Raw genomic sequence first — 98,051 nt, 5'->3', positions numbered from 1 at the left:
TTACCGCGGGGTGGAGCAGCCCGGTAGCTCGTCAGGCTCATAACCTGAAGGTCGTCAGTTCAAATCTGGCCCCCGCAACCAAACACAAAAACCCGTCGCAAGCAGCGACGGGTTTTTGCGTCTAAAATCCAAAAAAACAAGAGAAAAGCGCCAAAAACCGCCCCAAAAGGGCGGCTTCGTCGTGGCGAGCCGCGCCGAAACCGACCGCGCAAGCACGCAAACACAACGAAAACAACGCAGAGGACGCGACGCGATCGAATCATCGGGAACTCGAAACGAAGCTGCTGCCGGATGCGATGGGGTGGCATCGCCAAAGCCTCAACCCGAGGCCTCCCGCCGGCGGCGGCCAGTCCGGGTATGTGTTGCCCTTGGTATGCCAGCGCGGGCCGACGCTGCTATGCGGTCGCCGCCTCGGCTGGTCGATCCGAGGTCGAGGGCCGCTGCGTGCTGGCGCTCTCGATGGCGCAGGTCTTGAGATTTCCGGTGAAGAGAATGCCCGTGATCGGAAGGGCTGGCTCTGCCGGAAAGGTTTCGTGCCGAACGCTATCTTTAGGCACATGCAATTTGTGCCCAGCGGCTGCGGTTCCCCCGGAGAGCGTCAGCGTGCGCGTCTGCTGCATGTCGAGAAGCGCCGGGCCATAGAGGAACTCGAAGCTCAGCATCGAGACCAGGAACTTGTAGGTGCCGTCGCGCACGCCGCCCTTGAGCAGCGCTGCACGGTGCATCTCGTCGCCGGCCCGCAGATCCAGCGGGGGCGTGCGGGGCTCGCAGACATAGCTCAAGGCGAGCAGCATGCCCTTGTCGATGTCGAAACGCAGCCGGTCCCGCCCGAGATCTACGGCCGCCACCGAGAAGCGGCGGTTGGCATAATCGACCACTGGCCGCCCGAGCCGCTTGGCCAGCCACGCGCCGTCGAGCGCCCGGGCATTGGCGAAATGCTCGGGATCGATCGCGGGCGGCAACGCGGCGGAGCGAGGAGGGGCGGCGAGGGCCGGCTCCAATTCATCTGCGATCAGGTTGGCGACGATGGTTGTCGCCACCGGCCGGGCATAATGGCCCTGGTCGGAGTAGAAGCTGGGATGGCCGACGACCTCGCGCCCGAGGCGCTGCATGAGCAGCCGCGAGACATCGATGCAGGTCGTCCCATACCATTGCGAGATATAGGCGATCCCGGCGTCGATCGCGGGCACGGCTGTCAGGAACGAGCCGTTGCGGGCGCCGAAGACGAGGGTGGCGATCCTGAGCTTTGGGTTTCGCTCGCGGGCGAAGCGGATGATGCCCTCGTAGAAGCGCGCCCAGTGCCGGAACGGGCGCCGCTCGTCGCCATAGACGAAGGCGTCGTTGAGCGCATATTCGATCAGCAGCAGGTCGCAATCGGCGAGTTCCTGCTCATGCAGCTTGAGCTGGTAGAGGCCGAAGGCACTCGTCGTGCCGCCAACCGCGAGGTCCGCGACGATATCGAGCGCAACGCCGCGCCGCGCCATGACCGAGAGCAGCGCGGAGAGGTAGCCGGGCTGCATGACAGTGTTGGAACCGCCGATGATCAGGGTTTTCATCGTCAAGGCGTCACCGCGGCCCGGCCAGCGGGAGAGAGTTCGCCGCAGCGCCAGATGCCATAGGTCGTCGCGTCCCAGTCGAAATAGAAGGCGGCAGCGATCCGGCCGTCGCGCATGAGATCCGCGAAGCGTTCGCGGGTCGCCTTGACCAGCCGTTCACGGCGGCTGTCATCCGCGGGGCAGGTCTTTGCGGTGTTGGCGAAGCCCCATTCGGTGACCCAGCAGGGCTTGCCCTCCGCCGGGCCCGCGCGGCAGATCGTAAGGGCCTGCTCGATATGCTGTTCGCGGGCGGCCGGCGAGCGGTCGCCTCCGGGATAGATATGGATGCCATAGCCATCGGCGGCCTGATCGAGCCCATGCTCGCGCATGAGGGCGGTGAAGCTCGCCGGGTCAATGCTGTCGATGCCGCGTCGGTCGGCATGCTCCGGCGGGATGTCCGAGAGCCCGGCCGAGATGATTTTGGCGCCGGCGCTGAGCGTCGTCTTTGCCAGTTCGGCGCGGGTGACCTTCAGCAGTTCGACGTAGTTCGCCGCACCGCGCGCGACCGCATCCGGGTCCGATACGTCCCGAAGCGAGCGGGCCGTCCGGCTGTTGGCTTCGGGCCTGATATCGAGATCGCCGTTATAGGCGCCCCAGTTGATCTCGTTGCCGGGTTCGACGGCGATGAGGGGGACGCCGAGCCGGTCGATCCGTTGCAGGGCGTCGCGCAGGACCGCGCGATAGTGCTCCGGAGAGATGTCGGAGAGGCGATACATGTCCCAGATCCGGCCGCGGCCCGAGCGCGGCTTGGTGCCCTCGGGGTAGAGGGCGGCGTTGTTGAGCGAGATCTCAAGGAGGATGGCGAGGCCCTTTTGATGGGCCAGCCGGACGGCGTCGATGCTGCCATCCATCGGATTGGTCAGGGAGAGCCGCACCGAGCGGATGCCGCTCTGCGCGATCTGATCCAGCACCTTCTCGCGGCCGGCGGCGTCGACCCAGGCGAGATTGACGCGGTTGACGCCGAACTGCGTGGGCGCGGGCGGCGCCGCGAGGGCAGCAACCGCCAAGCCCGACGCAGCGACAAGGGGGATCAGCCGGCGCAGCAGCGCCGACTCTCCGGTACGCCAGCTCCATCCTATGGCTCTGCGCGCACCTCCTGCCATCAGCGGATACCGATATCCTTGAGCGCCGCGTTGAAGTTCTCCTCGCAAGCCGAATAGCGATGGATCGCCGCCGGTACGTCGATCTTCGAGAGGAAATCCTGCAGGAAGGCCTTCTTCTTCGCTTCGCGGTTCCAGACCGACGCCTCGATATAGGGGAAGCCCACGAAATCGAGCATCTCGCGCATGCGGTCGTCGACCGCGATCATCAATGCCGGCACGCCGGCCTGCATGCCGATGATCGAGCCGTGGAAGCGGCGGCCGAAGCAGAAATCCTGCCCCGATACCCAGCTGCGCCATTTATGCGTGTCGAAGAAGACGCGGAATTCGCAGTCCCGCTGCCATTTCTCGGCGTGCTTGTACTCGGTCTTGGCGACGATGCGGCCGGCGGCCTGATCGTAGGCGTCGCCTGTCTCCTCGGCGAGGATGTTGAGGTTGTAGACGGTGATCTCGTCCTGGATGACATAGCTCGCGACGCTGTCCTGCCGCAGCAGCGCATGCGCGTCGACGATCGTGTCCGGCACGCTGCCGAGATAGCCGCCGAAGGCGATCCTCTGCGAGTCCGCGAGATCGGGATCGGCGAGGTGGCTGAGCGAGCGCTTCATTGCCGCCGGCTCATAGTACAGTGACGGGCAGCCGGTCGGACGGACGTATTTCAAGCCTTCGGCCTTGAGGAAATCGGCCGTGAAATGGCCCCGCGTCAGAAAGAAGCTTTCCTTCTTCTTGAGTACGTTGAGGAAACGGCGCGTGCCTTCCGGCAGGGCATCCTGAAGGTTCTCCTTCTTCTGGATGCCGATGCCCATGACCACGATCGGCATGTTGAGCCGCTCGAACACGAAGGACTCGGTCGTCGCCGCATAGCCCGGCCGCAGCAGATTGGCCGAGGCGAACAGGCACAGATCGAAGCTCTGGTTCAGCGCCTCGTAGGTTTCCGGCGAATTGACGTTGTTTGCCAGATGCCAGAACGGCACATAGGTCACGTCATGGCCGCGCACGCTGTTGGCGGCCCCTTCGCCGATCAGGTAATTGCCGGTATTGGCGATCTTCTTGACCTGGGAGATCAGGTCATTCTTGGTTCGCACCGGCTCGAAATATGGGCGGTGCCTGACGGTCGCTCCTGATGCACTCTCGACGGTCCGCATCAGGTAGGATGGTATGCCTGTGACCATGATCCGCATGTCAGTCTGCCCTTAAGCCCCGTTTTGCCCAGAGCACTTCCGCGCCGTTCCGACACGGAAGTGCTCAATCTCTTCGTTTCGCCGCATTTTCTTCACGCGAACCGGTGTCCGCTTCGCTCGAAAATGCTCAAACCGGCATCAGGCGATGCCGATCTCGTTCAAGACCGAGCGGAAATTGCGCTCACGCTCGGAATAGGTCTCGACGACCTGCGGAATGTTCATCGCGGCGAGGTGATCGGCGACGAAGGCGGCGCGATCCTTGGCGCTGTTGAAATCGGCGGCTTCGACCTTGGGCAGCCCGGAAAAGTTCAGCATCTCGCGCATGCGGTCGTCGACGGCCACGATCAGGCTGGGAACACCGGCCTGCAGCGCGATGACGTTGCCGTGGAAGCGCCGGCCGAAGGCGAAGTCCATCGACGAGGTCCAGGCCCGCCACTGATTGGTGTCGAAGAAGGCATGGACGTTGATCTTCTTCTTCAGCTCGTTCGAGCCCTTGAATGTCAGGTCCCCTATGACCGCGCCCGAGGCGGAATTGTAGACGCGGCCATCGGCGTCCGGCTCGACCTGCATGTCGAAATGCAGCAGTTCGTCCTGCACCACATAGGATGAGCGCCCGTCATTCGAGGACAGCGCATTCATATCGCCGATCGTGTTGAGCTCAGCGCCCATATAGCCGGTGAAGACCGTGCGGCATTCGCCGACCTTCACGTCCGGTAGCCGGCGCAAGGCGCGCCGGACATTGGCCGGCTGGAAATAGAGAGAGGGGCAGCCGACCGGCCGGACGAAGGAGAAGCCCTGATCCCTGAGATAGGCGGCGGTCTCCTCGCCACGTGTCAGGAAATAATGCTCCCTTTCCTTCAGGACCTTCAGCAGGCGCTGCGTGCCCTCGGGCAAGGATTGTTCGAGATCGGGCCGGTTCTGGATCCCGATGCCGAGCATCACGACGGGCATGTCGAGCTTCGAGAGCACCAGCGCTTCGGCATCGGCCGACAGGCCCTTGCGCAACAGATTGGCGCAGGTGAAGACGCAAATGTCGAAGCGATCGTTGATCGTGTCGAGCCCGGTGCCGTTGTTGACGGCGTTCCACAGATGCCAGAACGGGATATGCGTCGCGTTCGGCGACAGCGCCCGCAGCGCGCCTTCGCCGATCAGATAGTTGCCGGTATTGCTGATGTTCTTGAGCTCGCGGAGGAAGGCCTCCTTGCTCTCGGGCTGCTGCGCCTTCTCCGAATAGAAGACTTGGGCGCCCTCTGCCTTCTGGATGAGGCGGGTGAGATGGCTCGGTATGCCGGTGACAAGAATTCTGGGGGCCATGGCTTCAGGATCTTCCGTTGATCGTCACGCGACGGCACGGACGGAGAGCGTGGTCTCGGCCGTAGCCTCGTCGTCTGCGAGCTTGCCTGCAGCGGCGTTGCGTTGGATGGGAGCAGCGGGTGCGATAGCCTCGCTCCATGCGATGAAATCGGCGAAGGAAGCGCTCCAGGAACGTTGCGCTGCCGTCGCGAGCGCGCCTTCGGCCAGGCGGCCAAGCGTGGCGCGGTCCCGCGCGAGGATGGCGATCGTCCGGGCCATTTCGACCACGATTTGCGCGTCGGCCGCATTCGCAATCAGGACGCCGTCCTGGCCGTCGACGACCAGTTCGTCGACGGCGCCGACTGCGGTCGCCATCGGGACGCAGCCGAGCTGCTGCGCCTCCGCGATCATCAGGGGCGCGCCCTCCCAACGCGACGGCATGACCAGGACATCTGCCCAGGCGAGATGCGCCGCGAGGTCCTTGGCGGCGAAGACCGGCGGGACGACCTCGACGTCGATATCCCGCAAGCGCGTCATCCAGGACGAGCTGGGGTCGTCGGAGAGGATTTCGCCGCCGACGGCCCGGGCCTCGAAGGCGACATCCCGCTGCTTGAGCTGGACAAGTGCGCCATGCAGCCGGTCGATGCCCTTCTGCCGGTCGAGCCGGCCCATATAGAGCAGGCGCAGCGGCTCACTCCCGCGCCCGGCCTTGCGCGCCTCCGTCACCTGGGTCCGCAGCTTCGCGTCGATGGAGAAGCTCGCCGCATTCGGCACGGCGAAGATCTTGCCGAAGGGGACGCCGAAACTGTGCAGGTAGCTCTTCAATTGCTCCGAGCAGGTCAGGAAGGCGTCATAGGCATGCTCGAAGGCGATGGCGGCATAGGGCTGCCCGGCCGGGCGCCGAAGCGCGGTCTCATCGACGACGTGGAGATAGCAGGCCGTGCGGGTTCCGGCGGAGCGGAACTGCGCCATCAGCGGATGGGCCGCCATGACATGGTTGTTGACGATCAGGTCGAAGCCGGAAAGCAGGCCCTTCAGCCCGGCCCAGTCGAGGCCGTGCTCGTCGGTGATGAAATCCTGGCCGAGGAACTGGCCGCTCGCGCCCCAGGCCGGCACGCCGTCCTTCCAGAAATGGAGATGGTCGAATGCCTGGTCGAATTCGTCGAGCACCTCCATCCGTCCAGAGCCGAGCACGAAAAGATGGGTTTCGAAGCCGTTCTGCCTCAATTCCCGCCCGGCCGCGTAGGCGACCTTTTCGGCTCCGCCGAACGAGGCGTTGGGCACCAGCACCGCTGCCGTCCGGCGCGGCACGGCCGGATGCGCCAGCGGCAGCACGGGTGAGCCGCCGAGCTCGGTTCTGAGCAGCTTGTAGAGCTCGGACAAAGCAGGCAGCCGGCGGGGGCGCCATGTCCAGCGCGTCGAGGCCGTCGCACGCAGCGGGCTCGTCGTGAGCGCGCTGACGAGATTGAGCAGCGCCTGCTCCGGCCGGATCAGCGACCGGCGTTGCCGCGCCTTCGGAAAGGGGAAGCTGACTTTCAGGCGTGCCGATGTCGGCCAGGCCTGGTCGCGGCCAATCGACGAGAACCAATCGAGCGCGTCGTCCTTGATGACGTTCCTGATCAGATCGGTCGAGACGAAGGTCAGATCAGCCGCACTGCGCTGAGCGCCGGAGGGCAGGATTTCCCACTCGATGCTCCGCTGCGAAACGACGTTGTTGAGCTCGACGAAGACGACGTTGCGCCGTTCCGCAAAGGTCTCGAGATGGCAGAGAATGTTCGGCAGGAGCCGCGAGCGGGCGAGGAGCTTGAGCGTCTCGCTGCTGCATGCGGCGACGAAGGGCGGGAAATGGACATTGTCGGGCTCGCCGACATTGCCCCAGAAGGCTCGCACCGCTTCGTCGAAGCCGATCTGCCCGGGCGGCAGCATCGGATCGGTGAAGACGTCGAGCATGCCCTCGCCGGTGCGGATCAGAGCATAGCGCGGCGCTTCCTCATGCTCGAAGCCGACGAGGGTCGGCCGGCGGAACAGCGCCTTGTGGCGCCGGCGAAGGAAGCTCATCGAGGCCGAGCGGTCGCGGTTCGCCTCTTTGAAGCGACTTTCGGCGCGCAGACGGTATTCGAAGGCGGTGTCATGACAGGGCTCGCCGACAAACCCTTTTTCGACGGCCGAGAGCCAGAATTCCCAGTCCTCGAAGCCGTTCTGCCGATCTTCCGCGAAGCGGACGCCGCTCCGGAAGACGTCGATCGAGATCATGGACCCGGTGTCGCAGATATTGTCGCTGATGCAGTGGATCAAGCGCGAATAGCTGTTGCCGTAATGGGCCCGCCAATTGACCGAGAAGGTGTCGATATTCGTGTAGACCCATCCCGCCTTGCCAGCCTTCAGCCGGCGATAGAGCGTTTCGACGGTGTTCGGCAGGACGCGATTGTCGGCGTCGAGAAAATAGACCGCCTTGGCTTCCGGCAGTTCGTCGAGGATGTAGTCGATCGCGCGGTTGCGGGCGCCGCCCGGGCCGGCATTCTCTCCGAAGATCACGTGGACCTCCGGATGCGCAGCGGCATGCAGCGCGAGCTGATCGAACACCTCGTGCTGCGGGTCGCCATCGACCGAGACGACGATAGCGAGCCGGCACTGCGTTGCCGAAGCCAAGGCCGATTCCAATGCCTCGATCACGAGCGCGGCATGGCCGTAGAGCGGCATGGCGATGGCCACCAGATCCTGAGGCTCGTCACGCATTGACGACCTCCCGGACCGGGCTGTTCTCCAGATACTTCACCAGCCGGAAATTGAAGACCTTCAGCCAGGCGAAATCGACCGAATGAGTTGCAGCCTTGCTCAGGATGACGAGATCCATGGTGCGCGTTGCCGGCGCTTCCAGCATGAAGTTGATATCCACCGGCTGCGCGGCCGTGATCTCCATCCATCCGCTGAAGAACGCCGTGGGCGGCAATGCGCGGCCATCGGCCAGAGCAGCGATTTCCTTTCGGATATTGGCGGACAAGGGGACGAGCATCAGCCCGACCGTCCCTGGCTTGCCGTCCGGGTGATCGATGACGGCGCGGGCCGAGATGCGCGCAGTGCCAGGCGCAACCACCCGGCGGACGGCGCCGGCGGTGATGCCCTCGCTCAGCGGATGACAGACGATCGCATCCTCGAGCTCAAGAAAGCGCACGGTCTGAAAGCTCGGCTCGATCGGGCTCAAGGAGACGTTGGCGACCGCACGCAGGAGCTCGACCGGCAGCCGATAGTCCTCGATCTTCCGCCCGGAGATCAGCGTGGACGGTGCAAAGACATTCGGCAGGGCGGTCGGACGGGCGCCCGGGAGCCCGGTGAAGATCCGGAGGGCGAGCGGGCGCATGTCGAGGTCGGCATGCGGCATCCGCGCCTGGGCGGCATAGCGCTCATTGGTGATGACGTGGCCGAGAGAGAGTTCGGGCGGCAGCCCGCCGCTGGCCGAAATCCTCAGCCGCAGCGTGCGGGGGCTGCCGTCGCATGCCTTGGGCAGGGAGAAGAAGTTCCAGCCCTGAGTAACGCTGCCATAGGGAATTTGCCATTCCGCGACGCCCTCGCTGCTCTCCACATAGTCGAGAGTGACGATGAGCCGGCCGGTCTTGTCGGTCGGGGCTTCGCGAAAATGCAGGGCGAAGCCGGAGACCGCATAGCTCGAGATCGGGAAGAGCTGCACGATCTCGGATTCGCACAGCAAGGCCGCGAGCCCCTGGTCCTTGGGGTCGACGAAAGGCCCGTGGCCGAACACTTCCGAGACCGAATCCCAGTTGTGGGCGTGGAATGCGTTCTCAAGCGCACGGTAGTTCTCGAAAAGCGTCTCGCGCTCTCGTCGCAGCGTCGCGAGTTCGGTGTTGGCGCTTGCCATGTGCCGCGACAGGCGCCCCAGACCGCCCTCAAGCACGCGGGCCACAAGCTCCGCGTCCGACGCGAGCGCCCCTTCCTGCAGCCGGACGACCGGGATATCCGGCAGCGTACCCATCTTGCGGAACCGCTTGAGCGCGGCTCTCAATGCGCTGCTCCCCTCATCGGATGTCGCGACGCCGATGAGCGGAAACGTGGCCCGCAGGCCTTCGGTATCGGACTCCGGATCAACAAACACGAGAAGGTCGCTGAGCGGAGAGGCTTCGAGCGCATCCTGGTCGCGGATCGAGGCAACCACATAGCGATTGCGACGCGGAAGTCGATGAATGGTCGCAGACAGTGACTCGTTCAAGATAGCGTCCACCATGGGTCAGAAATCATAAAATCCGTTCTGCGTGCGGTGCAGCATCCTGAGTATAACTCACTTCATGTCAACACTATAATTATGGCATTTTTGCGTGATATCTAAATCAATCTAGGTAATTGAAAGAAAAATTAGTTTGAAATTGAAAACATATCTGAATAGTTCTCCATCTTACTTTCATATAATTGTCGCGTTTGAGGCGCGAACGATATGCCCGGGGCGACATCCTCTTCGACCGCGCGGGGGAGAGGGGCCATGTGGCGAAATGGTCGCGGCGGATGGAGCGGGAAGACGGTCGATCACGGCTATGCTTTTGCCTTTGGCCGAGCGTTCGGCGCGCGACCGATCCAATCCGGCAACCGGCCTTCGCCTCCGCCGTGCCGTGATCGGGGCTTGCGCGCGGGCGGCCCGCTCTTCGAGTTCGGCTTCGAATCCGAGCCGAACTGAAGGAGGGCGCCGGACTACCGACGGCAGCCTGCCGGGGACGCCTTCATGCTGTCGGGCGAGGCATTCGCCATCGCCTGCTTCTGCACCACCGAGCGGCTTGATGCCGGCTGCCATGGCGGCCTAACCTGCCCGGTGAGAACTGCTTCGAATTGAGCGCATCTGGCGCGCGTGTTAGCGTGCTCGCTGCTCAGCTACAGGTTAGCCGGTGCGCCATGTATCAATTCTCGGCGGACGAATCCCAACTTGGCTGGTTTCTGGACTTCATCGCCTGGTGGTGTTCTCTCTTTGACTCGCAAGATATCGCAATCATAAAGACCGCTGCGGCGGTGGTGATTGCCGGAATCCTGCTGTTGATCGGCGCATTCATTATCAAGTTGCTGAGCATGATCGTCGCGCGATTATTTCGAACGGGATCCACCCCGCGCCGCTCACTGTGAAGGCGTTTCCGAGGGTGGCGATGACCTCGCGGCCGGCCTTGTCCGGCGTTCTTCGGGCCGAAAAGTGCTCCGCCAAAGTGCCGCGCTCAGTAGCAATTCACGTTCTGGCCTTTCATCGTACAGGTGCTCGTAATGTGCTCCTCCGCCGGCGGCGGCTCGAAGCCTCCCGCTGATCGGGGAACATAGGTCTCTCCCGTGCTTTGCATCGGATCGAGCCCCGGGGGCTCCATCGCGCCGCCGAAGGCGGCGCATCCCGTCAAGAACAGACCGCACGCCGCCGCGAGAAACTTCTTCATATAGAGGGCTCCTTGTCCAAGCCGATCCTGCCGCGATGCAGGAGCGAAGTCACGGCTTCTTCTCGCGGCTATCTCAGGGCGCCTGTCGCAGCCCGCCGAAGGAACGCCTGGGCGGCAAAGCGCAAGGAGCCTCTCGGTTAGTCCTTTCGACGCATGGTCGAGATGCCCAAACGAGGATGGCCGGCTAGGGCGGCGGGCCGCTATCTTGCTGCGTCGCACAATTTCGGATGCGGCGCACAATGAGCTTTCGAGTCCATCATGGCTAAACGAAACAGCGGATCTGTCCGGCGCCGAAAGGCATCTGTGCAGCGCAAGCAATGGAAGGCGGTCGTTTCAGCCTGGCAGCAAGGGGATCTCGACTGGCAGCCCGCCTGGGGCCCCCCACCGACCGATCCGGCTTGCCTTTGCCCGCAGGCCGTGCTGGCCGAGCTTGGTGTGACGGCGAAAGCAGCGGCCTGACGCCAAGGTCTACGGCAATATTCGCGGATTGCGACGAGCATAGGCCATCGGGAATCGCCGGGCGCGATCCATGTGTGACCGGGGTTGCCGCGGTCCCACGCCATGTGACGGGGGTGTTTGCGTGCCGGTGCTGACGTCGCATGGACGGCTATAGTTCAAAGGGCGTCTTCCTTTTTCACGCGACGCGCACCAGAAATGAGCCATCGCGCAGGGTACGCGAAGGTCTTTCGCCCGGCCCCAGGCGTCTTCCATCCACGTCTCCCACGCCTCGCGCTGCCTGCCGACGCGCGCTCATGGGGCGCTGCGATTCGCGTAGCCCTGCTTCGCGCGACCGACGCTTTCGCGATGCTTACTGACAAGATGTGAGTGAATGCCAGCGACTTGCCTTCGATGGGCTCGAGGTCACGCGTCGGCTTCTTAGCCGCGTATGTTATTTTCGTTATAGTGGAATAATTTGCGCGCCTTGACGCTTGTTTTTATTGTCGACAATAAGCAATATGCTTATCCAATGTGTCCTATTTTCCGATGTGGACGGCAATATAGCAAACGCCACCCCTCGTGTATTGAAATTTCCGGCAAGATAATTTCGAGATTGACATTGTCGTCTGGCAATGGGCCAATTCCAGTATATCGGAATGGAATGCGTCTCGGGATTGCCTTGGCGATAGGTGGGGTCGGATGAATTACCGCTGGGACTGGTCCGTCCTGATACGCGAGCCTTTCGTCGATTGGCTGTGGAGCGGTGTGCTCCTGACCCTCGCGATCAGCCTGATGAGTTGGGCTGTTGCGCTCGCGATCGGCACCGTCGCGGGCGTCGCCCGCAGCGCCCCGTCGCCGGTGGCTCGTTTGCTGGCCGGCATCTATATCGACGTGTTTCGGAGCGTGCCCCCGCTCGTTCAACTGTTTCTCTGGTATTTCGTCCTCCCGGAGATCGTCCCCGATGCGGTCGGCCTCTGGTTGAAGCGCGATTTGCCCTATCCGGAGATCGTCACGGCCGTGGTCGCGATCGGCCTGTTCGCCGGCTCTCGCGTGGCCGAGCAGGTTCGCGCAGGCATCGAGGCCGTTGGCGTGCCGCTGCTGCCGGCGGCTCTCGCGACCGGCCTGCGCCCGATGCAGGCCTTTCGGCTGATCGCGCTGCCGCTCGGCCTGCGCGCCATCGTCGGGCCTTTGACTTCGGAATTCCTGATCACGATCAAATTGTCGTCGCTCAGCCTGACGATCGGCGTGCTCGAGCTGACCGCGCAGAGCCGCCATGTGGAGAATTACACCTTCCAGGGCTTCGAGGCCTTCACCTTCGCGACCATCGGCTATCTGGTCATCGGCCTGTGCGCGACCGGGTTGATGCGCCTCATCGATAGCCGGATGGGCGGGGCTGCGCTGCGAAAGGCCACGACGTGAGCGATTTCGACTGGGGCGTCATCGCCCGCTCGTCCGGTTTCCTCGCGGAGGGGATGGCGCTCAGCGCGCTGCTGGTGCTGGTCGCGACGCTGGGCGGCCTCGTCGTCGGCTTTGGGCTGGCGCTGATGCGGCTGTCTGCGCACCGGCTGATTGCCGTTCCCGCGGCCGCCTACGTCACGGTGATGCGCTCGTTGCCGCTGGTGCTGGTGCTGTTCTGGTTCTATTTCCTGATCCCGCTCGCCATCGGGCGGCCGGTCGGCTCGCTCACCTCGGCCCTGATCGCCTTCGTGCTGTTCGAGGCGGCGTTCTATTGCGAAATCATCCGCGCCGGCATCGGCAGCGTTCGCAAGGGCCAGAGCGATGCGGGGCTGGCGACGGGCCTACGCCGCTGGCAGGTGCTGCGGCTGATCGTGATGCCGCAGGCGATGCGGGCCATGGGGCCGCTGATCCTCAACCAGATCGTGATCGTCTTCCAGGATACGTCGCTGGTCTATGTCGTGTCGCTGCACGACTTCCTCACCGCCGCGAGCGTCGTCGCAGCGCGCGACGGGCGCGCGACCGAAATGTATCTGTTGGTTGCCGTCGTCTATCTGGTGATCTGCCTCTCCGTCACGAAGACCGCCGAATTCTACAGGAAGGGGCGCCCGTCATGATCGTTCTGGATGACGTGCACAAATCTTACGGTTCCCAGAAAATCTTGCGGGGCTGTTCGGCCGAAATCCGTCTGGGGGAGGTCGTGGTGGTCTGCGGGCCGTCGGGATCCGGCAAGAGCACGCTGATCAAATGCATCAATGGCCTGGTGCCTTTCGAGCAGGGTACGATCACCGTCGACGGCATCTCGGTCTCGTCGCCGAAAACCGATCTTCCCGCCTTGCGCTCGCGGATCGGCATGGTCTTTCAGAGTTTCGAGCTCTACCCGCATATGACGGCGCTGCAAAACGTCAGCCTGGCGCAGGTCCATGTGCTCAAGCGTTCGCAGAAGGAGGCCGACGAGCGTTCCGCAAAGATCCTGACGCGGGTCGGCCTCGGCGACAAACTCAGCAACCGCCCGTCTCAACTCTCCGGCGGGCAGCAGCAGCGGGTGTCGATCGCTCGCGCCTTGGCGATGAACCCGCAGGCGATGCTGTTCGACGAGCCCACCTCTGCGCTCGACCCCGAAATGATCAACGAGGTTCTGGAGGTCATGCAGGAACTTGCCCTCGAAGGCATGACCATGGTCGTCGTCACACATGAGATGGGTTTTGCCCAGCGCGTCGCGGATCGCGTTCTGTTCATGGATCGCGGAGAGATCGTCGAGGATACGCCCAAGGACCAGTTCTTCACGGCCCCCGCCTCGGAGCGGGCGAAGCAATTCCTGAAGCAAGTCCTGACGCATTGACGAGGGGCCGATGAGCGAGCTGAACGCCCCTCAGATCGGCCCGCTTCTCCAACGCCGACGCAAGGAGCGGGGCCTGACGTTGCAGCAGCTCTCTGCGCTATCGGGCGTTTCAAAATCGATGCTGTCGCAGATCGAGCGCGGGGAGGCCAATCCGACCTTTGCCGTGCTCTGGAGCCTGACGCGTGGATTGGGCATCGACTTCGTTGCGTTGCTGGGGGAGGGGCAGGCGACGTCAGGTGCCGACAACGCCATCGAGATGCTGTCGCTGGAGCACACGCCGACGATCCGGAGTGCTGACAGCTCCTGTCAGCTGCGCATCCTGAGTCCGCCCAGCCTGTCCGGCGACATCGAATGGTATGATGTCGAGATCGCGCCGGACGGATGCCTCGACAGCTCCCCCCATGCAGCCGGAGCCGTCGAGCATTTCACGGCGCTGTCGGGCGAGTTCGTGATCGCCAGCGGGGCCTCGCGCCATTTTCTGAGGCAAGGTGAGACAGCGCGATACCCGGTCGACGTCGCGCATTCCATCAGCAACCCGTCGGAGAAGCCGTCGCGCGGTTTGATGGTGCTGCTCTACCGCAAGTCGTCGAAGGGTCGAAATGCCTCGTAAGACGCAAAATGTACCGAATTTCAGTTTCTCCGAAGCGGCTGGCTCCATTTCTGCTGAACGGCCGCTCCCAGCAGAAGAGGCGATTTCATATGCGCGTTAGTATCTTGGGCGCAGGGGCGGCTGCCTGCGGCGCCGCCGCCCAGCTATCGGCGATGGGACATGACCCCATGCTCTGGTCACCGTCGGGCCGGAGCACCGAGGCGCTCGCGGCCGGGGCACCGTTGCGCGCGACGGGCGCGATCGAAGCCAGCATCCACCCCCGCGTCGCGGGCAGTGCCGAGGAAGCCGTGGCCAGCGCGGACGTCGTGATGCTGGCGATGCCGGGCTATGCCCACAAGATGGCGTTCGACGCGATTGCCCCTCATCTCAGGGAAGCGCAGCCCGTCATCATCAGCTCGCATGCCTCCTTCGGCGCGCTCTATCTTTCGCGGTTGCTGGCAGCGCGGAAAGTGCGCGCTTCGATCATCGCATGGGGCACCACGCTGACGACCGGCCGCAAGGTCTCCCCGACCGAAGTCACCGTGAATTCGCTGCGTTCGAAGATCGATCTCGCGTCGGTGCCGCAGAACGCTTCGGCCGAGGCGAAGGCGCTGTGTACCTCCCTGTTCGGCGAGCGTTTCGTCCTCCGCGAAGGCCTCCTCGCGATCGCGTTGAGCAATCTCAACCCGCAAAACCATCTCGCCATCGCTCTGTTCAATCTGACCCGGATGGAGCGGGGCGAAAGCTGGGGGCAGGCCGAGAACGTCACGCCCGCGGTCGGGCGCGTGATGGAGGCGCTGGATGCGGAGCGGCTCGCCATCGCCGAAGCCTTCGGCGTTTCCGTCAGGACGATCCGCGAGCACTATGCCTTTTCCTACCAGCTTCCGGTCGCCAGCATCGCGGAGATGAATGCCGAGCTGCACGGCCGCGGAAAGGGTGGCTTGGGGCCTGCGACATTGGAGAGCCGCTATGTTCTCGAAGATGCGCCGTACGGATTATTGCCTACCGTGCTGCTCGGCCGGCTCGTCGGGCGGCCGGCGACGTTGCACGAGGCGGGGCTGACCCTGCTATCGGCCGCCTATGGCCGCGACTTCACCAGCGAGAACGAACTACTGCCCGCGCTCGGCTTCGACGCGATGACTCGCGAAGAGCTGGCCGCGCAGGCGAAGGACGGATTCTAGATACCGCTTTCCATCGAGGGCGGGCACCAAGCGAGCGATCGCAAAAACGGGAGAGAGCTTATGAGATTCCATCTTGCTGCAGCCGCGGGCGCATTTTTGGCCCTGAATTTGGCGAGCTCGGCCGCGGGGGCCCAAGAAGTCGACGCGATCGTCAAGAAATTGCGCGACACCCAGACCATCACCATGGGCGTTCGCGAGGCGCTGTTTCCATTCAGCTATCTCGACGACAACAAGAATCCGACGGGCTATGCGGTCGAGTTCTGCAAGCGCATTATCGACGACATCAAGACCGAGCTGAACCTGCCGGAGATCAAGATCAAATACGTGCCGATGACGATCCAGAACCGGCAGGCGCTCGTCGCCAACGGAACGGTCGATCTGGAGTGCGAGGGAACAGTCAACACCTTCGGGCGCAACAAGCAGGTCGACTTCTCGTCCGTCAGCCACGTCTCGGCGAGCCAGCTCTTGGCTCTCAAGAGCACGGGCATCAAGAACTACGACGATCTCAACGGCAAGATCGTCGCCGTCGCGACCGGCGGAACCAGCGAGCCCGACCTCAAGAAGCTCGTTGCCGAACGGAAGCTCAACCTGCGCGTCATCAATGTCGATGACCACGCGGCGGGCCTGATCGCGGTCGAAACCCGGCGCGCCGACGCGTATTTCAGCGACAATGGCGCGTTCTACGGGCTGATCAAGCAATCGAAGAAGCCCGACACCCTCGAGATCGTCGGTGACGAATACGGCTACGCGCCGCAGGGGTTCATGGTGCCCAAACTCAATCCGACGATCCTCTGGATCGTCAATCACACGATGGGCAAGATGTTCAAATCGGGTGAGGCCGAAGCCTTGTACCTGAAGTGGTTCGGGCCGCTGGGGGCCCATGTCGGCCCGAAGCTGAAGGCCGCCTGGGCGACGCAATCCTACGCCGAGTGAACGCGGCGAGAGCCACCCGATAGTGGCTGAACCCGCCATGGCCGCATGGCGGGTTCAGCTGGGAAGGCAGAGACGGGCTCGGGGTTCAGCGGATCCGTCGCTCGCCGGGCATCAAAACAGCAGGGCATCGACGTCATCGAGGGCAGGCTCTGCCGTCGTTGCTTGCGCCGCAAGGTCCCAGACGGGCTCGATCACGCCTAGGTGGATCGTCCGTTCGATCGCCATCGTGTAATGCGGCCATATGGCGCCGGTCAGCCAGCTCCGGACGCGTTCGTTCATGTCCGGGGGAACGGCATGGTCGTCGGAGGCCATTGCCGCAAGCGCATATGCGGCCCCTCCGATGGTCTCTCCCGTTGCTGCGGCGCCGGAGAAGCCGAGCCGGGCCTGATCGAAGGCCTTGCCGAAGGTCGCACCCTCGCGCATCAGGCGGCTGAGCTCCAAGGCCAGTTCAGAGGCCGTCTCCTGCACGACGATGAGCGCGGTGCTCATCTCGCGATCGAGTGTGCCGAAATGCGCTGCATCGAGCCGATCCTGGCGCTTCAGTTCGCCCGCAGCCCGCTGCATCTGTTCGAAGATCGGCGGCAGGCGCCGGGAGACGCTGGCCACGAGGTCGGCCGCCAGTTTCAGCTCTTGCGCGATGATGACCAGACTGCGGCCGTTGCTGCCGACACGCGCGGCCCGCAGGCTGGCGTTCGTGCCGATGAGAACGATATTCGAGACCGTGGCGGCAAGCGCGTCGACCGTCTGTTGGGAGGTGTCGAGCAGCGCGGTCAACGCATGCGCAACCTGGTCGGCACCGGCACGGGCGCTGTTGCACTTGCCCAGAAGCACTGAAGCATGGGCGAGATCGGCTCCGAACTGCGCCATGAAGGAGCCGGTATCCGCGCCGCCCGCCCCGTGGAGCGAACGGACGAGGTCGACCAGGTCGACGGTATCGTCTCGCAGCTGCAGCAGGCTCTGTTCGATCGCCGCGGCGTCCTCGCCGAGAGTCGCGGCGCTCGCCTCGAGCTGTGCCGCCTCGATCCTGAGCAGCAGGTCTCGGGCATGCGGAAGGGCCTCCGCCGGCAGTCCCTGAGCAGGACCGCCCTCCTCCAATGTCTCCACCATGCGTAGTCCCACGGTCGCATGCTCAAGCCGTTGGCGGATGCTATCGCCGGATTGCAAGGCGACGATGGCCATCCCCGCCGCCATCGCGATCTTGCCGGAGCGCGCCGCCGCTTCGCTGGCGAGCGTCATGCCGCTGTGCTGCCGAGCCTCGACCTCGGCCAGCGTGACCGAGAGCTTGTCGGCGAGCGACGAGAGCGCGGCGCCATATTGCGTCTCGAATTCGCGTTGCGAAGCCAGCGCTGCGGCCAGGAGCTTGCTCATGCGGGCGTGATCGCGCGCGCAGGCCTCGATCGTACGCTGGGCCTGGGTCGTCAGCTCGAAGATCTCGTTGGCGAAGTCGCCGAAATCGCTCCTCACGCCCTGAAACGAGATCGACTCGATGCGGGCGTAATGGGCGATGATCGTGATCAGCCGGATATGCTCGACGAGCTTCTCCCAGGTCTGGCCGGCGGCTGCGCTATGCGCTGCGATGTCCAGCAAGGAGCGGGTTTCCGCGGCCAGCGTCTGCCGCAGCGGGCGCAGATCGTCCGCGAGCCGTGCCAGAGCGCCGCGCGCCCCGATGATCCTGTCGCCGGAGAGCCGGCCGGAAAGGGCGGTCAGCCGTTCCTTCAAGGTGTCGAAGAGGTTCAGCCCCCTGCCGAGATCGCGGCCGGCGACCGCAAAGGTCGCATCGACCGAGCGGGCGTGATCCTCCAATGACGTGATTAGCTGCGTCAGAGGTTTTGCTGGAGCGTTCATCGCGCCCTCACGCATGCCTCGATGCGGGAGCGGCGGCGCGCGCCGCCAGCGGCCAGGCCATGATTTCCTGTGCGATGAGCTGCAGGCGCACGACGCGTTCGGCCGCGCCGAATTCGATCGCCTCCTTCGGCATGCCGAAAACGACCGAGCTTTCCTCGTCCTGGGCTAGCGTCCGCGCGCCGGCTTTGCGCATTTCCAGGAGGCCGCGAGCGCCGTCGTCGCCCATGCCGGTCATGACGATGCCCAGCGCGTTGCTGCCGGCGTATTGCGCTGCCGACCGGAACAGCACGTCGACGGAAGGGCGGTGCCGCGAAACCGGGGGGCCGTCCTTGATCGCGACACGGTAGTGCTGGCCGACGCGCTGCAGCAGCATATGGCGATTGCCGGGGGCGATCAGCACGCGGCCGGTCTTCATCTCGTCACCATCCTCGGCTTCCTTGATCTCCATGGCGCAGATGCCGTCGAGCCGGCGCGCGAAGGCGGCGGTGAACTTCTCCGGCATGTGCTGGACGATGGCGATGCCGGGGCAGTGGGCCGGGAGCGCCTCCAGCACTTCGCGCAACGTCTCGGTGCCGCCGGTGGAGATGCCGATGCAGGCGATGCGATCCGTGCGCGCGTGGAAGCGGCCGGAAAGCGGCGGCGGCATGATGACGTCGGCCGTAAGTTTCGCTTCGATCAACATGGCGGGACGCTCGGCCCGAGGCCGCGGCTTGGCCTGCGCGGCGGCATGGACCGCATGGCGCAGCCGGTCGGCGGTCTCCAGCAGCGCGTTGCGCGTATCGATCCGCGGCTTGGCCAGCACCTCGACGGCCCCGCTTTCCAGCGCCTCGAACAGGGTGGGCGAGCCGGTTCCGGTCAGGGTCGAGCAGATGATCACGGGGATCGGCCGCTGCGCCATGATCTTGCGCAGGAAGGTCAGGCCGTCCATCCCCGGCATCTCGATGTCGAGGATCAGCACGTCCGGTACTTCGTTCTGCATGCGCCGCGTCGCCGCGTAGACGTCGGCAGCCGTGCCCATCACCTCGATGCCGGGCGATTGCGACAGGATCGAGCTCAGCACCTGCCGCACCGAGGCGGAATCGTCGACGATGAGCACGCGTATGGGCTTGCGCGTCATGCTGCGCTCCTCCCGAGGGCGGCCGGCTTTGCCTGGTAGACCGTTGGCGCGACCGAATGCAGGCCCGGCACCCCGGCTCCCGCCATGGATTCGGAATGCCCCAGCAGGATGTAGCCTCCGGGGCGCAGATGGGACATCAGCCGGGACAGCACCGCGGCCTGGGTCTGCCGGTCGAAATAGATCAGTACGTTGCGGCAGAAGATGACGTCGATGTCGCGGTCGTAAGGGTAGGTTTCGTCCATCAGGTTCAGATGCTCGAAACGTGCCCTGCGGCGCAGCTCCGGAGTGATCCGCACCGTGTCCTGCGCGGGGTTGCGGGACCGCATGAGATAGCGCTGTTGCAGCGCGGCCGGGATCGGCGAGACGAAGGATGCCGGATAGACCGCGTCGCGCGCGGCGGCGAGAACCTGCGTCGAGATATCGGTGCCGAGGATGGAGAAGTTCAGTTCGCCTGAGCTTCCGCGCGTGGCGTTCGCGAGGTCCTGCAGAACCATCGCGATGGTATAGGCCTCGGCGCCGATCGAGCAGGCAGCGCTCCAGATCTTGAGCCTGGTCGGGCGCGCCCCGTGCAGGCGGCGGAGCGCAGGCACTGCCGTGTCGCACAGGAACGTGAAATGACTCGGCTCACGGAAGAAGTCGGTCTTGTTCGTGCTGACGCAGTCGATCAGGTGCACATATTCCTTGTCCAGGCCGCCGCGTTCGAAGAGCAGGCTGCCATAGTCCGCCAGGTTGCTCAGGCCGAGCGCACGGACCCGCTTGCGCAAGCGGCCTTCGACCATCGTGCGCTTGGTGCGCGGCAGCTTGATGCCGGCATTGCGCTCGACGAGGCTCGCGATGGCATTGAAATGCCGCTCTTTGAGTTGATCGCTCATGGGCTCTGTCGTCGCCGGGGCCATCACGCGGCTTCGCTCGCATCGATGTGAGAGGGAACCCCCGCGCCTGCCATGAGCCGCGCGAGGTCGAGGACGATGACGAAGGCTTCGCCCTTGCGCCCGAGGCCGGCGATATAGTTCGACTGCCAACGGCCTCCGACGTCGAGCGGCGCGTCGGTCTGCGCCGAATCGAGGCTCGTCACCTCGAAGACACGGTCGGCAACGAAACCGACGCCAAGAGTCCGGCCTTCCAGCGGCACGTCCAGAATGATGATCCGCGTCGCCTCCGTCGGCGCGACGCGCGGAATGCCGAGCTTCGTACGCAGATCGACGATCGGGAAGCCGGCGCCTCGCACGTCGATCATGCCGAGAAGGAAGTCGGGGGCATGCGGGAGCTTCGAGATCGGCCGCATGTCGAGGATCTCTCGCACATGCGCGATATCGATGCCGAAGGACTCGCCGTCGATCCCGAGCGTCAGATATTGTGCGTTTTGGGTCAAAGCCGTCTCCGCCAAGGGAAATCGTCGTGCGCCGGATGCCGGCGGGATGGGCGCTCCGCTGGAGCGAAGCGCCCGCGCGCTTCAGGAGGCGCGGCGGAATTCGGCGTCCCGCGCATCATGGGCGTCGTCGAGATCGAAGGAGAACCCTCCCGAGGCCGCCTTGGTCTGTGGTTTGGCCGCGGTCGGCTTGCTGGCCACGGGCCTGGCTGCCTTCGGGGCGGAGGCGGTCTTCATCCTGGCCGCCTGCGCCTTGAGCTGCTCCACCGCACGGTCGACGCCCGGGCCGGCCGCATCGATCTTGAAGAAGGCGATGGCGGTCTGAAGCTGCTCGGCCTGGGCCGCTAGCTCTTCGGACGTCGCGGAGACCTCCTCCGAAGCCGCGGCATTCTGCTGCGTCACCTTGTCGAGCTGCTGGATGGCCTGATTGATCTGCGCGGAGCCGACATCCTGCTCGCGGCAGGCGGCGGTGATCTCCTCGACCAGCTCGGCGGTCTTCTTGATGTCGGGAACGAGCTTGGCGAGCATGGAGCCGGCCTCCTGCGCGACCTTGACCGTATCGGTCGAGAGCGTGCCGATGTCGGCGGCCGCCGCCTGGCTGCGCTCGGCGAGCTTGCGGACCTCGGAGGCGACGACGGCGAAACCCTTGCCGTGCTCGCCTGCCCGGGCCGCCTCGACGGCCGCATTGAGAGCGAGCAGGTCGGTCTGGCGCGCGATCTCCTGGATGATGGTGATCTTGGAGGCGATGGTCTGCATGGCGTCCACGGCCTTTCCGACCGCGGTGCCCGAAGCCTCCGCATCCTTGGCCGACTGGGCCGCGATCTGCTCGGTCTGGCTGGCATTCTCGGCGTTCTGCTTCACATTCGCCGCCATCTCCTCCATCGAGGCCGAGGCCTCCTCCGTGGAGGAGGCCTGCTCCGTCGAACCCTGCGAAAGCTGCTCGGCGCTCGCCGACAGCTCCTGCGAGCCGGCGGAGACGTTTTCGGCGGCACGCAAAGCATCGGACACGACCTCGCGCAGCCGCTCGACGGTGCCGTTCAAGGCGGTCAGCAGGTCGCCGACCTCGTCATCGCTCCGGACGGTCATGGTGCGTGTCAGGTCGCCGGCCGCCACGGCATTGGCGAGGCCGACGGCACCGGCCAGACCACGGCTGATGCCGAGAGCGATCCAGACCGCGACGGCGACGGAGATCAAGGCCGAGATCGCGACGATCGACGTCAGCAGCATCTTGGCGAAGCTCGCCACCTCGGCCGCGTCGGCGCTGATCTCGCTCATCCGCCTTTCGGCGAAGGCGGCGTATTGATCCATGGCGGCGATCGTGGCGTTCAGCGCGTTGCGCCCGTCTCCCTTGCTGAGCTGGGTCGCCTTGATATTCCCGCCTTCGCGCGCGACCTCGATGGCGCCCCTCATGGCCGTCTGCAACTGCTCGGACTGGACTTCGATAGGCCCGATCGAGAGACCCGCGTCCTTCAGCGCCGACAGGGCCGATGCGGTGGCCGGGCGCAGGATGTCCATCTGGGCGAGAGCGGCCGCGCTGCGGCTGGCAAGTTCGCCTTCGGCAGCCGCGGTGAAGATCTCATAGGTCATCCGGAGGGCGCGAGCGGTCTGATAGCGCATCATCAGAACCTGGCGCGCAGCTGCCTCGTATGCCGCGCCGCCCTGCTGAGCGAGATCGCGGCCGAGGCTGTCCAAGGCGGCATTCTGGGCGTTCAGAGCGGGAAGGCCGCGCGCGGTCCACAGTGCCTCGGCCTTGTTGCCGGAATTGAGCTTGGCCTGCCGGATGGTCTCGTCCTGAATGGCGTCGAGCGCCTTTCGATTTCCGATGACCTTGTCGAGCAGAAGCTTGCCCTGATCGCTCGCCCTCTGCTCGATCTCGGTGAGGATCTTGCCGGCTTTCTCCCGCCGCTGGAGCACATCTGCAGCGAAAGCCTCGATGTCGCGGCCCTCGGACGCCAGGATCACGTTCTTCTCGGAGCGGACCTGGCCTTCGAATTCCGCCTGCAGGTCGCCGAGGAGGCTCACCTGCTTGGCCTGCCGCAAGATGCGCTGCTGGGCCGCCTCCATCTCCGCCAGGCGGTTATAGGCAATTCCCCCCGCGGCGACCGAAAGGGCGATGATGACGCCGAATGACGTCGCAAGCTTCGCTTTGATAGTAAATCGCATGGGTAGCCCCCGTTTTCGCCAATTTTATTAGATCAATATGGTCGACATACTCGGAACGATGATGAATTCGTCGTTCCATTTGGTAATGAATTGGATGTATTCGGGTCGCCAGCTCATGCCGATTCGTGGCGTCGTCTGAATATCATCTCGCGAGATCTCGGTGACCTCGTAGACCTTGTCGGCGATGATGCCGAGCGTCACGGGGTCGTTGTCGATCTCGACCTCGATCACCACGATGCGGGTGTCGGGCGCGGCTTCGACCTGCGGCATCCCGAAGCGCTCGCGCAAATCGGCGAGCGGGATGATGTTGCCGCGGACATTGATCAGTCCGGGCAGATGCGGACGGGCTCCGGCGACGCGCGTCAGCGGCACGGGATCGATGATCTCCCGGACCATCTCGGTTTCGATCGCAAAGATCTCCGGGCCGAGGCCGATCATCAGGGCCTTCATGGCACCTCGCGAAGCAGGGTTCGGAGAGAGGCTGCCCTGCTTGAGGGGCGGTTGCGTCCGCGTCATCACGCCGCCTCCGTCATCTTGTCGATTTCGGCCTGCATCTGCCCGAGCCCTACCAGCTGGGCCACGTCGAGGATCAGCGCCGCCGAACCGTCACCGAGAATGGTGGCGCCCGAGAACATCGTGACGTCGGCATGCAGCTTCGATAGCGACTTGATCACCGTCTGGTGGCTGCCGATGATCTGGTCGGCCACGAGGCCGACCCTGACCTCGCCGGTCGAGATGATGATGACCTTGGGATGTGGGTCGGGGTCGCCTTCCGCGCTAAACTGCTCGCGCAGCCGCAGGAAGGGGACGAGCTCTCCGCGCACGCTGAGGAAGCTGCGGCCCCTAGAGCGGTTCTCGTCGGCCGCGGTCAGCTCGATGCATTCTTCGACCGCCGAGAGCGGGATGATGTAGCGGCCGCCGCCGACCCGGATCAGCAGTCCGTCGATTATCGCCAATGTCAGGGGCAGGCGCAGCGTCACGGATGAGCCTCGGCCGGGAAGGGTGGCCAGATCGATCGAGCCGCGCATGCCCTCGATGGTGCGCTTCACCACGTCCATCCCCACGCCACGGCCGGACAGTGCGGAGACGGTCCGCGCGGTCGAGAATCCCGGGTGAAAGAGGAACTGATGGACCTCGTGGTCGGAGACGCCAGCTCCGGCCTGAAGCAGGCCCTGCTCCTCGGCCTTGGCGCGAATACGGGCGGTGTCGAGGCCGCCGCCGTCATCCTGCACTGAGACCAGGACCTGGGCACCGACATAGCGTGCGGAGAGCTCGATGCGGCCGATAGCCGGCTTGCCGACAATGGCACGGCGCTCGGGGCTCTCGATGCCGTGGTCGATGGCGTTGCGGATCAGGTGGACCAGCGGGTCGGCGAGGCGCTCGATCATCGTCTTATCCATCTCGGTGTCCTTGCCGACCGTGACGAATTCGACCGGCTTGGCGAGATCGCGGGCGAGATCGTGGACGAGACGCCGGAAGCGCCCGAAGAGCGAGCCCATCGGCACCATGCGCACGCCCATGGTCGTGTCGCGAAGGCCGGAGGCGAGCCTCTCGATCTCCTCGGCGATCGCCTTGATGGCGAGGTCGTCGCTGGCATGGGCAAGCTGGGAGAGCCGAGCCTGGGCGATGACTAGCTCCCCGACACGATCCATGAGCTCGTCGAGCCGTTCGGCCTGGACGCGCACGGTCGAGCTCTTGTCGTCCGCCCGGCGATTGTATTCGGTCTTTTCGACGGGCCTGTCCGTGGTGGCGACCGACGGATTGGGCGCGGCCGATGCGGGTACTGTCTCGGCATCGGCATCGACCACGCCCCCGGACGGAGCCAGCGTTTCCTGCGAGGCGCCGGCGTCGAACGGCGTGATCGCGAGTGCCATTTCGTCGCGCACGAACATGAAGACGTCTTCGATCGCCTCGCGCGGGCACGAGGCTCTCAACGCGACTCGCCAGGCGATGAAGCAGCCCTCCGGGTCGAGCGCGGTGAGATCGGGCACATCGTCGAGACGGGCGGTGATCGTGCAGGGGCCGAGGTCGCGCAGTTCGTCCAGGAGGTTCAGCGGATTGGTACCGTTGCGCAGGATGTCCGGCCGGAACGCGATGTCGATCAGCCAACCCGGCGCCTGATCAGACGCGGTCGGCGCATGCGCCTCTGCCGGCGCTGCTTCGAGCCCCGAGACCAAGCGGTGGAGTGCCGCTACGGTAGCCTCCCCGATAATCTCGTCTGTGGAGTCGGGATCTTCGATGAGGATCCGGATGTAATCCTTGGCCGAGAGCGCGACGGTAACGATGTCATGGTTCGCCTCGATCCGACCCTTGCGGATCAGGTCGAAGGCGGTTTCGAAATCGTGGGTGAAGGCGGCGACGCGGTCGAAGCCGAACATGGCGCCGGAGCCCTTGATGGTATGCAGGGCCCTGAAGGCTGCATCGACCAGATGGCCTTCTCCGGGCCGCTGACCGAGGTCGAGCAGGACCGTCTCAAGCGTCTCGAGCAGTTCGGCGGCTTCCTGCCGAAAGGTCTCTGCCGGATCGAGGTCCAGCATCAGCGCACCAGCTTGGCGACAACCGCCAGCAATTGTTCCGGCTTGAAGGGCTTGGTGATCCAGCCCGTCGCGCCGGCGGCCTTGGCCTGCTGCTTCACCGCGTCATTGGATTCGGTCGTCAGGAAAACGATCGGCACGCCGGTGAGCCCAGGCAGTGCCCGCATGCCGCGGATCATGTCCAGCCCGTTCATCACCGGCATGTTGAGATCGGTGATCACGAGGTCGAAGCGCTGCGCCTTCGCCCTGGCCAGCCCATCGGCGCCATCGCCGGCCTCGGCCACCTCGTAGCCGGCTCCGCCAAGGACGAGCTTGATCATCTGTCGAATGCTGGGAGAATCGTCCACCGTCAGAACGCTGGCCATAATCGTCACTTTCCGGAAAGAAGGCGGGTGTTTACGCCAGCGAGACGCTGGCGCGGGCGAAGGCCGAACGAACGGCGGCCGAAGCCCCCTCGATCGTCAGCGGCAGCCTGCGCGCGGCGAAGCTGCGGCGGGCGCTGATGATGAGTTGCACGAGGGCAATGTCGGCGGCCTCGATATTCGCGCAGTCGATCTCGGCGGGTTGGCCTGCGGCAAGCAGGTCGCGCATCCTTTCCGCGACGGCGCCGATGCCCCTGATCGAACAATCGGTCGGCAAGCTGAGTCGAACCGGTGTGGCGATCCGTTCCGGTGTCGTCCGCGGCATCCTTGGCGGCCTCCAAATGAAAGCATCATCTGGGGGCGCATTTCTTACGAGCTAGATTGATGACATATTAAGAGTGCCGCGACGAATATTATCCAATTCTTTACGATTATTCGCGCGGCGAGTCGGGCATGCGCTCCCGGAGTCACTGCGGGGTCGTCGCGTAACCCCGCGTTTACCATGTGCGAAACTTGTGCGTCGGCGTCGCCGGAACCGCTCCGTCTCGGCTGGGCCGGCATTCAACGTGCGCGGCGGGTCTCGGACGGCAGCTCGCCGAAAAGCCTGCGGTACTGCGCGGCGAAATGACCGCGGTTGGCAAAGCCCCATTTACGCGCGATCTCCTCGACCGAGTGCTCCGAATGCGGATCCTCGATCTCGCGGCGCGCGCCGTGGAGCCTGGCGGCTTTGATGTATTCCTGCGGCGACGTCTGCAGGACCTTTCTGAAACTCTGCTGCAGCGTTCGAAGGCCGATCCCCGCCGCGCGAGCTACGTCCTGGACCGCAATATCCTCGTAAGCATGGGCGAGAATGTAGTCGACGGCTCGCCTGACGTGCAGGGGAGCATGTTGCGTGCTGCCGCGCGACATGCCCTGCGAGTAATTATGGGGGAGATTTTCCAGAACGAGCGCGACCCAGCTCGATTGGAGGAAATCGGCCGCGCATGGCGAGATCGCCTGGGTATCGTCCCCCGCCGATCCGACGACGGTCGCAGCGAGAATCGCGGCAAGCACGGACCCGGTTCCTGAACGGATATCGAAGCTGGTGGTGATCTGGAGCTGCTCTTCAAGCCGCCGGCCGGCCAGTCTTTCCAGGAGCGGAACGATGTCATCGATCCTGACCCTGAACATGCAGAATTCAGTTCCCGCCAAAAAGGTCACGCGGCGCGCCAGGGAGGTGTTCAGCGCAACTCCGTCGCCTCTGCGACAAGTCAGGAGCCCATCCTCGACCTCCAGTCTCACATCCCCCGACAGGACGAAGATGGCGGTGATGTTATCCGGGCAATCGGCGAAAGCTCCTTCGAGGCTCTGCGACACCCTCGACAACATGATTGTCGTGTTGGCGACCTTGATCGAGAGGAGTTTGTTGCTGCCTGATCCGCTCGTTTCTGCCTCGTGCCTAAAATTGTAACCCAATATACGTTCATAATATGAGATCAAATGCTCGACTTCAACGGAAGGGAGATTGATATTGATGAATGTATTACCGATGATATCCACGTATTTCTTCCGAATATAAAAATATCTATAAAATAAAATGTAGCTCTAATCTAAATCGATGGAAAATTTTGTCGAGGTGATATTAGGTATTATCGCTCACGAATTAGTATGAATTACGGGATGATCAAGTAACGCTGGAATCACAATCTCGGCATATGCGTGTATATGCACTGGTAAGCCTCCTCGCGATTGACCGATTTCCGGATGCGCCGAGGACGACGCTGCCGGGCCAGCTCCGTTTCCGTCGATGCGAATTTGATGCCGGGACCGACCGGCGGAACGGTCAACCCACCGCCGGTGAACCCGCGCGACGGGCATTTCGCGTCGACGTTTCCTGTCTTGCGCGCCGGCTTGCGAGGGCGAGATCGCCACGTCCGCGCGGGACCCATGTTTCTGCGCGTCCTTCCGCTTGCCTGACGAGCGCCTCTCGGCCGAGCCGTATTTGCGGGAAAAAAGCGTCCCGGACGCGACGTCAAATTTACCATTCCTGCGAATAGCCGCGGATCTTTAACGCCTGCCGGTGTGTTGCTGGCTATAGTCCGAGCCGCGCTGATAGACTCGGAATTATCTCGGCATGTGCGGTTTTGGCGGCTATTTCGGCCTTGTCCGGGATGGGAGGGCGCTCCTTGAAAGGATGACGGCCGCCATTGCGCATCGCGGCCCGGACGGGCAGGGCTTCTTCACCGCAAAAGCAGCCGGCCTCGGCCATGCGCGGCTGTCCATCGTCGGCCTCGGCGACGGCCAGCAGCCCATGTCCGATGCGACCGGGGAACTGACGATCGCCTTCAACGGCGAGATCTTCAATTATGTGGAACTGCGCGAGCAGTTGCGCGCCAAAGGTCGCCAATTCCGGACGAGCAGCGACACTGAAGTGATCCTGCATCTCTATGACGAGATGGGCGAGGATTGCGTCTCCATGCTCAATGGCGATTTCGCCTTTGCGCTCTGGGACGGTCGCCGCCGCCGCATGGTTCTGGCGCGCGACCGGATGGGGGTTCGGCCGCTCTTCTATACGAGGCAGGGCGAACGGCTCTACTTCGCCTCGGAGGTTAAGGCGCTGCTCCAGGTCCCGGGCGTCGTGGCCGAGCTCGATCCGGTCGCGCTCGACCAGATCTTCACGCTCTGGGCTCCGATCGCGCCGCGCACGGCCTTCCGCGACATCTACGAACTCGAACCTGCCAGCCTGATGATCGTGCAGGAGGGCGGCGTCTCGACGCGGCCCTATTGGAAACTGGACTATCCCGACCGAGAGACGCTGCCCCGGCACCGGGACGAGCGCGCCGCGGCCGAGGAACTGCGCGCCCTGCTGACGGAGGCGACGCGCATCCGCATGCGCGCCGATGTGCCGGTCGGCTCCTATCTCTCCGGCGGCCTCGATTCCTCCATCACATCGGCGCTGGCGGCGGGCATGGCGCCGGGCCGGCTGAAAACCTTCTCGGTCACCTTCGCCAGCGCCGAACATGACGAGAGCGCCTTTCAGCTCGAGATGGCGCGCGCGCTCGGCACCGATCACAGCTCCGTCGCTTGCGGCGAGGGCGATATCGCCGCCGTGTTTCCCGATGTGATCCGCTTCACCGAGCGCCCGATCCTCAGGACTGCCCCGGCCCCGCTCTACAAGCTTTCGCGCCTCGTGCGCGAGGCCGGCTTGAAAGTGGTGCTGACCGGCGAAGGTGCGGATGAAGTCTTTGCCGGCTACGATATTTTCAAGGAGGCCAGGGTTCGCCGCTTCTGCGCCAGGCAGCCCGGCTCCCGCATCCGGCCGCATCTGTTCCGCAAGCTCTACCCCTATCTGCCGGGGCTGAGGCAGCAATCGGCCGAATATCTGGCCTCGTTCTTCGGGGCTGGCGGCACGGGGCTTGACGACCCGCTGTTCTCCCATCGGGCGCGGCTCGACGGCACGGCAGCGACGAAACTGTTCTTCTCGGGTGACCTGCGGGCCACATTGTCGGGATATGATGCCGCCGAGGACCTCGCAGCGCGGCTGCCCGAGGCTTTCGCCCGCTGGCACCCCCTGCACCAGGCGCAATATCTGGAGGCCCGCTTCCTTCTGCCCGGCTATATCCTGTCGAGCCAGGGTGACCGCATGGCGATGGCCCATGGCATCGAGGGCCGCTTTCCCTTCCTCGACCATCGTCTGGTCGAGTTTGCCGCCGGGCTTCCTCCCGAGATGAAGCTGAAGGGGCTCGTGGAGAAGCATATTCTCCGCGAGGCGACCAAGGATCTGCTGCCGCCCGCGATCGGCAGGCGACCCAAGCAGCCCTATCGCGCGCCGGACAGCCAATCCTTCGTGGAGGCGGGGGCGGGAGACTATGTCCGGACGGCGCTGAGCGAAGCCGAGATCGGTGCCGGCGGCCTCTTCAATCCAAAGGCGGTGGCAAAGCTGCACGAGAAATGCAGTCGCCACCCGGCCTCCGGCTTTCGCGACAATGCGGCCTTCGTCGGCATTCTGTCGACGCAACTGTGGCTGACGGCCTTCACCGGCACAGGCAGTTGCAGCGCCAAGGCCGCCTGACACCATCAAGAGAGGAAAACGATATGACAGATACGATCCGCGACACCGTGAAGGCCTTCGTCATCGAGAATTTTCTGTTCGGCGACACCACCCACGCCATCGCCGATACGGACTCGCTCATCGAGAACGGCATCATCGACTCGACCGGCGTTCTGGAACTCGTGGCCTTCATCGAAGACCGCTACGAGATCGCCGTCGCGGACGCCGATATCGTGCCGGCCAATCTCGATTCACTGGCGCGCATCACGGCCTTCATCGCATTGAAGACCGCGGCGCTCGCGGCGGCCTGACGGTTCTGGTTCATGCGGGTCGAGCAATTCCTCATCACAAACGCGGCGGCGCGTGTCGCGAAGACCGCGCTGGTCACCGAGCGGACGCGGTTGCGCTATGACGAGTTGGACGACCTGTCGAATCGGCTCGCGGCTGCTCTCGCCGCGAGTGGCGTGCAGCGCGGCGACCGTGTTCTCGTCTTCATGGACAATTGCTGGGAAGCCGTCGTCTCGATCTTCGCGGTTCTCAAGGCGGGCGCGACCTTCAGCCCGATCAACGCCTCCACCAAGGCCGACAAGCTCGCTTACGTCATCGGCGATTGCGAGGCTGCGGCGATCCTGACCCAGGCGAAGCTGATGCCCATCGTGGCGCAGGCGCGCGCGCTGTCGGACCGGCCGCTCTTCGTCGCGTCGACGCAAGGACCATCGGGCTTTGTGCCGGATGGCGCCGCCTCCTTCGAGGGTTGTCTCGAAGTCGCGCCTGAGCCAGTGAACCATGGCGGGATCGACGTCGATCTCGCCATGCTGATCTACACCTCGGGTTCCACGGGCCGTCCCAAGGGCGTGATGATGACGCATCGCAATATCGATGCTGCCGCGGACTCGATCACCAGCTATCTGCGCAACACCCCCGACGACATCATCCTTAACGTGTTGCCGCTGGCTTTCGACTACGGCCTCTATCAGTTGCTGATGGCGATGCGGCTTGGTGCGACCCTCGTCCTCGAAAAGTCCTTCGCCTTTCCGCAGGCGATCTTCGAGCGCATCCGCGCCGAGCAGGTCACCGGCTTCCCACTCGTACCGACGATGGCCGCGCTGATCCTGCAGATGCGCGACGTCGAACCGGGTTTCCTGCCGAGCCTGCGCTATATCTCGAACACCGCCGCGGCCCTGCCGCCTCCGCACATCGCGCGCTTGCGCGAACTCTTCCCCGGCGTTCGGCTCTATTCCATGTATGGCCTGACGGAATGCAAGCGCTGCACTTATCTGCCACCGGAGGAGCTGGACCGCCGGCCGGGTTCCGTCGGCATCGCCATTCCCAACACGGAAGCGATCGTCGTCGACGATGAGGGCAACCGCGCGCCGCCCGGCGTCGCGGGCGAGCTGGTCATCCGCGGACCGCATGTCATGCAGGGCTATTGGCGCAACGAAGTCGCGACTGCGCAGATGCTGCGCCCCGGCCCGTTTCCCTGGGAAAAGCGCCTCCATACCGGCGACCTGTTCCGGACGGATGACGACGGCTTCCTTTATTTCGTCGGCCGCAAGGACGACATCATCAAGACGCGCGGCGAAAAGGTTGCTCCGAAGGAAGTCGAAGCGGTTCTCCATGCCCATCCCGGCATTGCCGAAGCCGTGGTGACCGGTGTGCCGGACCCGGTGCTTGGCCACGCCATCGCCGCCGTTGTTGTTCTCTCGGACGAGAGCTTGAGCGAACGGGACATCATTCGCCACTGCGCTGTTCATCTCGAGGATTTCATGGTGCCGAAGCTCATCGAATTCCGCCATGAGCTGCCGAAGACGGATACCGGAAAGGTCAGCCGAAGGCTGGCGGCCGAAACGCTGGGAGCGGCGGAATGAACATCTCTCCTGCGCCGAGTCGTCCCGCCTTCTCGGCTGACGTGCTGATGCTCGACAACACCGCGGAAACCGACCGCATCGTGACCGGACTGCGCGGGCAGCTCCGTGGCATGCGCAAGCGCGGCCTCGTGCTCGGTCTTTCCGGCGGCATCGATTCCAGCGTCTCGGTCGCGCTGGCCGTGCGCGCTGTCGGGGCGAAGAACGTCTTCTGCCTGTTCATGCCGGAAAGCGACTCCGATCCCGAGAGCCTGCGCCTCGGCCGGCTGGTCGCCGAGACCTTTGGCGTCGAGGCGGCAGTGGAGGATATCGGACCGACGCTGCTGGCAATGGGCTGCTATGAGCGGCGCGATGCCTTCATCCGCGAGCTGGTGCCGGGTTACGGGCCTGGCTGGGCCTCGAAGATCGTCATCGCCAATTCTCTCGCCGGCGACGGCTACAACATCTCCTCGCTAGTGGTTCAGGACCCCGAGGGCCGCCAGACGAAGCTGCGTATGCCGCCAGCGATCTATCTCGGCATCGTCGCAGCCACCAACATGAAGCAGCGCACGCGCAAGCAGATCGAGTATTATCACGCCGACCGGCTGAATTTCGCCGTGCTGGGTACGCCGAACCGGCTCGAATACGACCAGGGTTTCTTCGTGAAGAACGGCGACGGCGCCGCGGACGTGAAGCCGATCGCGCATCTTTACAAGAGCCAGGTCTATGCGCTCGCCACCCATCTCGGTATTCCCGAGGAGATCCGCCGGCGGCCGCCGACGACCGACACCTATTCCCTCGCGCAGACGCAGGAGGAGTTCTACTTCTCCCTGCCTTACGATCGCATGGATCTTTGCCTCTTCGGCCTCAACAATGGCATCTCGGCAGCAGAGGTCGGCGCCGCCGCGAAGCTGACCGCGGTCGAGGTCGAACGGGTCTGGGCCGATATCGCCGCCAAGCGCAGGGCGACGCGCTATCTGCACCTTGGCCCGCAGCTCGTCCGCCCCGTCACAGAAATCGACGGCTGAGATCGACGCTGTTGCGGGAGGCGGGCGGCAATCCGCATCATTGCGGAGGCGGCGATCCAAGGTGTCAGACCGGAAAGTCGGGACAGGTTTTCCGAATATTCCGATGTTCAGAGCATTTTTGGTTAAATTGACGCCGGGTCGCGCGAAGAAAATGCGACTAAACCGTGAGTTAGAGCATGACCGCGATTCAAGGAAAAGCGAACATGCCCTAGGGAACTGACGAGCACAAGCCGTGAGCGGTTCACGGAGCATCCAACTCAAGAGCTGGCAAAGGTGTGAGCGAGCCTTGTGACAGCTTGCTATTGAAGATGATCCCCGCACGGAATAGGCTGCTGATCTGTCGATAGCGGATGAGGTCGTCATGGCTCATTTCGTAAAGCCGCTGGGTGCCTCGGCAGAGGGCTATACGATCGATAGTCGCCTCGCGCCGCAATCGGTATCACAAATAGCAATTCCAGCTGGCGAACGCCGTTTTATCGGCTTGTGGGGTGGCGACAGGCTGTGGGCGCGATCGGCGAATGGAAAGATCGCCGCATATGACGATTTCAACGACGGCGTGATGGGCGATGTGCGCATCCTCAGCATTTTCGGCGCAGGCGTCGGCTCGTGCGATTTGGAAGTTGGCCAGGGCGTCGGCGTGTGGATCCGCTTGCGGATCGTAGTCGCACCGAGGGCCACGAAGCAGCAGGTATTTATCGTGCGGGACGTGCGCCTCGCCGGTTACAAGCCACTCGGCGACGTGTTGGAGGTCGATTCCAATACGCCATTCCGCTGGATCGTCGACAATATCAAAGATCGTGGCGACAGGTATGGCGGACGCTTGCGCGTCATCTTTATGGCGCACGGCCTGCCTGGTTATATTCAATGCGGGATGGGAAGGTTCAACCATCCACAGGCCGGTCCCGGTCTTACACGCACGGATCTCAACGAATTCGGCGAGATCGAAGGTAAAATCGAACAGATATCTATCTATTCTTGCCTGGTGGCCCGGATAAACACGTGCCCCGAATGTGAGGGAATGCAAGGATATGACGGTAACGAGTTTTGCTTCAAGCTGGCGCAGTATACACAAGCGCGGGTAAAAGCTTCAATTCATCTCCAATATTATCGCGACGGCACGCGCTGGTTCTTCAAGCGTCCCGACGGAAGCGGCATAACCTTTGGAACTTGGAACGGCACCGTGTTCACTTGGGGCCCGTCCGGAGCGATCATCTTTCGGGAACAGTTTCCATACGTCGATTACGCGAATGAGAGCCCAAGCGACCCGGAAGGCAACTACTAATCGTCATTCTGCTTGGCGGGATTCTCGCCTTCGGTCGTGCGGGCACATATCAGCGGCGTGCGCCCCCATTGCAAGCGCAGCGAAGCAATGACGGCTTACTCGAACGGCTCTCCGGCCAGGCGGTTCCAGTGTTCGCCGGCCAGCCCGTTGAAGAAGCCTTGCGAGCTCAGGAAAGCGTTCACCAGCTCCTCGTCGCGCGAATGCACGACCGTTGAGGCGGGCTGCGTGAAGGCAACCCGCCGACCCAGCATCGCGGCGAGCAGGGCAGGTTGCGTCCGGCCGCGCAGACCGGCCGCGCCGCGCTCAGCCGCATCGCCGATCAGGCAGTCTATGACGGCTCCAGCCTGTCCCGGCATGGCCAGAACCTGCAGGACGCGCGCGACCCGGCCGGGATGGGCATGGTAGAGAAAGGCGCCGGTCAGGGCCCCTGTGGCAGAGGAGACGGACGCGAAGACCACCTCGCCATAGTCCGGTTTCCGGGACGCCTCGGCGATGATGTGTGCAAGCTGCTCCTCGCTCCAATCGGGGCGGAGGGCGAACTGCCGCGTCAGCGGCTCTACGAGGGCCGCAAAGCCGGCCTGATCGATTTCGGTGACCTTGAGGCCCTTGCTCGTCCAAATCTGCGGGACACCGGTCCAGCGCAGCTCGTTCTCCTGCATCCGCCCGCGAACGTAGCGGTCGAGCCCGCGCGCGAGTGGGTCGAGCAAGCGGGCGGCGCCGATCCGTCGCGAGGCCATGTCGAGCATGAAGGCCGAGGGGCGGATCACCCGGAGCCAGTCCAGGCTGTATTGGGGCAGGGCGACACCGCGCAGTCTCGTCCACATCTGGGTCGAGAGGGCGTTCGCGGTCTCGCTGAAGGAGATGTCCTGCGGCCCGGCCAGGAATGTCCTGAGCAGCCTTGCGCCGGCCATCGGGTCGTTCGTCCGCTGCTCGGCCATCAGCGAACCGCAGATGGCCGCACGCAGCTTGCGGGGGCCATGGCTCATCGGCAGCACGTTCACGCCGACGAAGCCGGAGATGTCGCCTTCGCTCGCGACATGGACAAGGGATGCGATATCCGGGTCGCACACCGGCCCCTCAAGATACAGCCGGCGCAGATAGGTTTCGAGCGCCGGAGGCGGCGGTCTCCTGCCGTTCCGGAAGGTCCTTTGAAAGAGCCCGGCGACAGCCGGAATATCCGCGGCCTGCAGGGGACGAACCTGGCTCATGCTCAACCGGCCGAGGATGAGGTCGCGGAATCTGCGTTCCGCAGTTTGCGAGCGAGCGCGACGCGCGGCACGCCGTCCTCGTCGGTAGCGAAGGTCACGGGGTCATAGGTCTTGGTTCTGGCTATCAGCGCGGCGATCTGGCGGTCCTGCCCCTGCCCGAATTCGAATAGCAGCCAGCCATCCGGCTTGAGGAAATCGACCGCGTCGCGGATCAGCCGCTGATGGATCGAGATGCCGTAAGGCCCACCGTCGAAGGCCTCGCGCGGCTCGGCTTCGAGCAGATGGGCGCTCTCGCCTTCGAGGCGCGCGGTCGAGATATAGGGCGGGTTGCAGACGATGACGTCGGCAGCGCCGGCAAGCCCATCCTCCGACAACGCACCGAACAGATCTCCTTGCCTGATGGCGACACGGTCCTGAACGGCCAGACGTTCGGCATTGCTGCGGGCCAGCGCAACCGTGCTGTCGGTCATGTCCGCCGCCCAGACCCGGGCCGATGAAACCTCCGCCGCGATGGCCAAGGCAAGGTTGCCCGAGCCGCAGCACATGTCGATCACCGTGGAGCCCGGAGCGCGGTCGTGAAGGATCGCGATCGCGTTTCTTCCGAGCAGCTCGGTCTCCTGGCGCGGCACGAGAACGTCAGGAGCAAGTTCCAGCGTCACGCTCATGAAGCGATGCAGATGTGGGGCGAAACCGCCGGCAGGGGCATTTGCTCTGGGCGGCACGGCGGCTCCTCCGTCACTGGACGGGAATACATGCATGATGAACTATCGCGCTCCGGTAAACGGCCGCTGAAAAACCGCGACCGCTCGATTGACCGCTCGCGAAGGTTTCCCTCCGACGACCAAGCCAAAGGCTGGAAGAGGGCCTGCGCAAGCGGCGCAGGCCGCTGGCGCCGCCGCTTCTCACCGCGCTTCCAAATAAGCAGGCATGCGAGATCGGGTCCGATGCGATCGTCAGGCAAGTCGGCCCGAGCGTTGGCGGCCTATCGCGAGAGGCGCTTGATATCCGCATAAGATTCGAGCCGGGTCAGATGCGCTTTACCTGAGCTGGATATCCGGCGCAGACGTCTCGCATTCACGAAGGCCTCAAAGCTCCCGATCGGAATTGCCTCGCTGAAATAGTAGCCTTGAGCCACATCGGCACCCTCCCTCATCACGAAGGCCAGATCCTCGGCCTGCTCGATGCCCTCGACGATCGTGCCGAAGCCCAGCGAGCGCGACAACGACAGAATCGTCCGGACGATCACCTGTTGTTCGACGCCCGCTCGCGCGCCCTGAACCAGCGAACGATCGATCTTGAGCGTATCGAACTTCAGGCGGGCCAGCATCGAGAGGTTGGAGTAGCCGGTTCCAAAATCGTCGATCGAGAAGCGGACGCCAAGCGCCCGCAATTGCCGCAACTGTCTTTGAACGACGTCCGATGCCCGCATGGCTACGGACTCGGTCACCTCCAACTCCAGGCGCGAGGGCGGCACCCCTGCCTTCAGGAGGCAGTTCTCCACCGAGGCGGCAAAAGTCGGGTCTTCCAGCTGCAGGACCGAGACATTGACCGAGATCCTGATGTCGTTCGCATGGCGAAGCTCCTCGATCGCCCGCGCGAGGACGAATTGGCCGAGTTCGGCGATCAGGCCTGCCTCTTCCGCGATACTGATGAACTTTCCAGGTGCAATAGCGCCTCGCGAGGGATGCGCCCAACGCACCAGAGCCTCGGCTCCCACAACTCCGTTGTCGGCCAGAGAGATCATCGGCTGGTAGAAGACGTCGAGAGAGCCGTTCCGCAAGGCGGTGCGCAGATCCTGCTCGAGCGCTCGCCGCTCATGCATGAGCTCCGCTGCTTCCGCGGTGAAGAACGCGAAAGAGTTCCGCCCTTTCCGTTTGGCTTCGTACATCGCGACATCGGCGTTGACGAGAAGCTCGTCATATCTGACGCCGTCCCGACCGGAGACGGCGATTCCGATGCTTGCTCCGATCGTCATATGGGTACGATCGATAACGTAATTCTCGCTCAATCTGTGGATCAGAGCTTCTGCACAGGCGCGGAGACCATCGATGGTCAGCGGACCGTTCAGAATGATCAGGAACTCGTCACCGCTCAAGCGTCCGGCCGAGAAATGGCGGAAGTCTCCGGCCTCCAGCCGCTCCTCGAAGAACTGCTTGAGACGAGAGGCCAACTGCCGAAGCAGGACGTCGCCCGTCTTATGGCCGAACGTATCGTTGATGGACTTGAAGCGGTCGACGTCGATGAAGAAGAAGGCCACGACATCCTTGCCGCTCAGCAGGGTGCTCATCCCGTCGATGCGGATCTTCTCCCGGTTGGCGAGCTCCGTCATCTGATCGAAGAAGGCAAGCTGCCGAATGCGGCCGAGGCTCTCGCGAAGGTTCGAGAGCATCACTTCGAAGGCTTGCCCGAGGCTGCGTACCTCGCCGATGCCGGATGCGTTGAACGGGATGTCGAGATCGCCGCGCGCCACCGACGTCGCGGCGGACGCCAATTGAGGCAGGCCGCGGGTGGCGCGCTTGACGCTGATCAAGACCACCACGACCAGCACGCCGAGCGCGCCGGCGGCGAGAAGCAGGAACCATCGAAACAGGGTCCCCGCCTGACGCTCGCTGATGCGCTGCAGCTCTTTTTGCGTTTCCTCAACCTGCGCGGCGTCGACGTGAACGCAGATCCGAAGACCGAGTTCGTCGGTGACACAGCGCGCCACGCGCCCACTGCCGGCCATGCCGATGAGACCGTCCGGCGTTTGCGGAGCGAGTGGCTTCAGGCCGACGGGCGGCTCACCGCCGGCGGAGATGATCCTGTCGCCATCCACGACCGCGACCCCGGCCTGGACGATTCCGGCGAAGAGCTCGAGCGTCTTCTCCGAAGGGGCGAGTGTTCTCAGCCCCATCAGCGCTCCCACCACATCGCCGAAGTCGTCAAAAACCGGTTCGATCGCGAGATGTGCGATCGTTCGGCCTTCCGGGAGCCCTACCGCGACGTTGAAGCTTTCGGACACCCGGTAGGTTGCATGATGCGACCATCTGACCAGGCGTCGATTATCCTTGAAAATCGAGGTGATGGCCTCCTTGACGCCGAGGACGGAGAGGGCTTCCGAAGCCGCGAGCAGGTCTGACGCGCGGCTGCCGCCAATGACGGTTCCGGTCGCATCGGCGACGAGCAAAGCGTCGAGTTCGCCGGTCACGCTGGCGGGGGCCAGCAACTCCTGGATCGCGACGTGATTGGCGGAGCCGACCGCCTTCACGATGTCGAGCCGTTGGGCGAGATACCGCGTCTGCCGGCTGGCTTCGCCAAGCAGCACGGAGACGCGCGCCTGCGCGAGCAGGGCCTCGGCATCGAGCCTGCGAGCGATCTGCTGGCGGGATAGCTGTGCCAGCGCATGGGCCTGTTCGACGGCATCCTCGCTGAGGCGCCACAGGGCAACGAGCCCGACGACGGCAAAGGTTACGGCTCCCGTCAGCATCACCACGAAGGCGAGATGCGTTCCGATATGCGCGGTTGAAATCCAGTCGCGCCAAGCCGTGCGCAGGCGCGCTTTCCGGGCGCCCATCGAGTTCCAGAGACGGCGCAGCAGGCCCCCATCCATTCGGCCAGATTCATCGATCTGCCTGACGCTGGCCCGATCCTGCGGCACGAAGCCTACTCCACAACGTAAATTCCCATCCACTCTAGCAGCAACCATTGAAGCTTACGTAAATTCATAAGTATAAGAAGATACCTATCATTTTTGCGCTTTCAGTTAGAATTTGTTCACGGAGTCATGGCAATTCTGATCATCCCGTGGCGGAAGATTTTATCGATCTATGACACCGCGCTCTATTGCATTGATTCTTGGTCTTCTGACCCTCTCTAACCCTGTCAGGGCAGACGAGTTGATCGTGGTCGGCACCGGGGATGGCGTGGAGATGCTTCAGGCCGTGGCCCAGCGCTTCAGGGCGGCCGAGCCGACCATCGAGGTCAAGATTCCACCCAGCATCGGCTCAGGCGGTGGCATCGCCGCGGTCGGTTCGGGAACGGCGAAGCTGGCGCGCGTCGCCCGGGTTCTCACCGATGCCGAGCGAGCACGCGGCCTGATCTATGTGCCGGTGGCCAAGATCGCGTGCGCCTTCTTCGTTCATCCCAGCGCCGGCGTCGCGCAGCTCAGCGGCGAGCAATTGACGGGCATCTATGCCGGCCGGATTTCCAACTGGAAGGACGTCGGCGGAGCCGACCAGCGCATTCGCGTCGTCCGGCGCGAAGAAGCCGACAGCACGCTCACGACCTTGCGGGCGACGATGCCCGGTTGGCGAGAACTCGAGATCACCGAGCGCTCGAAGACTGCGACGTCGACCCAGGAAGCGGTCGAGACCGTGCGCCTGACGGAGGGCACGATCGGCTTCGGGCCGTATAGCCGGGTTCTCGACATCGGCACGCAGGTGCTGAAGATCGACGGTTTGCATCCCTTGGATCCGCGCTATTCGAGCAGCGGCGAGGTGGCCTATGTCTACAAGGAAGGGGCGCTGACGCCGGCGGCGGAGAAGTTCATCGCCTTCACCCGCATTCCGGATGCGGGCAGTGTGATCCGGGAATTCGGCGCCATTCCAATCGCGCCCTGAGCGCCGAGAGGCGCGGCCGCGTCAGGGGCGAAGGTTTTCGGCGGCGGCCCGGGTCTGCGATGTCCCGGGCCAGTTTGCAGTGCGCGCAAAGAGGAGGCCCGCGATCCTGTCCCGGATCGTCCGCTTGGCCACCGAGGCGATGAACGGGTCAGCGTAGCAGGTCGTGCCGGCAGCCTCACAACGCATCCGCACCGCCGCCACCATCTCGTAGGAGCCGGCCACGTAGACCGTGTCATCCGGCCGAAGCGCCGGCATGTGATCGGTGGGGCGACCGCTGAGGATGCCGGCTGCCTTGCCGCCGCTGCTGGTGGGGGCGATGCTGGCAACGCCGGTTTCAGCCAACCATGCCAGCGCCTCTGCCATGTAGAGATTGCGAGGATCGCGCGCACCGACGATCACGACCATTTCCCGCGAGGGTTCCCGGTAACGTGCCGCGCGGGCAATGGCCCAGATGGGAGCCCAGCCGGTGCCGGCGGCGATCAGAATGATCCGGCCGCCGTCTGTGCGATGGAATGCACTGCCGTAAGGTCCCTGCACGGTCACCTTGTGCCCTGGGCGGATACGCGTCCCGAGATCCGGCGACACGACCCCGCCGACCTGGCGCCGGATCTGCAGGATCAGCTCATTGCGCTCCCCCGTTCCATCGCTGCGCAAGGTCGGGCTGTAGTCGCGGCTCGGATAGCCGCTGAACTTGCATTTGACGTATTGCCCGGGGAGATAGGTGAAATCCTTCCTGAGCAGGAGCGTCGTTTCGATGATGTCGGGCGAGAGCGGGCGGATGGCCGAGACGGTCGCCGCCAGCTTGCGTATCTCGGGAACCGCATCGAACTGGAGGACGGCGTCGCCGATGACCCGCGCCTGGCAGGCCAGCACGGTATCGCCTTGTCGCGTTCCCATTGCATCGACTTCGCCGGCATAGACGCGGACGCGGCAGGTCTCGCATTGCCCCGTGCAGCAATCATGCGGAATCACGATACCCCCGCCCATGGCCCCCTCCAGCAAACTGTCGCCGCGCGAGACCGCGACGGCTTTGCCATTCACGACAAGGGATGCCTGCTTAGCCATGTCCTGCCCTGTTCGCGGTGCTGATTGAGGCGACTTGCCCTGTTTAGGTCGCCGCGGGTCCTATCGGACGGGCGCGGCGACCCAGGCGCTCGTTCGAGTGTGGGATTTCGCCGACAAGCGGTCCGTTGCCTCAGCGCAGGGTGAGGGTGACAGGGCGAACGTGCCGCGTATGGCGCGTCTGCGTGTGGTCGAATACCGCCACCCACATATAGACGGGTGTTTGGGGCTCGAAGTCGACATCGTAGGCGCTGCCCGTCTTGAGATCGCGCGAGGCTTCCAGGGTCCAGTACCCGTCCTTCCAGCGCGCGCCCGCCCGGATCTGGGCGCGATCTCCCTCATAGGCACCCGTGATCAGCACGCCGGGCATGACGGTGCCGACGGGTATGCGTGCGTCGGCCTCCGCGCTGTAGGGGGCGCTGTCGGTCTCGGTCAGCCACCAACGGGTGCCCTCGTCATGGATCAGCTCGGGATTCTTCGGGTCGAACCGGCCAAGAGCAGCCATGGCGGCAGCCGGGTCGTTGGGCAACCGTTTCGGTGTGACCGGGCCGGCATAGCCTCCCGGCCCTTCGAAGCCGAAATTATAGCTGTAGAAGGCCCGGCCGGGATCGTTCCAGTAGCCGCCTTGGTAACGTGCCCGCTTGGCGGCCTCATCGGCCGTCGGCTCGCGTGGGGGGCCGATATATTGATCGTCCATGTAGCCAAGCAGGCCGCCGCGGGAGGCCTTCCATTGCCACATGTCGATGATCGATCCATCGGTGGTGTAATGGAGACCGCGCTGATTGAGCGACGACGGCTTGTCGTCGAGCGGCTTCGGACCCAGATGCGTCGCTCCTGCTGCTCCAAACCCATTGGAGCGCGAGAAGATGACCGCCAACTTGTCCTCGTAGAAATCGACCACATCGGTTTCGCCGGCACGCGCGCCGACGACATGCCAGCCATCCTGCTGCTTGAGCAGGGGAAGCCGTGCGAGCGAGCGCGTCGGATCCTGCCAGCGGAATGCGAAATAAATCTTGGCGCCGTCATGCACGGCGCGGATCTCGACGATCGATTCGCCTGATCCGCCGAGGTTGGCTCCCTGCTGCGTCCTGACCCGAACCGGCCGGGCGCTGCGCCAGACGTCGTCGTCGAGCACCCCATCCAGCTTCGGCGGGGTTCGCATTTGCGCGACGATCAGTTCGTCGCGGCTGGCGAAATCGATCCCGGCCGCAGCAGCGGCGGCCGGGATCGCGATAACAGCGGCCATCAGCAGCGGCCGCCGGCTACGCTGTCCCGCGGCCGGCACGAGCCTGGCCGGCCTGAAGATGCGAAGCAGCTGAAGCCAGCCGCCATAGCCGAAATGCGTCAGGATATGGACGAGCGTGTAGGCGAGCATGCTCATCGCTGCCGTCACATGGACGGAAACGACCCAGCCGCCGAAGCCGAGATAGAGCAGGATGCCCGAGATAGTGAGCACGACGACCAGAGCATAGAGCAGCCAATGGAGCAGGATGTTTGCGCTCATCCACCGCAGCTTCGACGTCGTGGCCATCCGCCACATCTTAAGGCGCCGAAGAGCGACGCGGTTGCCGAGGCCGCTCAGCGCCATATAGACGAGATAGGCGGTCGATGTGCCGAAAAGCGTGAGGCCGGCGATGATATGGACGCTCCAGATCTCGCCTTGCGGCAGGATCGGCGCCATCCATCGCGAAATCACGGCGTCGAGTGCATCGGCCGAGATGCGCAATCCGGTGGCGAGGCTCACCATGACGGCCGCGACCGTCAGCCAATGCAGCAGCAGCGTGCCGACATCGGTCGATGGCCAACTCGCCTCCGACGGGGCTTGCCTGCTCCGCTCCGCCCCTACGGAGCTCGAGGCGGGCTGTGTTTCGCGCATGCGCGGCCTTGCGGCCGATTCCGCGAGCTCCATGTTCGACCCTGTCATGACCAACCCCGATCTGGCAGGACGCGTCGACATGAAGCCCCCCGACTACATGGTTAATGAAACGTAACCGCGTCCCGGGAGCAAGCGCGACATCGGGCTAGTCACAACGGAGCGCCGAGCCGCCTCAACGACCACAGGGTCTTGCGGTGGACCTGAGCGGGATATGCAGCATGCGAGGTGGCGATCGATCCGGTGCGGCCAGCCAAGTGGTACGGTGCTTGAGAAGATCAAGCGCGGCTACGATGCGCAAACCGGCCGAGATTCACGCCGGGGCTTTTCCCGGACTGGCAGGTCCTGATCAAGAGCCGGACGAAGGCTCAGCCGGTCGAGAAGCCCCGCAAACGGCTCGTCCGACCTGTGCCTCTTGTCAACGGATGGCGACGCTGCTTCCTTAACCTGCTGCCGCCGGGACCGGCTACGCTGTCGCGGGTGCGTCCGGATCGTATCGCTCCGCCTTATATTGACAATGTCTGTTCGTGTTCCACGGCTTGAGGCGCCTAGGACGGGTGAGCGTTTCGAAGGGGAAAAATAATGCCCCGTTTGAATCAACTTTTTTCTTATATCTGGAAGAATAGTTGTCGAGAGCAGCTCAGGATTATTTCAATCGTCATTCTGTCTCTGCCGTTCTATTATCTTTCTCTCGAGTTGCCCAAATACATCATCGCGGGCGCCTTGCAGGGAAATGCCTTTCGGGATGGCAGCGAATACGCGGTATTTCTGTCGTTCAGTACAGGCGTTGATTTATTCGGATCAGAGGTGAAATACGATGGAGTTAAAGTAAATCGTATCTCTTATCTTTTTATTTTGTCCTTTTTATTTTTAACGTTGATCGTTATCAACGGTTACTTCAAATATACAATCAATATGAAAAAGGGGGCTCTCGGCGAACGATTGCTGCAGCGGCTCCGCTTCGATCTGTTCTCGTCCCTGCTTTCGTCGACGCCCGAGCAGCGCCAGCGCCTGAAGCCTTCGGAGGCCGCCTCGATCATCAAGGATGAGGTCGAGCCTATCGGGGGCTTCGTCGGGGATGCGTTCGTTCAGCCGGTCTTCCTGGGCGGGCAGGCGATGACCGCACTCGTCTTCATCCTGATACAGAATGCTCTGCTCGGCCTTGTCGCCGTCGCGATGATCTCCTCGCAGGTCCTCGTCATTCCACGGTTGCGGCGGGAGCAGATCCGGCTCGGCAGGGAGCGCCAGATCGCTTCGCGCGCCCTGGCCGGCAAGATCGGGGAAGTTGTCGAGACGCTGGACGAGGTTTCCAATCACGGGACCGCCGCGCTCGAACGCGGAGAGGTCGCGCAACGGCTCGAAACGCTCTTCGGCATACGCTACCGACTCTATGGGCGGAAATTCGCCGTCAAAGCTCTGAACAATCTGATCGCGCAGATCACGCCGTTCCTGTTCTACACGATCGGCGGCTATGCCACCCTGACTGGAAATCTCGGGATCGGCCAGCTTGTGGCGGTCATCGCGGCCTATCGCGACCTGCCTCCACCTGTGAAGGACCTCATCGATTGGGACCAGCAGCGTCTCGATGTCGAAGCCAAGTTTCAGCAGGTCACCGAACAGTTCGCGCTCTCGGTTCCTTCCGCGCAACCGGAGCCCATCAACGACCCATTCCCCGAGGCCGGCGTGATCGCCCTGCAGGGCCTCAGCGCGGTCAGCGCAACCGGCGACCGAATGCTCGACCGGGTCTCGCTGACGCTGCCACTGAAGCAGCATGTCTTGCTGTCGGGCATGGGGGAGGGCGCCGGCTGCGTCGCGCGCATCCTCGGGGGACGACTGACGCCGAGCGGCGGTTCCATCAAGATCGGCGATGTCGCGCTCGACGCGATTTCCGTGACGGCTCGCGGCCGCTGCATCGCCTATGCGGGCAGCGAGCCGGCGATCTTCGATGGATCACTGCGCGACAACATCGCCTATGGTCTGCGCGGCGACGGCGTGAGGACCGATCGCGATGCGGATCCGACGCATGACGGGGAGGCCCTGCCAGGAGCCGAGGGCGAATTGTCGGCAGCCCAGCTGGCCGCAACGCTGGATATTGTCGGCCTTGCCGACGTCGTGTTCCGCTCTGGCCTCGCGAGCAAACTCAACGTGGACGAAGTCCCCGTCCTGGCTGCCCGCCTGACGGAAATCCGGGCCCGTATTCACGCGGTGCTGGTCGCGCAAGGCGCGCAGGATGCCGTCGAGCCTTATGATGCGACGCAGTACATCCGCACCGCCACGATCGGTGAAAACATCCTCTTCGGCGTTCCGAACAATGCCCGGTTCGGTGGAAGCCGGCTGGCCGGGCACGGGTTGACGCGGAACGTTCTCGATTCGCTGGGCCTGAGCGATGATCTCACGGCGGCTGGCCAGCGCATCGCCGCGACGATGCTCGAGATCTTCTCGGATCTGGCCCCGGACCATCTCCTTCTCGACAATTTTTCCTTCATTGCCGCCGAGGAGTTTCCCGCTTTTCGCGAGCGCCTGGCGCGGGCCGAGGCTGGGCAGATCGACGAAGCCGACCGGGCCCGGTTCCTGGGGCTGTCATTTCTCTATGCCGAACCCCTGCACCGGCTCGGCCTTCTCGACGAGGGGATGGAACAGCGCATCCTGCTGGCGCGCAGGGCCTTTCGCATTCGCATTTCGCAGGACGCTGCGAAGACCATCGATTTCTACGACTCCGGCGAATGGGGAGCTGCATCGGTCCGGGAGAACCTACTGTTCGGGCGCGTGACACAAGCGAGCGCCGGCATTCGCGAGCGGGTCGACGAGGCCATCCGCGAAGCCGTGACCGGACTCGGGCTCGATCACGAGATTTCACGGATCGGGCTCATGCAGCCGGCCGGCTATGCTGGCCGGCTGCTCTTCCCGGCGGTCAAAACGCAGATTGCGCTGGCGCGCTGCCTGATCAAGCGCCCCTCGCTGCTGATCCTGGACAATGCTCTGGGCAGCTTGAGCCCGACCGAGGGCAAGGCGATCTTGCGGCGCCTTCGCGCTGCGATGTACGGCAGGACCCTGATCGTCGTCGCGCGTGAGGACGATGGCGATATACCCATGGACCGGTCGGTCGTCTTCGACGGCGCCAGGCTGCGCCGGGCAGCCGGCCTGCAGCCTTCTTCGGTCGCCTTCCCGATCGAAGATGAAGGCGGCGAGCGCGACGATGTCAGAGCGCTCAGAGCCGTGCCGATCTTTGCCAATCTCGATCTTGCGCGCATCAAGCTGCTGGCCTTCACCAGCGAGCGGGCCGTCTTCGCAGCCGGCGACATGCTGTTCGAGCAGGGCGCGGAATCCGACGCAGCCTATGTCGTGATCGCTGGCACGGCGGAGGTCTTGATCGGACCTCGAGGGAGCGCCGTTTGCGTTTCCTCAGTCGAAGCGCCTGCGATCGTCGGCGAGATGGGCGTCGTCACCGGGGAGGTCAGGTCGGCGACCATCCGTGCTACCGGCGAGTTGACCGCGTTGAAGCTCCGTAAGGAGGTGTTCACCGCCTTGATGGAAGAATTCCCGGACATGACGCTCTCCGTCATGCGGCTGATGGTCAAGCGGTTGCAGGACAATGTCGCGATTGTTTCCAAGCGCGATCTCGAGGGCCCGGCGCGTGACTGAGACGGCGCGGTTGCTCGATTGCGGCTTCGGCATTCGGTTCTGGGGAACGCGCGGATCGATTCCGATTTCCGGCCGCTCCTGTAACCGCTTCGGCGGGGATACGACGTGCTTCGAGGTCCGGATCGCCGAGCGCCGTGTCATCGTCGATGCGGGATCGGGACTGCGCCGGCTCGGGCAGGCGATGGCCGCTGCCGGGGAGCGCGACGCGACGCTGCTCTTCAGCCACCTGCATCTCGACCATGTCATCGGCCTGAGCGCCTTTGCGCCGCTCTGGCGCATGGGCGGCGAGGTTGCGCTGCATGTGCCGGCTTGCACGGCAAGTGCGGAGGCGAAGCTGTCGGCCCTGTTCAGCGAGCCGTTCTTCCCCGTCAGCTTCGCCGAAGCTCCCAGCCGGGTTCGTTTTTCGAGCTTCACGCCGGGAGGCAATCCCGGGCTTTCTGGGGTCGACGTCGCGACGATCGCGCTACAGCATGATCCGTGCGCGGCCGGTTTTCGGTTCCGCCATGGCGGGCAGACAATCGTGATCCTGACGGACCATGAACATGCCGCCGGTGATCCGGACCCCGCGCTCGCCGCCTTCTGCGGCGGTGCCGATCTTCTCGTCTACGACGCGATGTGGGACGAAGCGCTCGATTACGAACCGCATCGCGGCTGGGGCCACTCGACCTGGCAGGCGGGGCTGCGCCTGCTGCAGGCTGTCGGGGCGAAGCGCCTCGCATGCGTCCATCATTCGCCTGAGCTGTCCGATGCCTCGCTCGAAGCGCGCGAGGCCGATCTGAAGCGACGCCATTCGCAGAGCTTCTTTGCGCGGCAGAATGACGTCGTCGTTCTCGTGGCCTGACGCCGATCGGGCGCGATCACAGGCGGATCATCGCCTCTCCGATCTGATCCGCCTTCGGTTGCCTGCCCTCGCTCTCGTCATCCATCCAGTCCCAACAGCGAACGGTTGGTGGCCAGATCGATGCCGCTCGCCGCGAAGTCGTCGAAGGCCCGCGCGGCAACGTTGATGAGGTGGCTGGCGATGAAAGGCGCTCCCTCCGCTGCGCCCTGCTCGGAATCCTTGATGCAGCACTCCCATTCCAGCACGGCCCAGCCGTCGAAATCGTACTGTGTCAGCTTCGAGAAGATCGCGCCGAAATCGACCTGCCCATCGCCGAGGGAGCGGAACCGCCCGGCACGCTCGATCCAGGGCTGGAAGCCGGAATAGACCCCTTGCCGGCCGCTTGGATTGAATTCCGCGTCCTTCACATGAAACATGCGGATGCGCTGGTGATAGATATCGATGAAGGAGAGATAGTCGAGCTGCTGCAGCAGGAAATGACTGGGGTCGTAGAGGATGTTGCAGCGCGGGTGATTGCCCACGCGTTCGAGGAACATTTCAAAGGTAACGCCGTCATGCAGATCCTCGCCGGGATGGATCTCGTAGCAGAGATCGATACCGGCTTCGTCGAAGGCGTCGAGGATCGGGCGCCAGCGCTTGGCCAGCTCCTCGAAAGCGGTCTCGACGAGGCCGGCCGGGCGCTGCGGCCAGGGATAGATGAATGGCCAGGCGAGCGCACCGGAGAATGTCGCATGGGCCGAGAGGCCGAGATTGCGGGAGGCCTTGGCGGCCAGCCGCAATTGTTGCGTCGCCCATTGCTGGCGCGCCTTCGGTTTCCCGCGCACCTGCGGCGCGGCGAAGCCGTCGAAGGCGTGATCATAGGCAGGGTGGACCGCGACGAGCTGGCCCTGAAGGTGGGTGGAGAGCTCGGTGAGTTCGATGCCGGCCTCGCCGAGAATGCCCTTCACCTCGTCGCAATAGGCCTTGCTCTCGGCGGCGCGTGCGAGATCGAACAGCCGCGCATCCCAGCTCGGAATCTGGACACCTTTGTAGCCATGCCCCGCTGCCCAGCGGGCGATGCCGGCAAGATCATTGAACGGCGCCGCGTCCCCTGCGAACTGGGCGAGGAAGATGGCCGGTCCCTTGATCGTTTTCATCCCTGTCGCTCCCGCATTCGGCGCGAATCCCAAGGCTCCAGGATTCGCTTTCTTGCAGCCCAGCGCGATCGGCAGGCGATGTCGAGGGCATTGTGCCGGAGGCGACGGGGCAGGGCACCGCGCCGGAGTGATCTTGGAGCTGTCAGGCGCCCTTGATCAGCTCCCGTGCGATGATGGTGCGCTGGATCTGGTTGGTGCCTTCGTAGATCTGGGTGATCTTGGCATCGCGATAGAGCCGCTCGACCTCGAAGCCGCGGATATAGCCGGAGCCGCCGAAGATCTGCACGGCATTGGCCGTCTGCGCCACGGCCATGTCGCTGGCGAAGCACTTGGCCATCGACGAAGCGGATGTCGCTGGCTTGGCATGGTCGATCAGCAGCGCGGCGCGCTCGACGAGGGTGCGCGCGGCGGCGATGTCCTTGGCCATGTCGGCCAGCATCCATTGCAGGCCCTGATTGTCGAGGATCGGCTTGCCGAACTGGCGCCGGTCGCGAGCATAGGCCAGCGCCGCTTCGAGGCCGGCCTGCGCGATCCCCACCGCCAGCGAGGCGATGCCGACGCGGCCTTTCTCCAGCACGCTCATCATGATGTGGAAGCCGCGGCCCTTGGGGCCGAGCAGCGCTTCGCGCGGCACGGTGACGCCGTCGAAATTGAGCGCGCCGACCTGGCTCGCGCGCTGGCCCATCTTGTGTTCCTTCGGGCCGCGCGAGACGCCGGGCGCGTTGAGGTCGACCAGGAAGATGCTCATGCCGCGATGGCCGGCGGCCGGATCGGTCGAGGCCAGCACGAAGCCGAGATCGGCGACCGGGGCATTGTGGATCCAGAGCTTGCCGCCGTCGATGACGTAGCCATCCGCCGTTTCGCGCGCGGTGGTGCGGACATTGGAGAGGTCGGAGCCTGCCTCCGCCTCGGTCAGGCAATAGGCGATGCGGGTCTTGGCCGAGAGGATGTCCGGCAGGCGTTTCAGCTGCTCCGGCGTGCCGTAGCGCGTGAGGAGCGTGCCGATCAACTCTACGAGGCCGCATTGGTCGGCGACCGAGGAATAGCCGCGCGACAATTCCTCCATCACGGTCGCATAGGCGAAGGTGTCGAGGCCGGCGCCGCCATGCTCTTCCGGAACGGTGATGCCGAACAGGCCGAGCTCGCCCATCCGGCGGTAGATGTCAGCGGGGAAGGCCTCGTCGCGGTCGAGATCTCCGGCAGCGGGCTTGACGACATCCTCGGCGAAGCGCCGGGCGGTCTCGCGGATCTGGTCGTAGATCTCGGCGTCGAGCAGGGGGGCGTGCATGGCTTGCTCCTCAGGCGATGCCGTTGAGGGCGCAGAGATGCGTCATCCGGCGGGCCGCCAGCTCCGGATCGACGAAGAGCCCGGACTGATCCGCGAGGCGGAAGAGATCGGCATAGTGCAGGATGCCGCGCGCGGATTCGGCGCCGCCGACCATGCGGAAATGGTTCTGGAAGCCATTGAGCCAGGCGAGGAAAACGACACCGCATTTGTAATGCTGCGTCGGCGCCTCGAAGAGCCGGCGCGAGAGCGCAACGGTCGGGTCGAGGATGGCGTGGAAGCCGGCGCGGTCGCCTGCCTCCAGCTTGGCGAAGGCGGCCGCCGCCGCCGGAGCGATCGGGTCGAAGATGCCGAGCAGCCCGTGCGAGAAGCCCTGCTCGTCGCCGCCGATCAGCTCCGCATAGTTGAAGTCGTCGCCGGTATACATGACGATGCCCGCCGGCAGACGGCGGCGCATGGTGATCTCCTTGCCCGCGTCGAGCAGCGAGATCTTGATGCCGTCGATCTTGTCGGCATGCTCGCGGATCAGGGTGAGCACGGTCTCCATGGCCGGCCTGAATTCGCGGTTGCCCCAATAGCCGGCGAGTGCAGGGTCGAACATCTCGCCGAGCCAGTGCAGGATCACCTTGCCCCGGCACTGGCGGATCAGGCGGCCATAGACGGCGAGATAATCCTCCGGCCCCTTCGCAACGCGGCAAAGCGCGCGGCTCGCCATCAGGATGATCTTGCCGCCATGCTCCTCGACATGGCCGATCTGCTCCTCATAGGCGCGGATCACGTCATCCAGGCTGCGGGCGGCATTGGGATCGAGCTGGTCGGTTCCGGCGCCGCAGGCGAGATCGGCGCCCGGTGTCGTCTTGGCCTCGGCCAGGACGCGGGTGATCAGCTCGGCGGCGTTGGGCCAGTCCAGCCCCATGCCGCGCTGGGAGGTGTCCATCGCTTCGGCGATCTTGAAGCCGAGCCCCCAGAGGTGATGGCGGAAGGCCAGCGTCGCGTCCCAGTCAATGGCGGGCTCGCGCCAAGGCTCGATAAGCTTCTGCGGGTCCGCGACGACATGGGCGGCTGCATAGACGGTGCGGACGCCATTGGCCCTAGCCGTCTGCGGGAAAGGCGAAGGCGGCGCCAGCCTGTAGCGCTCGCTGCTGCCATCCATGCGGGGCAGGCTGATCTCGACCATCGCTTCCTCCGGTGATTTATTGGAACGTTCCAATAAAGGAACGCGTTTCCAGCTTTATACAGGCGCATAAAAAGCTTTGAAAGAGGGATATTGCGCACCGATCCATTCGCTGATAATGGAACGTTCCAAGAAAAGAATAGCGCCACGCGCATCAGGGATGAAACGATGCCGCAACCGCAAGGCAGCAAGGGAAAGGTGACGATCATCGAGATCGCGGACGCCGCCGGCGTTTCGAAATCGACGGTCTCGCTCGTCCTCACGGGCCGCGGCGCAGTGAAGCCCGAGACCCGCCAACACGTCCTGCAGACCATGGACCGGCTCGGCTATGTCTATAATCGCGGCGCCGCCAATCTGCGCAACGCGCAGTCCCGCATCGTCGGCCTCGTCCTCAACGACCTCTCCAACCCGTTCTTCGCCGAGTTCGCCATCGGTGTGGAGAAGGTGCTGCAGATGGCCGGCTATGTCGCCTTCATGGCCAACACCGCCGAGAGCGTGGTGCGGCAGGACCAAGTGATGCGGATGATGCGCGAGCACGGCGCCGGCGGCATCATTCTCTGCCCGGCGCTGGATACGCGACCGGAGCACCTCGACTGGGCCAAGGCAGCCGGCACCGCCCTGCTCGTGGCGATCCGCCGCCTGCCCGGTGCCGACACCAGCGTCGTGGTACCCGAGAACCTCGTCGGCGCCAGCCGCGTCACCCGCCATCTCATCAATCTCGGCCATGAGCGCATCGCTTTTCTCGGCGGCATGCATTCCATGGTCGTCCGGCAGGAGCGCCATGGCGGCTTTCTCTCGGCGATGGAAGCAGCCGGCCGCAATGTCGACCCGGCGCTCAATCTCGAGAGCATGCCGACGCGCGACGGCGGCTTCGGCGCAATGAGCGCCGTGCTCTCGCTCGCCGACCGGCCAACCGCCGTCGTCTGCTACAACGACGTCACCGCCATCGGTGCGATGCTCGCCGCCGCGCGGCACGGCCTCGTCGTCGGGCGCGACATCGCCATCGTCGGCTTCGACGACACCAGCGAGGCGCGCCATGTCTCGCCCGCGCTGACCACCGTCGCGGTCGATCCTGTTGGCTTGGGCGAGCGCGCCGCCGCGCTGCTGCTGAAGCAGATTGCCGATCCCGCCGCAGAGCCTGAGAGCTTCATCGGCCCCGCCCATCTCGTCATCCGCGAATCCTGCGGCGCCTATCAGCGCGCACTCGCCGCCGCCGGCTGAAACCTCCCAAGAGACAAAATCATGGCCTTTCCCCGCATCCTCTCTGCCGACGAAGCCGCCGCCCTGATCCCGGACGAGGCCATCGTCACGGTTTCCTCCTCCTCCGGCCTCGGATGTCCCGATGCCGTGCTGGCGGCGATCGGCCGGCGCTTCGATGCCTCCGGCCATCCGCGCAACCTGACGACTTTGCATCCTATCGCGGCCGGCGACATGTGGGGCGTCAAGGGCATCGACCATCTCGCCAAGCCCGGTCTGCTGGCGCGGATCATGGGCGGCTCCTACCCATCCGGCCCCTCCTCGGCCGAGCCGCCCGCGATCTGGAAGATGGTCACAGGCGACGAGATCCCGGCCTACAACATTCCGAGCGGCATCCTGTTCGACATGCATCGCGAAGCCGCCGCCAAGCGGCCGGGCGTGCTGACCAAGATCGGCATGGACACCTTCGTCGATCCCAAGCATCAGGGCTGCGCGATGAACGCACGCGCCGCCGCCGAGCCGATCGTTTCCCGCGTGGAGTTCGACGGTGAGGACTGGCTCTATTTCCGCAGCATCGTGCCGAAGGTCGCGATCATCCGCGCCACCACGGCCGACGAGCGCGGCAACCTCTCCTACGAGCATGAGGGCGGCCTGCTCGGCCCGCTCGACCAGGCGCTGGCGGTGCGCAACAATGGCGGCGTCGTCATCGCGCAGGTGAAGCGCGTGGTCGAGGCCGGCAGCTTGAACACGCAAGCGGTCTTCGTGCCCGGCATCCTCGTCGATGCGATCGTGGTCGCCCCCGACCAGATGCAGACGACACAGACGGTCTACGATCCCGCGATTTCCGGCGAGGTGCGCCGGCCGCTGTCGAGCTTTGAGACGCCGGCCTTCGACGTCGCCAAGGTCATTGCGCGCCGGGTGGCGCAGGAGCTGCGCCATGGCGATGCCGTCAATATCGGTTTCGGCATCTCCGCCAATGTCCCGCGTATCCTGATCGAGGAAGGCCAGCACGGCGCCGTGACCTGGGTGATCGAGCAGGGCGCCGTCGGCGGCGTGCCGCTGCTCGAATTCCAGTTCGGCTGCGCCTCCAATGCCGAGGCGATCGTGCCTTCGCCCTACCAGTTCACTTACTTTCAGGGTGCGGGCTTCGACATGTCGCTGCTCTCCTTCCTGCAGATAGACCGGCAGGGCTGCGTCAACGTCTCCAAGCTCGGCGTCAGGCCGCATGTCACGGCCGGCGCCGGTGGATTCATCGACATCACCGCGCGCGCCAAGCGCATCGTCTTCTCCGGCTATTTCAGCGCTGCGGCCAAGCTCGCCATCACTGAGGGCAAGCTTGTCATCGAGAAGGAGGGCAAGGTGAAGAAGCTGGTCGAGGCGGTCGAACACATCTCCTTCTCCGGCCCGCGCGCCGTCGCACAAGGGCAGGACGTGACCTACATCACCGAGCGCTGCGTGATGAAGCTGACGCCCGAAGGCATCGTCGTCACCGAGATCGCGCCCGGCGTGGATCTGGAGCGCGACATCCTCAGCCGGAGTGAATTCCCGCTCCTCGTCCCCAATCCGCCGAAGCTGATGGACGCCGCTCTGTTCGACGAGGCGCTGATCGGCCTCAACGTTCCCAAGAGGGCAGCATGAGCGATCCCGTTCGCCTCGACATCGCCGCGGGTATCGCGACGATCACGCTCGCCCGGCCGGAAAAGCTCAATGCGCTCGACGACGTCATGGTGGGCCTGCTCGGTCGCTTCGCTGACGCTATCGACACCGATCGTTCGGTGCGCGCCGTCATCCTGACCGCCGAGGGCAAGGCCTTCTGCGCCGGCGGCGACATTGTCGCCTGGGGCGGCCTTTCGCCGCTGGAAATGGGGCAGGGCTGGGTGCGCACCGGCCACCGCGCCTTCGACAAGCTTGCGCGGATGAAGCCGCCGGTCATCGCCGCAATGAACGGCCACGCGCTCGGCGGCGGGCTGGAGCTGGCGGTCACCGCCGATATCCGCATCTGCGAGGTCCAGGCCAAGATCGGCCTGCCCGAGACCGGTCTCGGCATGATCCCCGGCTGGTCGGGCACGCAGCGCTTGGTGAGGCGGCTCGGCGGGCAGGTGGCGCGGCGCCTTGCGCTGACCGGCGAGATCGTCACCGCCGAACAGGCGCTGACGCTCGGCATCGTCGATCAGGTCGTGGAGAAGGGCGGGGCACTGGCCGCGGCGCAAGCCATGGCCGAGCGTATCAGCCAGCGCGGGCCGGTCGCGAACCTCATCGTCAAGCAGCTCATCAACGCGGCAGAGGGCGAAGATGGCGGCGCGATCCTGGAGACGCTGGCGAGCTCGCTCGTCTCCTATACGGAGGACGTGAAGGAGGGCGTCGCCGCCTTCCAAGAGAAGCGCACGCCAACCTACCGCGGAGAGTGAGATGACGCGTCCCGTCGCCCTGATCACCGGCGCAAGACGCGGCATCGGCCGCGCGATCGGCGTGGCGCTTGCCAAGGCTGGCCATGACATCGCCTTCACCGATATCGCCGAGGACGAGGCGGTGGCCGAGGCGTTGAAGCTCTTCGAAGGAGCCGGTGCCAAGGCACGGTTCTTCAAGCACGACGTCGCGGCGGTCGCGAGCCATGCGGGTCTCGTCGCGACTGTGAAGGCGGCTTTCGGCCGGCTCGATCTCTTCGTCTCGAATGCCGGCATCGGCGCCCCGGTGCGCGGCGACATGCTGGAGATCACCGAGGAGAGCTTCGACCTCGTGATGGACGTCAATCTGCGCGGAGCGGCCTTCCTCAGCCAGGAAGTCGCCAAGGCGATGTTGGCGGACAGGCCGGAACGCCCGGCAATCGTCTTCATCACCTCGGCCTCGACGGAGCTCGTCTCGATCGACCGGGCGCAGTACTGCGTCTCCAAGCTCGGTCTCTCGATGTGGGCGAAAGCGCTGGCGGTCAGGCTCGCGCCAGAAGGCATTCCCGTTTTCGAGGTCCGTCCCGGCGTGATCCGCTCCGACATGACCGCCAAGGTCGCCGCCAAATATGATGCCCGCATCGCCGAGGGCCTGATCCCCGCCGGGCGCTGGGGCGAGGGCGAGGATGTCGCGGACTGCGTCGCCGCTCTGACGAGCGGGCAATTCGCCTATGCAACAGGCACAGTGATCAACGTCGATGGCGGCTTGCTGATTCCGCGATTGTAGGGCTGGTGCGACAGCATCGGCCGAGCTGGTGGAACAATGCCGGCCGGGAGGACTGGATGAGGAAGGCGCATGAAGGCTGTTCTGCTTTCGCGGCCCGGCAGGGGCAGTTCGCATGAGCTATGAATTCGATTTTGCCGACGTCTTCGCGGCGTGGCCGGAGCTGCTGCACGGGCTCCTCAATTCGCTCGTGCTTTCGGCGCTGGCGATGGCGATCGGAATGGTCGTCTCGGTAGCCGGCGCGCTCGGCAAGACCTCGGGGCCAAAATGGCTGCGCTGGATCATCGACGAATATATCGAGCTGATCCGCAATACGCCGTTCCTGATCCAGATCTTCGTGATCTATTTCGGCCTGCCTTCGATGGGGCTGAAGATGTCCTCGAACGCGGCAGCGCTGCTGGCGCTCGTCGTCAATGTCGGCGCCTACGGCATCGAGATCATCCGGGCCGGTATCGAGAGCATTCACAAGGGGCAGGTCGAGGCGGGCAAGTCGCTGGGCATGCGCCCGCTCCAGATCTTCCACTACATCATCCTGAAGCCGGCAATCCAGGCGATCTATCCCTCGCTGACCAGCCAGTTCATCCTGCTGATGCTGAACACCAGCGTCTGCTCGGCGATTGCGGCGAGCGAGCTGACGGCGGTGGCGGGCGACATCCAGTCGCGCACCTTCCGCAGCTTCGAGGTCTATTTCGTCGTCACATGCATGTATCTCGGCCTGTCCGTCTTCTTCTGGACGGTGTTCGCCGGGATCGAGCGCGCCTTCCTGCGCAAGCCAACCCGGTGAGGTGACGACGATGCGCACGCTCGGATCAGCCGACATCATCTACATCATCATGGCGGTGCGCTGGACGCTGCTGCTGTCGCTCGTCGCCTTCCTCGGCGGGGCGATCGGCGGGGCGCTGGTCGCCCTCGCCAGGACCAGCGAGTTCAAATGGCTGAGGATCGCCTCGGCCGGCTATATCAAGCTCTTCCAGGGCACGCCGTTGCTGATGCAGCTCTTCCTCGCCTTCTTCGTGCCCGGACTGTTCGGCTGGTCGGTCGACCCCTGGACGGCGGCGGCGCTCGGCCTGTCGCTCCATGCCAGCGCCTTCCTCGGCGAGATCTGGCGCGGCGCGATCGAGGTGGTGCCGCGCGGGCAATGGGAGGCTGCGACCTCGCTTGGCCTGCGCTATGCTCCGAAGATGGCGCTGATCATCGCCCCGCAGGCGATCCGTATTGCGATCCCGCCGACGATCGGCTTCGTCGTGCAGCTGATCAAGGGCACCTCGCTTGCCTCGATCATCGGCTTCGTCGAGCTGACACGCGCGGGGCAGATCATCAATAATGCCACCTTCCGGCCCTTCACCATCTTCGCGCTCGTCGCGCTGGTCTATTACGTCATCTGCCGGCCGCTCTCGGCCTACAGCAAAAGAATGGAGCATAAGCTCCTCGTCGCCGCGCGCTGAGTGCGGCTGCGCAACACCAAGCCTGCCCCTCAGAGGAGAACGTCCATGTCGCTGTTTAAATCGATTTGCCGCCGCAGCCTCGGCGCGCTGGTCTTCGCCGGCCTCGCTGCCGCTGCATTCAACGTTGCCCCGGCACAGGCCGCGACGCCTGACGAGATCAAGGCGCGCGGCAAGCTGATGGTCGGCGTGCTGACCGACTACCCGCCCTTCGGCGGCACCGACGCGAACCAGCAGCCGGCCGGTTACGATGCCGATGTCGCGGCGCTGATGGCCAAGGCGCTCGGCGTCAAGCTCGAACTCGTGCCGGTCACCGGGCCCAACCGCATCCCCTATCTGCTGACCAACAAGGTCGACCTGCTGATCGCGACTTTCGGCATCACTCCCGAGCGCCAGAAGCAGGTACTGTTCTCCAACCCCTACAGCACGCTGACGATCTATGTGCTGGCTCCCAAGAGCCTCAGCATCAAGACGCCGGAAGACCTGAAGAACGTGACCATCAGCGTCGCGCGCGCCTCGACGCAGGACATCGCGATCAGCGCCGTCGCCCCGCAGGGCACGCCGCTCAAGCGCTTCGACGACGATGCCACCACCCTCCAGGCGCTGATTTCCGGCCAGGTCCAGGCGATGGGCGCAAGCAACACCATCCTCGCCCAGCTCAACAAGGACTATCCGCAGCTCGGCATCGAGCCGAAGATCACGCTGAAGGAACAGGCCAACGGCATGGCCTTCCGCAAGTCCGACACCGCGCTGGCCGAGTTCTCCAACAAGTTCATCGCCGAGATCGAGGGCAATGGCGAGCTCTCGAAGATCAACCAGAAGTGGTTCGGCATCCCGCTGTCCAAGCTGCCGCCGATGCCGGTGTTCGAATCCGGAAAGTTCTGATTGCCTTCTCAACCACGACTTCGTCCCGGATTTGATCCAGGATGACATACGGGCCAGCGCAATCGCATCGGTTCCCGTAACAGCGGAAGCGCCCGGTCATAGGCCGGGCTCTTCTTCCACCAGCCAGTCTAGAACGGTTTTCCAGATGGCCGCTATCGCCTCAACCGCAGCCGAGATCGGCGCCCCGATCATCGAGATGCGCAAGGTCGACAAGTTCTACGGCGACTTCCACGTCCTGCGCGATATCGACCTCACCGTGTCGCGCGGTGAGCGCATCGTCATCTGCGGGCCGTCGGGCTCGGGCAAGTCGACGCTGATCCGCTGTCTCAACCAGCTCGAGGAGCACCAGAAGGGCGAGATCGTCATCGACGGCACGACCGTCGATGCCAGGCTCAAGGGCATCGAGGATATCCGCCGCGAGATCGGCATGGTGTTCCAGAGCTTCAACCTGTTTCCGCATCTGACGGCGCTGGAGAACTGCACGCTCGCTCCGATGAAGGTGCGCGGCATTCCGCGGCCGCAGGCCGAAGCCAATGCCCGCAGGATCCTGGAGCGCGTCCATATCCCGGAACAGGCGAACAAATATCCGGTACAGCTCTCCGGCGGCCAGCAGCAGCGCGTCGCGATCGCCCGTTCGCTCTGCATGAACCCCAAGATCATGCTGTTCGACGAGCCGACCTCGGCGCTCGACCCTGAGATGGTCAGCGAAGTGCTCGACGTCATGGTCGAGCTCGCCGAGAGCGGCATGACCATGCTCTGCGTCACCCATGAGATGGGTTTCGCCCGCAAGGTCGCCGACCGGGTGATCTTCATGGATGCCGGCGAGATCGTCGAGGTCGCGCCGCCCGATCAGTTCTTCTCCTCGCCGCAGAACGAGCGTACCCGCCAGTTCCTCGGCCAGATCCTGCACGCGCAGACGCAGGCGCATTGAGCCGGCCCATGCTCGACCTGTCGCCTGCCGGCCTGCAGCGCTGGACCCATGGAACGCTGATCCCGGCCTGGATCGAGCGCGCGGTCGACCGCAAGGTGGGCGGCTTCGTCGAAGAGTTCACGCCGGATGGTCGGCAGGTCACCGCGCCCGATCGCAGCGCGCTGACGACGGCGCGCCTGACCTATACCTTTAGCCACGCCGCCCGACTAAGCGGAAGCCAGGCGGCGCTGGAGGCGGCGCAGTACGGCTTCTCGCTGCTGCTGAAGGCGCAGGAAGCCAACGGCTATGTGCCGAAGCGCTTCCTGCCCAGCGGAGCGGCAAGCGTGCCGCGTCGCGATCTCTACGATCTCGCCTTCGTGCTGTTCGGCTGCGCGCATTATCACCGCACGACCGGCGACACAGCTGCCATTCGCCTTGCCGGGGCGACGATGGATCTCATCGAGACGGAGCTTTCTGCTCCGCTTGGCGGCTATGCCGAGGACGATCTTGGCACGCTGCCGCGCCGCCAGAACCCGCATATGCATCTGCTCGAAGCCTTCCATGCGCTTGCGGAAGCGACCGGCGACCAGCGCTGGATCGATGCCGCCGACCGCATCGTCCGGCTGGCGGCGGAACACTTCATCGACGCCAGGGGCACGCTCGGCGAGTTCTTCACGCCGGACTGGCAGCCCGTGGCCGGCGATGCGGGCCGGTTGCGCGAGCCCGGGCATCAGTTCGAATGGGTCTGGCTGCTGCATCACCATCACCGCCTGACCGGCTGGGACAAGGCGCGTTCGCTTGCCGACGGGCTTTACAGCTTCGGACTCGTGCACGGGCTCGACCGCGCGCGGGGGCTCCCGGCGCTGGTGCTCGATGGCGTTGACCCCGAGGGCGCTGTCGTGGCCTCGACGAAGCTGCTCTGGCCGCAGACCGAGTTCATCAAGGCGCTCGGCGCGCGTTTCGAATTCGCCGGGGATGAAGATGCCGGCACGCTGCTGCCGCAGCACCTCGACCTGATGTTCCGCCACTTCGTCGATGCGCGGACGGGGCTCTGGCACAACCAGCTCGATCGTGCCGGGCAGCCCCTGCCGGTATCGCTGCCGTCCCGCGTCCTCTATCATCTCTTCCTGTGTCTGGCTGAAACGCTGCGGGTCATGCCGCCGCCATCGGCCATTTCTCCGGAAGTGAGCGATGGAACAGGAGCGCGCTGAGCCGGCCGGGGCTCCGATCCTCCGCGATGCAAGCGGAGCCTTCGTGCTGGATGCGGAGCGTGTCGCGGCCCGCTTCGGCTGGTCGTCGGCGGAATGGCTGGGGATGCAGCGCCGCGGCCTCGTGACCAGCCGCGTCGAACGCGGCGAAGGCGAGGATCAGGGCCGCTGGCGGCTCTCGGTACATTGCGGCAATCGGCGCTGGTTCGCGATCGTCTCCGACAACGGCACCGTGATCGAGGAGAAGCTCGAATTCCTGCCGTCGCCACCGCGCCGCGTGCTTCGGCCAAGCTGACCACCGGTTTTCCGCGACGCCCTGCATGTTCTAAACTTGCGCCGCCACATGCAGACAGACGGAGGAAAGCGATGAGCGAGACGGAGCAACCGGCCGAGCCAGGCGATAACCCGGTCTTCGACGGCGAGATCGGCATCCTTGCCCGCAGGCGGATCGAGGCCGGCATCATCGCGCCGATCTATGAGGAGATGCGCGAGCGCCTGGGCGAGGAGATGGCGCAGTCGATCCTCGATCAGGCGATCCGCAAGGCGGCGATCGCGGCCGGGCAATCCTTCGCCGATAAGACGCCGGGCGGCACCAGCCTGCGCAGCTTCCAGGAATTGCAGGCGCTCTGGACGCAGGACGACGCGCTCGTCATCGAGGTGGTCAAGGCGACCGACACCGAGTTCGACTATAACGTCCATCGCTGCCGCTATGCCGAGACCTATCGCGAGATGGGGCTCGGCAAGATCGGCCACCTGCTCTCCTGCAACCGCGACGGCGTGTTCTGCACGGGCTACGACCCGCGCATCACGCTCAAACGCACGCAGACGATCATGGGCGGCGCGACCCACTGCAACTTCCGCTACACGCTGCAGCAGGAGCCGAAGGCCGGCTGAGGCGGCTCAGCGCGCCGCCTCGACCTCGCGCAGGCAGATCCTCAGCCGGTCGAGGATCATCTCGACATCATCCGCACCGACCGTCAGCGGCGGGCGAATCTTGAGGATATTGTCGGCCGGGCCTTCGCGCCCGACGAGGATGCGCATGTCGCGCAGGCGGTTCATGACATGCGCCGCCGCGTCCGTCGCGGGCTCCAGCGTCTCGCGGTCCGTGACCAGTTCCAGGCCGAGGAAGAGGCCGATGCCGCGCACGTCGCCGACGCTGGGATAGTCCGCCATCAGCGCGCGCATGCCTGCGAGCAGCTTGTCGCCCATCGCCTTGGCATTGGCCGAGAGCCCTTCCTCCTCGACGATGTCGAGCACTTCGGAGGCGATGCGGCAGGAGAGGTTCGAGCCGCCGAAGGTCGAGAAATACTCCGGTCCTTCCGCGAAGCGCTCGGCGATGGCGCGGGTGGTGATGACCGCGCCGATCGGGTGGCCGTTGCCGAGCGGCTTGCCGAGCACGACGATATCCGGCCGCACGGCCTGCTGCTCGAAGCCGAAATAATAGTCGCCGAGGCGGCCGAGCCCGGTCTGGACTTCGTCGGCGATGCAGATGCCGCCTGCGGTGCGGATGCGCTCATAGACCGCGGCGAGATAGCCGGGCGGCGGGATGATCTGGCCGCCGACGCTCGGGAAGGTCTCGGCGATGAAGCCGGCGACCTTGCCGCCGCGCTCCGCGATGGCCGTCAGCGCGCCGTCGACCTGCTCAGCGTAATGCAGCGCCCGGTCGGCATCGTCACGGCGGTAGCGGCCGCGATAATCGTCGGCGACGTCGATGAGTTGCACCCAGGGCTTGCGGCCGCCCATGTTCGGCTTGTTGAACTTGTAGGCGGAGATGTCGATCGCGCCGGTGGTGTTGCCGTGATAGCCGTGATCGGGCGTGACGATGTCGTAACCGCCGCTGGCGGCCCGCGCGAGGCGCAGCGCCAGTTCGTTCGCTTCCGAGCCGGAATTGACGAAGAAACAGACCTCCAGCTCCTGGGGGAGCTTGGCGGTGAGGCGCTCGGCCAGCGCCATCGGCGCTGGGTGCAGATAGCGCGTATTGGAGTTCATCCGCGCGAGCTGGTCCATCGCTACCTTGCGGATGCGCGGATGGGCGTGGCCGACATGGGGCACGTTGTTATAGGCGTCGAGATAGGGCCGGCCCATCGCGTCGAAGAGATGATGGCGCCAGCCGCGCAGGAAGGTGACCGGCTTCTTGTAGCTGAGCTTGAGATTGGCGCCGAAGCGAGCCTTGCGCTCGGCCAGCAGCGCGGCCTCGTCGATCGCCTGATAGGCGACGACCTCGTCGGGCAGGTTGAGCAGGGCGGCGGGGTTCGGGCAGATCGCCTGCCAGAGCGCCCAGTCGTCGGGATCGGCGACGCCCGGCCAATCATGTCCCATGCCGTCCAGCGTCAGCGCCAGCTGGAAATGCAGATGCGGCTCCCAGCCGCCATTCTCTTCGGCCGGGCCCAGCCTGGCGAAAGCCTCGCCGGCGGCGATCTCCTGGCCTTGCTTCAACTTGGCCGCGCCATCGGCGGCGAGGTGGCCGTAGAGCGTGTGGAAGACGTCGCCTGCGGGCGTGCGATGCTCGAGGATGACGACGCCGCCATAATCGAGATGGCCGTTGCGGTTCTCCGCCAGCGCGACCTTGCCGGCGAGGGGCGCACGAACCGACTCGCCTGCCGGGCCGAACACATCGATCGCCATGTGGATGGTGCGGCGGTTCGAGGCCAGCCAGCGGCCCTTGCGGAAGGCCTTGTCGGTATAGACCAGCCGCGGCTCACCGTACTGGCCGAGCCACCACTCGGATGTGATACCGAGCCCGGTGCCGAGATTGCGGGCCTCGTCGGCACGCAGTTCGAACGGGTTCTGCGGGATCGTCGCCTCGGCGACGCCGAGCGAGCCGACCGGGAGACCGTCGAGCGGGCGGCCAAGCACGGGCGCGAAGCTGCCGCGCTGTCCGGCGATCCAGCTCGCAATGCGACCGGCGGCGTCGGTGACGGGCAGGCCGCAGGCATTGCGCAGGCGCGCGCCCATCAATTCGCCGTCGATGGCGGGGTTCTCCAGCAGGCGCCAGGCGGGGGCTTGCGAGATCGTGACATAGGGGTCGTTCGGGCGGCCCTTGGCCTCGATGGTCGAGTTCACGACACTGACCGCGAGCCGCATGCGGACGAGCGGCCAGATCAGGCCGATCTCCTCGGCGCTCAAGGGCGAGACGCCATGATAGCCGGCGACGAAGGCCGCGAGCGCCGCTTCGGGAGTCTCGTGGTCGAGAATGGCATAGGCGGCGGCGATGGCGATCTCGCAGACCCGTGGACCATTGGTCATGTCGCCGAAATCGATCAGGCCGCTGATCAGGGCAGGCTCACCGAGGCGCGGCTCGACGAGGATGTTGAAGTCGTTGAGGTCGTTGTGGATGGTCTGCCGCGGCAGCGCGTCAAGCGCGGGCTTCAGCGCCTCGAAGGCTCCGACGATCCCGGCCACGAGTGCGCGGCGCGAACCTTCCAGCACCTCGAGGTGCGGCTTGATCCAGCCGGCCTCGGTCAGATCCCATTTCGCGGCATCCGGCGCGGCCGTGACCTTGAAATCGCGGAGCGCGAGGTCGAGGCGCGCGGTCAGCGCGCCGAGCTCGGCGAGGACGGCGGGCGGCTGCGGCCCGGCTTCACCCATTGGGATGCCCTGGAAGGCGCGCTGAACCCAGACCATGCGTTGCTGGCCCTGGGCGTCGGCGACGTTCTGCCAGAAGCGCTTGCCCTCGGCGGGGATAAGGCGTGGCAATGGCAGCGCCGGATCGGCTGCGAGCGCGTGGCTGATCGCAGCGCATTGCTGCTCGACGAGGGCGGGCTCGCCCCGCGGGCGCATCGCCTTGACGATGACGTCGCCTTCGCTGGTCCGGCCGCGGAAGTTGAGGTCGTATTCGCCGCCGAGCTGCCGAAGCCCACCAACAATGCCGAACTGCTCGGCCACCCCACGCAACCAGACGTGTTCCATCTCGCCTCCCCGCCGCAGAGCTACTCGGGCTCCGCGCTCATTTCTTCAGGCCCGGTCGAATCGACCGGCGCCGTCATCCATAGCCAGAAAGGCAGCCGGTTTGATCCCGCAAAGTTTGCGTGACGGCGGCTGCCGGGATGCGTGGGGCGAGGGCGATTGTCATTCCGGGGCGCGCCGAAGGCGCGAACCCGGAACCCACGACCGAGTGAGACATCCTGTGTTCGGTTGCTGGCCGCTCACCCAGTCGTGGATTCCGGGTTCTTCGCTGCGCGAAGCCGCGGAATGACAACTAAGCCTGGATCGGCTTGCTGGATAACCAACGCCCTTTCGCCCGCTCGATCGCCTCGCGCACCGTGTCGGGGGCGGTGCCGCCATAGCTGCGGCGGCTGCGGACGGAATGCTCTGGCGCCAGCACCTCGAAGACCGCGGCGCTGATGCGGGGATCGACCGAGTGCATGGCGTCGAGGTCGAGCGCCTGCAAGGTGCAGCCCTTGGCCTCGGCCAAAGCGACGACGCGGGCGGTGATGTGATGGGCGTCGCGGAAGGGGATCCCGGCTTCGCGCACCAGCCAGTCGGCAAGGTCGGTCGCGGTCGGGAAGCCACGGTCGAGGAAGGCGCGCATGTTCTCAGGGCGCACCGTGAGGTCAAGGACCATGCCGGTGGTGGCGGCGACGCAGAGCTCGACGGTTTCGAGCGCGTCGAACATCGGCTCCTTGTCCTCCTGCATGTCCTTCATGAAGGTCATCGGCAGGCCCTTGACCGTCATCAGCAGGGCGGTGAGCGAGCCGACGACGCGGCCGGTCTTGCCCCGCACCAGCTCGGCGGCGTCAGGGTTGCGTTTCTGCGGCATGATCGAGGATCCCGTCGTGAAGGCGTCCGACAGCGCGATGAAGCGGAAGCCGTCGCTGCACCAGAGCGTGATCTCCTCGTTGATACGGGAGAGATGCACGGCGAGCATCGAGCAGCAGAACAGAAGCTCGCAGATATGATCGCGCGAGCCGACCGAATCCATCGAGTTCTCGGTCGGCCGAGCGAAGCCGAGTTCGGCAGCCGTGAACTCTCGGTCGATCGGGAAGGCGGTGCCGGCGAGCGCGGCGGCGCCGAGCGGCGAGATATTGGTGCGCTGGCGTGCGCCGGCGAGGCGCTCGCGGTCGCGCCCGAACATCTCGACATAGGCCATCAGGTGGTGGCCGAAGGTCACGGGCTGCGCGACCTGCATATGGGTGAAGCCGGGCATGATCGTCCCGGCATGCTCGCTGGCACGCTCGATCAGCGCGCGCTGCAAATCCTGGATGACGCTGTCGAGCCCGTCGATGGCGTCGCGCATCCAGAGGCGGACATCGGTGACGGCCTGGTCGTTGCGGCTGCGGGCGGTGTGCAGCCGCCCGGCCGGCTCGCCGATGATCTCCTTGAGGCGCGCTTCCACATTCATGTGGATGTCCTCGAGATCGATGCTGAACTGGAGTTCGCCGCGGTCGATCTCGCCGCTGATCTGGTCGAGCCCGGCCTGGATGCGCTCGTTGTCCGCGCTCGCGATGATGCCCTGGCGGGCCAGCATCGCGGCATGGGTCTTGGACGCCGCGATATCCTGCCGGTAAAGCCGGTAGTCGAAGCCGATCGAGGGATTGATCCGGCGCATCACATCGGCCGGAGCCATGGTAAAGCGGCCGCCCCACATCTTGTTGGCACCGGGTTTCTGGTCGGACATGATGGGCTCTCCGGGAGCGGCTGCGACGTGGTCGCCAAGGGATAGCAATCACGATTTGGACTGTAAATTCCAAAATCGACCTTGACGTCCAAATGATGCCCATCATACTTGCGGGAGATGCGGCCGATCGGCCGTTGCGGGATGGGCAGCATGAAGATCGAAGAATTCAGCCTGGAGCGTATCCAGTCGCTCTACGAGAACACTGTCGAGTTCAATCTATCCGATAGCGGCGTCCATCCCTACTCGCTGAACGAATTGCTGAGCGCCGAGCAGCGCGCCAAACTGATGGAGGTCGAGCTCGGCTATGGCTGGACCAATGGCGCGGTCGAACTGCGCGAGGACATCGCCAAGCTCTACCGCAACCGGACCGCGGACGAGGTGATCGTCACCAACGGCTCGGCTGAAGCCAATTTCCTGATGGTGATGTCGCTGATCGAGCCGGGCGACGAGATCGTCGTCTTCGTGCCGAACTACCTGCAGATCTGGGGCTGGGCGCGGGCGATCGGCGCCACGGTCAAGGAAGTGAAGCTGCGCGAGGAGCTGGGCTGGACGCCCGATCTCGACGAGGTCCGCCAGGCGATCACGCCGCGCACCAAGTTGATGACGATCTGCAACCCGAACAACCCGACCGGCAGCCTGCTTTCGCGCGAGACGATGGACGCGCTTGTCGAGATTGCCCGGGCGCAGGGCTGCTACCTCCATGCCGACGAGGTCTACAAGGGCGCCGAGCTCGAAACCGACGAGCCGCCCAGCTTCGCCGATCTCTACGACAAGGCGATCATCACCAGCGGGCTCTCCAAGGCGATGGCGCTGCCGGGCCTGCGCATCGGCTGGCTGGTCGGGCCGGCCAAGGACATCTACACGGCCTGGCAGAACAAGGACTACACCTCGATCACGACGAGCGCGCTGAGCGAGCATATCGCCCGCATCGTCATCCAGCCGGCGAAGCGCGCCGAGATTCTGCAGCGAAGCAAGACCATCCTGCGGGAGAATCTCGCGTTGCTCTCGAACTGGGTGAAGGCGAATGACGAGTTCTTCTCCTTCGTGCCGCCCAAGGCCGGCGGCATGGCCTTCATCAAATACAGCCACTCGATGAACTCGACCGAGTTGGTGCATCGCTTGCGCGAGGAGCGCGGCATCATGCTGCTGCCGGGCGATGTCTACGGGATGGACGGCTATATCCGCATCGGCATCGGCGCGCCGGGGGACCACCTCTCCGCCGGGCTGGAGCGACTGAGCGACTATCTCAAGTCGCAGCCGCGCTGACGCCGCGCGCATGACGCCGGAACTCGCACCCTATCTGCCGGTCTGCGATGCGGTGGCGCTGCTGTTCCGGCCGCATGCCGAAGTCGTGCTGCACGACCTGGCGTCGCAGAGCGTCGTGCATATCGCCGGGAATTTCTCGCAGCGCGTGCTGGGCGAGCCGTCCCTGCTCGACGAGATCGGCTTCGATCCCGACGAAACGATCATCGGCCCCTACGAGAAGGTGAACTGGGACGGGCGGCGGCTGAAGTCGATCAGCATCGTGCTTTCGGCCGGAACCAAAGCGATTGGCGTGCTCTGCATCAATGTCGATGTCTCGCAGTTCCACGCGCTGATGCAGACGCTGTCCGCACTGGCGACTGTACCGGCCGGCGTGGAGAAGCCGCAGGCGCTGTTCAAGGAAGATTGGCACGAGCGGATTAACGAGTTCGTGCAGCAATGGACGCAAAGCCGTGGCCTTGCCGTGACCAGCCTTAGCCGGGCCGAGAAGCGCGAACTGGTGGCGGATCTCGCCGCCAACGGCGCCTTCGGTGGGCGCAATGCGGCCGCCTATATCTCGCGCATCCTCGGGCTCGCCCGCGCAACCGTCTACAACTACCTCAACCAGGCCAACGAGGCCCCGGATGCTTGACCTGTCGCGCGCTGAGATCGAGGCCGCCGTCGATCTCGACCGGGCCTTCATCGCGCTGGAGGAGGGGTTCAAGGCGGCTGCTGCCGGCCAGGTGCAGATGCCGCCGGTCGGTTATCTCGGCTTCCCCGCGCATCATGGCGATTGCCATATCAAGTTTGGCCATATCGCCGGCGATTCCATCTTCGTCGTGAAGATCGCGACGGGGTTCTACGACAACCCGGCCAAGGGGCTGCCGACGACGAGCGGGATGATGATCGCGCTCTCGGCCGAGACCGGCGCTGTCGTCGCCATCCTGCGGGACGAGGGCTGGCTGACCGATCTCAGGACGGCGCTGGCCGGGGCCATCGCGACGCGGGCGGGGATGCGGGCCGATGCGCGCCGGATCGGGATCGTGGGCGCGGGCACGCAGGCGCGTTTCCAGATCCGCGCTGCTGCGCATCTGCTGCGGGAGCGCGAGCCGCGCTTTGCGGTGTGGGGGCGCTCGCCTGAAAAGCTGGAGGCGTTGCGGCGCGATCTTGACGGGGAGGGGATCGTCGTCGAGACGGCGGCGGAGCTGGAAGCGCTCTGCGCGCAGTCGGATGCGCTGATCACGGTAACGCCGGCTGCTGCGCCGATCATCCGCGACGACTGGATCAGGCCGGGCATGCATATCACCGCGCTCGGGGCCGATGCGCCGGGCAAGCAGGAGCTAGACTCAGCGCTTGTCGCGCTTGCCGATACCCGGATCGCGGATTCGCTGGAGCAGAGCCTCGACCATGGCGAGTTCGCTGTCGCCGCGGCCGTCGGGCTGATCGATGCGGGCGATTGCGTTGAGTTGGGGGCCGTGCTGGCCGGTGATGTTCCAGCCCGGCGTTCGGACAGCGATATCACCATCGCCGACCTAACGGGTGTTGCAGTTCAGGACATCGCGATCACGCGGGTGGTGCTGGAGGGGATCGGGCGCTGAAGACTCGTTCCGGCCGTCATTCTCGGGCTTGACCCGAGAATCTCTGGACAGTGAGGCACGGGAGCCTTCTTCGGCAGGAGATGCTCGGGTCAAGCCCGAGCATGATGGCGAGGCGGAAAGGCTCGTCAGCCCTTGTGACGCGCCAGAAAGCGATCCATCCGCGCCAACCCGTCCCGCAGCACCTCGGTCGGCACGCCGATGCCGATGCGGATGTGGTTCTCGATCCCGAACCAGCTTCCGGCGACGACGAAGACGCTCTCTTCCTCGCGCAGCTTCTGCGAGAAGGCCTCCGAGGACATGTTGAGCGAATAGCGCAGGAAGGCCATGCCGCCGGCCTGAGGACGCCGCCATGACCAGTCGTTATGCTGCGCCATCCATTGCGCAACGAGATCGGCATTGCTGCGCAGCAAATCGCGACCGCGCGCGAGCAGGCGGCCGCGCGTTTCCGGCCGCATCACCTCTTCCGCGAGGATCTGGCTGAGGATGCCGCTGCCGATGGTGGTGTAGTCCTGTCGCTCGGCCGCGGCGGAGACGACCTCAGCGGGAGCGACGATCCAGCCCAGACGGAGGCCCGGGCAGGCGAAGGATTTCGACAGGCTCGAGGTGACGAGCACCTTGGGGTAGCTGCCCCAGAGCGTCTGCGTCTCCGCGCCGTCGATCTCGCCGCCGCGGTAGATCTCGTCGACGATGAGCCAGGCGTCGTTACGCTCGGCGGCCTCGATGAGAACGGCGCGGCTCGCGGCAGAAAGCACGCTGCCGGTCGGGTTGGCCGGGTTGGTCACGGCGATGGCCTTGGCGCCGGCCGCGACCGCGGCGAGCTGCTCTGCGTCGATCTGCCAGTCGCTGTCGCCGGAGAGTTCGAGCCGGCGAATGTCGAAGCCGAGCGCGCGGCCGAGGCCGTCGATCTGCATGAAGTTAGGCAGGGCGAAGACCAGCGCGTCGCCGGGCTCGAACAGCGCCATCAACGCGATCATCGTCGCCTCGGAGGAGCCGTTGGTCACCAGCACATTGGCGGCGGTGGCGCCCGGATACCAGGAGGCGATGTTGGCGCGCAGGTCCGGCCGGCCGTCGGTCCAGCCATAGCCGAGAGGCTGCTTGAGCAGGTCGCGCGCCGCCTGTTCGCCCAGAATATCCTCGATCGCCCAGGGATGGACGCCGCTTTCGGTCAGATTGATCTCGACGTCGTTCTCGAAGAGCGTCTGATTCCGCTCCATCTGGAAAATGTCGAACTTCACGGGAGCCTCCGGCAATGCCGCACCGAGCCCCGCTATCGTAGGGCAGCGCGTTTGCCTGATCTGTGAGGCCGGGCGGTCGAGGGGTCAAGTCAAATTTGGACAATCAGTCCAATTTGGACTTACTGTTTATTTACTCCGTGTTGCGGCGTCGGTTAGCGACCGGCCCGCACCGCCACGGCCCGCAGCAGCGCCGAAGCCGGGTTCGATATCCTCGCCTATGCACGGCTCGTTGTTTTTGTGGGTGATGCCGTTCTTGCGGCGGGTGTTCAGGGCATGGCCGCAATTCCGCCCGCCTTGTGGGGAACCTCGCCGCCCCCATATCCGTTGCGCCGCCATGCTCGAATCGATGATGCCCGCCCAGAACTTCCGCTTTCCCGGTGTCCTGAATTCCCAGGAGCTTCTCGTCGCAGAAGCCGTGCTCGCCAGAGCCTGGGCCGCGCTGGACTATGACGCGCGCACGGATGCGGAGCTTGAAGCGGAAGCGCGCGATCGTCTCGGGCGCATCATCCTGCAGGCGATGTCGCGCGGGCCGGGTTCGATTTCCGATCTTTCGGCCGCAGCCGTCGCCGAGTTCAAGGCGACCAAGCCGGCGATGCGCATCGAGATCGCCGGGCGGCAGGACGGCTGAGGCTCATTCAAAAAGAACTGCGCGATCGCCGCATCGGACGATCGCGCAGGATAAGGCGCTTCAGCGCACCGTGACGTCGAAGCCGAAATACTTCTCGCCCAGCGCCTTGATGGTGCCGTCGGCATTGGCCTCGGCGATCGCCTTGTCGAACTTGGCCTTCAGCTCGGTGTCGCTCTTGCGCAGGCCGATGGCGCTGCCCTTGCCCACGATGCCGCCCTGGAAGCGCGGCCCGACCACGACCATGTCCTCGTTGCCCGCCTTCTTCGAGACGGTGGAGAGATAGGCCATCGAGGCCATGATCAGGTCGACGCGGCCGGCGGCGAGGTCGAGGTCGTGCTGCTCGGTGGTCTTGTACTCGCGGATCTCGACGAGCCCCTTGAAGTACTTCTCGAGGAAGGCGCCGTTGATCGTCGAGGTCTGCACGCCGATGATCTTGCCCTTGAGCAGGGGCTTCAGCTTCTCGATCTCGGCGAGCGCGCCGGCCTCGTCATTGCCCAGATGGAAGACCTTGCCGGTGTCCGGCAGGTCGGCGAGCGGGCTGCCCTTGATGACGGCGAAGGTCTGGCCGGTCGAGCCGTAGGGGGTCGAGAAGAGGATTGCCTCCTCGCGCTTCGGGGTGACCGACATGCCGGCCATGATCGCGTCGAACTTGCCGGCATTGAGGGCCGGGATCATGCCGTCGAAGGCCTGGGCCTCGATCGAGCAGTCGAGGTTCGCGCGCTTGCAGAGGTCCTTGTAGAGGTCGATCTCGAAGCCGGCGAGAGTGCCGTTGGCCTCGGTCCAGTTCCACGGACGGAAGGCGCCTTCGGTGGCGATGCGCACCTTCTGCGGCGCCTGGGCGAGGACGGGCGCGGCGAATGCGGCGGCGCCGAGCGCGGCGAGCGCGAACAGCTTTGCGATGGTCTTCATGGTCTCTTCCCTGATGATGCGGCCACGAGCGGCGCGCGGCTGAAGTTCAGCCCGCCAGGAACTGGCGGAAGCGTTCGGAACGGCTGGCGGTGAAGACCTGCTGCGGCGGGCCTTCCTCCTCGATCACCCCCTTGTGCAGGAACACGACCTTGCTGGAGACGTCGCGGGCGAAGCCCATCTCATGCGTCACGACCAGCATAGTGCGGCCTTCCTCGGCGAGCGAGCGCATCACTCGCAGGACTTCGCCGACGAGCTCGGGGTCGAGCGCCGAAGTCGGCTCGTCGAAGAGCATGACCTTCGGGCGCTGGGCGAGCGCGCGGGCGATGGCGGCGCGCTGCTGCTGGCCGCCGGAGAGATGCGCCGGATAGTGGTTGCGTTTGTCGGCGATGCCGACGCGGGCGAGCAGCGCCTCGGCTTCCTCGATGCATTCGGCGCGCGGGCGGCCCTGCACATGGATCGGCGCCTCGATGACGTTCTCCAGTACCGTCATGTGCGACCAGAGATTGAAGTTCTGGAAGACCATGCCGAGCTCGGTCCGGATGCGGTCGACCTGGCGCGGATCGGCCGGTCTCGTACCGTTCGCCGTCTGCTGCAGGCGGATCGTCTCGCCGGCGACGGTGACGTCGCCGCTATCGGGCACCTCCAGCATGTTGATGCAGCGGAGCATGGTCGACTTGCCCGAGCCAGACGAGCCGAGGATCGAGACGACGTCGCCCTCGCGCGCCTGCAGCGAGATGCCCTTCAGCACTTCGAGCGAGCCGAAGGTCTTGCGCAGATTGGTGACGGAGACCGCCAGGGGGCGTTCCAGCGGGCGTTCTGAGGCGGCGCTCATGCGGAAGCTCCGGATTCGATGGTCGGGGCGGCGCCGGGGGCGGGGCGCAGATGCGGCGTCAGCCGGTATTCGGCGTATTGGACGAGCCGCGTCACGACGAAGTTGATGACGAGGTAGATCGCGCCGGCGACGATGAAGACCTCGATGGCGCGGTAGGTTTCCGAGATCAGCTTGGCGGCAAGGCCAGTGATCTCCATCAGCGTGATGATCGAGGCGAGCGAAGTCGCCTTGATCATCAGGATGAGTTCGTTGCCGTAGCCCGGCAGGGCCTGGCGGATGGCTAGCGGCAGCACGATGCGGCGGAACATCAGGAAGCGCGTCATGCCGGCGGCACGGGCCGCCTCGATCTGCCCGGCTGGCACCGCCTGGAGCCCGCCGCGGAAGATCTCGCTGGCATAGGCAGCCGTGTTGAGCGAGAGCGCCAGCAGCGCGCACCAATAGGGATCGCGCAGCAAGGGCCAGGCGAAGCTGGCGCGGACCTCGCGGAACTGGCTCAGCCCGTAATAGATGATGAAGATCTGCACGAGCAGCGGCGTCGAGCGGAAGATGAAGACGTAGAAGCGCGCGAACCATTCCAACGGCGCGATGCCGGACATTCGCAGCCACGCCAGCAGCAGTGCCAGCACCGAGCCGCAGGCGACCGAGGAGAGCGCGAGCTTCAGCGTCAGTGGGATGCCGCCGATCAGCGTCAGCAGCGTCTCATACATGAAGGCGAAATCCATCACGCCCTCCTGAGGCCACGCGTGAAGCGCGTTTCGGCCGCGCGCAGCCCCCAGCCCGACACCGAGGAGATGACGAGATAGAGGATCGCGGCGATGAAGAAGAAGGTGAAGGGCTGGCGGGTCGAGCCCGCGCCGATCTGGGCCTGGCGGAGGATCTCGACCAGGCCGGTGACCGAGATCAGCGCCGTTTCCTTCAGCACGAGCTGCCAGACATTGCCGAGGCCGGGCAGGGCATAGCGCAGCACCAGCGGGGCGATGATGCGTCTGAGCCTCAGAAACAGGCTCATGCCGCAGGCGATGGCGGCCTCGATCTCGCCGCGCGAGACGGCGCGGTAGGCGCCCCGGAAGACCTCGGTGTGATAGGCGCCGGAGACGAAGCCGATGGCGAGTGCGCCGGCCAGGAAGCCAGGCAGGCTGATGAAGCCGGTCGCGCCGAAGAGACGGCCGAGCGGGGTCAGCACCGCGCTCGATCCGAAATAGAACAGGTAGATCACCAGCAGGTCGGGGATGCCGCGCAGCACGGTGGTGTAGCCGTCGGCCAGGCGGCGCGTGACCGGGCCGCCGGAGAGCTTGGCCCAGGCGCCGAGCGCACCGATGATGGCGCCGAGCGCAAAGCCGCAGATCGCGACGGCGATCGTCATGCCAGTGGCGGCCAGCAGGGCGGGGCCCCAGCCATTGGCGCCGAAGCCGATGATCTCGAAGAAGCCAGGCTGGTTCATCGGCCCCTGCTTTCGACCAAAAGAAATCCGCCGGATGGGAGGGGCAGGAAGCCCCGCCCATCCGAGCGGTGTGACGAGGCGCTTGTTTCCCGCTGCGGAGCGAATGCGCAAGTCATCGAGCGGGTTTGCTCACATGCATCGCGCATTTCCGTTGGGAACAGCGTCAATGTGCCGCCATGTCGAGCGGCGGCTCGACATCGTCGGTGATCGGGTTGGCGAAGGGGTTCTTGGCGCGGAACGCGGCGAAATCGTCCTTCGCCGCCTTGAGCAAGGCGGGGTCGTTCAGCACGTCGGCGGCGACGCCAGCCATGGCCTTGGCGGCGAGCGCCAGGCCCTTATGCGCGGCGGGCGCGAGGCCCTGCGCGACGAGCTGCCAGGAATGGCCGGGCGTGCCGACCGCATAGCAGGCGGTACGGCACTGCACGGTCGGGACGACCCAGCTCACCGTGCCGACATCGGTGGAGCCGACCGAAGTGTCGTTGCCGGCGCCGAGCGGGTAGATCTCGTCGCTCAGCGCCTCGCCCTCCTTCGGCTCAAGGTCGAAGCGGCCATAGGCGGCGGCGATGTCCTGCGCGCTCAACGTCTTCTGGAAGTTGGCGGCGAAGGCATGGTCGGCGGCATCGAAGCCGGGACCGCCGAGCGCCTCGAGATTGGCCTGCATCGCCTCCTCAAGCGGACGGTTGCCGACGAGGTTGGCGTCGCCCGAGAGCTGCTTGATGGCCACGGTGGTCTCGCTCATCAGCGCGGCGCCCTCGGCGATCTTCTTCACGCGGGCGACGAGCTCCCACATCTCAGCGAGCGTCGCTGCGCGGATCAGCTGGCGCGTGGTCGCCGTGGCCTGGACGACGTTGGGGGCGATGCCGCCGGCATTGATGATGGCGTAGTGCACGCGCGCCGTCGAAGGCATGTGCTCGCGCATGTAGTTGACGCCGATATGCATCAGCTCGACCGCGTCGAGCGCCGAGCGGCCGAGATGCGGCGCGGCGGCGGCGTGCGAGGCGCGGCCGCTGAAGGTGAACTCGATCTCGACGCAGGCGAGCGAGAAGGGCCGGTTGACGCCGTTGAACGAGGCCGGGTGCCAGCACAGCGCGATATCGACATCGTCGAAGGCGCCGGCGCGCACCATGAAGCCCTTGGCCGAGCCGCCTTCCTCCGCGGGACAGCCATAATAGCGCACGCGACCCTTGATGCCGTTGGCGGCGAGGTAGTCCTTCACCACCGTGGCGGCGAGGAGGGAGGCGGAGCCCAGCATGTTGTGGCCGCAGCCATGGCCGTTGCCGCCCTTCTCGACCGGTGTCTCGCTGGCGATGCCGGCTTCCTGGCTCAGCCCGGGCAGCGCGTCGAACTCGCCCATGATCGCGATGACCGGGCCGTCTTCGCCAGCTTCGCCGACCACGGCCGTGGGCAGGCCGGCGACGCCGGTGGTGACGCGGAAACCCTCGCGCTCAAGCATGGTCTGATGCTCGGCGGCCGAGCGAACCTCCTGATAATTCAGCTCGGGCATGTGCCAGATGCGGTCGGAGAGCTCGAAATAGACCGGGGCCTTGTCGTCGACCAGACGCCAAACGTCCTTGCTGTTGCTCATGGAAGGCTTCCTCCTGCACGGGCCGTTCTGCCCGAATTCGCGCCAGCTTCTGGCACGGCGTGCATGTGGCTCACAAGCGGTCCGACGAGAGGGTTTCCCTGCGTTCGCGGCAGGGCAGACTGCTTTTCGCGGCTCCGGCGTTTGATAGTCGCGCCGCGTGGCGCCCGGAAAATTCCTATAAAATCTTTATTTCCGCGCCTGCCTCCTTCTCTCGAACGGCTATGGCCTCGGCGCGATATTCGCCCCGAACGGCCGGTCCCGCCCCAATGGAACCGGTGCTCGCTGCCGGGCGGTTGGTCCGGCAGCCCAGACCGTCGGGGTTATTCGATGATGGACACCATCGTACTCGCCATCGGGCTCGTCTTCTTCGGGCTCTCCTTCGCCTATGTCGCCGCCTGCGACGCGCTCTAGGGGAGGCCGGGATGCTTCTGGATTACGCCCTGGGCGGAGCGGTGACCCTGTTCCTGCTCGCTTACCTCACCTACGCGTTGATCCGCCCCGAGCGGTTCTGACGGCGACGGCCCCTCAGATTCGGAACCTCATCCATGACCCTCAACGGATGGATCCAGATCCTGCTCTACTGCGGGATCGTCCTTGCCCTCGTCAGGCCGCTCGGCGGCTATATGGCGTGCGTCTTCGCAGGCGAGCGCACGTTGCTCTCGCCTGTCCTGCACCCGGTCGAGCGGCTGCTCTACGGCGCCGCCGGCACGCATGAGAAGGAGGAGCAGCACTGGACGACTTACGTCGCGGCGATGCTGCTGTTCAACCTCGCCGGCTTCCTCCTGCTCTACGCGATGCAGCGTCTGCAGGGCGCGTTGCCCTTGAACCCCGCAGGGATGGGCGCGGTGCCGGCCGATCTCGCCTTCAACACGGCTGCGAGCTTCGTGACCAACACCAACTGGCAGAACTATGCCGGCGAAAGCACGATGTCCTACTTCACCCAGATGGCGGGGCTGGCGGTGCAGAACTTCGTCTCGGCCGCGACGGGCATCGCGATCGCGGTCGCCGTAATCCGCGGCTTCGCGCGCCGCTCGGTCCGGACAGTCGGCAATTTCTGGGCCGATCTCGTGCGCGCGACGCTCTATGTCCTGCTGCCGATCTGCGTGATCGGAACGCTCGTCCTCGTCTGGCAGGGCGTGCCGCAGAACCTGAACCCCTACACCGCCGCCACGACGCTGGAAGGCGCGCAGCAGATCATCGCGCAGGGGCCGGTCGCCTCGCAGATGATGATCAAGCATCTGGGCACCAATGGCGGCGGCTTCTTCAATGCCAATGCGGCGCATCCCTTCGAGAACCCGACGGCCTTCACCAACCTGATCCATATGGTCTCGATCTTCGCGATCGGGGCCGCCCTGACCAATGTCTTCGGCCGCATGGTCGGCAACGAGAAGCAGGGCTGGGCGATCCTGGCGGTGATGGGCCTGCTGTTCGTGGCGGGCGTGGTCGTCTGCTACTGGGCGGAGGCGGCCGGCAATCCGCTCGTCCAGGCGCTCGGCCTCGACGGCGGCAATATGGAAGGCAAGGAGGCGCGCTTCGGCATCAGCCTCTCGGCGCTGTTCGCGGTGATCACCACGGCCGCGTCCTGCGGCGCGGTCAATGCGATGCATGACAGCCTGATGCCGCTCGGCGGGATGATCCCGCTGATCAACATGATGCTCGGCGAGATCATCGTGGGCGGCGTCGGCGCCGGCTTCTACGGCATCATCCTCTTCGTCGTCATCGCCGTCTTCGTCGCCGGGCTGATGGTCGGGCGCACGCCGGAATATCTCGGCAAGAAGATCGAGGCGAAGGAGGTCAAGATGGCGATGCTCGCCGTGCTCTGCCTGCCGCTCGCCATGCTCGGCTTCACCGCCGTCGCCATCGCGCTGCCGGACGCGGTCGGCTCGATCGCCAATGCCGGCCCGCACGGCTTCTCCGAGGTGCTCTATGCCTATACCTCGGCGGCGGCGAACAACGGCTCGGCCTTCGCCGGCCTCTCCGGCAATACCGTCTGGTACAACCTGACCATCGGCGTGGCCATGCTGATGGGGCGCTTCCTCGTCATCATCCCGGCGCTGGCGCTGGCCGGCTCGGTCGCGGCCAAGAAGACCGTTCCGGAATCGGCCGGCACCTTCCCGACCCATGGGCCGCTCTTCATCGGGCTGCTCACCGGCGTGATCGTCATCGTCGGCGGCCTGACCTTCTTCCCGGCGCTCGCGCTCGGCCCGATCGTCGAGCATCTCGCGATGCTCGCCGGCCAGAGCTTCTGAGGAGGGTGTCATGCGCACCGAAACGGGACCTCGCCCTTCCACCCTCATCTGCGGAGCGACGATCGCGGTTCTCCTGATCGCCATCGTCTTCCAGGTCCTTTCTTTCCTGCTTGCCGCGGTCTGACCCGAAAGGGTCCCGCTCGCAGGCCACGATGGAGCTTTCGTCATGAGTCATCCCAGGTCCGGCAGCATCCTCGATGCCCGTATTCTCGTCCCGGCGCTCGGCGGCGCCTTCCGCAAGCTCGATCCGCGCAGCCTTGCCAGAAACCCGGTAATGTTCGTCGTCGCCGTCGTCTCGGCGCTGACCACGATCCTGCTGCTGCGCGACTGGCTCGCTGGCGCTGCCCATCTCGGCTTCTCCTTCCAGATCGTGCTCTGGCTCTGGTTCACGGTGCTGTTCGCCAATTTCGCCGAAGCCGTCGCCGAAGGGCGCGGCAAGGCGCAGGCGGATTCGCTGCGCCGGACGCGGGCGGAAACGCAGGCCAAGCTGCTCAGTAGCGCGGACCGCAGCAAGTACACGCTGGTGCCGGGGCCGAGCCTGAAGCTCAATGACGTCGTGCTAGTCGAGGCCGGCGACATCATCCCCTCCGATGGCGAGGTGATCGAGGGCATCGCCTCGGTCAACGAAGCTGCGATCACCGGCGAGTCGGCGCCGGTCATCCGCGAATCCGGCGGCGACCGCTCTGCCGTCACCGGCGGCACGCAGGTGCTGTCGGACTGGATCCGCGTGCGCATCACCGCCACGGCGGGCTCGACCTTCATCGACCGAATGATCGCGCTGGTCGAAGGCGCCGAGCGGCAGAAGACGCCGAACGAGATCGCGCTCAACATCCTGCTCGCCGGCATGACGCTGATCTTCGTGCTGGCGACGGCGACGATCCCGAGCTTCGCCAGCTATGCCGGCGGCGCCATCCCCGTCATCGTCCTCGTCGCGCTGTTCGTGACGCTGATCCCGACCACCATCGGCGCGCTGCTCTCGGCCATCGGCATCGCCGGCATGGACCGGCTGGTGCGCTTCAACGTTCTCGCCATGTCCGGCCGCGCCGTCGAGGCGGCTGGCGACGTCGACACGCTTCTGCTCGACAAGACCGGGACTATCACGCTCGGCAACCGCCAGGCGACGGCCTTCAGGCCGGTCAAAGGCGTGAACGAGCTTGATCTGGCGGATGCGGCGCAGCTCGCTTCGCTCGCCGACGAGACGCCGGAAGGTCGCTCCATCGTCGTGCTTGCCAAGGAGCAGCACGGCATCCGGGCGCGCGATCTCGTCGGGCTCAACGCTCATTTCGTGCCCTTCACTGCGCAGAGCCGGATGAGCGGCGTCGACCATGACGGCTCCAGCATCCGCAAGGGCGCGGTCGATGCGGTGCTCGCCCATGTGCGTGCGACTGGCGGGGACGGGGAGGCGGCGCGCGAGGTGCAGGCCATCGCCGAGGAGATCGCCAAGACGGGGGGCACCCCGCTAGCGGTGGCGCGCGACGGCAAGCTGCTCGGCGTCATTCAGCTCAAGGACATCGTCAAGGGTGGCATTCGCGAGCGTTTCGCCGAGTTGCGCCGCATGGGCATCCGCACGGTGATGATCACCGGCGACAACCCGATGACCGCTGCCGCCATCGCAGCCGAAGCGGGCGTCGACGACTTCCTCGCCCAGGCGACCCCTGAGAACAAGCTCGCGCTCATCCGCGAGGAGCAGGGCAAGGGCAAGCTCGTCGCGATGTGCGGCGACGGCACCAACGATGCGCCGGCCTTGGCGCAGGCGGATGTCGGCGTGGCCATGAACACCGGCACCGTGGCGGCGCGCGAGGCCGGCAACATGGTCGACCTCGACAGCGACCCGACCAAGCTCATCGAGATCGTCGAGATCGGCAAGCAGCTCCTGATGACGCGCGGCGCGCTGACGACCTTCTCGATCGCCAACGACATCGCGAAATACTTCGCCATCATCCCGGCGATGTTCATCGCCTTCTATCCGCAGCTCGGCGCGCTGAACTTCATGCAGCTCGCCACGCCGCAGAGCGCGATCCTCTCCGCGATCATCTTCAACGCGCTGATCATCGTCGCGCTGATCCCGCTCGCGCTACGCGGCGTGAAGTACCGGGCGGTCGGCGCAGGGGCGCTGCTCTCGCGCAACCTGCTGGTCTACGGCGTCGGCGGCATCATCGTCCCGTTCATCGGCATCAAGGCAATCGACATGGCCGTCACGGCCGTCGGCCTGATCTGAAGGATCTGAACCATGCTGAAGCAACTCCGCCCCGCGATCGTGATGATCGTCGCGCTCACCGCCATCACCGGCCTGGCCTATCCGCTGGCGATGACCGGCCTCGCCCAGGCGGTGTTCCCGCGCCAGGCCAATGGCAGCCTGATCGAGAAGGACGGCAAGGTGATCGGCTCCGAGCTGATCGGCCAGTCCTTCACCGGCGAGCGCTATTTCCATGGCCGGCCCTCGGCGACGGTGGGCGCAGACCCGAACGACAGCAGCAAGACCCTTGACGCGCCCTACAATGCCGCCGGCTCCGGGGGCTCCAACCTCGGCCCGACCAATCCCAAGCTGATCGAGCGCATCAAGGGCGATGTCGTGGCGCTGAAGCAGGAGAACCCGCAGGCCGCCGTGCCGATGGATCTGGTGACGACCTCGGCCAGCGGGCTCGATCCGCATGTCTCGCCGGAGGCGGCCTATTTCCAGGTGCCGCGTATCGCAAAGGCACGCGGCCTGAGCGAGGCCGATTTGCGCAATCTGATCGCGGGCCATGTCGAGGGACGCCAGCTCGGCATCCTCGGCGAGCCCGTCGTCAACGTGCTCAAACTCAACCTCGCTCTCGATGCGGCGACCACGAAATAACGCTAAGAAGAGCGCGGCGGCTGGAGCGATCCTGCCGTCGCGCCGTTTGGGGACCGAATTCCAGCCATGCCCGACGAGCTTCGTACCGAGCCGCCAAGGCCGTCGCCGGATGCGCTGCTGGAAAAGGTGCGCAGCGAGACGCGCGGCCGGCTAAAGATATTCCTCGGCGCCGCCCCCGGCGTCGGCAAGACCTATGAGATGCTGCTCGCGGGCCGGGCGCGCCGTGCCGAAGGCGTCGATGTAGTCATCGGCGTCGTCGAGACCCATGGAAGGCGCGAGACGCAGGCACTGATGGAGGGCTACGAGGTGGTGCCGCGGGCGCATGTCGCCTATCGCGGCCAGAGCGTCGATGAGATGGATCTCGACGCGGTGCTGGCGCGGCGGCCGGAACTCGTCCTCGTCGACGAACTCGCCCACACCAACGCGCCCGGCAGCCGCCATCCCAAGCGCTATCTCGACGTGCTCGAGCTGATCGAGCGCGGCATCGACGTCTTCACCACGCTCAACATCCAGCATATCGAGAGCCTCAACGACGTCGTCGCGCAGATCACCCGCATCCGCGTTCGCGAAACAGTGCCCGATTCCATCATCGACCGGGCCGATGCCATCGAGATCATCGACCTCACGCCTGAGGACCTGATCCAGCGGCTGAACGAGGGCAAGGTCTATCTGCCGGAGACCGCCAAGCGCGCCGTCTCCAACTACTTCTCGCCCGGCAACCTGACGGCGCTGCGCGAGCTGGCGCTGCGGCGCACCGCGCAGCGCGTCGACGAGCAACTGCTCAGCCATATGCAGGCCCATGCAATTCAGGGGCCCTGGGGTGCCAGCGACCGGCTGATCGTCTGCATCGACGGCAGCCCGCGCGCAGCCTCACTGGTGCGCCATGCGCGGCGCCTCGCCGAAAAGCTGAAGGCCTCCTGGACGGCGCTGCATATCGAGGCGCCGGGCCGCGCGGGGCCGTCGGAGGCAGAGAAGGACCGGCTTTCGGCGGCGATGCGGCTCGCTGAACAGCTCGGCGGCGAGGCGGTGATCCTGCCGGGCGAGACCGTGCCAGACGAGGTGCTGCGCTATGCCGCCTCCAAGAATGTCAGCCACATCGTGATCGGCTCGTCGAGCGCTACGCGCTGGCGCGAGCTGCTCTTCGGATCGGTGGCGCAGACGCTGATCCGCGAGGCCGGCGACATCAGTATCCATGTGATTCCCGGGCAGGAAGCCGGCGCCGGGGAGGTTCGCGCCGCCGGCTCTTCAGGCGAGCAGCGTTTCGAGCCAGGCGCTTATCTGGCGGGCGTGGCCTTCGTGGCTGTGGCCGTAGGGCTCGGCATGTTGCTGCATCTCGTGCTCGACGTGCGCAACATTGCGCTCGTCTTCCTGATGGCGGTGCTGGCCTCGGCGGTGACGGCCGGGCTCTGGCCGGCGCTGTTCACCTCCGTGATCGGGGCGCTGGCCTTCAACTTCTTTTTCCTGCCGCCGCTCTACACTTTGGTCATCGGCGACCCCGAAAGCGTGCTCGCCTTCTTTTTCTTCCTTCTGGTCGCGTTGATCGCCAGCAATCTCACGGCCCGCGTCCAGCGCCAGGCCACGGCGGCGCGCCAGCGCGCGCGAACGACGGAAGACCTCTATCTGTTTTCGCGCAAGCTCGCCGGTACGGGCACGCTCGACGACGTGCTTTGGGCGAGCGCCTACCAGATTGCCGCGATGTTGCGCGTGCGCGTTGTGATCCTGCTGCCGGAGGAAACCAGCATCGCGGTCCGGGCCGGCTATCCGCCCGACGATACGCTCGACGATGCCGATATCGCGGCGGCGCATTGGGCCTGGGAGCATGACCGTCCGGCCGGGCGGGGAGCCGACACGCTGCCGGGCGCGAAGCGGCTTTATCTCCCGCTGCGGACCGGGCGCGGCGCCATCGGTGTGATCGGGCTCGATTCCGACCGGCCGGGCGCGCTTCTGACGCCCGAGCAGCAGCGCCTGTTCGATGCGCTGGCGGACCAGGCCGCGATCGCGATCGAGCGCGTGCAACTCGCTGCCGATGTCGACAAGGCGAAGCTCGCGGCGGAGGCGGACCGGCTGCGCTCGGCGCTGCTGACCTCGATCTCGCATGATCTCAAGACGCCGCTCGCCAGCATCATGGGCGCGGCCGGCACGTTGCGCGACTATGGGAAGGCTATCCCCGAAGCGGATCGATCCGAGCTTCTGGGGACGGTCGTCGAGGAATCCGAACGGCTCAACCGCTTCATCGCCAATCTGCTGGATATGACGCGGATCGAGGCTGGTGCGATGGAACCGAACTATGCCCTGCTCGACGTCGGTGACGTTGTCGGCGCAGCGTTGCGACGCGCAGAAAGTATCACGCGCGGCCACATGATCGATCTGTCGCTGGCCGCCGGCCTGCCGATGCTGCGACTGGACCCCGTATTGTTCGATCAGGTGCTGTTCAATCTCGTCGACAACGCCGCGAAATACGCGCCGACGGGCACCACGCTCGGCGTCCATGCCCGCGCGGATGGTGATGCGGTGGTTCTGGACATTCTCGACGAAGGGCCGGGCCTGCCGCCGGACGACCTCGAACGGATTTTCGACAGTTTCTACCGGGTGGGGAAGGGAGATCAGGTCCGCGCCGGAACCGGCCTCGGCCTTGCGATCTGCCGCGGCTTTGTCGAGGCGATGGGCGGGACGATCACCGCCGCCAACCGCCGCGATCGGCAGGGAGCGGTGTTCACGATCCGCATGCCGATCCCGCCCGAGACCCAGCAGATGAGGGTATTGCCATGACCACTATGGCCGTCCGGGTACTCGTCGTCGACGACGAACCGCCGATCCGAAAGCTGCTGCGGGTCGGGCTCGGCACCGAGGGATACACGATCAGCGAAGCCGGCAACGCGAAGGACGCCATTGCACGGATCGACGCGGAAGAGCCCGACCTGGTGCTGCTCGATCTCGGCCTGCCAGACATGACCGGGCAGGAGCTCCTGCGTCTCTGGCGCAGCGAGGGGCGCACGCTGCCCATCGTCATCCTGTCGAGCCGCACTGACGAGGCCGGCATCGTCCAGGCGCTGGAGGCAGGCGCGGACGATTACCTCACCAAGCCGTTCGGGATGCGCGAACTGGCTGCGCGGCTGCGCGTCGCGCTGCGCCACAAGCTGCACCAGCAGGGTGAGAAGCCGGTCTTCCGGACCGGCGAGCTTTCGGTCGATCTCGTCCGCCGCATCGTCCAGGTCGGCGGCGCCGAGGTGAAGCTCTCGCCGAAGGAGTACGATATCCTGCGCGCGCTCGTGCAGCATGCCGGCAAGGTGCTGACGCATCGCCATCTGCTGAAGGAAGTCTGGGGCGGCAACGAGGATGTGCAGTATCTGCGCGTCTATATCCGGCAGCTGCGCCAGAAGATCGAGCCGATCCCCGAGCAGCCCCGCTACATCACGACCGAGCCCGGCGTCGGGTACAGGCTGCGCGAAAGCGACTGATCACAATGGACATTTCCGAGCTGATCACCCCCGGCGCGGTGCTGACCGGGCTCAAGCCGGCATCGAAGGAGCAGTGCCTTGACCTGCTCTCCCGCCATGCGGCGGGATGCACGGGGATACCGGCCGATGTCATCGCTGCCGCCCTGAAGCGGCGGGAAGCGCTGGGTTCGACGGGCATCGGCGGCGGCATCGCACTGCCGCATGCGCCGCTTGCCGGCCTCGCCACGCCCTTCGTTCTGCTGGCCAACCTGGCCAAGCCGGTGGATTTCGAAGCGGTCGATGGCGCGCCGGTCGATATCCTCTGCCTGATCCTGACGCCGGAAGCCGGGCAAGGGCAGCACCTCAACGCGCTCGCCTGCGTCGCCCGGCGCCTGCAGCGGCCGGAGGTTCGCGAAGCGATCCGCCGCGGCCGCCGCCCGCAAGAAGTTCATGCCGCGCTCTGCAAAAGCTGAGATGAAGCGACCGTAGCGGCGGGTCGCGAATGCGGAGCGAATTTTTCAGATTGAAATAATTCAATTGTCGATTTCGATTTGAAGGCATGGATACTTTGCCATTTTATTGGATTTTTTACGCCGATTTGCTCTTCCTCTGGCTACAGGTTTCTGCAATATCGCTGGCGATATAGTCACTAGATTGTAGCACCATGCCCCGTCATCGTTTCCGTAACGCCCCCGTCGCCGCTCTCGTCTTTGCGATCGCTGCTCTTGCCGCCGCGCCCATGGTCATGGCGCAGGGAGCACCGGCTCCAGCAGCCCGTCCCGCGCCGAAGCCCGCCCAGCCACTCGCGCAGAACCAGGCTGCTCCGGGCGTGGGCCAGCCCGCGGCTCAGAATGCGACGCTGCCGAACGGCGCGAGCGCGATCAACGAGACCTATGGCGACTGGACGGTCGATTGCCGCATCGCCAATGGCCAGCGGCTCTGCGTCCTCCTTCAGTCGCAGGGCAACAGCCAGACCGGGCAGCGCGTCTTCGCCATCGAGCTGCGCACGCCGAAGGACGGGCGGGCGGAGGGCACGATCCTCTTCCCGTTCGGCATGAAGCTCGAGAACGGAGCGGTGCTGCGGCTCGACGACAAGGATCTGGGGCAGGGGCTGCGCTTCTCGACCTGCATGGCGCAGGGCTGCCTGCTGCCGATCTCCTTCCCGACGGTCGCGACCGACGCGATGAAGGCCGGCAAGGCTTTGACGGTTGCGGCGCTAAACCTGTCGAATAACGAGCCGGTTCCCTTCAACATATCCCTGACCGGCTTCGCCGCCGCCTTCGACCGCATCGCGCAGATCGACAAGTAGCCGGCAATCCGACCCACGCCCCGGCGGGACGGTTTGGCGATTTCCTGCAGGTTTTCGCTGGTGATTGGCGAAAGCCGCCAAAGCCGGGCGGCCGGACACAGAAATTTGGCTCGTTCTGCCAGTGCTTCCGTGCATGATCGGAACCACTGGGAGTTCGGGCCAAATTCATGACAACAGATCAGCGCCTGCCGTACCTCGCCGAGCTGGAGAAGAAGATCCTCTGGCTGGCATCGTGGACGATCCATAACGCCAATCACATCCGCCAGAACGACGACGGCATGAAGGTGGGCGGGCATCAGGCCTCGTCGGCCTCTCTCGCCACCATCATGACGGCTCTCTATATGGCCGCGCTGCGCCCGCAGGACCGTGTCGCGGTGAAGCCGCATGCCTCGCCGATCTTCCATGCCATCAACTATCTGATGGGCCTGCAGACGCGCGAGAAGCTTGAGAATTTCCGCGGCTACAAGGGCGCGCAGAGCTACCCCTCGCGCACCAAGGACATTGACGACGTCGATTTCTCGACCGGCTCCGTCGGACTCGGCGTCGCGCAGACGCTCTTCTCCTCGCTGACGCAGGACTATGTGAAGGCGCATGGCTGGGCGAAGGATCGCCCCGAAGGCCGCATGGTCTCGCTAATCGGCGATGCCGAGCTCGACGAGGGCAACATCTTCGAGGCCCTGATGGAGGGCTGGAAGCACGGCCTGCGCAATACCTGGTGGATCATCGACTACAACCGCCAGTCGCTCGATGCCGTCATCCGCGAGGGCCTCTACGACCGCTTCGAGACGATGTTCCGCAATTTCGGCTGGGATGTCGTGACGCTGAAATACGGCTCGCTGCAGCAGGCGGCGTTCAAGGAGAAGGGCGGCGAGCGGCTGAAAGCCTGGATCGATTCCTGCCCGAACCAGCTCTATTCGGCCCTGACCTTCCAGGGCGGCGCGGCCTGGCGCAAGCGCCTGATGGACGATCTCGGCGATCAGGGGCCTGTGACGAAGCTGATCGAGAGCCGTTCCGACGCCGAGCTCTCAAAGTTGATGTGCAATCTCGGCGGCCACGATCTGCCGTCGATCCTCGAAGCCTTCGAGGGCATCGACCATGACCGGCCGGTCTGTTTCCTGGCCTATACGGTGAAGGGGTTCGGCCTGCCGATCGCCGGGCACAAGGACAACCATGCCGGGCTGATGACGAAGGAGCAGCTCGACGGCTTCCGCAAGGCGAACAACATCCGCCCCGGCCATGAATGGGACCTGTTCGAGGGGCTTGGCCTGCCCGAAAGCGAGGTCCGCGCCTTCCTCGACAAGGTGCCGTTCTTCTCGCAAGGGCGGCGGCGCTTCTCGGCCGCCAAGCTGCCGGTTCCGGACAGGCTGGAGGCCGGCATCCAGCCGTCGATGTCGACGCAGATGGGCTTCGGCAAGGTGCTCGACGATCTGGGCAAGACGGGAGGCCCGCTCGCCGACCGCATCGTCACCACGGCGCCGGACGTGACGGTTTCGACCAATCTCGGGCCGTGGGTGAACCGGCGCGGGCTCTTCGCCAGGGCGTCAATGGCCGACACCTTCAAGGACGAGCGCATTCCCTCGATGCAGAAATGGGAGTTCTCGCCGAAGGGCCAGCATATCGAGCTGGGCATCGCCGAGATGAACCTGTTCATCAACCTCTCGGCGCTCGGCCTGTCGCATTCGATCTTCGGCGAGCGGCTGATCCCGATCGGCACGCTCTACGATCCCTTCATCTCGCGCGGGCTCGATGCGCTGAACTATGCCTGCTACCAGGATGCGCGCTTCATGGTGGTGGCGACGCCGTCGGGCGTGACGCTTGCGCCGGAGGGCGGGGCGCATCAGTCGATCGCGACGCCGCTGATTGGCATGAGCCAGGATGGCTTGTGCGCCTTCGAGCCGGCCTTCGTCGACGAGCTCGCGGTGATGATGCGCTGGTCCTTCGACTACATGCAGCGCGACGGCGAGGGCGATCCGGACGAGCGGACCTGGCTGCGCGACGAGACCGGCGGCTCGGTCTATCTGCGTCTCTCGACCCGGCAGGTCGAGCAGCCGAGCCGCACCATGACGCCGGAGCTGGAGCGCGAGATCATCGACGGCGCCTATTGGCTCAGGAAGCCGGGGCCGAACGCCTCGGTCGTCATCGCCTATACCGGCGCGGTCGCGCCGGAGGCGATCGAGGCTGTCGGGTTGCTCGGCGAGGACCGGCGCGATGTCGGTTTGCTCGCGATCACATCGGCTGATCGGCTCAATGCCGGCTGGCAGGCGGCCGAGCGGGCGCGCCAGCGCGGCAACCATGCGGCGACGAGCCATATCGAGCGGCTGCTCGGGGATCTCTCCCGCGATTGCGGTATCGTGTCAGTGCTGGACGGGCATCCGGCAACGCTCGCCTGGCTTGGCAGCGTCCATGGCCACAAGCAGAAAGCGCTCGGTGTCGAGCATTTCGGCCAGACCGGAACGGTCGCCGATCTCTACCGGCATTTCGGCATCGACGCGAACGCGATCGTCCATGCCGCCAATGCCGCGTCGCCCGGGCGTCCGGTGCGCTATCTCAAGGCTTTGCCCTAAAGCGATCCGTCATGGTCGGGCTCGACCCGACCATGACGCGTTTCGTCAGTAGCCCGGCGTCGAGAAGGTGTTGGCGAAGGGGTTGACGCCGGCGCCGATGCGTGGGGGCAGGGCGCCTTCGCCATAGAACTCGCCCGTGTTGGAATAGACCGGCGAGGCGTAAACCTGTTGGGTGGCGTAGCGGTTCAGCGAACCGACCGGCACGACGTTGCCGGCATCGAAATAGCTGCGCTTCTGGATCGTGATCCGCAGCGGTGCGCGGCGGTTCTGCGCTTCGGCCATCGCCGCGAAGACGGTCGATGCCGCCAGGGTGATGGCGAGAACAGTGGCAACACGCTTGAACGGCATCATGGCGGCAATCTCCGGTAGTGGATGCACCCACTCCATGTAGGCATCAGAAATCCGACGCAAAGAGTAGCACGCCGTCGTTAACAATTTTGTTAGAACGGCGGCGTTTCGGGAGAGTGTCAGGGCTGGCGGCGATTCGGCTTGTCGCGACGCTTGCCGGGCTCGGCAACGGCGCGTACCGGTTCGGCGCTGGCCGTCTTCACCCGCAGGGCCGGCAGGTTGCCGTCGACATCGAGCCAGGATGCCTTGCGGCCGGTCGCGGAGAGACGCGGAGGTGCGCAGGCCGGCTCGCGATTGAGCTCGCTGCGGGCGAAGATGCCACGCAATTCCGGATCGACCGGGCCGGCGAGATCGAGCCGGTCGATCAGGCAAGCCAACTGCCGGCGGTCGCTCGGCTTCGATCCTGCGCACCACCACCCGCTCATGGCGAAGGTTGCCCCGCCGGGCGGCGAACGAAAGGCGATGCAGCTGCGGCTCTGCGTGCCTTCCCCGAGAACGACATCGGCTGTCTCCAGCGGGCCGAAACGGGTCTCGGTCGGGGCCGGCGTGCTGCTGCGCTCCACCGCCAGGCTGCGCTGCGCGGCCGCATGCACCAGGGCGACCATGAAGGAGCGGGCTCCGGGGGCTGCGCCATCTCCAGTTGCCAGGCGCAGCACGAGATGCGGTTTCGGCTCGGCGAAGCTGCCGAAACTCAACAGATCCTCGCGACGGCTGCCGTCCTGACTGCGCCGTGCTTCCAGGGCGGGCGCTTCCCGGCCGAGCTCGGACGTCTCCAAACTGAACCTCGCGGCGGGGCGAGCGATCGCGACCCAATCCTCAGCCGTAACCGAGCTGCGCGGCCGAGGCGGAGATGTCCCGGCCTGAGCCGATAAGCTTGCCGCAGCCGGCGCGAGGCTGGCCAGTTGGGGCGGAGCTTCGTCCTTGGCGGAAAGGCTGGTGATCAGCGCCGCTGTCAGACCGATGCCGCTCAGCGCGGCTGCGCTGCGCCAGGCAAGCGCCCCGGTCAGCCCGATCCCGCGCTGCGGCACAAGGTGGCGAGCGACACGCGCGCCCCGGCGGAAGGCCGCCTCGACGCGGTCGGCGCAAGCGATGATGACCGGGATGATGTCGATGCCGGCAAGACCCGCGGCGATGCTGCGGCGGAAGGCGACGGCGCGGAGAAGCCACGGCCTGAGCCGCCGAGGCCCGGCCTGCACTCTCAGGACCACATCGACCGATCGCAAACGCAACACGTAACTCCCGCGCCGCTGGCCTTGGCGCCCGAACCTTCAACGGGGCAGGCTGGCCGCGAAGAGTCGCCGGCAGGTTACCGCCTAGCGCCGATCGCTTGGCAGCGTGAACGACCGGTCAACGAGCAGGGTTAATGGCGGAGATTCAGGTTGGCCGTTGGGGGGAATTGACTTTTTCGCGCCGTGGGTGTTCTGACATGGCGCGGTGCAGCGATGCGCTGCTTGCGAAGTTTTGCAGCCCTTCGGGATTGGCTCTGTGACTGTCCGTCTGACGACGACGAAACTCACGACCAAAACGACGACCGGGAAAGCCGGTACGTCGCGCTGACGCTTCGCCTCGGTTCCGGGTCCATCTCCCCCCGGCGGGGGCAGATCGCCGAACCCGCCCGAGCCCGGCGCGGGGCGGCCCCCAAAGGGAGATCCGAACCGCCCTATCCGCAAAGGATCACATCATGAGCTTCAAGGTCGCAGTGGTCGGTGCAACCGGCAATGTAGGCCGCGAGATGCTGGACATTCTCGCCGAGCGCGCCTTCCCCGTCGGTGAGGTCGTGGCGCTGGCCTCGTCCCGCTCGGTCGGCACAGAGGTTTCCTTCGGCGACAGGACGCTGAAGGTGAAGGCGCTCGAGCATTACGATTTCTCCGACACCGACATCTGCCTGATGTCGGCTGGCGGCGAGATCTCGAAGATCTGGTCGCCGAAGATCGGCGCGCAGGGTGCCGTCGTCATCGACAACTCCTCGGCCTGGCGCATGCATCCCGACGTGCCGCTGATCGTGCCGGAGGTGAACGCCGCCGCCGCCGCCGGGTTCTCCAAGATGAACATCATCGCCAATCCGAACTGCTCGACAGCGCAGCTCGTCGTGGCGCTGAAGCCGCTGCATGACAAGTTCGGCGTCAAGCGCGTCGTCGTCTCGACCTATCAGTCGGTTTCCGGCGCCGGCAAGGAAGGCATGGACGAGCTCTTCAACCAGACCCGCGCCGTGTTCTCGGCCGGCGAGGTCACCACCAAGAAGTTTCCGAAGCGCATCTCCTTCAACCTCATCCCGCAGATCGACGTCTTCATGGAGGACGGCTTCACCAAGGAAGAGTGGAAGATGATGGTCGAGACCAAGAAGATCCTCGACAGGAACATCAAGCTGACCGCGACCTGCGTGCGCGTGCCGGTCTTCATCGGCCATTCCGAGAGCGTCAATATCGAGTGCGAGAAGCCTGTTACCGCCGACGAGGCGCGCGAGGTGCTGCGCACCGCGCCAGGCATCCTCGTCATCGACAAGCACGAGCCCGGCGGCTACATCACCCCGCATGAGGCGGCGGGCGAGGACGCGACCTATATCTCGCGCATCCGCGAAGATGCGACTGTCGAGAACGGCCTGGCCTTCTGGTGCGTCTCCGACAACCTGCGCAAGGGCGCGGCGCTGAACGCGATCCAGATCGCCGAGGTGCTGGTCAACCGCAAGCTGATCCAGCCGCGCAAGCAGGCAGCCTAAAGCAGACTGCGCAGCCCACCCTGTCCGGAAACCGGGCAGGGTCACGGGCAATGTCCACGCGCATGGGCGGGTGACCGTCTTTGCGTGTGAATATGCAGGGCAAAACGGCTAAGGCTTGAGCATCCCTGCCCGTGAACCGAGCCCTTGCCCAACGCTCCCCTTCCTGAGCAACCGGTCGCCCCTCCGCAGGAAGGCAGATCGCTTCGCATCGACAATTCCGCGCGCGGCATCGCGCTCTTGCTGCTCTCGTCGATTTTCATGTGCAGCGGCGATATCGCCTCCAAATATCTCGCGACCACCTTGCCCGCGCTCCAGATCACCTGGATGCGCTACGGCACGTTTGCCGCGATCATGCTCGCCACCGTCTGTTTCACCGGCGGCTTTCGGAGGATGAGCACGCGGCGGCCGGGCCTGCAGGTGCTGCGGGCGCTGGGCGTGACGATCTCCTCGATCCTGTTCGTGGCGGGGCTGCACGACCTGCCGATGGCGGACGCCACCGCCACCTCCTTCGTCTCGCCGCTCTTCGTGACGGCGCTCTCCATTCCCATTCTGGGCGAGGTCGTCGGCTGGCGGCGTTGGCTGGCCACGATCGTGGGGCTGATCGGCGTGATGGTTGTGGTGCGCCCCGGTGGCGCCGGCTTTCATGGCGCGTCGTTCTTCGTTCTCGGCTCGTCGTTCTTCTGGGCGTTTTCGCTGATCATGACCCGGATGATGAGCCGCACCGAGATCCCGGTGGTGACGCTGGCCTATTCCGCCACGATCGGCTTCATCCTGCTTTCGTTGGCGGCGCCGTTCAGCTGGCAGGCGCTCGATCTCAAGGCCGTCATGATCGGCGTCTTCATTGGCGGCATCTCGACGATAGGGCATATCTTTCTGATTCAGGCCTTCCGGTATGCGGATGCCTCGCTGCTAGCGCCCTTTGCCTATTCGCAACTGCTCTGGTCCTCGATCTTCGGCTATCTGGTTTTCGCAGCGATCCCGGATATCTGGACCTATGTCGGCGCCAGCATCATCGCGGCGTCAGGACTATACACGGCCCATCGCGAGCGCATCCGCGCCAGGCAGGTCGCCGGCTGACGGTCGGTAACCAAGGATCGCGATAGAGACTCAGCTTCGCCTTAGGATGCGCGGCATGGCGGCAATGTTGCTATAGGATGACGTTACGCCATCCGGCGTCTTCTTCCCAGGAACGACCTATGCCGATCCATCTCGCACGCGCGGTTCTCGCCGCCAGCCTTTTCCTGCTGCCCGGGCTCGCAAGCGCCAAGACCTATTCGATTCCCGATCCCAACCCCGTTGCGGTGATCACGATGCCGGACGATTGGGAATCCACCGAGATCGCCAAAGGTGTCGAATCGACGTCCGACGACGAAGCCGTCTACATCTCGGTCGAGGTGACGGAGCTGAAGGACGCCGCACAGGCCATCGCCGAAGCGGTCACCTGGCTGAAGAGCAAGGGCGTCGTCGTCGATCCCGCGACGCAGGAGAAGAAGCCGTTCTCCAACAATGGCATGGAAGGCGTCCAGGTGCAGTGGACCGGCAAGGACGAGGACGGCCCTACCCATGTCAGCCTGACCTTGCTGCAGGCCACCGAGACCAAGGGCCTCGTGGTGACCTACTGGGCCTCGCCCGAGGGCGAGAAGGAGAACCTCAAGGATTTGGCGTCGATCATCGACAGCCTGAAGGCGCTGAAATAAGGCGTCGCGATCAGCGTGGGGCCGGCTCGGCGCCGGTCCCGCGCCCATAGCGCGCCATGAACATCGCGATCGCCTCGCCGACGACGCGCTGGACCTCCTCGTCGCTCGGCGGCATGCGCACGGCATTGAACAGGCGTGGGCGCGTCAGCGTCGCCTGGCAGAGATCGAGGAACTGGACGGCGGCCAGATAGGTATCGTCGATCGCGAGCTTGCCCTCGGCAACCATGCGGTCGAGATAACCCGCAATCAGCCGCGATCCGAGCATCGGCCCGTTCTCGTAGAATTCCCGGCCGAGATCCGGCATGCGCTCGGCGACGCCGATGACGACGCGATGCGCGCTGACGGCCAGATCGCCATTGATCATTCGCACGATGCAGCGGCCGAAATTGCCCAGCGCCCGTACCGGATCGGAATCCTCGTTCAGGGCCTCGATGGCGCCGCGCTTCTGCGTCTCGCGCTCGCGCTGGATCAGCGCCACGAAGAGATGCTCCTTGTCCTGGAAATAGACGTAGAGCGTACCCTTCGAGACGTTCGCCGCCGCGGCGATGTCGCTCATGCTAGCTGCGTCGAAGCCGCGCGAGGTGAAGATTTGCAAGGCGCCATCGAGGATCTGGCGGCGCTTGTCCGGATCCGCGCCGGCGATCCGGCGGTTGCGCGGGCCCGTCTTTACCGGGACTTCAGAGGTTTCCGTCATCATACTCTGGCCCGACCTGCGGGCTCTGCATGGCAGCTGCGAAAAAGAATCGAACCAATCGGTTCGATTTGACTTGATATGCAATATCTCTCGCGCTATTTCAAGCGCAATCGAACCGTATGGTTCGAATTGACATGCAGGACGCACGATGTCTGCTGAAACCGCATCAGAACCCCGCCGCGACCGGCTGAAGCTGGTCGATGCCAAGGCCGAGACCGCCCAGCCGGCCGAGCCCGCCACCGCCCGCGAGGCGCGTGAAGCGCCGGTCAGGGACGCCCCGCCTGCTGCCGAGCCTGCGAAGGCCAAGGGCGGCAAGAGCCCGCTGAAGCGTGGCCTCATGATGGTCGCAGCGACTGCCGTCGTCGGCGCCGGCCTGTGGTACGGCATCGACTGGTGGCGGAATGGCCGCTTCATCGTCTCGACCGACGACGCCTATGTCGGCGCGGAGATGGCGACGATCTCGGCCAAGCTCGCGGCGAATATCGCAGCGGTCTCAGTGACGCAGAACCAGGAAGTCAAGGCCGGCCAGCCGCTGGTCGCGCTCGATGATGGCGACTGGCGGATCGCGCTCGACAGTGCCCGGGCCAAGACCGCCACGGCGCGAGCCACGCTGGCGCGCATCGACAGCCAGGTCGAGGCGGCGCGCGCCGCACTTGCCCAGGCCCAGGCCCAGCAGAACTCCGCCGAGGCGGCGGTGACCCGCACGGTCGCCGATTTCGAGCGCGCCAACAGCCTCGCGGCCAAGTCCTACGGCTCGCAGGCAACACTCGATGCGGCGACGGCTGCGCGCGACCAGGCGGTGGCTTCGGTCGCGAGCGCCAAGGCCGGCATCGTGCAGGCGCAGGCCAATATCAAGGTGCTGGAGGCGCAGCGCGTCGAGGCCGCCCGCCAGATCGACGAGCTCAAGGTCGCCGAGCAGAAGGCCGAGCGCGACCTCACCTTCACCAAGATCGCCGCGCCGATCGACGGCGTCGTCGCCAACACCAATCTGCAGCTCGGCGATCTCGTCAGCGCCGGCAAGCGCCTGATGTCGATCGTTCCGCTCGATCAGGTCTATGTCGATGCGAATTTCAAGGAGACCCAGGTCGGACCGCTGAAGGTCGGCGACAAGGCGAGCGTCACCGTCGATGCCCTGCCGGGCAAGGTCTTCCATGGCACGGTCAGCGGCATCGCCGGCGGCACGGGCTCGGTGTTCACGCTGCTGCCGCCCGACAACGCGACCGGCAACTTCACCAAGATCGTGCAGCGCGTTCCGGTGCGCATCGCGCTGGACAAGGAATCGGCCGGTCAGCACGTGCTGCGGCCGGGGATGTCCGTCGTGGTCTCGATCGATCCCCGTCCCGCCAGCCAGCGCTGACCCCGTATCGAGGAGGCCGCCATGGCCACCGCGACCCTGAATGCGCCGGCGGGAGCGCCGCCGGCGCCGGACGCCATCCCCCTACGCCGGATATTCGCCTTCCTGGCGATGGTCTTCGGCATGTTCATGGCGATCCTCGACATCCAGATCGTCTCGGCCTCGCTGGCGGAGATCCAGGCCGGCCTGTCCGCCTCGGCCGACGAGATCGCCTGGGTGCAGACGGCCTATCTGATCGCGGAAGTGATCATGATCCCGCTTTCCGGCTATCTCAGCCGGGCGCTGTCGACGCGCGTCTTCTTCTCGATCGCCGCAGCGGGCTTCACCATATCCAGCGTGCTCTGTGCCCAGGCCTCCTCGATCAACGAGATGATCCTGTGGCGCGCCGTGCAGGGCTTTATCGGCGGCGGCATGATCCCCGGCGTCTTCGCCGCGGCCTTCACCATTTTTCCGCCGTCGAAGCGCCCGGTGGTCTCGCCGCTGATCGGCCTCGTCGCGACGCTGGCGCCGACGATCGGCCCGACGGTCGGCGGCTATCTCAGCCACGCCTTCTCCTGGCACTGGCTCTTCCTCGTCAACGTCGTGCCGGGCATCGGCGTGACGATCGCGGCCTGGACGCTGATCGATTTCGACAAGCCCGACCACAGCCTGATCAAGCGCTTCGACTGGCTGGGCCTGGCCGGCATGGCCGCTTTCCTCGGCAGCCTCGAATATGTGCTCGAGGAGGGGACGCGGCTCGATTGGTTCCAGAGTCATGAGATCGTGCTCTTCTCGGTCGTGATGGTGTTCGGCGCCGTGTTGTTCTTCTGGCGGGCACTGACGCGCGACGACCCGCTGGTCGATCTCTACGCCTTCAAGGACCGCAACTTCGCCTTCGGCTCGCTGTTCTCCTTCTGCATGGGCATCGGCCTGTACGGGTTGACCTATCTCTACCCGGTCTATCTCGGGCGAATCCGCGGATACGATGCACTGATGATCGGCGAGACCATGTTCGTTACCGGCCTTGCCATGTTCCTGACGGCGCCGATCGCGGGGCGGCTCTCGGCCAAGCTCGATCCGCGCGTGATGATGATGATCGGCTTCGCAGGGTTCGCGCTCGGAACCTGGTGGGCCTCCTTCATCACCGCGGACTGGGACTTCTACGAGCTTCTCGTCCCGCAGATCCTGCGCGGCTGCTCGCTGATGCTGTGCATGGTGCCGATCAACAATATCGCGTTGGGGACGCTGCCGCCGCAGCAGCTCAAGAACGCTTCCGGCCTCTACAATCTGACCCGGAATCTCGGCGGCGCCGTCGGGCTCGCGGTGATCAACACAATGCTGAACACTCGCACGGACCTGCACATCACCAGGCTGCACGAGATGGTGGTGGCCGGCCGCGGCGTGGCGGAGGAGGCGCTCGCCAATACGGTGCAGCGCTTCGGCGACTATGGCGACGCAGCGCAGAAGATGGCGCTGGCCTTGATCAACCAGCGCGTCCACAAGCAGGCGCTGGTCATGGCCTTCAGCGACGTCTTCCTTGCCCTGACCTTGATCTTCGCGAGCCTGGTCGTGCTGTCGCTTTTCCTGCGCAAGCCGCCCAAGGCGGCTGCCGGGGGCGGCGGCGGTCACTGACCCCCTGGCCGATTGCGAGCGCGGCCGCCGGCCGGCCCCCGCTGCCCCGCGCCAGGTCTCGCAGACGTCTCCGAGCGTACGATTTCGTGATCGGCAAACTGTGGTTGCTGCCGGATGTCGCAGCCGCGAAGATTGACAACCGACGCCGACCTTGGCAAATATGTTAGTAATATCAGTAGTTTAGAGGATTTCTAAACTGCGCGGCCGGGCGACCGGCGTGGTGGAAGGCGTTATCGATGGGCGTTCTGACGAACAAGGATCAGGATCACAAGCCGGTGGCAGGCGACCATATTCCGTGGCCGCAGAAGAACCCTGCCTCCTGCCCGATCAGCTCGGTGAAGGCCCGTCTGCGCTCCGCCGGCCTGCGGCCGACGCGCCAGCGCATGGCGTTGGGCTGGCTGCTCTTCGCCAAGGGCGACCGCCATGTCAGCGCCGAGATGCTCTATGAGGAGGCGATCCGCGCCCGCGAGCCCTTGTCGCTGGCGACCGTCTACAACACGCTGCGCCAGTTCTCGGAAGCCGGCCTGCTGCGCCAGGTTTCGGTCTCCGGGCCCAAGACGTTCTTCGACACCAACGTGTCGGAGCACCACCACTTCTATAACGAGGACGACGAGACGGTCACGGATATCCCGGGCTCGACGATCCATGTCGCCGGCCTGCCGGAGGCGCCGGAAGGGATGGTGATCTCCTCGGTCGAGGTGATCGTGCGTCTGCGCCGCGCCGATGGCGAAGAGATCGAGACCAAGCGCGTGGTGGGCCATCACGCGTGATTGTTTGCTCCTGCAACGTTATCTCCTGCCGTCAGATCAAGGGCACCGTCGCTGCTGACGGCAGCGGTCCGCGGACGGCGGGCGAGGCCTATGACTGCCTCGGCTGCAGCCCGGATTGCGGGCGCTGCGCCCGCGAGGTGCGGACCCTCCTGGCCGAGGCGCGTGCCGCTTGCGCAACGCAGTGCCATAGCTGTGCCAGCCGCGAGATCGAATGCGCGGTGCATGTCACCGTGGAGCGCATGCTTGAAGGCATCGCCCTCTCCGAGGATGCCGCTGCGGCCTGAGTCGCTGCGGGCTTTTTTGCTTTGCCCGCTCGCATCGGGCGCGCAGCGAAGACGGTTTTCCCTCTTCCCTTCTGAGGCTACCCTGTCTACATTAGTATCATTCTAATGTAATTCATTGAGGGGCTCCGCCATGAAGGGCGATAAGAAGGTCATCGAATATCTCAACAAGGGGCTGCGCTCGGAGCTCACAGCCATCAACCAGTACTGGCTGCATTACCGGATGCTCGACAATTGGGGGCTGAAGGAGATGGCCAAGACCTGGAAGAAGGAATCGATCGAGGAGATGGTCCATGCCGACCGTTTCGTCGACCGTATCCTCTTCCTCGAAGGTTTCCCGAACCTGCAGACGCTCGACCAGCTGCGCATCGGCGAGAACGTCAAGGAAGTCATCGAGTGCGATCTCAAGGCCGAGGTCGAGGCGCGCGCCCTCTATCAGGAAGCGGCGAAGTATTGCCGTGACGTCGGCGACTACCCGTCCGAAGACCTGTTCAAGGCGCTGATGAAGGATGAGGAGGGCCATATCGACTTCCTCGAAACGCAGCTCGACCTGATCGAGCGCGTCGGCCTCGAACTCTACACCCAGAAGCACATCGGCGGTCTCGAAGGCGATCACGACCATTGAGAATGGCGCGGGGAGCGCGCCTTTGGCGCGTTTCCCGGTCTATGCTGCCGTTTGGCTGCTGCTCAAGCGAGAAAAAGAAAAGGCCCGCCATCGGCGGGCCTTTGACGTTTGGAGCGATCTGATTGGGGTCAGATGAAGCTGACGTTCGCAGCTTCCGGGCCCTTGCGGCCGGCGCGGATCGAGAAGCGCACGCGCTGCCCGTCGACCGGCGGCTGGAGGCCGCTGCGGCTCAGCGACGAGACATGCAGGAACACGTCCGGGCCGCCCTTGTCGGGGGCGATGAAGCCGAAGCCACGATCCGAGTTGAAGAACTTCACGGCGCCGTCGAAGGGGCCTTCGACCGGGCCGCTGTCGCGGTCCTGGAAGCCGCCGCCGCGAGGGCCGCGATCGCCGCCGCCGAAGCCGCCGCCACCGAAGCCACCGCGGTCGCCGCCGCCGAAGCCGCGATCACGATCGCCGCCGAATCCGCCCCGATCCCGATCGCCGTAGCCGCCACCGAAATCATCACGCGGCGGGCGCGGCGAGAAGGCGCGCGGAGCCGGCGCGGTTTGGGTCGCGGTGGAGGCATCGATCTCGTGAATCGCAACGACCTGGAGACCGCGGCGTCCCTCGCCGAGATCGGCGACGATGGTGGCGCCGGGCAGCAGGTCCTGCTGATCGAGCGGGCCGATCGCCGAGACGTGCAGGAAGACATCGCCCGAACCATCGGAGGGCGATGCGAAACCGAACCCCTTCTCGGGGTCGAACCACTT

Annotated in this window: 84 protein-coding genes and 1 tRNA gene (1 of these 85 only partly in view); 48 read left to right on the top strand and 37 right to left on the bottom strand. The window is 65.1% G+C overall.

What is annotated here, in order from left to right; translation table 11 throughout:
- Positions 1-4 precede the first annotated feature (4 nt).
- A tRNA-Met gene (locus AC1DDA_RS23240) sits at positions 5-81 on the top strand.
- A gap of 314 nt (positions 82-395) precedes the next feature.
- Here AC1DDA_RS23240 and AC1DDA_RS23235 read toward each other — a convergent pair.
- The 6 genes from AC1DDA_RS23235 to AC1DDA_RS23210 form a co-directional block, all read right to left on the bottom strand.
- Positions 396-1,556 carry an SGNH/GDSL hydrolase family protein gene (locus AC1DDA_RS23235; RefSeq protein WP_476797563.1) on the bottom strand — a complete coding sequence of 387 codons (1,161 nt, stop codon included), beginning with the start codon at positions 1,554-1,556 and terminating at the stop codon, positions 396-398.
- A 2-nt stretch (positions 1,557-1,558) separates the two neighbouring features.
- On the bottom strand, positions 1,559-2,602 hold the full coding sequence (locus AC1DDA_RS23230) for a glycoside hydrolase (protein WP_476797559.1): 1,044 nt from the start codon (positions 2,600-2,602) through the stop codon (positions 1,559-1,561).
- Between the two features lie 95 nt (positions 2,603-2,697).
- Positions 2,698-3,873: a polysaccharide pyruvyl transferase family protein gene (locus tag AC1DDA_RS23225; RefSeq protein ID WP_441513875.1), complete on the bottom strand. Its 1,176-nt coding sequence runs from the start codon at positions 3,871-3,873 to the stop codon at positions 2,698-2,700.
- 138 nt (positions 3,874-4,011) lie between these two features.
- A complete protein-coding gene (locus tag AC1DDA_RS23220; RefSeq protein ID WP_441513876.1) occupies positions 4,012-5,187 on the bottom strand; it encodes a polysaccharide pyruvyl transferase family protein in 1,176 nt (391 codons plus the stop codon).
- Between the two features lie 24 nt (positions 5,188-5,211).
- Positions 5,212-7,902 (bottom strand): glycosyltransferase, encoded by a 2,691-nt coding sequence (locus AC1DDA_RS23215; RefSeq protein WP_476797558.1) that lies wholly within the window; start codon positions 7,900-7,902, stop codon positions 5,212-5,214.
- Positions 7,895-9,403, bottom strand: a complete 1,509-nt coding sequence (locus AC1DDA_RS23210; protein WP_476797557.1) for a DUF6212 domain-containing protein — start codon at positions 9,401-9,403, stop codon at positions 7,895-7,897. The genes AC1DDA_RS23215 and AC1DDA_RS23210 overlap by 8 nt, the downstream gene beginning before the upstream one ends.
- 656 nt (positions 9,404-10,059) lie before the next feature.
- On the opposite strand from AC1DDA_RS23210, the gene AC1DDA_RS23205 reads away from it, so the two are divergent.
- The gene (locus tag AC1DDA_RS23205) at positions 10,060-10,284 is read left to right on the top strand and encodes a hypothetical protein (protein ID WP_476797556.1); all 225 of its coding nucleotides are present in this window, start codon (positions 10,060-10,062) and stop codon (positions 10,282-10,284) included.
- Between the two features lie 86 nt (positions 10,285-10,370).
- On the opposite strand, the gene AC1DDA_RS23200 is transcribed toward AC1DDA_RS23205, so the two are convergent.
- Positions 10,371-10,580: a hypothetical protein gene (locus tag AC1DDA_RS23200; RefSeq protein ID WP_441513880.1), complete on the bottom strand. Its 210-nt coding sequence runs from the start codon at positions 10,578-10,580 to the stop codon at positions 10,371-10,373.
- A 1,137-nt stretch (positions 10,581-11,717) separates the two neighbouring features.
- Between AC1DDA_RS23200 and AC1DDA_RS23195 the strand changes: the two genes are divergently transcribed.
- The 6 genes from AC1DDA_RS23195 (at position 11,718) to AC1DDA_RS23170 (ending at position 16,518) form a co-directional block, all read left to right on the top strand.
- Complete coding sequence (locus tag AC1DDA_RS23195) at positions 11,718-12,437, top strand: amino acid ABC transporter permease (RefSeq protein WP_476797555.1); 720 nt, start codon at positions 11,718-11,720, stop codon at positions 12,435-12,437.
- Positions 12,434-13,090, top strand: coding sequence for an amino acid ABC transporter permease (locus AC1DDA_RS23190; protein ID WP_441513882.1), 657 nt, complete (start codon positions 12,434-12,436; stop codon positions 13,088-13,090). The genes AC1DDA_RS23195 and AC1DDA_RS23190 overlap by 4 nt, the downstream gene beginning before the upstream one ends.
- Complete coding sequence (locus AC1DDA_RS23185; RefSeq protein ID WP_441513883.1) at positions 13,087-13,815, top strand: amino acid ABC transporter ATP-binding protein; 729 nt, start codon at positions 13,087-13,089, stop codon at positions 13,813-13,815. Before AC1DDA_RS23190 ends, AC1DDA_RS23185 begins: the two co-directional genes overlap by 4 nt.
- A gap of 10 nt (positions 13,816-13,825) precedes the next feature.
- A complete protein-coding gene (locus tag AC1DDA_RS23180; protein ID WP_476780381.1) occupies positions 13,826-14,425 on the top strand; it encodes a helix-turn-helix domain-containing protein in 600 nt (199 codons plus the stop codon).
- 89 nt (positions 14,426-14,514) lie between these two features.
- The gene (locus AC1DDA_RS23175) at positions 14,515-15,585 is read left to right on the top strand and encodes an NAD/NADP octopine/nopaline dehydrogenase family protein (RefSeq protein ID WP_476797554.1); all 1,071 of its coding nucleotides are present in this window, start codon (positions 14,515-14,517) and stop codon (positions 15,583-15,585) included.
- Positions 15,586-15,645: 60 nt separating this feature from the next.
- The gene (locus AC1DDA_RS23170; protein WP_441513886.1) at positions 15,646-16,518 is read left to right on the top strand and encodes an amino acid ABC transporter substrate-binding protein; all 873 of its coding nucleotides are present in this window, start codon (positions 15,646-15,648) and stop codon (positions 16,516-16,518) included.
- A gap of 111 nt (positions 16,519-16,629) precedes the next feature.
- Here AC1DDA_RS23170 and AC1DDA_RS23165 read toward each other — a convergent pair whose 3' ends face one another.
- The 10 genes from AC1DDA_RS23165 to AC1DDA_RS23120 all read right to left on the bottom strand — a co-directional run bounded on the left by AC1DDA_RS23165 (position 16,630) and on the right by AC1DDA_RS23120 (position 27,447).
- Entirely contained in the window at positions 16,630-18,363 is a 1,734-nt protein-coding gene (locus AC1DDA_RS23165) for a coiled-coil domain-containing protein (protein ID WP_476797553.1), read from the bottom strand.
- A 7-nt stretch (positions 18,364-18,370) separates the two neighbouring features.
- Positions 18,371-19,480 (bottom strand): protein-glutamate methylesterase/protein-glutamine glutaminase, encoded by a 1,110-nt coding sequence (locus AC1DDA_RS23160; protein WP_476797552.1) that lies wholly within the window; start codon positions 19,478-19,480, stop codon positions 18,371-18,373.
- The gene (locus AC1DDA_RS23155) at positions 19,477-20,376 is read right to left on the bottom strand and encodes a CheR family methyltransferase (protein WP_476797551.1); all 900 of its coding nucleotides are present in this window, start codon (positions 20,374-20,376) and stop codon (positions 19,477-19,479) included. Before AC1DDA_RS23155 ends, AC1DDA_RS23160 begins: the two co-directional genes overlap by 4 nt.
- Positions 20,376-20,852: a chemotaxis protein CheW gene (locus AC1DDA_RS23150; protein ID WP_476797550.1), complete on the bottom strand. Its 477-nt coding sequence runs from the start codon at positions 20,850-20,852 to the stop codon at positions 20,376-20,378. The genes AC1DDA_RS23155 and AC1DDA_RS23150 overlap by 1 nt, the downstream gene beginning before the upstream one ends.
- Before the next feature lie 81 nt (positions 20,853-20,933).
- A complete protein-coding gene (locus AC1DDA_RS23145) occupies positions 20,934-23,012 on the bottom strand; it encodes a HAMP domain-containing methyl-accepting chemotaxis protein (RefSeq protein ID WP_476797549.1) in 2,079 nt (692 codons plus the stop codon).
- 27 nt (positions 23,013-23,039) lie between these two features.
- A complete protein-coding gene (locus AC1DDA_RS23140) occupies positions 23,040-23,462 on the bottom strand; it encodes a chemotaxis protein CheW (RefSeq protein WP_476797562.1) in 423 nt (140 codons plus the stop codon).
- A 65-nt stretch (positions 23,463-23,527) separates the two neighbouring features.
- On the bottom strand, positions 23,528-25,549 hold the full coding sequence (locus AC1DDA_RS23135) for a chemotaxis protein CheA (protein WP_476797548.1): 2,022 nt from the start codon (positions 25,547-25,549) through the stop codon (positions 23,528-23,530).
- Entirely contained in the window at positions 25,549-25,911 is a 363-nt protein-coding gene (locus tag AC1DDA_RS23130; protein WP_476797547.1) for a response regulator, read from the bottom strand. The genes AC1DDA_RS23135 and AC1DDA_RS23130 overlap by 1 nt, the downstream gene beginning before the upstream one ends.
- 31 nt (positions 25,912-25,942) lie before the next feature.
- Entirely contained in the window at positions 25,943-26,233 is a 291-nt protein-coding gene (locus AC1DDA_RS23125) for an STAS domain-containing protein (protein WP_476797546.1), read from the bottom strand.
- A gap of 236 nt (positions 26,234-26,469) precedes the next feature.
- Positions 26,470-27,447 carry an AraC family transcriptional regulator gene (locus AC1DDA_RS23120; RefSeq protein WP_476797545.1) on the bottom strand — a complete coding sequence of 326 codons (978 nt, stop codon included), beginning with the start codon at positions 27,445-27,447 and terminating at the stop codon, positions 26,470-26,472.
- Between the two features lie 574 nt (positions 27,448-28,021).
- On the opposite strand from AC1DDA_RS23120, the gene asnB reads away from it, so the two are divergent.
- From asnB to AC1DDA_RS23095, 5 genes are all read left to right on the top strand, one after another.
- Positions 28,022-29,959 (top strand): asparagine synthase (glutamine-hydrolyzing), encoded by a 1,938-nt coding sequence (gene asnB, locus AC1DDA_RS23115; protein ID WP_476797544.1) that lies wholly within the window; start codon positions 28,022-28,024, stop codon positions 29,957-29,959.
- Between the two features lie 23 nt (positions 29,960-29,982).
- A complete protein-coding gene (locus tag AC1DDA_RS23110) occupies positions 29,983-30,249 on the top strand; it encodes an acyl carrier protein (RefSeq protein ID WP_441513897.1) in 267 nt (88 codons plus the stop codon).
- A gap of 12 nt (positions 30,250-30,261) precedes the next feature.
- A complete protein-coding gene (locus AC1DDA_RS23105; RefSeq protein WP_476797543.1) occupies positions 30,262-31,806 on the top strand; it encodes a class I adenylate-forming enzyme family protein in 1,545 nt (514 codons plus the stop codon).
- On the top strand, positions 31,803-32,810 hold the full coding sequence (nadE, locus tag AC1DDA_RS23100; RefSeq protein ID WP_476797542.1) for an NAD(+) synthase: 1,008 nt from the start codon (positions 31,803-31,805) through the stop codon (positions 32,808-32,810). Before AC1DDA_RS23105 ends, nadE begins: the two co-directional genes overlap by 4 nt.
- Before the next feature lie 361 nt (positions 32,811-33,171).
- Positions 33,172-34,092: a hypothetical protein gene (locus AC1DDA_RS23095; RefSeq protein WP_476797541.1), complete on the top strand. Its 921-nt coding sequence runs from the start codon at positions 33,172-33,174 to the stop codon at positions 34,090-34,092.
- Between the two features lie 95 nt (positions 34,093-34,187).
- Here the strand turns inward: AC1DDA_RS23095 and AC1DDA_RS23090 are convergent, their stop codons facing one another.
- The 3 genes from AC1DDA_RS23090 to AC1DDA_RS23080 form a co-directional block, all read right to left on the bottom strand.
- Complete coding sequence (locus AC1DDA_RS23090) at positions 34,188-35,300, bottom strand: hypothetical protein (RefSeq protein WP_476797540.1); 1,113 nt, start codon at positions 35,298-35,300, stop codon at positions 34,188-34,190.
- A gap of 2 nt (positions 35,301-35,302) precedes the next feature.
- Positions 35,303-35,965 carry a N5-glutamine methyltransferase family protein gene (locus AC1DDA_RS23085; RefSeq protein ID WP_476797561.1) on the bottom strand — a complete coding sequence of 221 codons (663 nt, stop codon included), beginning with the start codon at positions 35,963-35,965 and terminating at the stop codon, positions 35,303-35,305.
- Between the two features lie 317 nt (positions 35,966-36,282).
- Positions 36,283-38,889, bottom strand: coding sequence for a bifunctional diguanylate cyclase/phosphodiesterase (locus tag AC1DDA_RS23080; RefSeq protein ID WP_476797539.1), 2,607 nt, complete (start codon positions 38,887-38,889; stop codon positions 36,283-36,285).
- A 217-nt stretch (positions 38,890-39,106) separates the two neighbouring features.
- On the opposite strand from AC1DDA_RS23080, the gene AC1DDA_RS23075 reads away from it, so the two are divergent.
- Positions 39,107-39,898 (top strand): PstS family phosphate ABC transporter substrate-binding protein, encoded by a 792-nt coding sequence (locus AC1DDA_RS23075; protein WP_476797538.1) that lies wholly within the window; start codon positions 39,107-39,109, stop codon positions 39,896-39,898.
- 21 nt (positions 39,899-39,919) lie between these two features.
- Here AC1DDA_RS23075 and AC1DDA_RS23070 read toward each other — a convergent pair whose 3' ends face one another.
- Entirely contained in the window at positions 39,920-40,963 is a 1,044-nt protein-coding gene (locus tag AC1DDA_RS23070) for a 2Fe-2S iron-sulfur cluster-binding protein (RefSeq protein WP_476797537.1), read from the bottom strand.
- 130 nt (positions 40,964-41,093) lie between these two features.
- Entirely contained in the window at positions 41,094-42,836 is a 1,743-nt protein-coding gene (locus tag AC1DDA_RS23065) for an ethylbenzene dehydrogenase-related protein (protein ID WP_476797536.1), read from the bottom strand.
- A gap of 579 nt (positions 42,837-43,415) precedes the next feature.
- Here AC1DDA_RS23065 and AC1DDA_RS23060 point away from each other — a divergent pair.
- Entirely contained in the window at positions 43,416-46,475 is a 3,060-nt protein-coding gene (locus tag AC1DDA_RS23060; RefSeq protein WP_476797535.1) for a cyclic nucleotide-binding domain-containing protein, read from the top strand.
- The gene (locus tag AC1DDA_RS23055; protein WP_476797534.1) at positions 46,468-47,316 is read left to right on the top strand and encodes an MBL fold metallo-hydrolase; all 849 of its coding nucleotides are present in this window, start codon (positions 46,468-46,470) and stop codon (positions 47,314-47,316) included. The genes AC1DDA_RS23060 and AC1DDA_RS23055 overlap by 8 nt, the downstream gene beginning before the upstream one ends.
- Positions 47,317-47,393: 77 nt before the next feature.
- On the opposite strand, the gene AC1DDA_RS23050 is transcribed toward AC1DDA_RS23055, so the two are convergent.
- From AC1DDA_RS23050 to AC1DDA_RS23040, 3 genes are all read right to left on the bottom strand, one after another.
- On the bottom strand, positions 47,394-48,452 hold the full coding sequence (locus AC1DDA_RS23050; RefSeq protein ID WP_476797533.1) for a sugar phosphate isomerase/epimerase family protein: 1,059 nt from the start codon (positions 48,450-48,452) through the stop codon (positions 47,394-47,396).
- Positions 48,453-48,594: 142 nt separating this feature from the next.
- Entirely contained in the window at positions 48,595-49,740 is a 1,146-nt protein-coding gene (locus tag AC1DDA_RS23045; protein ID WP_476797532.1) for an acyl-CoA dehydrogenase family protein, read from the bottom strand.
- 10 nt (positions 49,741-49,750) lie between these two features.
- The gene (locus AC1DDA_RS23040) at positions 49,751-50,914 is read right to left on the bottom strand and encodes a dihydrodipicolinate synthase family protein (protein ID WP_476797531.1); all 1,164 of its coding nucleotides are present in this window, start codon (positions 50,912-50,914) and stop codon (positions 49,751-49,753) included.
- A 165-nt stretch (positions 50,915-51,079) separates the two neighbouring features.
- Here AC1DDA_RS23040 and AC1DDA_RS23035 point away from each other — a divergent pair, with 165 nt between their 5' ends.
- The 11 genes from AC1DDA_RS23035 (at position 51,080) to AC1DDA_RS22985 (ending at position 60,615) form a co-directional block, all read left to right on the top strand.
- The gene (locus AC1DDA_RS23035; protein ID WP_476797530.1) at positions 51,080-52,132 is read left to right on the top strand and encodes a LacI family DNA-binding transcriptional regulator; all 1,053 of its coding nucleotides are present in this window, start codon (positions 51,080-51,082) and stop codon (positions 52,130-52,132) included.
- Positions 52,133-52,153: 21 nt separating this feature from the next.
- Complete coding sequence (locus AC1DDA_RS23030) at positions 52,154-53,746, top strand: acyl CoA:acetate/3-ketoacid CoA transferase (protein WP_476797529.1); 1,593 nt, start codon at positions 52,154-52,156, stop codon at positions 53,744-53,746.
- Positions 53,743-54,516 (top strand): enoyl-CoA hydratase/isomerase family protein, encoded by a 774-nt coding sequence (locus AC1DDA_RS23025; protein WP_476780406.1) that lies wholly within the window; start codon positions 53,743-53,745, stop codon positions 54,514-54,516. Before AC1DDA_RS23030 ends, AC1DDA_RS23025 begins: the two co-directional genes overlap by 4 nt.
- A 1-nt stretch (position 54,517) precedes the next feature.
- On the top strand, positions 54,518-55,279 hold the full coding sequence (locus tag AC1DDA_RS23020; protein ID WP_476797528.1) for a 3-ketoacyl-ACP reductase: 762 nt from the start codon (positions 54,518-54,520) through the stop codon (positions 55,277-55,279).
- A 112-nt stretch (positions 55,280-55,391) separates the two neighbouring features.
- Positions 55,392-56,060, top strand: a complete 669-nt coding sequence (locus AC1DDA_RS23015; protein ID WP_476780408.1) for an amino acid ABC transporter permease — start codon at positions 55,392-55,394, stop codon at positions 56,058-56,060.
- Between the two features lie 10 nt (positions 56,061-56,070).
- Positions 56,071-56,721: an amino acid ABC transporter permease gene (locus AC1DDA_RS23010; protein WP_476780409.1), complete on the top strand. Its 651-nt coding sequence runs from the start codon at positions 56,071-56,073 to the stop codon at positions 56,719-56,721.
- Positions 56,722-56,766: 45 nt separating this feature from the next.
- The gene (locus AC1DDA_RS23005; RefSeq protein ID WP_476797527.1) at positions 56,767-57,603 is read left to right on the top strand and encodes a transporter substrate-binding domain-containing protein; all 837 of its coding nucleotides are present in this window, start codon (positions 56,767-56,769) and stop codon (positions 57,601-57,603) included.
- Between the two features lie 196 nt (positions 57,604-57,799).
- Positions 57,800-58,534 carry an amino acid ABC transporter ATP-binding protein gene (locus tag AC1DDA_RS23000; protein ID WP_441514014.1) on the top strand — a complete coding sequence of 245 codons (735 nt, stop codon included), beginning with the start codon at positions 57,800-57,802 and terminating at the stop codon, positions 58,532-58,534.
- An 8-nt stretch (positions 58,535-58,542) separates the two neighbouring features.
- Positions 58,543-59,724, top strand: coding sequence for an AGE family epimerase/isomerase (locus AC1DDA_RS22995; protein ID WP_476797526.1), 1,182 nt, complete (start codon positions 58,543-58,545; stop codon positions 59,722-59,724).
- A complete protein-coding gene (locus AC1DDA_RS22990; RefSeq protein ID WP_476797525.1) occupies positions 59,705-60,016 on the top strand; it encodes a DUF6522 family protein in 312 nt (103 codons plus the stop codon). Before AC1DDA_RS22995 ends, AC1DDA_RS22990 begins: the two co-directional genes overlap by 20 nt.
- A 71-nt stretch (positions 60,017-60,087) precedes the next feature.
- Positions 60,088-60,615 (top strand): L-2-amino-thiazoline-4-carboxylic acid hydrolase, encoded by a 528-nt coding sequence (locus tag AC1DDA_RS22985; RefSeq protein WP_476797524.1) that lies wholly within the window; start codon positions 60,088-60,090, stop codon positions 60,613-60,615.
- 6 nt (positions 60,616-60,621) lie between these two features.
- Here the strand turns inward: AC1DDA_RS22985 and AC1DDA_RS22980 are convergent, their stop codons facing one another.
- Together AC1DDA_RS22980 and argH are read right to left on the bottom strand one after the other, a co-directional pair.
- A complete protein-coding gene (locus tag AC1DDA_RS22980; protein WP_476797523.1) occupies positions 60,622-63,630 on the bottom strand; it encodes an aminotransferase class III-fold pyridoxal phosphate-dependent enzyme in 3,009 nt (1,002 codons plus the stop codon).
- Between the two features lie 289 nt (positions 63,631-63,919).
- Entirely contained in the window at positions 63,920-65,338 is a 1,419-nt protein-coding gene (argH, locus tag AC1DDA_RS22975; protein WP_476797522.1) for an argininosuccinate lyase, read from the bottom strand.
- A gap of 150 nt (positions 65,339-65,488) precedes the next feature.
- Between argH and AC1DDA_RS22970 the strand changes: the two genes are divergently transcribed.
- From AC1DDA_RS22970 to AC1DDA_RS22960, 3 genes are read left to right on the top strand one after another with little or no spacing between them, the layout of a single operon-like run.
- Positions 65,489-66,604, top strand: a complete 1,116-nt coding sequence (locus AC1DDA_RS22970; RefSeq protein WP_476780416.1) for an aminotransferase class I/II-fold pyridoxal phosphate-dependent enzyme — start codon at positions 65,489-65,491, stop codon at positions 66,602-66,604.
- Positions 66,605-66,614: 10 nt separating this feature from the next.
- Positions 66,615-67,232 carry a helix-turn-helix transcriptional regulator gene (locus AC1DDA_RS22965; RefSeq protein ID WP_476797521.1) on the top strand — a complete coding sequence of 206 codons (618 nt, stop codon included), beginning with the start codon at positions 66,615-66,617 and terminating at the stop codon, positions 67,230-67,232.
- A complete protein-coding gene (locus tag AC1DDA_RS22960) occupies positions 67,225-68,178 on the top strand; it encodes a Rossmann-fold NAD(P)-binding domain-containing protein (protein ID WP_476797520.1) in 954 nt (317 codons plus the stop codon). The genes AC1DDA_RS22965 and AC1DDA_RS22960 overlap by 8 nt, the downstream gene beginning before the upstream one ends.
- A gap of 125 nt (positions 68,179-68,303) precedes the next feature.
- On the opposite strand, the gene AC1DDA_RS22955 is transcribed toward AC1DDA_RS22960, so the two are convergent.
- Positions 68,304-69,413 (bottom strand): aminotransferase class I/II-fold pyridoxal phosphate-dependent enzyme, encoded by a 1,110-nt coding sequence (locus AC1DDA_RS22955; RefSeq protein ID WP_476797519.1) that lies wholly within the window; start codon positions 69,411-69,413, stop codon positions 68,304-68,306.
- Positions 69,414-69,762: 349 nt separating this feature from the next.
- Between AC1DDA_RS22955 and AC1DDA_RS22950 the strand changes: the two genes are divergently transcribed.
- A complete protein-coding gene (locus AC1DDA_RS22950; protein WP_476797518.1) occupies positions 69,763-70,041 on the top strand; it encodes a hypothetical protein in 279 nt (92 codons plus the stop codon).
- A 60-nt stretch (positions 70,042-70,101) separates the two neighbouring features.
- Here the strand turns inward: AC1DDA_RS22950 and AC1DDA_RS22945 are convergent, their stop codons facing one another.
- The 5 genes from AC1DDA_RS22945 to AC1DDA_RS22925 all read right to left on the bottom strand — a co-directional run bounded on the left by AC1DDA_RS22945 (position 70,102) and on the right by AC1DDA_RS22925 (position 74,808).
- Positions 70,102-70,950, bottom strand: a complete 849-nt coding sequence (locus tag AC1DDA_RS22945; RefSeq protein ID WP_476797517.1) for a transporter substrate-binding domain-containing protein — start codon at positions 70,948-70,950, stop codon at positions 70,102-70,104.
- Between the two features lie 46 nt (positions 70,951-70,996).
- Positions 70,997-71,782 carry an ABC transporter ATP-binding protein gene (locus AC1DDA_RS22940; RefSeq protein ID WP_476797516.1) on the bottom strand — a complete coding sequence of 262 codons (786 nt, stop codon included), beginning with the start codon at positions 71,780-71,782 and terminating at the stop codon, positions 70,997-70,999.
- Positions 71,779-72,504: an ABC transporter permease gene (locus AC1DDA_RS22935; RefSeq protein WP_476780422.1), complete on the bottom strand. Its 726-nt coding sequence runs from the start codon at positions 72,502-72,504 to the stop codon at positions 71,779-71,781. Before AC1DDA_RS22935 ends, AC1DDA_RS22940 begins: the two co-directional genes overlap by 4 nt.
- Entirely contained in the window at positions 72,504-73,223 is a 720-nt protein-coding gene (locus AC1DDA_RS22930; protein WP_476797515.1) for an ABC transporter permease, read from the bottom strand. The genes AC1DDA_RS22935 and AC1DDA_RS22930 overlap by 1 nt, the downstream gene beginning before the upstream one ends.
- Before the next feature lie 163 nt (positions 73,224-73,386).
- On the bottom strand, positions 73,387-74,808 hold the full coding sequence (locus tag AC1DDA_RS22925) for an amidohydrolase (RefSeq protein ID WP_476797514.1): 1,422 nt from the start codon (positions 74,806-74,808) through the stop codon (positions 73,387-73,389).
- Positions 74,809-75,230: 422 nt separating this feature from the next.
- On the opposite strand from AC1DDA_RS22925, the gene AC1DDA_RS22920 reads away from it, so the two are divergent.
- The 9 genes from AC1DDA_RS22920 to AC1DDA_RS22880 all read left to right on the top strand — a co-directional run bounded on the left by AC1DDA_RS22920 (position 75,231) and on the right by AC1DDA_RS22880 (position 87,203).
- Positions 75,231-75,320 (top strand): K(+)-transporting ATPase subunit F, encoded by a 90-nt coding sequence (locus AC1DDA_RS22920; RefSeq protein ID WP_476780425.1) that lies wholly within the window; start codon positions 75,231-75,233, stop codon positions 75,318-75,320.
- Positions 75,321-75,353: 33 nt separating this feature from the next.
- Positions 75,354-77,057 (top strand): potassium-transporting ATPase subunit KdpA, encoded by a 1,704-nt coding sequence (gene kdpA / locus AC1DDA_RS22915; RefSeq protein ID WP_476797513.1) that lies wholly within the window; start codon positions 75,354-75,356, stop codon positions 77,055-77,057.
- Between the two features lie 166 nt (positions 77,058-77,223).
- Complete coding sequence (kdpB, locus tag AC1DDA_RS22910; RefSeq protein ID WP_476797512.1) at positions 77,224-79,275, top strand: potassium-transporting ATPase subunit KdpB; 2,052 nt, start codon at positions 77,224-77,226, stop codon at positions 79,273-79,275.
- 12 nt (positions 79,276-79,287) lie between these two features.
- Positions 79,288-79,893: a K(+)-transporting ATPase subunit C gene (locus AC1DDA_RS22905; protein WP_476797511.1), complete on the top strand. Its 606-nt coding sequence runs from the start codon at positions 79,288-79,290 to the stop codon at positions 79,891-79,893.
- A gap of 66 nt (positions 79,894-79,959) precedes the next feature.
- Entirely contained in the window at positions 79,960-82,662 is a 2,703-nt protein-coding gene (locus tag AC1DDA_RS22900) for a DUF4118 domain-containing protein (protein ID WP_476797510.1), read from the top strand.
- On the top strand, positions 82,659-83,351 hold the full coding sequence (locus AC1DDA_RS22895) for a response regulator transcription factor (protein ID WP_476780430.1): 693 nt from the start codon (positions 82,659-82,661) through the stop codon (positions 83,349-83,351). The genes AC1DDA_RS22900 and AC1DDA_RS22895 overlap by 4 nt, the downstream gene beginning before the upstream one ends.
- 5 nt (positions 83,352-83,356) lie before the next feature.
- Positions 83,357-83,803, top strand: coding sequence for a PTS sugar transporter subunit IIA (locus tag AC1DDA_RS22890; RefSeq protein ID WP_476797509.1), 447 nt, complete (start codon positions 83,357-83,359; stop codon positions 83,801-83,803).
- A gap of 191 nt (positions 83,804-83,994) precedes the next feature.
- Positions 83,995-84,639 carry an invasion associated locus B family protein gene (locus tag AC1DDA_RS22885; RefSeq protein WP_476797508.1) on the top strand — a complete coding sequence of 215 codons (645 nt, stop codon included), beginning with the start codon at positions 83,995-83,997 and terminating at the stop codon, positions 84,637-84,639.
- Between the two features lie 167 nt (positions 84,640-84,806).
- Positions 84,807-87,203, top strand: a complete 2,397-nt coding sequence (locus tag AC1DDA_RS22880; protein ID WP_476797507.1) for a transketolase-like TK C-terminal-containing protein — start codon at positions 84,807-84,809, stop codon at positions 87,201-87,203.
- A gap of 45 nt (positions 87,204-87,248) precedes the next feature.
- On the opposite strand, the gene AC1DDA_RS22875 is transcribed toward AC1DDA_RS22880, so the two are convergent.
- Both AC1DDA_RS22875 and AC1DDA_RS22870 read right to left on the bottom strand, forming a co-directional pair.
- Positions 87,249-87,554 carry a hypothetical protein gene (locus AC1DDA_RS22875; protein WP_441513942.1) on the bottom strand — a complete coding sequence of 102 codons (306 nt, stop codon included), beginning with the start codon at positions 87,552-87,554 and terminating at the stop codon, positions 87,249-87,251.
- Positions 87,555-87,670: 116 nt separating this feature from the next.
- Positions 87,671-88,780 (bottom strand): hypothetical protein, encoded by a 1,110-nt coding sequence (locus tag AC1DDA_RS22870; RefSeq protein WP_476797506.1) that lies wholly within the window; start codon positions 88,778-88,780, stop codon positions 87,671-87,673.
- A 452-nt stretch (positions 88,781-89,232) separates the two neighbouring features.
- On the opposite strand from AC1DDA_RS22870, the gene AC1DDA_RS22865 reads away from it, so the two are divergent.
- From AC1DDA_RS22865 to AC1DDA_RS22855, 3 genes are all read left to right on the top strand, one after another.
- Positions 89,233-90,267 carry an aspartate-semialdehyde dehydrogenase gene (locus tag AC1DDA_RS22865; RefSeq protein ID WP_441513944.1) on the top strand — a complete coding sequence of 345 codons (1,035 nt, stop codon included), beginning with the start codon at positions 89,233-89,235 and terminating at the stop codon, positions 90,265-90,267.
- 144 nt (positions 90,268-90,411) lie between these two features.
- Positions 90,412-91,344 (top strand): DMT family transporter, encoded by a 933-nt coding sequence (locus AC1DDA_RS22860; protein ID WP_476780437.1) that lies wholly within the window; start codon positions 90,412-90,414, stop codon positions 91,342-91,344.
- 119 nt (positions 91,345-91,463) lie between these two features.
- Positions 91,464-91,964, top strand: coding sequence for a histidine kinase (locus tag AC1DDA_RS22855; protein WP_476797505.1), 501 nt, complete (start codon positions 91,464-91,466; stop codon positions 91,962-91,964).
- A gap of 10 nt (positions 91,965-91,974) precedes the next feature.
- Here AC1DDA_RS22855 and AC1DDA_RS22850 read toward each other — a convergent pair whose 3' ends face one another.
- The gene (locus AC1DDA_RS22850) at positions 91,975-92,658 is read right to left on the bottom strand and encodes a TetR/AcrR family transcriptional regulator (RefSeq protein WP_476797504.1); all 684 of its coding nucleotides are present in this window, start codon (positions 92,656-92,658) and stop codon (positions 91,975-91,977) included.
- Between the two features lie 148 nt (positions 92,659-92,806).
- Here AC1DDA_RS22850 and AC1DDA_RS22845 point away from each other — a divergent pair, with 148 nt between their 5' ends.
- The 5 genes from AC1DDA_RS22845 to bfr all read left to right on the top strand — a co-directional run bounded on the left by AC1DDA_RS22845 (position 92,807) and on the right by bfr (position 97,299).
- A complete protein-coding gene (locus AC1DDA_RS22845; RefSeq protein WP_476797503.1) occupies positions 92,807-94,015 on the top strand; it encodes an HlyD family secretion protein in 1,209 nt (402 codons plus the stop codon).
- 21 nt (positions 94,016-94,036) lie between these two features.
- Positions 94,037-95,623: a DHA2 family efflux MFS transporter permease subunit gene (locus tag AC1DDA_RS22840; RefSeq protein WP_476797502.1), complete on the top strand. Its 1,587-nt coding sequence runs from the start codon at positions 94,037-94,039 to the stop codon at positions 95,621-95,623.
- A gap of 236 nt (positions 95,624-95,859) precedes the next feature.
- Complete coding sequence (gene irrA / locus AC1DDA_RS22835; protein ID WP_476780442.1) at positions 95,860-96,393, top strand: iron response transcriptional regulator IrrA; 534 nt, start codon at positions 95,860-95,862, stop codon at positions 96,391-96,393.
- Positions 96,390-96,677: a (2Fe-2S)-binding protein gene (locus AC1DDA_RS22830; RefSeq protein ID WP_476780443.1), complete on the top strand. Its 288-nt coding sequence runs from the start codon at positions 96,390-96,392 to the stop codon at positions 96,675-96,677. Before irrA ends, AC1DDA_RS22830 begins: the two co-directional genes overlap by 4 nt.
- Positions 96,678-96,807: 130 nt before the next feature.
- Positions 96,808-97,299, top strand: coding sequence for a bacterioferritin (gene bfr / locus AC1DDA_RS22825; protein WP_441513952.1), 492 nt, complete (start codon positions 96,808-96,810; stop codon positions 97,297-97,299).
- 128 nt (positions 97,300-97,427) lie between these two features.
- On the opposite strand, the gene AC1DDA_RS22820 is transcribed toward bfr, so the two are convergent.
- Positions 97,428-98,051: the 3' portion of a cold-shock protein gene (locus tag AC1DDA_RS22820; protein WP_441513953.1), read on the bottom strand. The gene runs 69 nt beyond the window's last position; only the last 624 of its 693 coding nucleotides appear in the window; the start codon falls outside the window, past its right edge; the stop codon is at positions 97,428-97,430.

The organism is Allobosea sp. 10N428 (assembly GCF_056394545.1).
Note: the sequence above shows the minus strand (reverse complement) of the source record. Positions and strands in the feature narration are given on the sequence as shown.

Excerpts from the sequence above, each read along its gene's own strand:
- AC1DDA_RS23235 (WP_476797563.1), bottom strand. The coding sequence starts at position 1,556 with ATGAAAACCCTGATCATCGGCGGTTCCAACACTGTCATGCAGCCCGGC.
- AC1DDA_RS23225 (WP_441513875.1), bottom strand. The coding sequence starts at position 3,873 with ATGCGGATCATGGTCACAGGCATACCATCCTACCTGATGCGGACCGTC.
- AC1DDA_RS23220 (WP_441513876.1), bottom strand. The coding sequence starts at position 5,187 with ATGGCCCCCAGAATTCTTGTCACCGGCATACCGAGCCATCTCACCCGC.
- AC1DDA_RS23215 (WP_476797558.1), bottom strand. The coding sequence starts at position 7,902 with ATGCGTGACGAGCCTCAGGATCTGGTGGCCATCGCCATGCCGCTCTAC.
- AC1DDA_RS23210 (WP_476797557.1), bottom strand. The coding sequence starts at position 9,403 with ATGGTGGACGCTATCTTGAACGAGTCACTGTCTGCGACCATTCATCGA.
- AC1DDA_RS23205 (WP_476797556.1), top strand. The coding sequence starts at position 10,060 with ATGTATCAATTCTCGGCGGACGAATCCCAACTTGGCTGGTTTCTGGAC.
- AC1DDA_RS23200 (WP_441513880.1), bottom strand. The coding sequence starts at position 10,580 with ATGAAGAAGTTTCTCGCGGCGGCGTGCGGTCTGTTCTTGACGGGATGC.
- AC1DDA_RS23195 (WP_476797555.1), top strand. The coding sequence starts at position 11,718 with ATGAATTACCGCTGGGACTGGTCCGTCCTGATACGCGAGCCTTTCGTC.
- AC1DDA_RS23185 (WP_441513883.1), top strand. The coding sequence starts at position 13,087 with ATGATCGTTCTGGATGACGTGCACAAATCTTACGGTTCCCAGAAAATC.
- AC1DDA_RS23180 (WP_476780381.1), top strand. The coding sequence starts at position 13,826 with ATGAGCGAGCTGAACGCCCCTCAGATCGGCCCGCTTCTCCAACGCCGA.
- AC1DDA_RS23175 (WP_476797554.1), top strand. The coding sequence starts at position 14,515 with ATGCGCGTTAGTATCTTGGGCGCAGGGGCGGCTGCCTGCGGCGCCGCC.
- AC1DDA_RS23170 (WP_441513886.1), top strand. The coding sequence starts at position 15,646 with ATGAGATTCCATCTTGCTGCAGCCGCGGGCGCATTTTTGGCCCTGAAT.
- AC1DDA_RS23165 (WP_476797553.1), bottom strand. The coding sequence starts at position 18,363 with ATGAACGCTCCAGCAAAACCTCTGACGCAGCTAATCACGTCATTGGAG.
- AC1DDA_RS23160 (WP_476797552.1), bottom strand. The coding sequence starts at position 19,480 with ATGACGCGCAAGCCCATACGCGTGCTCATCGTCGACGATTCCGCCTCG.
- AC1DDA_RS23155 (WP_476797551.1), bottom strand. The coding sequence starts at position 20,376 with ATGGCCCCGGCGACGACAGAGCCCATGAGCGATCAACTCAAAGAGCGG.
- AC1DDA_RS23145 (WP_476797549.1), bottom strand. The coding sequence starts at position 23,012 with ATGCGATTTACTATCAAAGCGAAGCTTGCGACGTCATTCGGCGTCATC.
- AC1DDA_RS23140 (WP_476797562.1), bottom strand. The coding sequence starts at position 23,462 with ATGAAGGCCCTGATGATCGGCCTCGGCCCGGAGATCTTTGCGATCGAA.
- AC1DDA_RS23135 (WP_476797548.1), bottom strand. The coding sequence starts at position 25,549 with ATGCTGGACCTCGATCCGGCAGAGACCTTTCGGCAGGAAGCCGCCGAA.
- AC1DDA_RS23130 (WP_476797547.1), bottom strand. The coding sequence starts at position 25,911 with ATGGCCAGCGTTCTGACGGTGGACGATTCTCCCAGCATTCGACAGATG.
- AC1DDA_RS23125 (WP_476797546.1), bottom strand. The coding sequence starts at position 26,233 with ATGCCGCGGACGACACCGGAACGGATCGCCACACCGGTTCGACTCAGC.
- asnB (WP_476797544.1), top strand. The coding sequence starts at position 28,022 with ATGTGCGGTTTTGGCGGCTATTTCGGCCTTGTCCGGGATGGGAGGGCG.
- AC1DDA_RS23110 (WP_441513897.1), top strand. The coding sequence starts at position 29,983 with ATGACAGATACGATCCGCGACACCGTGAAGGCCTTCGTCATCGAGAAT.
- AC1DDA_RS23105 (WP_476797543.1), top strand. The coding sequence starts at position 30,262 with ATGCGGGTCGAGCAATTCCTCATCACAAACGCGGCGGCGCGTGTCGCG.
- nadE (WP_476797542.1), top strand. The coding sequence starts at position 31,803 with ATGAACATCTCTCCTGCGCCGAGTCGTCCCGCCTTCTCGGCTGACGTG.
- AC1DDA_RS23095 (WP_476797541.1), top strand. The coding sequence starts at position 33,172 with ATGGCTCATTTCGTAAAGCCGCTGGGTGCCTCGGCAGAGGGCTATACG.
- AC1DDA_RS23090 (WP_476797540.1), bottom strand. The coding sequence starts at position 35,300 with ATGAGCCAGGTTCGTCCCCTGCAGGCCGCGGATATTCCGGCTGTCGCC.
- AC1DDA_RS23085 (WP_476797561.1), bottom strand. The coding sequence starts at position 35,965 with ATGAGCGTGACGCTGGAACTTGCTCCTGACGTTCTCGTGCCGCGCCAG.
- AC1DDA_RS23080 (WP_476797539.1), bottom strand. The coding sequence starts at position 38,889 with ATGGATGGGGGCCTGCTGCGCCGTCTCTGGAACTCGATGGGCGCCCGG.
- AC1DDA_RS23075 (WP_476797538.1), top strand. The coding sequence starts at position 39,107 with ATGACACCGCGCTCTATTGCATTGATTCTTGGTCTTCTGACCCTCTCT.
- AC1DDA_RS23070 (WP_476797537.1), bottom strand. The coding sequence starts at position 40,963 with ATGGCTAAGCAGGCATCCCTTGTCGTGAATGGCAAAGCCGTCGCGGTC.
- AC1DDA_RS23065 (WP_476797536.1), bottom strand. The coding sequence starts at position 42,836 with ATGCGCGAAACACAGCCCGCCTCGAGCTCCGTAGGGGCGGAGCGGAGC.
- AC1DDA_RS23060 (WP_476797535.1), top strand. The coding sequence starts at position 43,416 with ATGCCCCGTTTGAATCAACTTTTTTCTTATATCTGGAAGAATAGTTGT.
- AC1DDA_RS23050 (WP_476797533.1), bottom strand. The coding sequence starts at position 48,452 with ATGAAAACGATCAAGGGACCGGCCATCTTCCTCGCCCAGTTCGCAGGG.
- AC1DDA_RS23045 (WP_476797532.1), bottom strand. The coding sequence starts at position 49,740 with ATGCACGCCCCCCTGCTCGACGCCGAGATCTACGACCAGATCCGCGAG.
- AC1DDA_RS23040 (WP_476797531.1), bottom strand. The coding sequence starts at position 50,914 with ATGGTCGAGATCAGCCTGCCCCGCATGGATGGCAGCAGCGAGCGCTAC.
- AC1DDA_RS23035 (WP_476797530.1), top strand. The coding sequence starts at position 51,080 with ATGCCGCAACCGCAAGGCAGCAAGGGAAAGGTGACGATCATCGAGATC.
- AC1DDA_RS23030 (WP_476797529.1), top strand. The coding sequence starts at position 52,154 with ATGGCCTTTCCCCGCATCCTCTCTGCCGACGAAGCCGCCGCCCTGATC.
- AC1DDA_RS23025 (WP_476780406.1), top strand. The coding sequence starts at position 53,743 with ATGAGCGATCCCGTTCGCCTCGACATCGCCGCGGGTATCGCGACGATC.
- AC1DDA_RS23020 (WP_476797528.1), top strand. The coding sequence starts at position 54,518 with ATGACGCGTCCCGTCGCCCTGATCACCGGCGCAAGACGCGGCATCGGC.
- AC1DDA_RS23015 (WP_476780408.1), top strand. The coding sequence starts at position 55,392 with ATGAGCTATGAATTCGATTTTGCCGACGTCTTCGCGGCGTGGCCGGAG.
- AC1DDA_RS23010 (WP_476780409.1), top strand. The coding sequence starts at position 56,071 with ATGCGCACGCTCGGATCAGCCGACATCATCTACATCATCATGGCGGTG.
- AC1DDA_RS23005 (WP_476797527.1), top strand. The coding sequence starts at position 56,767 with ATGTCGCTGTTTAAATCGATTTGCCGCCGCAGCCTCGGCGCGCTGGTC.
- AC1DDA_RS23000 (WP_441514014.1), top strand. The coding sequence starts at position 57,800 with ATGCGCAAGGTCGACAAGTTCTACGGCGACTTCCACGTCCTGCGCGAT.
- AC1DDA_RS22995 (WP_476797526.1), top strand. The coding sequence starts at position 58,543 with ATGCTCGACCTGTCGCCTGCCGGCCTGCAGCGCTGGACCCATGGAACG.
- AC1DDA_RS22990 (WP_476797525.1), top strand. The coding sequence starts at position 59,705 with ATGGAACAGGAGCGCGCTGAGCCGGCCGGGGCTCCGATCCTCCGCGAT.
- AC1DDA_RS22985 (WP_476797524.1), top strand. The coding sequence starts at position 60,088 with ATGAGCGAGACGGAGCAACCGGCCGAGCCAGGCGATAACCCGGTCTTC.
- AC1DDA_RS22980 (WP_476797523.1), bottom strand. The coding sequence starts at position 63,630 with ATGGAACACGTCTGGTTGCGTGGGGTGGCCGAGCAGTTCGGCATTGTT.
- argH (WP_476797522.1), bottom strand. The coding sequence starts at position 65,338 with ATGTCCGACCAGAAACCCGGTGCCAACAAGATGTGGGGCGGCCGCTTT.
- AC1DDA_RS22970 (WP_476780416.1), top strand. The coding sequence starts at position 65,489 with ATGAAGATCGAAGAATTCAGCCTGGAGCGTATCCAGTCGCTCTACGAG.
- AC1DDA_RS22965 (WP_476797521.1), top strand. The coding sequence starts at position 66,615 with ATGACGCCGGAACTCGCACCCTATCTGCCGGTCTGCGATGCGGTGGCG.
- AC1DDA_RS22960 (WP_476797520.1), top strand. The coding sequence starts at position 67,225 with ATGCTTGACCTGTCGCGCGCTGAGATCGAGGCCGCCGTCGATCTCGAC.
- AC1DDA_RS22950 (WP_476797518.1), top strand. The coding sequence starts at position 69,763 with ATGCCCGCCCAGAACTTCCGCTTTCCCGGTGTCCTGAATTCCCAGGAG.
- AC1DDA_RS22945 (WP_476797517.1), bottom strand. The coding sequence starts at position 70,950 with ATGAAGACCATCGCAAAGCTGTTCGCGCTCGCCGCGCTCGGCGCCGCC.
- AC1DDA_RS22940 (WP_476797516.1), bottom strand. The coding sequence starts at position 71,782 with ATGAGCGCCGCCTCAGAACGCCCGCTGGAACGCCCCCTGGCGGTCTCC.
- AC1DDA_RS22935 (WP_476780422.1), bottom strand. The coding sequence starts at position 72,504 with ATGGATTTCGCCTTCATGTATGAGACGCTGCTGACGCTGATCGGCGGC.
- AC1DDA_RS22930 (WP_476797515.1), bottom strand. The coding sequence starts at position 73,223 with ATGAACCAGCCTGGCTTCTTCGAGATCATCGGCTTCGGCGCCAATGGC.
- AC1DDA_RS22925 (WP_476797514.1), bottom strand. The coding sequence starts at position 74,808 with ATGAGCAACAGCAAGGACGTTTGGCGTCTGGTCGACGACAAGGCCCCG.
- AC1DDA_RS22920 (WP_476780425.1), top strand. The coding sequence starts at position 75,231 with ATGCTTCTGGATTACGCCCTGGGCGGAGCGGTGACCCTGTTCCTGCTC.
- kdpA (WP_476797513.1), top strand. The coding sequence starts at position 75,354 with ATGACCCTCAACGGATGGATCCAGATCCTGCTCTACTGCGGGATCGTC.
- kdpB (WP_476797512.1), top strand. The coding sequence starts at position 77,224 with ATGAGTCATCCCAGGTCCGGCAGCATCCTCGATGCCCGTATTCTCGTC.
- AC1DDA_RS22905 (WP_476797511.1), top strand. The coding sequence starts at position 79,288 with ATGCTGAAGCAACTCCGCCCCGCGATCGTGATGATCGTCGCGCTCACC.
- AC1DDA_RS22900 (WP_476797510.1), top strand. The coding sequence starts at position 79,960 with ATGCCCGACGAGCTTCGTACCGAGCCGCCAAGGCCGTCGCCGGATGCG.
- AC1DDA_RS22895 (WP_476780430.1), top strand. The coding sequence starts at position 82,659 with ATGACCACTATGGCCGTCCGGGTACTCGTCGTCGACGACGAACCGCCG.
- AC1DDA_RS22890 (WP_476797509.1), top strand. The coding sequence starts at position 83,357 with ATGGACATTTCCGAGCTGATCACCCCCGGCGCGGTGCTGACCGGGCTC.
- AC1DDA_RS22885 (WP_476797508.1), top strand. The coding sequence starts at position 83,995 with ATGCCCCGTCATCGTTTCCGTAACGCCCCCGTCGCCGCTCTCGTCTTT.
- AC1DDA_RS22880 (WP_476797507.1), top strand. The coding sequence starts at position 84,807 with ATGACAACAGATCAGCGCCTGCCGTACCTCGCCGAGCTGGAGAAGAAG.
- AC1DDA_RS22875 (WP_441513942.1), bottom strand. The coding sequence starts at position 87,554 with ATGATGCCGTTCAAGCGTGTTGCCACTGTTCTCGCCATCACCCTGGCG.
- AC1DDA_RS22865 (WP_441513944.1), top strand. The coding sequence starts at position 89,233 with ATGAGCTTCAAGGTCGCAGTGGTCGGTGCAACCGGCAATGTAGGCCGC.
- AC1DDA_RS22855 (WP_476797505.1), top strand. The coding sequence starts at position 91,464 with ATGCCGATCCATCTCGCACGCGCGGTTCTCGCCGCCAGCCTTTTCCTG.
- AC1DDA_RS22850 (WP_476797504.1), bottom strand. The coding sequence starts at position 92,658 with ATGACGGAAACCTCTGAAGTCCCGGTAAAGACGGGCCCGCGCAACCGC.
- AC1DDA_RS22845 (WP_476797503.1), top strand. The coding sequence starts at position 92,807 with ATGTCTGCTGAAACCGCATCAGAACCCCGCCGCGACCGGCTGAAGCTG.
- AC1DDA_RS22840 (WP_476797502.1), top strand. The coding sequence starts at position 94,037 with ATGGCCACCGCGACCCTGAATGCGCCGGCGGGAGCGCCGCCGGCGCCG.
- irrA (WP_476780442.1), top strand. The coding sequence starts at position 95,860 with ATGGGCGTTCTGACGAACAAGGATCAGGATCACAAGCCGGTGGCAGGC.
- bfr (WP_441513952.1), top strand. The coding sequence starts at position 96,808 with ATGAAGGGCGATAAGAAGGTCATCGAATATCTCAACAAGGGGCTGCGC.